The sequence below is a fragment of the Micromonospora endolithica genome (assembly GCF_003626595.1).
Classification (GTDB): domain Bacteria; phylum Actinomycetota; class Actinomycetes; order Mycobacteriales; family Micromonosporaceae; genus Micromonospora; species Micromonospora endolithica.
In genome coordinates this window covers 57,672-170,591 of record NZ_RBAK01000007.1, presented here as the reverse complement: position 1 = coordinate 170,591, position 112,920 = coordinate 57,672, and the positions used below count along the sequence as shown (strand labels likewise).

Annotated in this window: 110 protein-coding genes, 4 tRNA genes and 1 pseudogene (2 of these 115 running past the window's edge); 42 read left to right on the top strand and 73 right to left on the bottom strand. The window is 71.8% G+C overall.

The annotated features are described in order from the left end of the window. The 18 genes from rpoB to D7223_RS32555 all read right to left on the bottom strand — a co-directional run. A protein-coding gene (gene rpoB, locus D7223_RS18900; RefSeq protein ID WP_120729739.1) for a DNA-directed RNA polymerase subunit beta crosses the window boundary here: on the bottom strand, positions 1-2,597 show its 5' portion. The gene continues 835 nt to the left of window position 1, outside the view; the window shows 2,597 of its 3,432 coding nt (coding positions 1-2,597); its start codon is at positions 2,595-2,597; its stop codon lies beyond the left edge, outside the window. Positions 2,598-3,168: 571 nt separating this feature from the next. Then, positions 3,169-3,558: a 50S ribosomal protein L7/L12 gene (rplL, locus tag D7223_RS18895; protein ID WP_120729738.1), complete on the bottom strand. Its 390-nt coding sequence runs from the start codon at positions 3,556-3,558 to the stop codon at positions 3,169-3,171. Between the two features lie 53 nt (positions 3,559-3,611). Beyond that, entirely contained in the window at positions 3,612-4,157 is a 546-nt protein-coding gene (gene rplJ, locus D7223_RS18890) for a 50S ribosomal protein L10 (RefSeq protein WP_120729737.1), read from the bottom strand. A 324-nt stretch (positions 4,158-4,481) separates the two neighbouring features. Next, a complete protein-coding gene (locus D7223_RS18885) occupies positions 4,482-5,171 on the bottom strand; it encodes a hypothetical protein (protein ID WP_120729736.1) in 690 nt (229 codons plus the stop codon). After that, entirely contained in the window at positions 5,168-6,004 is an 837-nt protein-coding gene (locus D7223_RS18880; protein WP_120729735.1) for an ATP-binding cassette domain-containing protein, read from the bottom strand. The genes D7223_RS18885 and D7223_RS18880 overlap by 4 nt, the downstream gene beginning before the upstream one ends. Before the next feature lie 78 nt (positions 6,005-6,082). Next, the gene (gene rplA, locus D7223_RS18875; protein WP_120729734.1) at positions 6,083-6,799 is read right to left on the bottom strand and encodes a 50S ribosomal protein L1; all 717 of its coding nucleotides are present in this window, start codon (positions 6,797-6,799) and stop codon (positions 6,083-6,085) included. Between the two features lie 81 nt (positions 6,800-6,880). Next, positions 6,881-7,312, bottom strand: a complete 432-nt coding sequence (rplK, locus tag D7223_RS18870; RefSeq protein ID WP_120729733.1) for a 50S ribosomal protein L11 — start codon at positions 7,310-7,312, stop codon at positions 6,881-6,883. A gap of 186 nt (positions 7,313-7,498) precedes the next feature. After that, complete coding sequence (gene nusG / locus D7223_RS18865; RefSeq protein ID WP_120729732.1) at positions 7,499-8,221, bottom strand: transcription termination/antitermination protein NusG; 723 nt, start codon at positions 8,219-8,221, stop codon at positions 7,499-7,501. Between the two features lie 26 nt (positions 8,222-8,247). Further along, positions 8,248-8,646, bottom strand: a complete 399-nt coding sequence (secE, locus tag D7223_RS18860) for a preprotein translocase subunit SecE (protein WP_120729731.1) — start codon at positions 8,644-8,646, stop codon at positions 8,248-8,250. 214 nt (positions 8,647-8,860) lie between these two features. Next, positions 8,861-8,933 (bottom strand) — tRNA-Trp (locus tag D7223_RS18855). Between the two features lie 128 nt (positions 8,934-9,061). Beyond that, positions 9,062-9,454: a MaoC family dehydratase gene (locus D7223_RS18850; protein WP_120729730.1), complete on the bottom strand. Its 393-nt coding sequence runs from the start codon at positions 9,452-9,454 to the stop codon at positions 9,062-9,064. A 1-nt stretch (position 9,455) separates the two neighbouring features. After that, positions 9,456-9,902, bottom strand: coding sequence for a MaoC family dehydratase N-terminal domain-containing protein (locus tag D7223_RS18845; RefSeq protein ID WP_120729729.1), 447 nt, complete (start codon positions 9,900-9,902; stop codon positions 9,456-9,458). Between the two features lie 129 nt (positions 9,903-10,031). After that, on the bottom strand, positions 10,032-10,199 hold the full coding sequence (gene rpmG / locus D7223_RS18840) for a 50S ribosomal protein L33 (RefSeq protein WP_013288652.1): 168 nt from the start codon (positions 10,197-10,199) through the stop codon (positions 10,032-10,034). Between the two features lie 133 nt (positions 10,200-10,332). Then, positions 10,333-10,405 (bottom strand) — tRNA-Met (locus tag D7223_RS18835). 25 nt (positions 10,406-10,430) lie between these two features. Next, positions 10,431-10,503, bottom strand: a tRNA-Thr gene (locus tag D7223_RS18830). Between the two features lie 114 nt (positions 10,504-10,617). Then, the gene (locus D7223_RS18825) at positions 10,618-13,149 is read right to left on the bottom strand and encodes a putative bifunctional diguanylate cyclase/phosphodiesterase (RefSeq protein WP_120729728.1); all 2,532 of its coding nucleotides are present in this window, start codon (positions 13,147-13,149) and stop codon (positions 10,618-10,620) included. A gap of 430 nt (positions 13,150-13,579) precedes the next feature. Continuing rightward, positions 13,580-13,726: a hypothetical protein gene (locus D7223_RS32845; protein WP_158610913.1), complete on the bottom strand. Its 147-nt coding sequence runs from the start codon at positions 13,724-13,726 to the stop codon at positions 13,580-13,582. Positions 13,727-14,081: 355 nt separating this feature from the next. Beyond that, positions 14,082-14,294: a hypothetical protein gene (locus tag D7223_RS32555; protein WP_147252678.1), complete on the bottom strand. Its 213-nt coding sequence runs from the start codon at positions 14,292-14,294 to the stop codon at positions 14,082-14,084. A gap of 808 nt (positions 14,295-15,102) precedes the next feature. Between D7223_RS32555 and D7223_RS32550 the strand changes: the two genes are divergently transcribed. The 5 genes from D7223_RS32550 to D7223_RS18800 all read left to right on the top strand — a co-directional run bounded on the left by D7223_RS32550 (position 15,103) and on the right by D7223_RS18800 (position 18,114). Next, the gene (locus D7223_RS32550) at positions 15,103-15,498 is read left to right on the top strand and encodes a hypothetical protein (RefSeq protein ID WP_147252677.1); all 396 of its coding nucleotides are present in this window, start codon (positions 15,103-15,105) and stop codon (positions 15,496-15,498) included. Between the two features lie 258 nt (positions 15,499-15,756). Further along, a complete protein-coding gene (locus tag D7223_RS18815; RefSeq protein ID WP_120729727.1) occupies positions 15,757-16,500 on the top strand; it encodes a hypothetical protein in 744 nt (247 codons plus the stop codon). Further along, entirely contained in the window at positions 16,500-16,823 is a 324-nt protein-coding gene (locus tag D7223_RS18810) for a hypothetical protein (RefSeq protein ID WP_120729726.1), read from the top strand. The genes D7223_RS18815 and D7223_RS18810 overlap by 1 nt, the downstream gene beginning before the upstream one ends. A gap of 11 nt (positions 16,824-16,834) precedes the next feature. After that, a complete protein-coding gene (locus D7223_RS18805) occupies positions 16,835-17,632 on the top strand; it encodes a hypothetical protein (protein WP_120729725.1) in 798 nt (265 codons plus the stop codon). Beyond that, entirely contained in the window at positions 17,632-18,114 is a 483-nt protein-coding gene (locus tag D7223_RS18800) for a hypothetical protein (protein WP_120729724.1), read from the top strand. The genes D7223_RS18805 and D7223_RS18800 overlap by 1 nt, the downstream gene beginning before the upstream one ends. A 576-nt stretch (positions 18,115-18,690) precedes the next feature. Here the strand turns inward: D7223_RS18800 and D7223_RS33645 are convergent. Continuing rightward, the gene (locus D7223_RS33645) at positions 18,691-18,996 is read right to left on the bottom strand and encodes a hypothetical protein (RefSeq protein WP_238162129.1); all 306 of its coding nucleotides are present in this window, start codon (positions 18,994-18,996) and stop codon (positions 18,691-18,693) included. A gap of 205 nt (positions 18,997-19,201) precedes the next feature. Next, positions 19,202-19,585: a hypothetical protein gene (locus D7223_RS18790; RefSeq protein WP_147252676.1), complete on the bottom strand. Its 384-nt coding sequence runs from the start codon at positions 19,583-19,585 to the stop codon at positions 19,202-19,204. An 860-nt stretch (positions 19,586-20,445) separates the two neighbouring features. On the opposite strand from D7223_RS18790, the gene D7223_RS18785 reads away from it, so the two are divergent. Both D7223_RS18785 and D7223_RS32545 read left to right on the top strand, forming a co-directional pair. Then, the gene (locus tag D7223_RS18785; protein WP_158610912.1) at positions 20,446-21,567 is read left to right on the top strand and encodes an MrcB family domain-containing protein; all 1,122 of its coding nucleotides are present in this window, start codon (positions 20,446-20,448) and stop codon (positions 21,565-21,567) included. A gap of 61 nt (positions 21,568-21,628) precedes the next feature. Beyond that, the gene (locus tag D7223_RS32545) at positions 21,629-22,894 is read left to right on the top strand and encodes a hypothetical protein (RefSeq protein WP_147252675.1); all 1,266 of its coding nucleotides are present in this window, start codon (positions 21,629-21,631) and stop codon (positions 22,892-22,894) included. Between the two features lie 36 nt (positions 22,895-22,930). Here the strand turns inward: D7223_RS32545 and D7223_RS18780 are convergent, their stop codons facing one another. Beyond that, positions 22,931-23,617 (bottom strand): HAD family hydrolase, encoded by a 687-nt coding sequence (locus D7223_RS18780; RefSeq protein WP_120729721.1) that lies wholly within the window; start codon positions 23,615-23,617, stop codon positions 22,931-22,933. After that, positions 23,614-24,480: a GntR family transcriptional regulator gene (locus D7223_RS18775; RefSeq protein WP_120729720.1), complete on the bottom strand. Its 867-nt coding sequence runs from the start codon at positions 24,478-24,480 to the stop codon at positions 23,614-23,616. Before D7223_RS18775 ends, D7223_RS18780 begins: the two co-directional genes overlap by 4 nt. 406 nt (positions 24,481-24,886) lie before the next feature. Between D7223_RS18775 and D7223_RS18770 the strand changes: the two genes are divergently transcribed. From D7223_RS18770 to D7223_RS18710, 15 genes are all read left to right on the top strand, one after another. Continuing rightward, complete coding sequence (locus D7223_RS18770; protein ID WP_120729719.1) at positions 24,887-25,132, top strand: DUF6284 family protein; 246 nt, start codon at positions 24,887-24,889, stop codon at positions 25,130-25,132. Beyond that, positions 25,132-25,506 (top strand): RRQRL motif-containing zinc-binding protein, encoded by a 375-nt coding sequence (locus tag D7223_RS18765; RefSeq protein ID WP_120729718.1) that lies wholly within the window; start codon positions 25,132-25,134, stop codon positions 25,504-25,506. The genes D7223_RS18770 and D7223_RS18765 overlap by 1 nt, the downstream gene beginning before the upstream one ends. Further along, positions 25,503-26,174 carry an NUDIX domain-containing protein gene (locus D7223_RS18760; RefSeq protein WP_120729717.1) on the top strand — a complete coding sequence of 224 codons (672 nt, stop codon included), beginning with the start codon at positions 25,503-25,505 and terminating at the stop codon, positions 26,172-26,174. Before D7223_RS18765 ends, D7223_RS18760 begins: the two co-directional genes overlap by 4 nt. Further along, on the top strand, positions 26,171-26,989 hold the full coding sequence (locus tag D7223_RS18755) for an ABC transporter permease (protein WP_120729716.1): 819 nt from the start codon (positions 26,171-26,173) through the stop codon (positions 26,987-26,989). Before D7223_RS18760 ends, D7223_RS18755 begins: the two co-directional genes overlap by 4 nt. Continuing rightward, complete coding sequence (locus tag D7223_RS32840) at positions 26,986-27,129, top strand: hypothetical protein (RefSeq protein WP_158610911.1); 144 nt, start codon at positions 26,986-26,988, stop codon at positions 27,127-27,129. The genes D7223_RS18755 and D7223_RS32840 overlap by 4 nt, the downstream gene beginning before the upstream one ends. Then, on the top strand, positions 27,126-27,284 hold the full coding sequence (locus D7223_RS32835; RefSeq protein WP_158610910.1) for a hypothetical protein: 159 nt from the start codon (positions 27,126-27,128) through the stop codon (positions 27,282-27,284). Before D7223_RS32840 ends, D7223_RS32835 begins: the two co-directional genes overlap by 4 nt. A 3-nt stretch (positions 27,285-27,287) precedes the next feature. After that, entirely contained in the window at positions 27,288-27,479 is a 192-nt protein-coding gene (locus D7223_RS18750) for a hypothetical protein (protein ID WP_120729715.1), read from the top strand. Positions 27,480-27,567: 88 nt separating this feature from the next. Continuing rightward, entirely contained in the window at positions 27,568-27,900 is a 333-nt protein-coding gene (locus tag D7223_RS18745) for a hypothetical protein (protein ID WP_120729714.1), read from the top strand. Next, the gene (locus tag D7223_RS18740) at positions 27,893-30,121 is read left to right on the top strand and encodes a cell division protein FtsK (protein ID WP_120729713.1); all 2,229 of its coding nucleotides are present in this window, start codon (positions 27,893-27,895) and stop codon (positions 30,119-30,121) included. Before D7223_RS18745 ends, D7223_RS18740 begins: the two co-directional genes overlap by 8 nt. Positions 30,122-30,263: 142 nt before the next feature. Then, on the top strand, positions 30,264-30,506 hold the full coding sequence (locus D7223_RS18735) for a hypothetical protein (protein WP_120729712.1): 243 nt from the start codon (positions 30,264-30,266) through the stop codon (positions 30,504-30,506). Beyond that, the gene (locus tag D7223_RS18730) at positions 30,503-30,799 is read left to right on the top strand and encodes a hypothetical protein (protein WP_120729711.1); all 297 of its coding nucleotides are present in this window, start codon (positions 30,503-30,505) and stop codon (positions 30,797-30,799) included. The genes D7223_RS18735 and D7223_RS18730 overlap by 4 nt, the downstream gene beginning before the upstream one ends. A 4-nt stretch (positions 30,800-30,803) precedes the next feature. Beyond that, positions 30,804-31,937 (top strand): bifunctional DNA primase/polymerase, encoded by a 1,134-nt coding sequence (locus tag D7223_RS18725; protein ID WP_120729710.1) that lies wholly within the window; start codon positions 30,804-30,806, stop codon positions 31,935-31,937. Next, complete coding sequence (locus D7223_RS18720) at positions 31,934-33,535, top strand: YfjI family protein (RefSeq protein WP_120729709.1); 1,602 nt, start codon at positions 31,934-31,936, stop codon at positions 33,533-33,535. The genes D7223_RS18725 and D7223_RS18720 overlap by 4 nt, the downstream gene beginning before the upstream one ends. A 531-nt stretch (positions 33,536-34,066) precedes the next feature. After that, positions 34,067-34,270, top strand: coding sequence for a helix-turn-helix transcriptional regulator (locus D7223_RS18715; RefSeq protein WP_120729708.1), 204 nt, complete (start codon positions 34,067-34,069; stop codon positions 34,268-34,270). Continuing rightward, the gene (locus D7223_RS18710; RefSeq protein WP_120729707.1) at positions 34,267-35,688 is read left to right on the top strand and encodes a tyrosine-type recombinase/integrase; all 1,422 of its coding nucleotides are present in this window, start codon (positions 34,267-34,269) and stop codon (positions 35,686-35,688) included. The genes D7223_RS18715 and D7223_RS18710 overlap by 4 nt, the downstream gene beginning before the upstream one ends. On the opposite strand, the gene D7223_RS32540 is transcribed toward D7223_RS18710, so the two are convergent. Together D7223_RS32540 and D7223_RS18705 are read right to left on the bottom strand one after the other, a co-directional pair. Then, on the bottom strand, positions 35,675-36,220 hold the full coding sequence (locus tag D7223_RS32540; RefSeq protein WP_147252674.1) for a hypothetical protein: 546 nt from the start codon (positions 36,218-36,220) through the stop codon (positions 35,675-35,677). The two genes, D7223_RS18710 and D7223_RS32540, sit on opposite strands and share 14 nt — an antisense overlap. 155 nt (positions 36,221-36,375) lie before the next feature. Beyond that, a tRNA-Tyr gene (locus D7223_RS18705) sits at positions 36,376-36,459 on the bottom strand. Positions 36,460-36,607: 148 nt separating this feature from the next. Between D7223_RS18705 and D7223_RS18700 the strand changes: the two genes are divergently transcribed. Both D7223_RS18700 and D7223_RS18695 read left to right on the top strand, forming a co-directional pair. After that, a complete protein-coding gene (locus tag D7223_RS18700) occupies positions 36,608-37,102 on the top strand; it encodes a YajQ family cyclic di-GMP-binding protein (protein ID WP_158610909.1) in 495 nt (164 codons plus the stop codon). Positions 37,103-37,392: 290 nt separating this feature from the next. Beyond that, positions 37,393-38,115, top strand: coding sequence for an aspartate/glutamate racemase family protein (locus tag D7223_RS18695; protein WP_120729705.1), 723 nt, complete (start codon positions 37,393-37,395; stop codon positions 38,113-38,115). A 326-nt stretch (positions 38,116-38,441) separates the two neighbouring features. On the opposite strand, the gene D7223_RS18690 is transcribed toward D7223_RS18695, so the two are convergent. After that, positions 38,442-38,864, bottom strand: a complete 423-nt coding sequence (locus D7223_RS18690; RefSeq protein ID WP_120729704.1) for a hypothetical protein — start codon at positions 38,862-38,864, stop codon at positions 38,442-38,444. Positions 38,865-38,867: 3 nt separating this feature from the next. Continuing rightward, complete coding sequence (locus D7223_RS18685; protein WP_120729703.1) at positions 38,868-39,215, bottom strand: VOC family protein; 348 nt, start codon at positions 39,213-39,215, stop codon at positions 38,868-38,870. A gap of 151 nt (positions 39,216-39,366) precedes the next feature. Here D7223_RS18685 and D7223_RS18680 point away from each other — a divergent pair, with 151 nt between their 5' ends. After that, positions 39,367-39,945, top strand: a complete 579-nt coding sequence (locus D7223_RS18680; RefSeq protein WP_120729702.1) for a dienelactone hydrolase family protein — start codon at positions 39,367-39,369, stop codon at positions 39,943-39,945. Positions 39,946-39,982: 37 nt separating this feature from the next. Here D7223_RS18680 and D7223_RS18675 read toward each other — a convergent pair whose 3' ends face one another. From D7223_RS18675 to D7223_RS18635, 9 genes are all read right to left on the bottom strand, one after another. After that, positions 39,983-40,441 (bottom strand): GNAT family N-acetyltransferase, encoded by a 459-nt coding sequence (locus D7223_RS18675; RefSeq protein ID WP_120729701.1) that lies wholly within the window; start codon positions 40,439-40,441, stop codon positions 39,983-39,985. A gap of 256 nt (positions 40,442-40,697) precedes the next feature. After that, entirely contained in the window at positions 40,698-41,957 is a 1,260-nt protein-coding gene (locus D7223_RS18670; RefSeq protein ID WP_120729700.1) for an MFS transporter, read from the bottom strand. A gap of 123 nt (positions 41,958-42,080) precedes the next feature. Beyond that, on the bottom strand, positions 42,081-42,959 hold the full coding sequence (gene htpX, locus D7223_RS18665; RefSeq protein WP_120729916.1) for a zinc metalloprotease HtpX: 879 nt from the start codon (positions 42,957-42,959) through the stop codon (positions 42,081-42,083). Positions 42,960-43,098: 139 nt separating this feature from the next. Continuing rightward, a complete protein-coding gene (locus D7223_RS18660) occupies positions 43,099-44,622 on the bottom strand; it encodes an NADH-quinone oxidoreductase subunit N (protein ID WP_120729699.1) in 1,524 nt (507 codons plus the stop codon). Further along, positions 44,619-46,127 (bottom strand): complex I subunit 4 family protein, encoded by a 1,509-nt coding sequence (locus D7223_RS18655; protein WP_120729698.1) that lies wholly within the window; start codon positions 46,125-46,127, stop codon positions 44,619-44,621. Before D7223_RS18655 ends, D7223_RS18660 begins: the two co-directional genes overlap by 4 nt. Then, positions 46,124-48,046, bottom strand: a complete 1,923-nt coding sequence (locus D7223_RS18650; protein ID WP_120729697.1) for an NADH-quinone oxidoreductase subunit 5 family protein — start codon at positions 48,044-48,046, stop codon at positions 46,124-46,126. The genes D7223_RS18655 and D7223_RS18650 overlap by 4 nt, the downstream gene beginning before the upstream one ends. After that, positions 48,043-48,411 carry an NADH-quinone oxidoreductase subunit NuoK gene (nuoK, locus tag D7223_RS18645; protein ID WP_120729696.1) on the bottom strand — a complete coding sequence of 123 codons (369 nt, stop codon included), beginning with the start codon at positions 48,409-48,411 and terminating at the stop codon, positions 48,043-48,045. The genes D7223_RS18650 and nuoK overlap by 4 nt, the downstream gene beginning before the upstream one ends. Continuing rightward, a complete protein-coding gene (locus tag D7223_RS18640) occupies positions 48,408-48,941 on the bottom strand; it encodes an NADH-quinone oxidoreductase subunit J family protein (RefSeq protein ID WP_120729695.1) in 534 nt (177 codons plus the stop codon). The genes nuoK and D7223_RS18640 overlap by 4 nt, the downstream gene beginning before the upstream one ends. Beyond that, a complete protein-coding gene (locus D7223_RS18635) occupies positions 48,938-49,606 on the bottom strand; it encodes a NuoI/complex I 23 kDa subunit family protein (protein ID WP_120729694.1) in 669 nt (222 codons plus the stop codon). The genes D7223_RS18640 and D7223_RS18635 overlap by 4 nt, the downstream gene beginning before the upstream one ends. A gap of 95 nt (positions 49,607-49,701) precedes the next feature. Here D7223_RS18635 and D7223_RS18630 point away from each other — a divergent pair, with 95 nt between their 5' ends. Next, entirely contained in the window at positions 49,702-50,277 is a 576-nt protein-coding gene (locus D7223_RS18630; RefSeq protein WP_120729693.1) for a Uma2 family endonuclease, read from the top strand. Here D7223_RS18630 and D7223_RS18625 read toward each other — a convergent pair. Further along, positions 50,258-50,689: an ester cyclase gene (locus D7223_RS18625; RefSeq protein WP_120729692.1), complete on the bottom strand. Its 432-nt coding sequence runs from the start codon at positions 50,687-50,689 to the stop codon at positions 50,258-50,260. The two genes, D7223_RS18630 and D7223_RS18625, sit on opposite strands and share 20 nt — an antisense overlap. A gap of 145 nt (positions 50,690-50,834) precedes the next feature. On the opposite strand from D7223_RS18625, the gene D7223_RS18620 reads away from it, so the two are divergent. Beyond that, positions 50,835-51,902, top strand: a complete 1,068-nt coding sequence (locus D7223_RS18620; protein WP_420330326.1) for a glutathione S-transferase family protein — start codon at positions 50,835-50,837, stop codon at positions 51,900-51,902. Positions 51,903-52,187: 285 nt separating this feature from the next. Here D7223_RS18620 and D7223_RS18615 read toward each other — a convergent pair whose 3' ends face one another. Together D7223_RS18615 and D7223_RS33640 are read right to left on the bottom strand one after the other, a co-directional pair. Next, positions 52,188-53,150: a complex I subunit 1/NuoH family protein gene (locus D7223_RS18615; RefSeq protein ID WP_120729691.1), complete on the bottom strand. Its 963-nt coding sequence runs from the start codon at positions 53,148-53,150 to the stop codon at positions 52,188-52,190. Between the two features lie 299 nt (positions 53,151-53,449). Then, positions 53,450-54,046, bottom strand: a pseudogene (locus D7223_RS33640) (NADH-quinone oxidoreductase subunit C); the annotation flags it as partial. A gap of 109 nt (positions 54,047-54,155) precedes the next feature. Between D7223_RS33640 and D7223_RS18605 the strand changes: the two are divergent. After that, on the top strand, positions 54,156-55,202 hold the full coding sequence (locus D7223_RS18605) for a glucose 1-dehydrogenase (RefSeq protein WP_186832336.1): 1,047 nt from the start codon (positions 54,156-54,158) through the stop codon (positions 55,200-55,202). Between the two features lie 46 nt (positions 55,203-55,248). Here the strand turns inward: D7223_RS18605 and D7223_RS18600 are convergent, their stop codons facing one another. From D7223_RS18600 to D7223_RS18580, 5 genes are all read right to left on the bottom strand, one after another. Next, a complete protein-coding gene (locus tag D7223_RS18600; protein WP_120729689.1) occupies positions 55,249-56,565 on the bottom strand; it encodes a DUF2252 domain-containing protein in 1,317 nt (438 codons plus the stop codon). A 41-nt stretch (positions 56,566-56,606) separates the two neighbouring features. Then, complete coding sequence (locus D7223_RS18595) at positions 56,607-57,170, bottom strand: NADH-quinone oxidoreductase subunit B (protein WP_120729688.1); 564 nt, start codon at positions 57,168-57,170, stop codon at positions 56,607-56,609. A gap of 65 nt (positions 57,171-57,235) precedes the next feature. Beyond that, the gene (locus tag D7223_RS18590; RefSeq protein WP_120729687.1) at positions 57,236-58,717 is read right to left on the bottom strand and encodes a pyridoxal phosphate-dependent decarboxylase family protein; all 1,482 of its coding nucleotides are present in this window, start codon (positions 58,715-58,717) and stop codon (positions 57,236-57,238) included. After that, positions 58,714-60,162, bottom strand: a complete 1,449-nt coding sequence (locus D7223_RS18585) for an MFS transporter (RefSeq protein WP_120729686.1) — start codon at positions 60,160-60,162, stop codon at positions 58,714-58,716. The genes D7223_RS18590 and D7223_RS18585 overlap by 4 nt, the downstream gene beginning before the upstream one ends. A 32-nt stretch (positions 60,163-60,194) precedes the next feature. Continuing rightward, a complete protein-coding gene (locus tag D7223_RS18580; protein ID WP_120729685.1) occupies positions 60,195-60,509 on the bottom strand; it encodes an MGMT family protein in 315 nt (104 codons plus the stop codon). Between the two features lie 13 nt (positions 60,510-60,522). On the opposite strand from D7223_RS18580, the gene proB reads away from it, so the two are divergent. Together proB and D7223_RS18570 are read left to right on the top strand one after the other, a co-directional pair. Then, the gene (gene proB / locus D7223_RS18575) at positions 60,523-61,680 is read left to right on the top strand and encodes a glutamate 5-kinase (RefSeq protein ID WP_120729684.1); all 1,158 of its coding nucleotides are present in this window, start codon (positions 60,523-60,525) and stop codon (positions 61,678-61,680) included. A gap of 71 nt (positions 61,681-61,751) precedes the next feature. Further along, positions 61,752-63,002 carry a glutamate-5-semialdehyde dehydrogenase gene (locus D7223_RS18570; protein WP_120729683.1) on the top strand — a complete coding sequence of 417 codons (1,251 nt, stop codon included), beginning with the start codon at positions 61,752-61,754 and terminating at the stop codon, positions 63,000-63,002. A gap of 118 nt (positions 63,003-63,120) precedes the next feature. On the opposite strand, the gene D7223_RS18565 is transcribed toward D7223_RS18570, so the two are convergent. The 6 genes from D7223_RS18565 to D7223_RS34325 all read right to left on the bottom strand — a co-directional run bounded on the left by D7223_RS18565 (position 63,121) and on the right by D7223_RS34325 (position 70,208). After that, positions 63,121-63,933, bottom strand: a complete 813-nt coding sequence (locus D7223_RS18565; protein WP_120729913.1) for a prenyltransferase/squalene oxidase repeat-containing protein — start codon at positions 63,931-63,933, stop codon at positions 63,121-63,123. 146 nt (positions 63,934-64,079) lie between these two features. Next, positions 64,080-65,330, bottom strand: coding sequence for an adenylyltransferase/sulfurtransferase MoeZ (moeZ, locus tag D7223_RS18560; RefSeq protein ID WP_186832444.1), 1,251 nt, complete (start codon positions 65,328-65,330; stop codon positions 64,080-64,082). Between the two features lie 42 nt (positions 65,331-65,372). Beyond that, positions 65,373-66,215, bottom strand: a complete 843-nt coding sequence (locus D7223_RS18555) for a DUF3152 domain-containing protein (RefSeq protein ID WP_120729682.1) — start codon at positions 66,213-66,215, stop codon at positions 65,373-65,375. A gap of 120 nt (positions 66,216-66,335) precedes the next feature. After that, on the bottom strand, positions 66,336-67,352 hold the full coding sequence (locus D7223_RS18550) for a DUF3152 domain-containing protein (RefSeq protein ID WP_337589452.1): 1,017 nt from the start codon (positions 67,350-67,352) through the stop codon (positions 66,336-66,338). Positions 67,353-67,357: 5 nt separating this feature from the next. Then, entirely contained in the window at positions 67,358-68,332 is a 975-nt protein-coding gene (locus D7223_RS18545; RefSeq protein WP_120729681.1) for an alpha/beta fold hydrolase, read from the bottom strand. A gap of 73 nt (positions 68,333-68,405) precedes the next feature. Then, positions 68,406-70,208, bottom strand: coding sequence for a hypothetical protein (locus tag D7223_RS34325; protein ID WP_420330330.1), 1,803 nt, complete (start codon positions 70,206-70,208; stop codon positions 68,406-68,408). Positions 70,209-71,849: 1,641 nt separating this feature from the next. On the opposite strand from D7223_RS34325, the gene D7223_RS18535 reads away from it, so the two are divergent. After that, positions 71,850-72,488 (top strand): TetR/AcrR family transcriptional regulator, encoded by a 639-nt coding sequence (locus tag D7223_RS18535; RefSeq protein WP_120729680.1) that lies wholly within the window; start codon positions 71,850-71,852, stop codon positions 72,486-72,488. Positions 72,489-72,552: 64 nt separating this feature from the next. After that, complete coding sequence (locus D7223_RS18530; protein WP_120729679.1) at positions 72,553-72,780, top strand: DUF3107 domain-containing protein; 228 nt, start codon at positions 72,553-72,555, stop codon at positions 72,778-72,780. A gap of 58 nt (positions 72,781-72,838) precedes the next feature. Here the strand turns inward: D7223_RS18530 and D7223_RS18525 are convergent, their stop codons facing one another. Further along, positions 72,839-73,516 carry a ferritin-like fold-containing protein gene (locus tag D7223_RS18525; protein WP_120729678.1) on the bottom strand — a complete coding sequence of 226 codons (678 nt, stop codon included), beginning with the start codon at positions 73,514-73,516 and terminating at the stop codon, positions 72,839-72,841. Between the two features lie 292 nt (positions 73,517-73,808). On the opposite strand from D7223_RS18525, the gene D7223_RS18520 reads away from it, so the two are divergent. Then, a complete protein-coding gene (locus D7223_RS18520) occupies positions 73,809-75,497 on the top strand; it encodes a DEAD/DEAH box helicase (protein ID WP_120729677.1) in 1,689 nt (562 codons plus the stop codon). Between the two features lie 337 nt (positions 75,498-75,834). Beyond that, a complete protein-coding gene (locus D7223_RS18515) occupies positions 75,835-76,977 on the top strand; it encodes a class I SAM-dependent methyltransferase (RefSeq protein ID WP_120729676.1) in 1,143 nt (380 codons plus the stop codon). Here D7223_RS18515 and D7223_RS18510 read toward each other — a convergent pair whose 3' ends face one another. Then, positions 76,978-77,385, bottom strand: a complete 408-nt coding sequence (locus D7223_RS18510; protein ID WP_120729675.1) for a hypothetical protein — start codon at positions 77,383-77,385, stop codon at positions 76,978-76,980. A gap of 251 nt (positions 77,386-77,636) precedes the next feature. Here D7223_RS18510 and D7223_RS18505 point away from each other — a divergent pair, with 251 nt between their 5' ends. Next, positions 77,637-78,053, top strand: coding sequence for a helix-turn-helix domain-containing protein (locus D7223_RS18505; RefSeq protein ID WP_120729674.1), 417 nt, complete (start codon positions 77,637-77,639; stop codon positions 78,051-78,053). Positions 78,054-78,059: 6 nt separating this feature from the next. On the opposite strand, the gene D7223_RS18500 is transcribed toward D7223_RS18505, so the two are convergent. Together D7223_RS18500 and D7223_RS18495 are read right to left on the bottom strand one after the other, a co-directional pair. Further along, on the bottom strand, positions 78,060-78,995 hold the full coding sequence (locus D7223_RS18500; protein ID WP_120729673.1) for a hypothetical protein: 936 nt from the start codon (positions 78,993-78,995) through the stop codon (positions 78,060-78,062). A 154-nt stretch (positions 78,996-79,149) separates the two neighbouring features. Continuing rightward, positions 79,150-81,330: a DEAD/DEAH box helicase gene (locus D7223_RS18495; protein ID WP_120729672.1), complete on the bottom strand. Its 2,181-nt coding sequence runs from the start codon at positions 81,328-81,330 to the stop codon at positions 79,150-79,152. Positions 81,331-81,488: 158 nt separating this feature from the next. Here D7223_RS18495 and D7223_RS18490 point away from each other — a divergent pair, with 158 nt between their 5' ends. Continuing rightward, positions 81,489-82,319, top strand: a complete 831-nt coding sequence (locus tag D7223_RS18490; RefSeq protein ID WP_120729671.1) for a hypothetical protein — start codon at positions 81,489-81,491, stop codon at positions 82,317-82,319. A gap of 88 nt (positions 82,320-82,407) precedes the next feature. Here D7223_RS18490 and D7223_RS18485 read toward each other — a convergent pair whose 3' ends face one another. From D7223_RS18485 to D7223_RS18450, 8 genes are all read right to left on the bottom strand, one after another. Beyond that, on the bottom strand, positions 82,408-83,154 hold the full coding sequence (locus D7223_RS18485) for an SDR family NAD(P)-dependent oxidoreductase (protein WP_120729910.1): 747 nt from the start codon (positions 83,152-83,154) through the stop codon (positions 82,408-82,410). Between the two features lie 86 nt (positions 83,155-83,240). Beyond that, positions 83,241-84,368 (bottom strand): branched-chain amino acid ABC transporter permease, encoded by a 1,128-nt coding sequence (locus tag D7223_RS18480; RefSeq protein WP_120729670.1) that lies wholly within the window; start codon positions 84,366-84,368, stop codon positions 83,241-83,243. Continuing rightward, a complete protein-coding gene (locus D7223_RS18475) occupies positions 84,365-85,255 on the bottom strand; it encodes a branched-chain amino acid ABC transporter permease (protein ID WP_120729669.1) in 891 nt (296 codons plus the stop codon). Before D7223_RS18475 ends, D7223_RS18480 begins: the two co-directional genes overlap by 4 nt. Beyond that, entirely contained in the window at positions 85,255-86,028 is a 774-nt protein-coding gene (locus D7223_RS18470; protein WP_120729668.1) for an ABC transporter ATP-binding protein, read from the bottom strand. Before D7223_RS18470 ends, D7223_RS18475 begins: the two co-directional genes overlap by 1 nt. Continuing rightward, a complete protein-coding gene (locus tag D7223_RS18465) occupies positions 86,025-86,768 on the bottom strand; it encodes an ABC transporter ATP-binding protein (protein WP_120729667.1) in 744 nt (247 codons plus the stop codon). Before D7223_RS18465 ends, D7223_RS18470 begins: the two co-directional genes overlap by 4 nt. Positions 86,769-86,773: 5 nt before the next feature. Continuing rightward, positions 86,774-87,979, bottom strand: a complete 1,206-nt coding sequence (locus D7223_RS18460) for a substrate-binding domain-containing protein (RefSeq protein WP_120729666.1) — start codon at positions 87,977-87,979, stop codon at positions 86,774-86,776. 327 nt (positions 87,980-88,306) lie between these two features. Then, positions 88,307-88,558: a hypothetical protein gene (locus tag D7223_RS18455; RefSeq protein WP_120729665.1), complete on the bottom strand. Its 252-nt coding sequence runs from the start codon at positions 88,556-88,558 to the stop codon at positions 88,307-88,309. Next, positions 88,555-88,848, bottom strand: a complete 294-nt coding sequence (locus D7223_RS18450; protein WP_120729664.1) for a DivIVA domain-containing protein — start codon at positions 88,846-88,848, stop codon at positions 88,555-88,557. Before D7223_RS18450 ends, D7223_RS18455 begins: the two co-directional genes overlap by 4 nt. 294 nt (positions 88,849-89,142) lie before the next feature. Here D7223_RS18450 and D7223_RS18445 point away from each other — a divergent pair, with 294 nt between their 5' ends. Then, positions 89,143-89,373, top strand: coding sequence for a GntR family transcriptional regulator (locus D7223_RS18445; protein WP_120729663.1), 231 nt, complete (start codon positions 89,143-89,145; stop codon positions 89,371-89,373). Between the two features lie 213 nt (positions 89,374-89,586). On the opposite strand, the gene D7223_RS18440 is transcribed toward D7223_RS18445, so the two are convergent. The 4 genes from D7223_RS18440 to D7223_RS18425 form a co-directional block, all read right to left on the bottom strand. After that, positions 89,587-90,708, bottom strand: coding sequence for a glycerophosphodiester phosphodiesterase (locus D7223_RS18440; protein WP_120729662.1), 1,122 nt, complete (start codon positions 90,706-90,708; stop codon positions 89,587-89,589). A gap of 152 nt (positions 90,709-90,860) precedes the next feature. Further along, the gene (locus D7223_RS18435) at positions 90,861-91,667 is read right to left on the bottom strand and encodes an ABC transporter permease (RefSeq protein WP_120729661.1); all 807 of its coding nucleotides are present in this window, start codon (positions 91,665-91,667) and stop codon (positions 90,861-90,863) included. Beyond that, positions 91,664-92,623 carry an ABC transporter ATP-binding protein gene (locus tag D7223_RS18430; protein ID WP_120729660.1) on the bottom strand — a complete coding sequence of 320 codons (960 nt, stop codon included), beginning with the start codon at positions 92,621-92,623 and terminating at the stop codon, positions 91,664-91,666. The genes D7223_RS18435 and D7223_RS18430 overlap by 4 nt, the downstream gene beginning before the upstream one ends. Continuing rightward, a complete protein-coding gene (locus D7223_RS18425; RefSeq protein ID WP_147252673.1) occupies positions 92,620-93,942 on the bottom strand; it encodes a cytochrome P450 in 1,323 nt (440 codons plus the stop codon). Before D7223_RS18425 ends, D7223_RS18430 begins: the two co-directional genes overlap by 4 nt. A gap of 396 nt (positions 93,943-94,338) precedes the next feature. On the opposite strand from D7223_RS18425, the gene D7223_RS18420 reads away from it, so the two are divergent. The 3 genes from D7223_RS18420 to D7223_RS18410 all read left to right on the top strand — a co-directional run bounded on the left by D7223_RS18420 (position 94,339) and on the right by D7223_RS18410 (position 100,430). Beyond that, on the top strand, positions 94,339-98,370 hold the full coding sequence (locus D7223_RS18420) for an AfsR/SARP family transcriptional regulator (RefSeq protein ID WP_147252672.1): 4,032 nt from the start codon (positions 94,339-94,341) through the stop codon (positions 98,368-98,370). 67 nt (positions 98,371-98,437) lie between these two features. Continuing rightward, positions 98,438-99,772, top strand: a complete 1,335-nt coding sequence (locus D7223_RS18415) for a TrkH family potassium uptake protein (RefSeq protein WP_120729657.1) — start codon at positions 98,438-98,440, stop codon at positions 99,770-99,772. A 25-nt stretch (positions 99,773-99,797) separates the two neighbouring features. After that, the gene (locus D7223_RS18410) at positions 99,798-100,430 is read left to right on the top strand and encodes a potassium channel family protein (protein WP_120729909.1); all 633 of its coding nucleotides are present in this window, start codon (positions 99,798-99,800) and stop codon (positions 100,428-100,430) included. Here D7223_RS18410 and D7223_RS18405 read toward each other — a convergent pair. From D7223_RS18405 to D7223_RS18375, 7 genes are all read right to left on the bottom strand, one after another. Next, positions 100,378-102,114: a serine/threonine-protein kinase gene (locus D7223_RS18405; RefSeq protein ID WP_120729656.1), complete on the bottom strand. Its 1,737-nt coding sequence runs from the start codon at positions 102,112-102,114 to the stop codon at positions 100,378-100,380. The genes D7223_RS18410 and D7223_RS18405 overlap by 53 nt on opposite strands. Positions 102,115-102,185: 71 nt before the next feature. Then, on the bottom strand, positions 102,186-103,739 hold the full coding sequence (locus D7223_RS18400) for a fused MFS/spermidine synthase (RefSeq protein ID WP_120729655.1): 1,554 nt from the start codon (positions 103,737-103,739) through the stop codon (positions 102,186-102,188). 36 nt (positions 103,740-103,775) lie between these two features. Next, positions 103,776-104,780, bottom strand: a complete 1,005-nt coding sequence (locus D7223_RS18395; protein ID WP_420330329.1) for a coiled-coil domain-containing protein — start codon at positions 104,778-104,780, stop codon at positions 103,776-103,778. A gap of 190 nt (positions 104,781-104,970) precedes the next feature. Continuing rightward, entirely contained in the window at positions 104,971-105,783 is an 813-nt protein-coding gene (locus D7223_RS18390; protein ID WP_120729653.1) for an inositol monophosphatase family protein, read from the bottom strand. Then, positions 105,776-106,228: a response regulator gene (locus tag D7223_RS18385; RefSeq protein ID WP_120729652.1), complete on the bottom strand. Its 453-nt coding sequence runs from the start codon at positions 106,226-106,228 to the stop codon at positions 105,776-105,778. The genes D7223_RS18390 and D7223_RS18385 overlap by 8 nt, the downstream gene beginning before the upstream one ends. After that, a complete protein-coding gene (locus tag D7223_RS18380; RefSeq protein WP_120729651.1) occupies positions 106,225-107,952 on the bottom strand; it encodes a sensor histidine kinase in 1,728 nt (575 codons plus the stop codon). The genes D7223_RS18385 and D7223_RS18380 overlap by 4 nt, the downstream gene beginning before the upstream one ends. Continuing rightward, positions 107,949-109,148: a PP2C family protein-serine/threonine phosphatase gene (locus D7223_RS18375; RefSeq protein ID WP_120729650.1), complete on the bottom strand. Its 1,200-nt coding sequence runs from the start codon at positions 109,146-109,148 to the stop codon at positions 107,949-107,951. Before D7223_RS18375 ends, D7223_RS18380 begins: the two co-directional genes overlap by 4 nt. Positions 109,149-109,333: 185 nt before the next feature. On the opposite strand from D7223_RS18375, the gene D7223_RS18370 reads away from it, so the two are divergent. Continuing rightward, positions 109,334-111,757: a M28 family peptidase gene (locus tag D7223_RS18370; RefSeq protein ID WP_120729908.1), complete on the top strand. Its 2,424-nt coding sequence runs from the start codon at positions 109,334-109,336 to the stop codon at positions 111,755-111,757. A gap of 112 nt (positions 111,758-111,869) precedes the next feature. On the opposite strand, the gene D7223_RS18365 is transcribed toward D7223_RS18370, so the two are convergent. Then, positions 111,870-112,439 carry a hypothetical protein gene (locus D7223_RS18365; protein ID WP_120729649.1) on the bottom strand — a complete coding sequence of 190 codons (570 nt, stop codon included), beginning with the start codon at positions 112,437-112,439 and terminating at the stop codon, positions 111,870-111,872. A gap of 90 nt (positions 112,440-112,529) precedes the next feature. On the opposite strand from D7223_RS18365, the gene D7223_RS18360 reads away from it, so the two are divergent. Next, positions 112,530-112,920: the 5' portion of a MarR family winged helix-turn-helix transcriptional regulator gene (locus D7223_RS18360; protein WP_158610907.1), read on the top strand. It continues 56 nt past the right edge of the window; only the first 391 of its 447 coding nucleotides appear in the window; its start codon is at positions 112,530-112,532; the stop codon falls past the right edge of the window.

Genomic DNA, 112,920 nt, shown 5'->3' with positions numbered 1-112,920 from the left:
ATCTTGGAGATCACGCCCTTGTTGCCGTGCCGGCCGGCGAGCTTGTCACCGTCCTGGATCTTGCGCTTCTGGGCGACGTAGACCCGGACCAGCTCGTTGACGCCCGGCGGCAGTTCGTCGCCGTCCTCGCGGGAGAAGGTACGCACACCGATGACCGTGCCGGTCTCGCCGTGCGGCACCTTCAGCGAGGTGTCCCGGACCTCACGCGCCTTCTCACCGAAGATCGCGCGGAGCAGCCGCTCCTCCGGGGTCAGCTCGGTCTCGCCCTTCGGCGTGACCTTGCCGACCAGGATGTCGCCCGGGACGACCTCGGCGCCGATCCGGATGATGCCGCGCTCGTCGAGGTCGGCGAGCATTTCCTCGCTGACGTTCGGGATGTCGCGGGTGATCTCCTCCGGGCCGAGCTTGGTGTCCCGCGCGTCGACCTCGTGCTCCTCGATGTGGATCGAGGTGAGCACGTCCTGCTGCACGAGGCGCTGCGACAGGATGATCGCGTCCTCGTAGTTGTGGCCCTCCCAGCACATGAACGCCACCAGCAGGTTGCGTCCGAGCGCCATCTCGCCCTCGTCGGTGCACGGACCGTCGGCGATGACCTGGCCGGCCTCGACGCGGTCGCCCTCGAAGACGACCGGCTTCTGGTTGACGCAGGAGCCGGCGTTGGAGCGGCGGAACTTGTGCAGCAGGTACGTCCGGCGGTGGCCGTCGTCCTGGTGGATCGTGATGTAGTCCGCGCAGAGGTCCTCGATGACACCGCCGACCTCGGCGACGACCACGTCACCGGCGTCGACCGCGGCGCGGTATTCCATGCCGGTGCCCACCAGCGGCGACTCGGCCTTGACCAGCGGCACCGCCTGGCGCTGCATGTTCGCGCCCATCAGTGCCCGGTTGGCGTCGTCGTGCTCGAGGAACGGGATCATCGCGGTCGCGACCGAGGTCATCTGCCGCGGCGAGACGTCCATGTAGTCCACGGCCGCCGGCGTGACGTCCTCGGTCTCGCCACCCTTACGGCGGACCAGGACCCGGTCCTCGGCGAAGGTGCCGTCCGCCTTCAGCGGAGCGTTGGCCTGCGCCTTGACGAACCGGTCCTCCTCGTCCGCGGTCAGGTAGTCGATCTGGTCGGTGACCCGACCCTCGATGACCTTCCGGTACGGCGTCTCGATGAAGCCGAACGGGTTGACCCGGGCGAAGGTGGAGAGCGCACCGATCAGGCCGATGTTCGGGCCTTCCGGCGTCTCGATCGGGCACATCCGGCCGTAGTGGGACGGGTGCACGTCACGGACCTCGAAGCCGGCCCGCTCCCGGGACAGACCACCCGGGCCGAGCGCGCTCAGCCGACGCCGGTGGGTCAGGCCCGCCAGCGGGTTGGTCTGGTCCATGAACTGGGACAGCTGCGACGTGCCGAAGAACTCCTTGATCGCCGCCACCACCGGGCGGATGTTGATCAGGGTCTGCGGCGTGATCGCCTCGACGTCCTGCGTCGTCATCCGCTCCCGGACGACGCGCTCCATCCGGGACAGGCCCACCCGGACCTGGTTCTGGATCAGCTCGCCCACCGTACGCAGACGCCGGTTGCCGAAGTGGTCGATGTCGTCGGCCTCGTAGCCCTCCTCACCGGCGTGCAGCCGGCACAGGTATTCCACGGTGGCGACGATGTCGTCCTCGGTCAGCGTGCCGGTGGTGATCGGCACGCTCAGCTCGAGCTTCTTGTTGAACTTGTATCGACCGACCTTGGCGACGTCGTACCGCTTCGGGTTGAAGAAGAGGTTGTCGAGCAGGGTCTGGGCGTTCTCGCGGGTCGGCGGCTCGCCAGGGCGGAGCTTCCGGTAGATGTCGAGCAGGGCCTCGTCCTGCCCGGCGATGTGGTCCTTCTCGAGCGTGGTCATCATCAGCTCGGACCAGCCGAACTTCTCGCGGATCTGCTCGGCCGACCATCCGATGGCCTTGAGCAGGACCGTGACGGCCTGCCGACGCTTACGGTCGATGCGGACGCCGACCGTGTCGCGCTTGTCGATGTCGAACTCCAGCCAGGCACCCCGGCTCGGGATGACCTTGACGCTGGAGAGGTCGCGGTCGGAGGTCTTGTCCGGCTGCTTGTCGAAGTAGACGCCCGGGGACCGGACGAGCTGGCTGACCACGACGCGCTCGGTGCCGTTGATGATGAAGGTGCCCTTCGGCGTCATCATCGGGAAGTCACCCATGAACACCGTCTGGCTCTTGATCTCGCCAGTGGTGTTGTTGGTGAACTCCGCGGTCACGAACAGCGGCGCGCAGTAGGTCAGGTCCTTCTCCTTGCACTCCTCGATCGAGGCCTTGACCTCGTCGAAGCGCGGAGCGGAGAAGGAGAGGGACATGGTGCCGGAGAAGTCCTCAATGGGACTGATCTCCTCAAGGATCTCCGCGAGACCCGAGCGTGCGTGCGGGTCGTCCGCCGACCGGCCCTGCCAAGCCTCGTTGCCGACGAGCCAGTCGAAGGACTCGTTCTGAATGGCGAGGAGGTTGGGGACCTCGAGGTGTTCGGTGATCCTGCCGAAAGAAACTCGGCGGGGCGCGAAAGCGCTCGACGTACGACTGGTCTTCGCAGGGCGGGAAGCTGCCAAGATGCGTCCTTCCGAGGACCGGTGCTGCAGAACGGCTGGTACGCGTGCACTCCAATGACCCCACCAGAAATATCCACAAACGGACATTTCCGAGCAGGGGTCTAGTCGGAAGGCAGCGCAAACTAGCAGTGTAGCCGAGAGGCTAACCGCTGTCCAGCCCACCCCGCAGGTCGTCGCGGAACGTGCCTCGGTGTCCCCCGATCGGGGTCTCACCGGGCCGCTCGGAACGCCACGTTCCTGCGGGCCGCTCGGGTGCGGCGGCGGAGCCGTCGCTGCATTACCCAAGTGGTGGCCGTTGCAAGCGCGGAAGGTCTTGCTGATGTCAGCGTGCCTGCCTGCCCGGTGCCGCGTCAAGGGCCGACCCCGGGTCGCCGGGTCTTTCCCACCGACGGGCGACCACCCGGCCGTTCGGCTGCGCACCGACCGGGATGCCGGCCGCCCTGCTCACGCACGCCGCCACCGGACGTACCAACGCCGGCGGGCGGCGACCCGTTCCCGGATCACCGCCCGCCGTGACGCGGTGTGTGCCCCAGCTCACTTTCTGCCGGACACGCGCGTGGTCGTACTCAGGTCACTTGAGGGTGACCTTGGCGCCCTCGCCCTCGAGCTTGGCCTTGGCCTTCTCGGCGGTCTCCTTGTTGGCCTTCTCCAGGACGGCCTTCGGAGCGGCCTCGACCAGGTCCTTGGCCTCCTTGAGGCCCAGGCCGGTCAGCTCACGCACGACCTTGATGACCTGGATCTTCTTGCCACCGTCGGCGTCGAGGATGACGTCGAACTCGTCCTTCTCCTCCTCGACCGGAGCGGCGGTGCCACCGCCGCCACCGCCGACGACGCCCATCGCGACCGGGGCCGCGGCGGTGACCTCGAAGGTCTCCTCGAACTGCTTCACGAACTCGGAGAGCTCGATCAGCGTCATCTCCTTGAACGCGTCGAGCAGCTCGTCGGTGCTGAGCTTCGCCATGTCTGGCGTCCTTTCCTCAAAATTGACTAAGAACGTGGGTGCGCCGGGAGGCCTCAGGCCGCCTCGGCGCCCTCCTTCTCGCGCTTGTCCTGCAGTGCCGCCGCCAGGCGGGCGGTCTTGGAGAGCGGAGCCTGGAACAGGGCCGCGGCCTTGCTCAGGTTGCCCTTCATCGCGCCGGCCAGCTTGGCCAGCAGCACCTCACGGGACTCCAGGTCGGCGAGCTTCGTGACCTCGGCCGCGGAAATGGCCTTGCCCTCGAAGACGCCGCCCTTGATGACGAGCTTCGGGTTGGCCTTCGCGAAGTCGCGAAGGCCCTTCGCCGCCTCGACGACGTCGCCCGAAACGAAAGTCAGCGCGGTAGGACCGGTGAACAGCTCGTCGAGGCCGGAGATGCCCGCCTCGGTCGCGGCACGCTTCGCCAGCGTGTTCTTCGCGACCGTGTAGGTGGTCTCCTTGCCGAGCGAGCGCCGCAGCTGGGTGAGCTGGGAAACCGTCAGACCACGGTACTCGGTGAGCACCGCGGCGCCCGCGTTGCGGAAGCTCTCGGTCAGCTCAGCGACGGCCGTGGCCTTGTCGGCCCGGATCGGCTTGTCCGCCATGTCCCTCCTCTCTCGTTGCTCGGAGGCTGGTCACCCTCTTCAGCCGGAGCTGTCGACGGGGGCGAAGGCAGCGCACCAACGAGAAAAGCCCCGGCGCAGGGCGCGCGGGGCGAAAGACCTTCACGCGGTCGGCGGACCACGCTCACAGCCGAAAATCGCTTACCGCCCTGCGCGGGTCGCCCGTGGTGCGGGACCTTCGACCGTGCCGGGGCACGGTGACCAGCGGTCTCTGGGTGGAACTTCGCGGCCCAGGTTACTGCTTCACTTGCAGTATCACCAAATCGGCCAGCGGGTGGCCCCGGTCACCCCGGGACGGGCCCTCCGTCACGGTCGGAACCGGCGGTGCCACAGGTAGACCGTGCCCGCCGCCAGGCACCACGCGGCAGCCCAGGCGCTGAGCAGCAGCACGGTGATCGCCGGGAGGTCCCCCGCCGCCGCGCGCGCGGTCGCCATCACCGGCGGCACCAACCACGGGGCCACCGAACCGCGCAACCCCAGGGCGACCGCCGCGACACCCCCGACCGCGAGCACCGCCACGCCGTACCCGGCGCTTCCGGTCGAGGCGCGGCTCGCCAGGGCACCCAGGGCCACCGCCGCCGGGAGGGCGAGCAGGTGCGCCCACACCCCGACCAGGATCCCGGCCGGCACCGACCGGTCCCCCGGCTCGACCGGCCCGGTCACCCCACCCACCAGCCACGGGAAGACCAGCGCCACCGCGATCGTGACCAGCGCGGCCACGCCGGCCGCGAGCAGGCCGGCCACCTGCTCCCGGGTCGGCCCGACCAGCACCCGGACGAGCCGGCGCTGCCCGTCCGGCTCGACGTCGAGTAGGATCTTCGTCTGCCAGGCGAGCACCGGGAACAGCACCACCGCGGAGACGCCGTAGGCCTCCGCCGGCTGAGCACGACCGCCGCCGTAGAGGATGCCCAGGGCGACCAGCCCGGCGAGCGCCGGCGCCAGCGCTCTTCCGGTACGCAGGAACGCCGCCAGCCGCAGCCGGACCAGGGCGGTCACCGGTGTCCCGCCGCGGGGCCGGCGGTGCTGCCGGACGGATCCGGCGCGTCCTCGGCGGCACGTGGTGGCCCGGGCGCCGCGCCCGGATCGGCGGTCGGGACGGCGTCGGGGCGTACCCGCAGGACGTGGTGGCCGTCGGCGCGCAACCGGGCGACGGTGCCGGCCACCTGCGCGGACGGCACCGCCAGCTCGACCACCGCGAACGTCTCGGTGCCGGTGGGGTCCTCCTCGGTGACCGTGCCGTCGGCCACCGCCCAACGGCGGGCGCCCGGCAGCCGGACCGTCTCGCCGCGGTGATCGCTGACCAGCACCGAACCGCCGCCGGCGACCACCTCGTCGACCAGCTCCGGAACCAGGTCCCGCGCCGCGGCGTCCAGCCCCTCCCAGGGCTCGTCGAGCACCAGCAGGCCGGGGTCGCGGAGCATGGCCTGGGCCAGCCCCACCTTCTGCGCCGTCCCCTTGGACAGCTCGGGCAGCCGGACCGCGCGGAAGGGGACGAGCCCGAGTCGGGCCGTCCAGCGCCCGACCGCACGCTCCGCCTCGACGCCGGGCAGGCCGGCCACGCGGGCCATTCCGGTCAGGTAGCGCTCGACCGTGAAGGGCTGGTCGGCCGGGAAACGCTCCGGCACCCAGCCGACCGCGCGGGGCCGGTCGGCCAGGCGACCGCGGACCGGCCGCAGCACCCCCGCCGCGAGCTGGAGCAGGGTCGACTTCCCGGCCCCGTTCCGGCCGGTCACCACCACCACCTGACCCGGGTCGACCCGGACCTGGACGGACCGGAGGACCCAGGGGCCGCGCCGTCGGTACCGGAGCCAGACGTCCTCCAGTCGCATGCGGTGAGCCTGCCACAACGGACAGACGGAAGGGGCCCCGCCACGGGTCGTGGCGGGGCCCCTTCGCGGGGAGTGCGCTCAGCTCTCGGCCGAGCCCTCCTGGAGGTTCTTCACCACGTTCGGGTCGACCGGGACGCCCGGGCCCATGGTGGTGGTCAGGACGACCTTGCGCAGGTACTTGCCCTTGGCGGCGGACGGCTTGGCCCGCAGGACCTCGTCCAGGACCGCCGCGTAGTTGTCCACCAGCTGGGTCTCGGAGAACGAGGCCTTGCCGATGATCAGGTGCAGGTTGGAGTGCTTGTCCACCCGGAAGGTGATCTTGCCGCCCTTGATGTCCGAGACCGCCTTGGTGACGTCCATGGTCACCGTGCCGGTCTTCGGGTTCGGCATCAGGCCGCGCGGGCCCAGGATCCGCGCGATCCGGCCGATCTTGGCCATCTGGTCCGGCGTGGCGATCGCCGCGTCGAAGTCCAGCCAACCGCCCTGGATCCGGGCGACCAGCTCGTCGGTGCCCACCTCGTCGGCACCGGCGGCGGCGGCCTCCTCGGCCTTCGCGCCGGCGGCGAACACGATCACGCGGGCGGTCTTACCGGTGCCGTGCGGCAGGTTGACCGTGCCACGGACCATCTGGTCCGCCTTGCGGGGGTCGACGCCGAGGCGCATCGCGACCTCGACCGTGGCGTCGAACTTGACGTTGGTGGTCTCCTTGGCCAGCTTGACGGCCTCGGCGGGGGTGTAGAGCTTGGACCGGTCGATGACGTCGGCGGCCTTGCGGTAGCTCTTGCTGCGCTGCATGTTCTGGTACTCCTGTGGTCTCTGGCGGGCCGCGGTGTCCGCGTGCCCTCCCACGAACTGATCGGGAAGCGCTGACCGACGTCAGTCGTTGACGACGATGCCCATCGACCGGGCGGTGCCGGCGATGATCTTCGCAGCCTGGTCGATGTCGTTGGCGTTGAGGTCGACCATCTTCTTCTCGGCGATCTCCCGCACCTGGGCCTGGCTCACCGAGCCGACCTTCTGGCTCTGCGGCACGCCGGAGCCCTTGTCCACGCCGGCGGCCTTGAGCAGCAGCCGCGCCGCGGGCGGGGTCTTCAGCACGAAGGTGAAGGTCCGGTCCTCGTAGACGCTGATCTCGGCGGGGACGATGTCGCCCCGCTGGGACTCGGTCTGCGCGTTGTAGGTCTTGCAGAACTCCATGATGTTCACGCCGTGCTGACCGAGCGCGGGGCCCACCGGCGGCGCCGGCGTGGCCTGGCCCGCCTTCAGCTGAAGCGTGAAAGTCTTGACGAGCTTCTTCTTCGGAGGCATGTCACTTCCTGGGGCTTGGAACTGGGAAAAGGTGCCGGTGCCGGGTGCGCACGGTCAGCGCGGTGCGACAGCGACGACGTTCAAGAGTAGCGCAGCGTTCCGCGCACCCTACGTCGAGGGCCGACGGAAGGGCGGAACGGATGCGCCGGCGGCGGGCCGCTGCCCACCGCCGGCGACCGGAACGCGTCAGATCTTGGCGACCTGGTTGAAGTTCAGCTCGACCGGCGTCTCCCGGCCGAAGATCGACACCAGGACCTTGAGCTTCTGCTGGTCGGCGTTGATCTCGCTGATCGTCGCCGGCAGCGAGGCGAACGCGCCGTCGGTGACGGTGACCGAGTCGCCGACCTCGAAGTCCAGCACCTTGACCTCGGGCTTGGCCTTCTTCTGCTCGGTCTCCACCGCCGGGGCCAGCCACTTGAGCACCTCGTCGAGACTCAACGGCGCCGGGCGGTCCGCCCGGTCCGTCGCGCCGACGAAGCCGGTCACGCCCGGCGTGTTGCGTACGCACGAGTAGGACTCGGCGGTCAGCTCCATCCGGACCAGGATGTAGCCCGGGAAGACCTTCGCCTGGATCTGCGACCGCTTGCCGTTCTTGACCTCGACCTCTTCCCGGGTCGGCACCTCGACCTGGTAGATGTAGTCCTCCATGTCGAGGGACGTGATCCGGGTCTCGAGGTTGGTCTTGACCTTGTTCTCGTAACCGGCGTAGGAGTGCACCACGTACCAGTCGCCGGGCGCGTAACGCAGCTTCTGCCGCAGCTCGGCGACCGGGTCGTAGTCCTCTTCCGGCGCGGGTTCGGTGGTCGGGAATTCCGGCTCGCTGGCGGCCTCGACCGACTCGTCACCAGCCGCCGTCGCGACCGTGGACTGCTCGTCCGCGGGTCCGGCGGTCTCGTCGTACTCAGGCACGCTCGCTCACTTCCGTCACTATCGGCTCAGTCAGCCGTCGGGTTGCCGAAGACCCACAGCACGCCCTTGGCGAAGGCGAAGTCGAGGCCGGCCACGATCGTCAGCATCACGGCGACGAACGCGATCACCACGGCGGTGTAGGTCAGCAGCTCCTTGCGCGTCGGCCAGATGACCTTACGCAGTTCGGCGACGACCTCGCGGATGAATCGGGCGATGCGTCCGAACAGGCCCACCCGGTCGGTCTCCGAACGGGTCCTCGGCTTGCTGTCGGCCGACTCGGCCTTGGCGCGCGACCGGGTGGCCGTGCCACCCCGGGAGACCGGCTCGTCCGCGTCGGCGGCGTCGTCGCCAGAGGCGTCGTCGACGACCTCGTCGTCGAAACGCTCGTCGTCGGCGTCCTCGCCGCGCCGCTTGTTGTCGGCCACTTCGCCCTCCGTCGCGGGATGTCGGGGTCGCACGCCGAGGGGGCGTGCGCGGCGCTTGGTCACGCCGGCCGGACCAACCGTCCCGGGACGGGCCGCGGCCGGCGGATCAGCCGGAGGGCCCCGATGCCTCGGAACCACCCCGCCGATGCCACCACCACGGGCCGGACGCCGCCGATCGGCGGCGCGACCCACGGGAACGGTCAGGCCTGAGGCGCAGGGGTGACAGGACTTGAACCTGCAGCCTGCGGTTTTGGAGACCGCTGCTCTGCCAATTGAGCTACACCCCTGTGCGGCAACGCGCACCCCGCGCCGCCACGGATGGCGGAGCAGGGGTCACTTGCCCCACGGCGGACCAGTGTACGGGTAGTGCCACGACTTTCCCAACCGGTCCACCCGTGGCGGGTCGGAAACCCGGTCAGCCCGCGGTACGCACCGTCGCCCGGGCCTGCGACAGCACCTTCTCGCCCCGGCAGGTCGCGGTGATGTCCAGCCTGGTCAGTCCATCCTCGGTGACCTCACGGACCACCGCGGCGACCTCGATCTCGGTGCCCTCGTCGTCGTCCGGGACGAGCACCGGACGGGTGAACCGCACCGAGTAGTCGACCACCGCGTCCGGCGCGCCGGACCACTCGGTCACCGCCCGGCCGACCAGCGCCATGGTGAACATGCCGTGGGCGATCACCCCGGGCAGCCCGACCTTGGTGGCGGTGCGCTCGCTCCAGTGGATCGGGTTGAAGTCGCCCGAGGCGCCCGCGTAGCGGACCAGGTCCGCGCGGGTCACCCGGAACGTCCGGGTCGGCAGCTCCATCTCAGCCCTCCCCGCGTACGACGAGCTTGGACCAGACGGTGACCACCGGCTCGCCGGCGGCCGTGGTGATCTCGGTCCGAGTGGTGAGGAAACCGTGCCCACCGCGGGTGGTGACGTCCTCGATGGCGTTGACGCACACCAGCTCGTCGCCGGCGACCACCGGGCGGGTGTACGCGAAACGCTGGTCGCCGTGGACCACGCGGCTGTAGTCCACGCCCAGGTCAGGGTCATCGACGATCTGCTGGGTGGCGGCCATGGTGACCACGAACGGGAAGGTCGGTGGCGCGACCACGTCCGGGTGGCCCAGTGCGCGGGCGGCCTGCGGGTCGTGGTGGGCCGGGTCGGTGGCGCCGATCGCGGTCGCGAACTCGCGGATCTTCTCTCGGCCCACCTGGTACGGGGTGGTCGGCGGATAGGTCCGGCCGACAAAGGACGGGTCCAGGGACATGTCGCGAACCTACACGCAAAACACGATCGCCGATCGGCCCGACCGGCGGCGGCTCGGGGCCGCGCCGGCGCAGACGGATCGGCGATCGACGTGCTCTGCTGGGGTCCCGCCGGCGTCGCCGGCGGAGAATCAGCGGGTCTCGCGGTGGACGGTGTGCTTGCCGTCCCGGGGGCAGAACTTCTTCAGCTCGATGCGGTCCGGGTCGTTACGGCGGTTCTTGCGCGTGATGTAGTTGCGCTCCTTGCACTCCACACACGCCAGAGTGATCTTCGGCCGGACATCGGTTGCCTTCGCCACGGCGGAGTGCCTTCCTCGCTACGGATAACAACTACGGCGCACCAGCGTACGCACTGATTGGGCGGACATGCAAAGCGGGCGCCAACTGGCGCCCGTTCCATCGACCACCGGGAACGGACCTGGAGGCCGAAAGTAGCGGTGGCCGGACTTGAACCGGCGACACAACGATTATGAGCCGTTTGCTCTACCATCTGAGCTACACCGCCGTGGTGGGCCCAGCCGGACCCTCTGAGCCCCCTTACGGAATCGAACCGTAGACCTTCTCCTTACCATGGAGACGCTCTGCCGACTGAGCTAAGGGGGCCTGCGCGATCACTCGGTGGCCGCGCAGAGGTAAGAGTACACGGCCTCCCGCCCGAGGTGAAATCGGATCCCCCTCGGTGGCGTTCGGGCAGATCGGGGGCCGAACGGGGCCGAATCAGGGCACCGCGCGCAGGCGCGGCAGCTCGGTCTCGGAGATCGTCTCCGGGTCCACCTGGGCGCCGAACCACGCCTCCAGCCGCTCGTACGGCAGCGGGCGGCTGAACAGGAATCCCTGGCCGATCTCACACCCGATGTCCTGGAGCAGCTCCAGGGTCAGTTCGCTCTCCACGCCCTCGGCCACCACCGTCAGGCCGAACTGCTGGGACAGGGTGACCACGGCGTTCACGATCGCCAGGTCCCCCGGGTCGGTCGCCATGCCCTGGACGAAGGACCGGTCGACCTTCACCTCGTGCACCGGCAGCCGGCGCAGGTGCGCCAGGGACGAGTCGCCGGTGCCGAAGTCGTCCACCGAGAGCCGCACCCCCAGGTCCCGCAGACGTCGCAGGGTCGAGATCGGCCGGTCGGTGCCGTCCAGCACCCCGGACTCCTTGATCTCCAGGGTCAGCCACTGCGGCGGCACGTCGTACTCGTCGAGCAGTTGCCGGACCTGGGCCGGGAAGTGCTGGTCGGTCAGCGTACGGGCGGAGATGTTGACCGCGACGGCGAGCGGCTGGCCCCCGTGCGCCCAGTCCCGGCTGCGCCGCAGCCCCTCCCGGAGCACGAACTCGGTGAGCCGGCCCAACTGGCCGGTGTGCTCGGCCACCGCCACGAAGTCCTCCGGCGCGACCGTGCCGTGCGTCGGGTCCTCCCAGCGGGCCAGGCACTCCACCCCGACCAGACGGCGGTCCCGCAGGGTGACCTTGGGCTGGAAGTAGACCTCCAGGCCGCCGTCGTCCAGCGCGCGACGCAGGTCGCCGGCGAGACCCAGGCGACGCAACGATCGGGACTCCAGCGCCGCGTTGAACAGCTGGACGCTGCCCGGTATCGCCTTCGCCGCCGTCGCGGCCAGGTCGACGCGCTGCAGCAGCGCGGCGGGGGTGGTGCCGTGGTCCGGATGGGTGGCGACGCCGACCGCGGTGTCCACGTCCACGGTCAGCCCGTCGTCGAAGACCATCTCGGCGCGAATCTGCTCGCGCATCCGCGCGGCCATCTCCAGGGCCGCCTGCGCGCTCTCCAGCCGCAGCGTGACCAGGAACTCGTCGCCGCCGACCCGGCCGACGAGGGCCGACGACGGGGCCCGCGAGCGCAGCCGGTTGGCGACCTCGAACAACACCTTGTCGCCGGCGGCGTGACCGAGCGACTCGTTGACCTCGCGCAGCCGGTCGACGTCGAAGAGCAGCAGCGCCACCACCTCGCCGGGTGCCCTGATCTTGACCGCCTCCTCCAGCGCCGCGGTCATCCGCCGACGGTTGGGCAGCTTCGTCAGGGTGTCGTGGTAGGCGTCGTGCCGCAGCCGGTCGACCAGCCGTGAATTCTCCAGAGCGACGGCCGCGTGGGCGGCCACCGTCTCGAAAACGGGAACGTCACCCGGAGTGAAGTGGCCGACGTCGCTGAGCCGGTTGACCACCTCCAGCGTGCCGATCACCGCTTGGCCCGACCGCAAGGGAACGGCGATCACGTCCTTCACGCCGTGCTTCGCCAGGCCCTGCCGAACGTCGGGGGCGTCCGCGAACGCCCGCCCGACGGAGAGCGTCTCGCCGGACTCCCGGACCCGCTCACGAAACTCGACGGACGTGGGCGCGACGTCGAGTAGGCCCCGCTGGTCAACCCGCGCGCTGAGCAGCACCTCGGGATGGCGACCCTGCGGGGGAAGCCAGAGGGTCGCGTACTCGGCCTGCATGAGTACCCGGATCCGGCCGAGCAGCACGTCGGCCACCACGCCCTCCTGACCACCTTCGGTCATGGCCCGGGTCAGCTCGTACATGCTGCCCAACGTCCGGTGCTGCCGGAGGAACTGCGCGTACGAGCGGTAGACCACCACCACGGCGACGGCCAGCACAGCGATCAGCAGCAACGACCACCAGGTCGACTCCAGCGCCAGCAACAGGATCAATCCGATGACCACGTTGATCGAGTTGACCATCAGCGGAACCGGAGACTTGCGGATCATTTCCCAGCCGGCCTGCCAGCCGTGCAACAGGCTGACGACCCCGCTGATCGCCATCAGTGACACCAGGGAGTTCACCGTGACAACGGCGAACAGGACCACCCAGGTCCATGGATCGGCCTCATCGACCCCGCCGAGCCCAATCAGCACGACGCCACCGAGCGAGGCCGCCGCGCCGGTACGGGCCACGTTGAACCAGACCTTCACGGCACTGAGCCGACGTCGAAGCTGCCCGACCAGGGCAGCGAGCACGAAGAGGGCAACGACCGTCAACGGCGGCAGATAGAAGAAGGCCAGGACGAGCGGGATCTCGGTCGCGATCACCTCAAGGGCCTGCCGGCGGACCACCACCTGCAGCACCTGGGTGCTGGCCGCGACCATTGCGACGAAGAGAGCGGCGGCGACGGCAAGGTTGACCGGCCGCTGTCCAGAAGCCAGCGCGAGGAAGACGCTGCAGGTGACAGCGATCAGGGCCAACGGCGCGGTCATCAGCCACACCTGCTCGGTGGACCTGCGTGCCGAAGGTGGACCGCCTGGCATTCCGCCCCCTGCCCGGTGGTGCGGAAGCTACTGAACTGCCGCAGTGCCCGGGTCGAAGACTGGCGCACCCCAGGTGAAATCGAAGAGATGGTACGTGGTGTCCGAAGCCAACAGACCGCCTGCGAACGCGGCGGCGACCGCGAGCGCGAGGACGGCGCCACGCCAACGCGTCCAACCAGACATCGGTGAACTCCTGTCGGGGGTCCGAGAAAGTTGCCGGTGTCACGATGGTGCCACACGTGAATCGCACCGCAAAGCCGACGGATGGACGACAAGGTCAGCCGCGAGGCCGGGCCCAGGGGGCACTGCCGGACAGTATCGGACGATTCCGGCCCTGTCGACCAGTTGTCAGACAACCGTCGCTTCGACGGCTGCCGGTGCCTGGAGTCGCTCGGCCCCCCGCCTGGCCGGCCGACCCGACACCGTCCGCTCAACGACGAGTCTTGCCCCTACGCCGGTCCGCATCCTCGATGGCGTGCCGCACGGCCAACCGAATCACCAGATAGAGGACCGCGAGTCCGATCGCCCAACTGACGAGGGCTGCCACCAGTTGGCCGGGCGGGATATCGAGCGTCATGGCTTGCAATCTAGACATCGTCCGCCCGCTGCCCTGAGCTGCACAGCTCGTACAGGAAGCGTCGGACATCGAAGTTCTGGTCACCGCGTCGGCCTACCTGGACATCGCGCCGATGACCATCCGGGCTCGACAACCCGGATGGAACTGTCGTCGCCGCAGGGTTCCATCCGGTCGCCCCGCTCCGTCGGACGGGTCGGAGCCATCGCGCTCGACGTATGCGCCGATCAGCATCTCTGCTGGTCAGGGGCCGCTTCTGCACCTGGTGGCGGGTAGAGGATTCGAACCTCTGTAGCCTTCGCGACGGATTCACAGGGCCCTCGCGATCTTGCCGTGGACAAGTGTTCTGAGCTGCGCCTCAGTCGTCCGTTGGCATCGGCCACACGTCGCGGGAGTCGTTGAAGGCCTCTCCCCGCGGTGGCTCGACCATCAGTGACTTCAACGCCGCCGGCAGCGAGGCCGCACCCCGCGCCATCACACCGATGAACCACACCGCCAGGCGCACCACTACGAACAGGGCTGCCAGGCACAGCGCCAGCAACACCGCCGAGTAGAACATCACGTGGAACATGGAGCCATTCTCGCCCGCGCCTCAGGGCCAGCCAACGTCCGTGAAGGCCACGGAAGAAGCGACCGTCCGGGCCAACGCCGTGATTCCCGACGTGCGCGCACGGCAGCTCGACGAGCCGGGCGGGATCGGACCGTACGATTCTCAGCCCTTCCCCGGTGCTTGAGCCCGCCCCGCTCGTGAGAGCCGCCGTCATCGGTTCAGTGCGACCCGGCTCGCGGCGAGGGGCCGGCGAGCACCAGGCGGCCCCAGCGATGTTCGATCTTCTCGTGGTCGCAGGACGCCGAGGGCTTGAAGAGCCATCGCTCAACCTCCGGCCTGTTGACATATCTGCCAGGTTGGGCTCCGAGGCAGACAACACTTGGCAGTCAAGTCAACAAGCCCATCTTGCTTCGACGCCCACCCAGCGAGGGGCACCGGTGAGTGCTGCACCCCGCTAAGTTGGTGGTCCGTCGCATGTGGAGCGGGGTCGAACGTGAGCGATCGTGAGAAGCCATCCCGGGGCCGCTTCAATCAGCACCTCGGCAGAGGGGAATGGGCGGGCATCGGAGCCGTGGTGGGGCTCCTTAGCACTGTCGTCGCTCTACTTGCCTGGCTCTTCCCCGTCAAGGACGAACCTGCAGTCTCACCGCCGCCTCAATCAGCCACCATGCCGGCCGGGAGCAGCCCCGGTCCCTCCTTCACGCAGAGCGCGGATGCGAGTCCGTCAACGCCTTCTGCCACACCCAGCGGCGATACCCCATTGCCCACCTCCACAGCGGCGCCCCGGCAAGAAGTAGTGCACAGCAGCGGCAGCCCCCGCTTACGCAGTATGAGCGAGCACGGCACATACGACGGGGAGGTTGTGAATTTCTGGGAGATGGATGAGAACCGCAAACGTTACGGCACGTACGACGGCTCGGACCTCGTCCTCAACAGCAGCTCCCTCGGCGGAGCAAATGGCACAGTCTTCGCCCCATCGGCAATCGGTAAACCAACCCTTCAGGAATGTTCGACGATCAGTGGCGGTGCATGGTCGTCGCTCGTTGTAGCACCGCAACTGAAGGCAGGGACGTCGTACTGCGTCCGCACCAGTGAGGGCCGGCACGGCAAGCTAACGGTGTCGAAGTTGAGCATGTGTGAGCAGTACCTAGAGGACGAGGACGATCGCGAACGCTTCACGGGAGATATATGTGTACTGGAGGTCAGCTTCGTAGTTTGGAAGTGAAGACCGACAGTCGGCGTCGATACCTGATCCGGTGTTCCTGAAATGCCAAGGCACTCGCACTGAACTCGATATTTCTCATGAGTCTGCACATCCCGGTTCAGCACTCGAAATCCGTCGCAGGGGCTGCTTGACAGGTCAGGCGACATGCCGTCCTGCCTGACCCCGACCAGCGCGACACCGCAACGGGGGCAGCGGTGACGCCCCCGAGCACGTTAAATTGTGAAGACCAGTGACAACCTAATCGATCGGGAGCGATGGATGGGCAACCCGCTCGATGAGATCGCCGAGCTGGAGGAGCTACGCCGGCAAGCGGAGAACTTGTCCCGGCGACTCGCGGCAGGCGATCGCATGGCAGCCCGGGCGTCCGCGCGGGATTCAGCCGAAGTCGTGCGTGTCGCCCTGGGCGCCGACGGGCGGATCGACTCGGTCGAAATCCTTCCGCACTGGCGGAGGCAAACACCTGCCGACCAGCTGGGCGCGGCGATCGTGGAAGCCGCCGACGAAGCAGCTCGACGCCGGTCAGAGGCGTGGGTCTACGGGGTGAGCCAGGCAGCCAGCATTGACTCTGAGTTGCCCGAGCCGCCAGCCCCGCTCCCCTCTGCCGCCGACCCCGTCGGCGATTCGTCGGTCAACTACGCCCGCAGCCTTCTCTACGTGCTCAAGGATTCGTTCGCGCGGCTTGACGAGCTTGAGGGCGAGGCGGAGCGGGCCGCGCTGTCCAGCTCGACCGCTGCCGACGCTGACGACCGTGTAAGGGTGACGCTCACCGGCGAGCGCCTGGCAGCGGTCAGCTTCGACGAGTCGTGGTTCCGGTCGGCTCACGCCGGGCAGTTGGGTGCCGCCGTCACCCAAGCAGTCCAACAGGGGTACGCCGATCGGGTGAAGGCCGCGCCGCTACGGAACTCCTGGCCGTACAACGAACTGGACCGGATGACCGGCGATCCGGCACAGCTTCTCGCCAACCTCGGTCTGGCCCCACGACAGTCACCCAGGAGCAACTGATGCCACCACCGGGCGAGGGCAAGCTGAGGGTCTCCATCGAAGCGCTCCGTAAGGACGCGGCGGTTTGGGACGACTCAGGGGACATCATGAGGAGTGCCGCCCAGGTCGCCGCCCGCCTCGATCTCGCAGCGCTGCACTTCTCCTACGTCGGCGACAAGGTCGGCCTCGTCGAGCTGTACCAACAGCTCCAGGACCGCTTGATTCGCCTCCTCAGCCAAGGCAGTGAGACCTGCGAAACGGTCGCCACGTCGCTGCGGAACGCCGCGGACGGCTACGAGCGCGACGAGGCCGACGCCGTCCACCGGCTGAACAACATCTACTGAGGAGCAGCCAGGTGACACGCCCTCTCCCGCTCTCCGAGAGCGAGTTCGGCGAGTTGATCGAGTCGATCAACGACGGGATCCAGCGCGTCGAGCGGCTGGCGAACGAGATCATCAACCGCGTCAACGACAGGCTCGACTGGCTCGGACCTCTCGCCCAGGACGCACTCAACCTGCTCCGCAGGTTCGGCGAACTCGTCGCCAAGTTCTTCTCCGAGGTGGGCAAGTTCTTCACCCGGTGGGGAGTGCCCTGGACGCTCTACTCGCACGGCGAGACCTGGACCCAACAGGTCGGCGGGCCCGTGCACGAGCTGGCTGCCAGGGTCGACGCCGGGCAACTGCTCGTCGACGACTACTGGACCGGCACTGCCGCCACCGCCTACACCGGCATCCTCCCCCTCCAGGGAAAGGCACTCGCCGCCATCAAGGCCGCCACCGACGAACTGGACGACGCGCTGTGGAAGGTAGCCGGCGGCATCATCGCCTTCTGGCTGGGCATCGCCGCAGTGATCGTTCCCTACATCGTCGAGCTGATCGCGGCCGCCGCGGCGGCGCTCGGCATCATCACGGCCCCCGCCGCGGCGGCCGGAGCAGGTGCATCGACAGCCAAGGCGATCGCACTGACCACGGCCGTGGTCACAGCCGCCATCACCTACCTGACCGTACTGTGGACGCAGATGCGTGACCTCGACCAGCGGTTGCACAACAGCGACGGCCTACCGGGCGGCAACTGGCCGGCGCTCGTGTCCGACATCTCCAACGGCCGGGTCCGGGACGGCGGCAAGACCCTCGATTGGAACATCAAGCCCTGATGGAGACCTCGCCCGTGGACGCACGCGACGACCGCATCCCGCTGGCCGATCCCGCAAAGGCGCGACGAGGCGCCCGGAGAACCGTCTTCGCCGGCATCGTCCTGGTCGTCCTGCTCACCGGCTTCACTGCCGGTGGCACGGCGATGCTGGCCGCCGGTGAGATCCCCGGGCTGCCGTTCGCTGTCGGCGGTGCGCTCGCCCAGGCCGCCGTCATCGCCATCGTGGCCGCCGTGCTGCGAGCGCGGACGGGAGACGGCGGGCGCAGCCTCTCCCGGTCGGGTGCGGCTGCCAGCCTTCGGATCCTCGGGGGGCTCCGTCGGCTACTGCTCGTCGCGCTGGTGGCCCTCGCGGTCTACGCGCTCGTTCGGCTCGTGCTGGGCGACCCGTGGACGCTGTTGACGGCAGCGTTCATCAGCCTGTTCCTGTGGCTGCTGTATCGCGGCGCGGGGCGGATCCGCCGAGACTGGACAAGCTCGGTGTGACGAATACCGAAGCTCATCGCGTCTCCGATTAACGACTTGCATAACCGCGTGTTATGCAACCGTCAGGCCGGCGACTGTGTAAGTTGAGACACGAACCGAAGGTAAGGTTCGGACGGTTGATTGCGTTGAACGTCCAACGCAACACGCGGCGAAATGCTTCATGAAACGCCGTGCCGTAGCCAACAGTACGAAGGAAGCCCCGCTCCCAGCCCGCGAAAGCAAGAAGCGGAGCCTTCCACCGGATGGGGATGGCCCTCCTAGTTGGAGGGTTCATCCTCCTCGCCGAAGGCGGCTCCGGCCGCTGCGAGTGCCAGCAACCTGAGGATCAGAGCTATCAGCTCGATCAAGATACTGACCGCGGAGCGAGAACGTTGCCGCCCGCCAGGAGCGCGCTTCCTGCGCCCATGGCTTCTTCTGTTGGACATTCCACCTACCCTTGCAGGGTTGAGGAGACAGCCTTTCCGTCTCCTGAGGGGCACGGAGACGATCGCCCGCCACCATCGATCGGTGAAGTGTCATTGCGATGCTAACCGCGGTGCAGAGATTGACGGCAAGACGCGCGGGCGCCAACGGCGGTCAAGTGAAGTAGTTGCACGACACCAACCGCTCTGTAGATGAAGAACGTTCCCGCCCTGCCGGCGTAGTGACACCACGGTCGAAGCTCTCGGCGAGTTGAGCAAGGCCGTTGAGACGATCCACCGAGTGCGGGAAAATCTCTTCCTTGTCCCAACCGGCGGTCGAACCATCAGGCAGCAGATCGAGTACCCGCGAGGTGGTCCCGCCGATGTGCGGGTGCGCGTCGAACGCGGCGATGTCCTGGGCGAGCGCTCCCAGGGTCAACTGGTCGCCAGCGTCCAGGACCTTGATGAGTTCCCCGGACACCCGGGACAGCGCGAGGGTACGCGCAACACCAAGCCCACCGGGACGGCCGGTGCCCCGGCCTGCTGGCGACCTCCGGCCGGCATCGGCCGGGCCGGCCGGCCACGCTCTGGGATGACAAGGCCTTGAAGACCTCGGGGCTACCAGGGTTCCCCGGAAGGTCTACAACTGCCCGACGAGGAGATCCTGACCCGCGCCGCGACTGTCGTTAGGAGAAGTAGTTGACCATGAAACCGATAGGAATCGAGACAAGGGCCCCAGAAAGAAAGAACAGCGCCTGCTCGCGTCGCCCCTTGCTACGGGCGGTCTCCAGCTCTTCCTGCAGCACGCTGAGCCTGCCCTTCAGAACCGCCTGCTCGTCCGCCGGTCGCACCTGGAGCTCAGCGTGGGCGCGACCGATCGCGCCATCGATGAGGGATCGCACGGCAGCCGCCTCCTCAGCTTTGACGGCGGCAAGCTGGCGACTCTGCTCCTCCTCGGCACGAAGCCGATCAACGGCCGCCTGCCTGGTCTGCAACTCAGTCTGCAGCTCCTTGATGACCTCATCGAACTCACGAAGCGACGCGACTAGCCGGCCGACCCGGGCTTCCATGGGCGGCGGCCCCTGGTGGACCGTAACGTGTCCGAAGACCACCTGAGCGGCGGACGTAACCGAAGCCTCATACTGCTCTGCGGCCGCTTTGGTCGGCCTCGTCGACGGTCGAGGCTTCCGACTGCCGCGCCAGTCCAAACCCGGGACTGGCTTGCCCCCGATCTATCTCCCGCAGCTGGCGACACCTCACCGCGGACCCCTCAGCCGGTCGCTACACGCACGGACCCCGCCAGGCCGGACCCAGGCCACCAACGCCAGCGACCGCAGCCGTAGAAGAGCCCTCAGCGAGCAAGATCGACCTGCCCACCATCTGCCCACAACCAGTCGTCAACGGTTGGACTCAGCCGGACCAGGCCGGACAGACGACAACGGCCCCCGATCAGCATTCCTGCTGGTCAGGGGCCGTTGGTGCTCCTGGTGGCGGGTAGAGGATTCGAACCTCTGTAGCTTTCGCGACGGATTTACAGAGCGCCACGCTCAGAGCCCTGACCTGCACAGATAGGTAACCTCTCCCTACTGGCGACACGCATGCGACACGGCCTTCCGTGCAGGCTGGCGCAGCCCCCTCCCTCTGGCACCCCACGGGCCGTCACCACCGAATGCCGAACTGCCGAGGAAGGCCCTCCCACCGCTGATCCCCACCCCGCCGAGGGACACTTCCGGCGTAAGCACCACTAGCCGTCAGGGCCGTCTGCCCAGTGGCCACGCGAGAGCAGCTCAGTCGCGGACAAGCGGCACGACATCGAGCGCTGATACCGTGTCGTCCAAGCTGGGGCTCTGTCCAGCATGGACGACAGCAGGGTGCGTTGTCTGACCCCTAGGCATCGATGCCTCGCTGGTTACGCCCGGCGGGAGTGTTAGTGACATTGAGGCTGGACGAGTACCTGCGCGTGGTGGCGAACGGCTACGACTACCACGCTGGGTTTGACACGAAGCAGCAGAGACTACTCCGCGACGCTGCCACGCACCTTGCCGCTTATGGCCCGGCCGACTTCATAGTCAAGGGCAGCGGAGGGCAAAAGCCGCTCGGGACAACCCCAACCCCGTGGATCGGCTTTTTTGATCCTGATGAGTCCACTACCCCCATGCGTGGATTGTATGTGGTGTGGATTCTCCAGAGCAGCGGAAATGGTTGGACCCTAAGCCTCAATATGGGAACCGAGAAGCGCGCCCTTGAGGTGAAGGCTACCAACGTTCGCAGGGGCTCAGTGCCATCCCGCGAATCTATGGTGCGAGACTCGCTGCGAACGGAAGCGACCACTATTAGGCGAGAACTGCCGAGCGACGTCTCCGCCGGATGGGATGCAACCATCGATCTGCAAAGCGATGGGACCCGTCAACTTCGCTACGAGTCGGCCTGCATCCTTAGCAAGACGTATCCGCTGCAAGCATTTCCCGACGATGCGAACCTTACGACCGATTTGGATCGCGCGTGCCTCGCACTTCAAGAGGCGGTGAAAGCGAAACGCAAGTTGGCCGTTACCAAACCCGGATCAATCTCGACCACAAGCGCCACCGTCGTCGATTACGCACAGCGGGAGCCGGTGTTCGCTCCGGGGCGAGATCAAGCCACTACTACGGTTTTCTCTAAGGAATCAATTAAAAGGTCCCCACGACACGAAGGGGGACTTCGCAGGTATGGAATATGGCTACAGGAACGGGGTTTTCGGCCAGCCACCAACGTCCATCCTCGCGACTTTGTCATCCCCGGCTCGCCGGGCTGGCTGGGCGAGTACAAGGTCGTATATGGTTCTGACGTAGCCAGGGCCACAAGGGAAGCTCATAGCCAGCTCAAGGAATATTCCTACTTCCTTTATGACGACAGCTCGGAAAAACCTGGATTACTAGCAGTCTTCAGCTCTCCGATCACTGACCGGCGTGTTGCTTGGCTCAACGCCGAAGGCATTGCTGTTGTCTGGGACGAGGGTCGGAAGTGGAAGGGTTGTCCGCTAGCGCAAGGAGCCGGCCTCGCGATCTCCTGAAAGTTCGCAGGGCAGTGGGCCGAGGCTGCAGGAATAGGCATAGGAGACGAAGGCAACCGCAGTGGAAATCACCTCCGATGATGTTATCGACATCCTCAGCTCCGTCCTTAGGTTCGAAGTACGCCTGGACGGCGACTCATACCTGCTCGAAAAGAGAGGCAAAACCATCTCGTCACTGGGGCGTCAACTAGTCAACGAGATAGTAAGCAAGGCGGCCGATTACAAGAGCATTGACTCGACCTGCGTGACGACTGACAGCAGCTACGAGGTACTCGTGCAGTCAGACTCGCAACGCTTCATGCGAATCGCCAGGCCAGACGGCTCTTACGTACGACTGGTTGACGACCAGAACGGCCTAACCTACGAACTGGGCAGAGCAAGCCCTTCCTTTATCCTTTACTTAATCATGGAGGCAAGAGCGACTGGCGCTCATGGTTGGTACCGGAGCTTCCAGATTTCCCCCATGGCTCTTGACCGTATGATGAGGGGAAAGCTCGACGGACTTGCAGCTTTTCGAACCGCGTTGCGAAGCTGGAGTCTCCGCATTACCTCCACCAAACCCCGTAGTGAGGCATCATGGAAGCCGCTCGCAGATTCTTTCTTCTTTCACCTCGGCTTCAACCTTGACTTAGCCATCATGCCTCAGTCAGGGATCGAAAGAGTCGTTGAACCTTCGAAGATCCTCAACATGAGGCGATCGGGTACCTCAGATCTCGACCCACCAAGACGCTTCTATATCAACGATCTTGTGCATCATTATCAGCTTGGCGTAGCAGCAGACAGCGCCATGCTGAAATATCTTTCATATTATCATGTAGCTGAGCATTGGTTCGAGAACATCTTTCAAGATGACTTAGTTGAGCAAGTCAAGGGGATGATTACGTCACCCGACTTCTCGTACAGGCGTAAGCCCGACATCAAGGCACTCATTAAGAAGGTCAGCAAAGCAATACAGGTCCGCGACGAAGAGCTAATCATCAACGAGCAGATTGCACTTCGACTCACCTTGGAACGCTATGTCTCCCTGCCGCGCCTTATCGACGATCTGCAACAATTTGATCCCGGGCTGCTGAATGCTTACAAACAATCCCCGGTAGGCTTTTCAGGTGGCGATGCGGTGGACTTAAGGCATCCAAGCCAAGCAGAAGTGATAGCGGCATTGAGCCGTCGCATTTACAAGACTAGAAACTCCTTAGTTCACAGCAAAGAGGGAGCAAAGGGGAGATTCATCCCGTTCCAGCATGATGCCGAACTCTCTACGGAGGTTCCACTCATGCGATTCGTGGCCGAACAGATCATCTTGTCCACCTCCAGGATCATGCCCTAGAAGTGGATTCAGGCGGATTAACCATAGGACCTATTATCATGGCTCAAGTAGGGCGGCAGCTATTTCACACATACTTTCGATCACTACATCCGCTCCAGCGAGCCGGAAGGCTTCGACCTTCGGTCTGCTATTTGCGTAGCCGACTATTCTCACCCCAGCAGCCCGTGCTCCCTCAATGTCCGACAGCGAATCGCCGACGAGGACGCACTTAATCGGCAACTCGCCGAGAGCATTGACGGCCTGCCGAATCGGCGCGGGATTGGGTTTCATACGGGTCGGGTCGGCGTATGGCCGGCCGACAACCGGCGACACATAGCCGGCAAGTCGATGCGCCGCCAGGTAGGCGCTGACGGCACTTTCCGAGTTATTGCTGACCACCGCAAGCGGTAACCCCGCCTGCCGGGCGGCCACGATGACCTCCCGGCCATACGGCGTAGGCTCAGCAGTCTCGATGGCCTGTCGCTCGGCCGCACAGAGCGCGTCCTCCACTGCCCGCGTGAGGCCGTAGTCACCGGCCTCGCCGGTGCGGCGAAGCACTTCAAGCGGGTCCGGCTCGGCGGCAAGCTCGGGCGGTACGTCTACGCCATGCCGCCGGAGCACGTCGACCAGCTCGGCGGCAATCTGCGGCGCCGGGTATCCGGCAAAGATGCTGCACACCGGGCCGTCGAAGTCGAGCAGCACCGCGTCGACCTCGCCGAGTAGCCGGCCGAGGTCGGCGTTCATCCGTCGTACCGGTAGGCGATGGTCGACCACACCGAGTCGAACCACTGGCGGGATGCCTCCACGAACTGTGTGCCGTGAGAGGCGTCGTCGTCGGTTACCGCGTAGTGGAACAGCGGTACGTCTTTGCCCATTAAGTCGTAGATCGCCATAGGCTCACCCTTGATAGAGACAGTGCGCTCAACGACCGGGTAAAAGCCGTAGAAGACCTCTTCTCCGTTCAGAATGTAGAGCTTGAAGAGAGGCGATGCTCGGTGCATCCGCACCTCTACCGTGGTTGAGCGGATCAGGCCAAGGTCGCCCAGCTCGGCCACCTGGTCGATGATCCCGTCGGCCGCCCGGCGCGTGATGCGCTCGGCCCGCTCTCGCACCGCCGGATCATCCGCTTGAGTCTCGGCCCGAGCCGGCAGCGCCATGGGCACCGTCATGTCGGAGATCAGGACCCGCACCGCGATCGTTTCCGGCGCGAGCCTGCCAACCCGCACCTTGTCGAGTGCCTCAGCGAGCGCATCTCGCAGCGTCTCGCCGGAGAATCCCGCGAAGTCGATGGTGACGTGCGGCCTCTCGAATGAGGCTTCGATGTGTGGACGCAGTTCCACGGCACGCTGCGTCTGCGCGCGGACGAACGCGCCGCTGCCCTGCCGGGACACGATCAGCCGCTCTGCCCGGAGAAGGTCCAAGGCTCGCTTGACCGTCTCCCGCGCTACGCCATAGCGGGCGGCTAGATCGGGCTGCGACGGCAGCTTGTCACCGGGCGCGAGCCGGCGCGTGAGGATGGCCGCCCGCAGCTTGTTTGCGATCTGCTGCGAAGCCTGTTTGGGGTCGTCGGGATCCAGCTCGCCGAGGAAGTCAAGGTTCTCGCTCACCCGCACACGGTAGCGCTGACTAGCCAAGTTGGGAAAGTTCGCCGCGCCCTCTTGACCTGACTAGCCAAGCCGGCCTAAGTTCATCTCGTTGGACCTGGCTAGCCAGGTACGACAAGCCGAGCGGAAGCCGGGGAAGGTAGCGCCTGCGCTGCGCGCCCACGGGCCGATCGTGTGGTCGTTCATTCAGAACTACACAGCAGAAGCGCCGCGTAGATCCGTCTGCGGCATCCCCGCCTAGAGCCACATGGTGGCCGACCTCGGTAGATCCCGAGCGAGCGGGGCGAGCGGGCCGGATCCGGCACGCGGCATGGACTTCTGCCTTTCGATCTCTGTTCGCCCCGGGGCGCGGCCGGTCTGGTCACACCCCGGGGCTTCTCAACTTCAGCGACTCCCCCGGAGGTTTCCTGTGAGGAAGCACCTTGCCCCCGTGGCCGCCGAGCCGACCGCCGCCGACCTGGCCGCGATCGACACGGAGTGGCCGCTGATCGCCGCCGAGCTGGACGTACTCGACGCCGAGATCACAATGCTCTACGCCGAGGACCACGGCGGCCCGACCGCGCTGGACTGGCGGCGATTGCGCCGGGCCGAGGCCCGCGTCACCCGCGCCGCCGCCGACCTGACCACCCGCACCGACCCGCACCGCGCGGCCTAATGTCCCGCATCCGCGCCGCCTACTTCGATCCGGACGGGGCGCGGTACGGCATCCCCACCTACTGGTGGCGAGGTGCCCCACCCGGCTACGCCACCCGCCGCCAACTGACCGCCGCCGGCCTACGCCCCGGCGGACAGCCGATCGCCGCTCAGGTGCTCTGGCGCGGCGTCGGCGGTACCCGCGCCGCCTACCTCTACCGGGTCGACCTGGCCCGCCCGAAGCGCACCGCCACCCCCGCTCAACGCCGCGCCATCCGCGCCGCGCTGCTGGCCCGCCGCACCTGCCCGACCTGCCGGCAGGTCCGTGATTACTACATCCCGCGCTCGCTCGGCGAGTGCCTGACCTGCGCCCACCCGTTGGAGGCCGCCGCATGAACCGCACCTACACCGACCCGTCCGTGCTGGCCGGCATCGCCGCCGCCGCGCCGTGGGCCGACCCGACCATGGACCCCACCGCCATCGACTGGACCACCCGCCGAACGGTCGCTGCGATCCCTTTCCCCCTCGTGGACGGCCGACCGGTCAACCCCTACGCCCCGACCGGCATCCGCTACGGCCGCAACTTCCTGGGCCACTGGGGTGAGCAGCAGTGCGCCGACGCGATCGTCACCGTGAGCACCCCGCGCGGGTGGCGATGGGTCGTCATGGTCGAGCGGTCCGACGGTCACGGATGGGCGCTGCCCGGCGGCTACGTCGACCCCGGCGAAACCGCCCTCACCGCCGCCGTGCGGGAGCTGGCCGAGGAAACCGGCCTGACCGTCGACCCCGACCGCGAGCCGCACGAGGTGCTGCCGGCCCGGTACGTCCCCGACCCGCGCGCCTCGGATGAGGCGTGGATGGTCACCACCCCCGTCCGGTTCGACCTCGGCCACTACGTCGGCCCGCTGCCCGACGTCACCGGCGCCGACGACGCCCGCCGCGCCGTCTGGGTGCCGGCCATCGACTACCCCAGCCTCGTCCGTCACCTCGACATCGCCTACGGCGGCGAGGTGTTCCCCGCGCACCGTCCCCTGCTCGCCGAAATCCTGGGAGGCAACCAGTGACCGCCCCGACCATCAACGGCACGAAGTACCCGCAGCCCGTCGACGAGCTGCTGCCCGCAGCCCGCAAGCTCACCGCCGAGCTGGGCCAGGTGCCCAGCCGCAACCAACTCATGCGGCACTTCCGCATCGGCGCACCCAAGGCAGTCGAACTGCTCGCCCGGCTCCGCGACGAGGCCGAGCCGTTGCCGGTCACCGACGAGCGGCCGTCGCCGACGTACGACTACGCCGAGCCGATCGGCCCGGACCCGCTGCCCGCCCCGGTCGCACCCGAGCCCACCCCGCCGGCCGTCGCGCCGGTGGAGATCACGCCCCGGGAGCCCGACGCCGAGGCCACGACGGTCGGTCACCCGGACACGCCCACCCCCGCCGACCCGCCCCGCAAGGCCGTCGTGTGGCCCGTCGTGCTGATGGCCCTCGGCGCGTTCGTGGCCGTCTGGTCCGGATGGGTCGGGCTCGGCAAGCTCACCGGATTCGGGAAGGTCGACCTCCTGCCCGGCATCGTGGACCCGGGATCGTGGGCCACGATCGACAGCGCGATCACCCTCCCGATCGGGGTAGAGGCCTACGCCGCCTACGCCCTCTACGTGTGGCTATCGGGCAGGGTGCCGACCCGGGCGCGGACGTTCGCCAAGTGGTCCGCCCTGGCATCCCTCGCGGTCGGCGCGCTCGGCCAGGTCGCCTACCACCTGCTCGTCTCTCTCGGGGTCACCGCCGCCCCGTGGTGGATCACCACCCTCGTTTCCTGCCTGCCGGTGGCGGTGCTCGGCATGGGCGCCGCGCTGGCCCACCTCGTCCGCGAGGACGGTGCCCGATGAGCAAGCACAGCACCAGCGACGCCGCCATGGCCGAGGTGACCCGCCGCATGCGGGAAGCCGCCCGCGCTACCGAGAGCGCCACTCCCGCCGAGCGGGAGCGGGCCGTCATCGAGGCCGCCAGCAAGGGCGGCACGCGGTGACCCGCCGCCGGCTGTTTCTCGCCCTGATTCCCGCGAACGTCGTGCTGTTCCTGACCGCGCACAACGGGTGGACCCGCACCGCCGCCGTGTTCGGCGCGGTGGGCTGCCTGCTCGCCTACCTGACCACCCGCTCGACCGCCCGCAAGGAGCGCTGACCCATGGCCAAGAAGCTGGTCGGCAAGCTCACCGACACCCTCACCCGCTGCCTGCCCTGCTCCGGCACCGGGAAGGTGCCCCACTACACCCAGGGCTGCAACCCGATCACCAAGAACGGCCGCACCGTCGCCGACACCAGCTGCACCGTCTTCAAGAAGTGCCCGCACTGCGGCGGCTCCGGCCGCACCCGCTAGCCCCGCCCGGCGGCACGGCCTCTGGCCTGGAAACCGTGCCGTGCCGCCGGTCTCACCCATCCGGCATCAACCCTCAGGAGAGACCTCGATGTTGTCACCCCGCCGGGCGCTGCGGGCAGCCGCCGCCCGCCTGCTGCCCCGCCGCCCGTACTGGCTCGGTACCCCGCTGCGCGCCACGATCGCCGCCGTCACCAGCGGCGGCGGCTACGTCCTGCTCATCACCTACAGCCAGGGCACCGAATGGGTCGACCTGCCGGCCCGCACGGAGCCCTACGACCGGCCCGACGATCGGGAGTTCACCGCCGTGGCCGCCGCGCTCGCCGCACGCGGCCTGGCCCGCACCGAGGCGTGGGCGATCGACACGAACGCCCGCCTGTGCGCGTCCATCAACCCGGTCCGTAAGGAGGCCCGCCGTGGCTAGCCCCCACCCCCACGATGACGAGCGTTTCGACTGGCAGGCCGCCGAAGCGGACCTGACCGACCCCAACGGCCCGGATGCCGAGGTGGTGGACCTGGACGCCGCCCGGTCCCGCCGCCAGACCACCGCCCCCGACGCCGACCCGGACGACGACCTGCCGGGCGGCGGGCCGGTGCTGGTCGACAGCGTGGAGGCACAGCGCCGGCCGCGGTTCTCCCTCGCGGGGTTCCGCGACGCCGAGCGGGTACCGATCCTGCCCGGGTGGCTGCGCTCGCGGTCGGAGTTCGCCGGGAACGTGGCGTGGGCCGGTGGTTTCGGCCTGCATGCCCTGGCCTACCACGGGCTGCGTGCCCCGAAGTACACCGCGAAACTGGCCTGGCACGCCCCGCGCGGCCTCAGCCGGACGGTGCGCGGGTACGGGCGGTGGCTGTTCGACCTGGAAGGCGAGCCGGTCCGGCAGTCGGTGGTCCACGCCGCGATCGACAAGCCGGAAGAGGCCCGCACCTATCAGGGCTTGTCGCGGCAGCGTGACCGGCGGGTGCGCTGGCGTGGCTTGACCGCGATCCCCGCCGTGCTGGCGCTGTTCACCCTGGCCGGGGTGCTGCTGGCCGCGCCGGGCGCGGTGCAGCTCGCCGCGCTCGCGGTGGCGGTGGCGGTGTTCGGGTTCGTCGGCGCACCGGCCGATAAGCCGCTGCTCGACACAGCCGTGGTCCGCACCGCCGCCGCGCCGCTGACCTCGGCGGAGGTGTTCCACGCCCTGGCCGCGTTGAACGTCAAGGGCATCAACGACGCGATCCGCCGGGGCGACAACGGCAAGCGGTGGTTCACCGCCCCGATCACCCGAGAGAACGGCACCGGGTGGCGCGCGGAGGTCGAGCTGCCGCGCGGGGTGACCGCCTCCACGGTGGTCGACAAGCGCGAAGAGTTGGCCGCCGCGCTCACCCGCCCGCTCGGCTGCGTGTGGCCGGAGGTCAACGCCGAGGTGCACCCCGGCATGCTGACCCTGTTCGTCGCCGACAAGGACCTGTCGCGCGCCAAGCAGAACCCCTGGCCGCTGCTCAAGTCCGGCACGGTCAACCTGTTCAAGCCGTTCCCGTTCGGCACCGACCCGCGCGGCCGGGTCGTCACCCTCACCCTGATGTTCGCTTCAATGATCATCGGGTCGATTCCGCGTATGGGTAAGACGTTCGCGCTGCGCCTGGCGCTGCTCGGGGCCTGCCTGGACCCGCGTGCGTGGATTCTCGCGTTCGACCTCAAGGGCACCGGTGACCTGTCGCCGTTGGAGCCGGTCGCGCACCGCTACCGGGCCGGTGACGACGAGGAAGACATCGAGTACGGCATCGCCGCGATGCGGGAGGTCCGCACCGAGATGCGGCGCCGCACGAAGGTCATCCGGGAGTTGCCGCCGGACCTGTGCCCGGAGAACAAGGTCACCGACGACCTAGCCAGCAAGAAGTCCCTCGGCCTGCACCCCGTCGTGATCGGCATTGATGAGTGCCAGGTGTGGTTCGAGCACCCGAAGTACGGCGACGAGTTCGAAGAGATCTGCACCGACCTGATCAAGCGCGGCCCGGCGACCGGAATCACGCTGATCCCCGCCACCCAGCGACCCGACGATAAGAGCCTCCCCACCGGGATCAGCGCGAACGCGGTGCTGCGGTTCTGCCTCAAGGTCATGGGCTACCGCGAGAACGACATGGTGCTCGGGCAGTCGATGTTCAAAAGCGGCATCCGGGCAACGATGTTCGCCAAGCGGGACAAGGGCATCGGCTACCTCGCCGGTGAGGGCGACGACCCGACCATCACCCGCACGTTCGAGATCGACAGCCCGACCGCCAAGGCCGTCGTCGTCCGGGCGCGGGCGCTGCGGGAGCGGGCCGGCAACATCACCGGCCACGCCGCCGGGCACACCGTCAACACCGACGCGGTACGCCGAGACACGATCCTTGAGGACGTGCTAGCGGTCATGGGCGACGCCGACCCGAAGCTGTGGTCTACGACCATCGTGGAGCGCCTCGCCGTCCTGCGGCCCGACGTGTACGCCGGGTTCACCGCCGATCAACTCCGCGAGGCGCTCAAGCCGCACGGGGTGAAGACCGGTCAGGTGTGGGGCACCGACCCCGACACCGCCGAGGCCGCCAACCGCAAGGGCATCACCCGCGCCCACGTCGCCGACGCGCTCACCAAGCGTGACCGCGACAACGGTTCCGCCGGCCGCAAGTAGGCCGAGATTCGCCGCTAGGTCTAGCGGCACCCACCGCTAGACCTAGCGGCACCGCTAGCGACCCGTCAAAACCCTGGCCAGCGCCCTAGCAGCTAGCGGCGTCGGCCCCGCGCACCCTCAAACCGGCCCGTGGAGGCGTTTGATGCTGACCATCGCCGCGCTAGCTAGCCTGATCATCCTCGGTTACGCAGCGTTCTACCTGATCATCTGCTACGCCGTGCCGTTCGGCCCGTGCCGCCGCTGCAAGGGCACCGGAGAGCGACGCGGCCTGATCCTCCGGCTCAAGCGGGAGTGCCACCGCTGCGCCGGCACCGGCAAGCGCGTACGCGTCGGCCGCCGCGTGATCGAGCGCGTCCGCGACGAGTACCGGGCCGGCACCCGATGAACCGCCGCAACCCCCACCAGCACACCGAGTGGTGCGCGGGCGGTCACCGCTGCGGCCTCGGCGAGCACCGCTCGGAAGAGATCGTGGTCGACATCGCCGGCCGCTCCCGCGCCGTGCTGGTGCGGGTGCGCACCGCCGCCGGGCGGGAGCACGCCGAGGTGCGCGTCAGGGTCGCTCTCGCCCCGACCGAGGTAGCCGCCCGCCGGCAACTGGTCGGGCTGCTCGGCGACATGCGCCAGGCCGTCACCCGCGCCGCGATCGCCGCCCGCCCCCGGCCTCGGCCGGGCCGGTGACGCGGTGGCGGCCCGGTGGCTCGCCGCGAGCGCGGTGCTCGGCCGACCGGTGACCGACGCCGAGCCCTACCCGCACATCTGCGGCCGGCTGCTGCCCGCCGACCACGCGCACAGCGGACGGCCTGTGTTGATGCCCCGCAAGGACTGCGCCGCCTGCGCCCAAGGCCGGCACGAACGCCGCCACCCCCGCCCGATCCCCGACACCCCGACCGCTCCACCGGAGAGGACCCGCACCATGTCGGACAACCCGCTGTTGACCGCCGCCCTCGGCCACGCCGAACGCGGCTGGCACGTCTTCCCGCTGCGCCCCGACGACAAGCGACCCGCGTTCCCCGATCACACCGCCGACGACTGCACCGGCCGCGACCCGCGCTGCCGGACCGGACACGTTGGGTGGGAAGCACGCGCCACCACCGACCCCGACCGCATCCGCCGGGCATGGACCGCCCGCCCCTACGGCATCGGCCTCGCCTGCGGGCCGTCGGCGCTGGTGGTGGTCGACCTGGACACCCGCAAGGACGGCACCGCCGGTCCGACCGGGCTGGACACCCTCGCCACCCTCGCCGCCGCGCACGCCGCCGTTATCGAGCCGACCTACACCGTGACCACCGGCCGAGGCGGCACCCACCTCTACTACCGGCACCCCGAAGACCGGCCGGCGTTCCGCAACACCGCCGGGACGCTCGGCCCGATGGTCGACACCCGCGCCCACGGCGGCTACGTCGTCGCCGCCGGCAGCACGGTCGCCGGACGGCCCTACACCGTCGACCTGGACACCGCCCCCGCCCCGCTACCGGCGTGGCTCGCCGCGCTGCTCGCGCCGGCCCCGTTGCCGCCGCAGCGGCCGGTGGTGGTCGACCTCGGCACCGGCCGCGCCGCCGGGTACGTGCGGGCCGCCCTCGCCCGGGAGGTCGACCGGGTGACCACCGCGCCGGCCGGGGAGCGCAACCGGGCGCTGTACATCGCCGCCGTGGCCCTCGGCCAACTCGTCGCCGGTGGCGCGCTCGCCGAGGACGACGCCCAAAGCGTGCTGGAACAGGCGGGCGTGACGGCCGGGCTGCGCACCGCCGAGGCGTACCGCACCGTCCGATCCGGCCTCACTGCTGGCGCCCACCGTCCCCGAAAGGTCGCCGCATGACCGCCGCCCGTCTGCACCTCGTGACCGACCACCCGCAACCCGCCGACGGGCAAGCCGCGGGCGGCCCGCTGTGGGATGTTCCAGTGCCCTTGACCGGGCCGCACGCCGCGCCGCCGCCGTTCCCGGTCGACGTGTTCCCCCGCTGGCTCGGCGACATGGTGAGCAGCGTCGCCCGGTTCACCCAAACCGATCCGGCGATGGCCGGCACCCTCGCCGTGGCCGTGCTGTCCGCGTGCGCGGGCGGCCGGTTGGAGGTCGAGCCGGTGGCCGGGTGGCGCGAGCCGGTGAACGTGTTCGCCGCCGTCATCGCCGGCCCCGGCGAACGCAAGAGCCCCGTGCACCGGGCGATGACGGCACCGCTGTTCGCGGCCCAATCGACGCTCGGCGAGGCGATGCGACCTCGGATCGCCGAGGCCGCCGCGCTGCGGGACATCGCCGACCGGCAAGCCGAACAAGCCAAAGCCCAAGCGGCCAAGGCCAGCGACCCCGGCAAGCGCGACGAGGCCGCCGCCGAGGCGGTGGCCGCCGCGATCGCCGCTGAGGCGATCACGGTCCCCGGTCTGCCCCGGCTGATCGTGGACGACGCCACCCCGGAAGCCCTGATCGGGCTGATGGCCGCCAACGGCGGACGCATGGCGATCATCTCGGATGAGGGCGGCATCTTCGACACCCTCGCCGGCCGGTACTCCGGCGCACCGAACCTCGACCCCTACCTCAAGGGTCACGCCGGGCAGCCGATGAGCAACGAACGGCAGACCCGCGAGGGTGCCTCGGTCGACAAGCCCGCGCTGACCGTGTGCGTGATGGCGCAACCCTCGGTGCTGCGCAAGTTCGGCGGGAACGCCGACCTCGCCGGCCGAGGACTACCGGCCCGGTTCCTGTTCGCGCTCCCGCGCTCCCTCGCCGGATACCGGGCGGTGGACACGCCGCCGATCGCCGAGGCGGTGACCGCCGGCTACCGGCACCGGGTGCATGACCTGGCCGCGACCCTCGCCGAGTGGGAAGACCCCGCCGTCGTCGCCCTCACCGAGGACGCGGGCACGGTACGCCGGGCTGCCGCCGAGGCGGTGGAGGCCGAGCTACGGCCCGGCGGCAGCCTGCACGACATGCGGGAATGGGGTAACAAGCTTTCCGGCGCAACCCTCCGGCTAGCCGGGCTGCTGCACGTCGCCCACCACCCCGCCGACGCCTGGCGCCGCCCCATCGACGCAGACCGGATGGCCGACGCCGTCCGGCTCGCGGAGTTCTTCGCCGCGCACTACCGGACCGCGCTCACCACCATCGGCAGCGACACCGCCATCGAGAACGCCCGCTACGTGCTCGGCGTACTCACCACCAAGGGCATGACCACCTTCACCCGCCGCGAGGCACACCGCCGGGTAGCCCGCCGGCTACCGAAGTCCGAAGAGGTCACCGCCGTCCTGAACGAGCTGATCGCCCTCGGGTGGGTCCGCCACGCGCCGGACGGCCGCTACGAGCTGCATCCCCGCGCCGCTGCCGGGGAGGACCCGGGAAGCGCTGACACGCTGACAATCGCCACGCCCGCTGACGTTTCCGCAGCTCAAGATGCCCGGGAAGGTGTCAGCGGCCCGTGCTGACACCTGCTGACAGGCGCTGACAATCCCCGCCGATGCCCCCGAGGTGTCAGCACTGTCAGCGCCTGTCAGCGCCCCCCGCTGACAGCTTTCCACCCACGCTGAGCTGCGGAAACGTCATAAGCAAGCCCTGCTGTCAGCGTGTCAGCGCTTCCCGGCCTCTTCGGGCAGCGCCCGACGCGCCGGCCCGACCGCAGGCATTCCCGGAGCGGCCCGCTGAGAGCCCCTGAGAGCGCAAGGCCCTACGCCTTACACCTGGAAGCCCCGGATCTTGCCTCTACGACGCTCTCAGTGGCCCGCCCTACGCCTCTCTGCCGCACCACCGAACTAACCCTCCACACGCGACCGACGCCGACCGGAAGGCGCTCACCGTGCGAATCAGGCTGCACGGCACACCCGCTGAAACAGCCGCAGCGCTCCCCGCCGTCGCCCGAGTGCTGCACATCCAGCAGGTCAGCCGCCCCCACCCCCACCGCCGACCCCGCTGTTGCAGCGCATCTACCTCCATGCCACCCCGAGGGAGGACACCCGCCCATGACCGCCGCCCGCCGCACCCCGACCGGGAACCTGCTCACCCTCGCCGAAGTCCTGGACGAACTACGCGTACCCCGCTCGACCTTCTTCCGCTGGAAGGCCACCGGCCGCGCACCCCGAACCATCAAGTACCCCAACGGCAGCCTGTACGTCCGCCGCCGCGACCTGGACAACTGGCTCAACGACCACGAAGAGGCAGCATGAGCACCTACGACGTACGCGTACACGGCATCCTGAAGAACCAACTCACAAAGGGCTACTCCTACGTAGTTCGCTGGAAGGTGGCGGGCGACCCGTTCCGGAAAACGTTCGCAACCCGCGCCCTGGCCGAGAGCTTCCGGTCGAAACTGGTGGTGTCTCAGCGGGAAGGCGTCGCGTTCGACCAGGCAAGCGGCCTGCCTGAGCCCATGGCGCGAGCGCTCAACACACGTTCCTGGTACGAGCACGCGGTGGCGTACGTCGACATGAAGTGGCCTCGCGCGTCGGCCAAGCACCGCAAGGGCATCGCCGAGACATTGGCCACCGTCACCCCGGCGCTCCTGGCGACGGACCGGGGCGCACCCAGCGACAAGGCACTACGGGCAGCGCTCTACGGGTGGGTATTCAACAAGGCGCGCCGCGACGCTGGCGACCCGCCCGCTCACCTGGCCGCCGCCGTGCGCTGGCTCAAGGCCAACACCGTCGACCTGACGGCGCTCGCCGACCCTGCCTTGGTACGAAAGGCGCTCGACACCCTTGCCCTGCGGATGGACGGAGCGCCCGCCTCGCCCAGCACGATCGCCCGCAAACGGGCCGTCTTCTCCGGCGCTCTCAAGTACGCCGTTGAGCTGCGGCTACTCGACGCGCACCCGATGTCCCTGGTGAGCTGGACCGCGCCGAAGATGGCCGATGAGGTCGACCGGGGAGCGGTGGTCAACCCCGATCAGGCTCGGGCGCTGCTCGCCGAGGTAGGACGCAGCGTGCCCGAACTGGAAGCGTTCTTCGGGTGCATGTACTACGCCGCGCTGCGGCCCGAGGAAGTGCTTCACCTGCGCGAAGACGAGTACGAGCGACCCGCCCAGCGCGGGGGGTGGGGCGTGCTGCACCTGACCGGCTCGACGGTGGCGGTCGGGCGAGGCTGGGGCGACGAAGACAACACCACCGAGGACCGAGGACTCAAACACCGGGCAAGGTCAGCGAGCCGGGATGTACCCGTTGCGCCGCCCCTTGTGCGGCTGCTCGACCACCACCTCAAGGAATACCCGCCGGGATCGAACGGCAAGCTATTCGTGACCCGGCGCGGCCCTGGCGGGCGGTACGTGCCCACCGCCGGGCAACCGATCCCGAATAACACCTACGGGAAGGCGTGGCGCGACGCGCGGACAAAGGTGCTCACGCCGGCTCAGCAGCGCTCGCCGCTGGGCAAGCGTCCTTATGATTTACGGCACGCCGCTGTGTCGCTGTGGCTAAATGCCGGGGTACCGGCGACCCAGGTCGCCGAATGGGCCGGGCATAGCGTGCATGTTCTAATGCGGGTCTACGCAAAGTGCATCTATGGTCAGGAGGAATCTGCTCGCCTAAGGATCGAGGCCGCATTAGCGATAGAGACGACCAGCGGGGAGCCCCGCTCTAATGCGGCTTGACGTCTTGATGCATCAGGGCGGCCAGTTCGCGCAGCGCGTGGCTAGCCGATTGCAGGGTTCCACCCTTCTCTGTGATCCAGTCCGCGTACGCTGCGCGAACTTTCTCCGTACCTCCATGCAATTCGCGCCCTCCTACGACGGCAATCTCTGCTGACAGTCGCCGTAGCTCACCTTCATGAGAACGAATTTGCACATCAACATCTGAGACCTCTTGAACCAGTCGCTCTACTCGTTCGACTAGCGACTGCGGAGGCTCCTGAGCAGAATCTTCGAATGCTTCGACTTCAGTTCGAAATTCTTGCAACTGTAGCCGAATTTTAGATAACTTCAGCGCGGAGTCTTTTTGATCTTCAGCACTACGTAAGAACTTGGCGTACAACACCCGCTTGTCAGCGAGCAACGAGTGAGCCGGCGCGATACGCGCTGCCTCTACCTGCGCTCGCCGCGTCAGGGCGGCAGCCACCACGGTGCCGGTGATGCCTGCGACGCCCACGACGGCGGTAGCTGTCGGTCCGAGCCACTCCCAAGCCATCCGCCCATCGTGCCGCTTCAGAGCCAGCAAGATCGGGTTGGCGACACGTATACGACACAGTCAGCGAGATCGAGCGAGCCAGAGCAGGACTGAGCGAGACTCACGACAACGGCCCCTGATCAGCATCTCTACTGGTCAGGGGCCGCATCTGCACCTGGTGGCGGGTAGAGGATTCGAACCTCTGTAGCTTTCGCGACGGATTTACAGTCCGCTCCCATTGGCCGCTCGGGCAACCCGCCAGGGCACCCCACCGCGTCGCAACGCGGCGGCGGAAGCAAGGATAGCGGCTCACCCCGCCGTCGGCGCAACCGGGTACCGTCAGGGGGTCGTACCGCTGGTCAGCGGGGACGAAGGACCACAAACCGGCCGCACACCAGGAGCATGAACATGGCAGCGAACCCGTCGTTCGACATCGTGAGCAAGGTCGACCGCCAGGAGGTCGACAATGCCCTCCGTCAGGCGGAGAAGGAGCTCGCGACGCGGTTCGACTTCCGGGGCACCGGTGCCGAGATCGCCTGGTCCGGCGAGGAGGCGATCGGTCTCCAGGCGGAGACCGAGGAGCGGGTGCGGGCCGCGCTGGACGTCTTCAAGGAGAAGTTGGTCAAGCGCAACATCTCGCTGAAGTCGCTGGACGCCGGCGACCCGCGTCCGTCGGGCAAGATGTTCAAGATCGACTGCAAGGTCATCCAGGGCATCGAGACGGACAAGGCCAAGGCGATCAGCAAGAAGATCCGCGACGAGGGCCCGAAGGGCGTCCAGGCACAGATCCAGGGCGACCAGCTCCGCGTCACCGGCAAGAAGAGGGACGACCTTCAGGCCGTCATCGCTCTGCTCAAGGGCGAGGACTTCGGGGTGGCCCTCCAGTTCAACAACTACCGGTAAGGCGGTCCCGGCCGGCTTGGTCATCGCACCGGCTACGCCTACGTCAGCTGGGCAGAAGCCGTCGCCAATGGTCGTCGTGGGTCATGAGCATTCGGCCTGCGACGGCCTGGCCGCGTCACTCTGGGACTTGCGTGTTGGTGCGCGAGCGAAAGACGTGCAGCGGAACCCGGAAGACAGATCGACCGCAAGCAATCGATCTTCTACCCGCTCCCGTAGCGACCCCGGGCGCACCTGGATGTAAGGTCCGACGTGACGTTGGTGACTGACATCTCTGCGCTGCTGGAGCCCTTGTGAAGCACCTAGGAATTCTCGCGCACAGCTCAGAAGGAGCCGCGCTCTGCTTTCGCGCCTTTTGTCAGGAAGGATTCCGCGAACTAGGAGCTCATCAGCATCCGGATGTGACCCTGGACTGCATCGCGATGGCGCGCAGCATGCCCGCCTGGGACAAAGGGGACTATAACTCGATTCGGGACCTACTCCGCACGAGTGCTCAAAGGCTTGCCGACGCCGGCGCGGACTTCTTCGTCTGCCCGGACAACACGGCGCACATGGCGCTGGAGCAGCCGGGAGAGGATCTCGCGATCCCCGGGCTGCACATCGCCGAGATTGTCGCCGATCAGGCCGCTCATGATGGTTTCGGCCGGGTCGGTGTGCTCGGCACCAGGTACCTCATGGACGGTCCGGTCTACCCTCGGGCCTTTGCCGCCCGTGGTGTCGTCGCGCAAATGCCGGACGAGCAGGATCGTCACCTCATAAACAAGATCATCTTCGACGAGCTGGTAGTTGGCGAGTTCAATACGAACTCGCGTGCCGAATACATTCGGATCATCGAGAAGCTGGCGGCGCAGGGCTGTGATGCGATCGCCCTCGTGTGCACCGAGATTCCGCTCTTGGTGACACCCGACCTCTCTCCGCTCCCTACGCTGGACTCGACCCGCCTGCTGGCTCGTGCCGCCTTCGACGTCGCTGTCGGCCATCGGTCATTGCCGAAGTGGCGGGGTGGACCGGCGTGAGGCAGGGCTCTGCCCAGCCCCCTACCGGCCCACGTGACGGGAGCAGAGCGACAGCGGCAGCGGCCAGTTGGCGGCGTGCGGCCCGTGTGCCGGGCCGCCTCGAAGACGTGCAGGAACGGACCGCACGCGCCGAGCCGTGGACAAGGTGCTCGGGTCGCCCTCGGACGGCCTGACGACGGCCCAGCGGCGACCATGGCGGTGTATTGGCTGCTCACATGCGGTGTCTCTCCAGTTCAACACCTACTGGTGGAGGCTTCCGTCGGCCGGTGGCCGGCACTTCCGGCCACCGGCCGACGGGGGTACCTGGCCGGCGACGGCCGAGCACCTCAGGTGCCGGGACCTGGTTCTGGGGGCAGGCCGATCGGGGCGAGGGCGGTCCGGTCGCGTGGGCACTGCCAGGAAGCGACGCCGTCGACCACCGCCGCGGTCGGGGGATGGGCGTGGCCCGCGACGCAACCGGGCCAGGTGGTGTCCCCCTCGTCGAACTCCTTCTCCTGCAACGTGTCCGCCAGCTCGACGACAGCCTCCTCCGGGTCACGGGTCGGACGCAGGGCGCCCAGGGCGCCCTCCCGTACCGGACCCGGCTGGGCGTAGCGCACGACCAGAATGTCGAGGGCACCCAGGTCCACGCCCAATGGCCGTACGACGGCGCCCCGCCGGGCGAAGTCCAGCGCCACCCGACGCACCGCGCGCTGATAACACTCCAGCGCGTCGAGCACCAGGTCGTCGTACTCGTCTCCGTGGTCCACGCGTTACTGATGCTGCGTCACGTTGATGACGGCGCCGTTCGGGTCCCGTACGAAGAACCGCCGCAGTCCCCACTCCTCGTCGGTGAGCGGGTAGACGATCTCGGCCCCCGCGTCGACCGCGCGACGGAAGACCACGTCGACGTCGTCGACCTCGATGGAGACGTCCGGATGGACACCGGCCCGTACGTCCAGCCTCATCACGCTGAGCTGCACCTCGCGGCGGTCGGTCCCGAAGAACAGCACCCAGTCGAGCCCACCCTGCTCGGCCAGCCCGACCACGTCCCGATAGAAGGCCCGGCTCTCGTCCAGCCGGTCGGACCTGATGTTGGGTTTGATCCGCTTGACACCCATGCGGGGACTCTAGGGCCCTGTCGACCCCTCCGCCGCCCGTTCGGCGGCGTGAATTCCGCCCCGGGCCGGGCGAGCCCAGGCCAGCGGATGCCAGACCGGTGCGTGAGTATTGGCCGCAGGTGCGGAGGGTCCGCCGGGAAGGGACGTCCCCATGGCCGAGGTGCTGCTGTTCCACCACGCGTACGGACTGACGGCGGGGGTCCGCTCCTTCGCGGCCCGGCTGGAGGCGGCAGGGCACACGGTGCACGTCCCCGATCTGTACGACGGCGCGGTCTTCGACACCCTGGGCTCGGGCATCGCGAACGCGAAGAAGATCGGCTTCGACACGGTCCTCGACCGGGGGCGGCGTGCGGCCGAGGGGCTTCCGGCCGAGTTGGTCTACGCCGGCTTCTCGCTGGGCGTCCTGCCCGCCCAGTCACTCGCCCAGACCCGGCCGGCGGCCCGGGGTGCCCTGCTGATGGACGCCTGCCTCCCGGCCGAGGAGTTCGGCGACGGCTGGCCGGCGGGGTTGCCGGCGCAGGTGCACGGCATGGAGGCCGATCCGGAATTCGCCGACTCCGGTGACCTGGACGCCGCCCGCGCTCTCGTAGCGGCCACCCCGGAGACGGAGCTGTTCCTCTACCCGGGGCGGCAACACGTCTTCGCCGACGACAGCCTGCCCGGCTACGACGAGAACGCGGCGACCCTCCTGACCGAGCGTGTGCTGGCCTTCCTCACCAGGGTGGGTTGAGCAGGGGCGATCCCGTCACCGGCATCGTGCCGGCTCCTCACGCCGCCAGCCAGACGTACGGCACGGGCTGGCTCCGGTTCCACTCCCTCGCCTGCTCCGCCGGCACGGTCCGCAGGCCGGCGCCGGTGTAGCAGCGTAGTGCCGGGATGTTGTCGGGGTGCACCCGCAGGAAGACCGCCGGGTGGTGGTCGCGAGCCCGCGCGGCGAGCATCCTCACCAGCGAGCGGCCCGCACCCCGACCCCGGTGACCGGGTGCGACGATCAGGCGGGCCAACTCGACCTCGGCCTCGTCGTCGTCGAGCCACAGCTCGCCGTACCCGACCGGCTCCCCGTCGACGACCGCGACGTACGCGACCACGTCGGGCTCGGCGGCCCACCCGGCGACGGTCGCGGCGGCCACCTCGTCTCGCGAGCACCAGTGCCGGGTCTCCTCCGGCGTGGTCGCCCAGGCCGCCACCGCGGCTGCGTGCACCGGCTCGAACGCCGTCAACTCCATGCCCGCCTCCCACCGTCCGGCCGGCGACGATACCGGCTCGCGGGCAGCCGGCGCGACCGCGAATCCCCCACCGGGGCGCTGCCCCGCCGTCGAGATCGCGCTGGACGTCCGCACCCAGCGGCGCACGCGGGTGAAGAGGACCCTCCCCGCATCGACCGCCCGGATCGCCCTCCCACGCGGAGGGTGGACGCCCGCGGACGGCGGGCGTTAAGAAGGGGCCCTTCCTCTACCGCAGGCGTTAAGAAGGGGCCCTTCCTTACACCGCGACGGGGTGTTCGGCGCGTACGGCGGTGGCTTCGGCGCGGGCGACGGGCCCGGCGGGCAGGCCGGCGACCACGGCGCCGACGGCGACCGCGGCGCCGGCGAAGAGGAACGCCGCGGGCACGCCGCCGGCGTGGTCGACGATCAGCCCGGCCACCGCGCCGCCGGCGGCGCTGGCGCCGACCGACATGGTGACGACCCAGGTGTACGCCTCGTTCAGCATGCCGGTCGGGGAGATCCGCCCGATCAGGGTGTTCTCCAGGGTGAGCGCGGGTGCGATGGTCGCACCGCCGATGATCAGCGCGGTGCCGAGCGCCAGCGGGGTGGGCATCACCGCGAAGACCGCGAAGGTGGCCGCCACCGCGCCGAGCAGCAGGCCGAACTGCCGGCTCATGTTGCGCGCGGGCCTGCGGACACCGAACCAGAACCCGCCGACGGCGCTGCCGATCCCCCAGACCGCCAGCAGCAGGCCGGCGAGGCTGTCCGGGTCGTCGGTCGGGTAGGCGGTGGCGAAGGCGGGCACGGTGACCCCGGCGGCGCCGAACGCGATGCCGAGGCTGGCCACGCAGATCAACAGGGCCGGGAAGCCGGGGACACGCAGCGGGCCGAGCCCCCGGGTGCGGTGCTCGCGGGAGTGCGGTCGCCAGCCGCGCATCACCCGGCCGAGCGCCACCGCGGCGGTGCCGACCAGGGTGACGACGGCCGAGCCGATCAGGGCGGCGCCGGCGTCGGCGACCAGGACGAAGCCGGCGACGAGCAGTGGTCCGAGCACGAAGACGATCTCGAAGAGGGTGGTCTCCGCGGCCAGGGCGGTGTTGCGCAGGTGCCACCGGCCGGAGGCGGGCGAGGTGAGTTCGTTCCACGCGCCCCGGATGGCGGCGGTCAGCGGCGGGTAGGTGGCTCCGGCCACGCCGGCGGCCACGAAGATCAGGGCCAGGCTGCCGGAGTCGGCGCGGGCGGCCCAGAGCAGCCCGAGCAGGGCCAGCGGGTGGGCGACGGCGGTGCCGAGCAGCACCGGGCTGGGGCCGATCCGGTCGGCGATCCGCCCGGCGACCGGAGACAGGGCGGCACCGGAGAGGGCGTAGATGCCCCCGGCGACGGCGGCCAGCGAGTAGCGGCCGGTGACCTGCTCGACGACGAGCAGCAGGGCCAGCGGGGTCATCCCGATGCCCAGCCGGCCGACGATCCCGGTGACCAGCAGCATCGGTCCGCCGGGGATTCGCCAGACGCCCAGATACTGGCGCGGACCGGCCACGGTGAACCTCCGGGATGTAATGAGCGATAGCCGATCCGACCCTAACGCTCACGGTCCCGGCGGGGAATCGAAAAAGCCGCCCGCGCCCGGACGAACCGGGCGCGGGCGACGGAGGTCACCTGGTCAGCGCTGGAATTGCACCGGGCCGGCGTTGGCCGCCATCCGCTCCAGCCGGGCCACCCGCTCCTCCATCTTCGGGTGGGTGGAGAAGAGCGCGGCGATGCCGCCGCCCCGCTTGAACGGGTTGTCGATCATCAGGTGCGCGGTGCTGGTGAGCTGGCCCTGCGCCGGCAGCGGCCGGGTCTGGGTGCCCATGTGGATCTTCCGGAGGGCACTGGCCAGGGCCAGCGGGTCGCGGGTCAGCGCGGCGCCCGAGGCGTCCGCCTGGAACTCGCGGCTCCGGCTGATCGCCAGCTGGATGACCGTGGCCGCGATCGGGCCCAGGATGATGGTGAGCAGCAGCACGGCCGGGTTCGGGGCGTCCTCGTCGTCGCCACCGGCCAACGGGATGAAGAAGGCCAGGTTGGCCAGCATGGTGATGATGCCGGCCAGACCGGCCGCCACGCTGGAGATGAGGATGTCGCGGTTGTAGACGTGCGACAGCTCGTGGCCGATCACGCCGCGCAGCTCGCGGTAGTCGAGGACCTCCACGATGCCCTGGGTCACGCAGACGGCCGCGTTCTGCGGGTTCCGGCCGGTGGCGAACGCGTTCGGCTGCGACGTCGGGCTCACGTACAGGCGGGGCATCGGCTGGCCGGCCTCGGTGGCCAGCTCACGGACCATCCGGTACAGCTCGGGGAACTGTGCCTCGCTGACCGGTTGCGCCCGCATCGAGCGCAACGCGAGCTTGTCCGAGTAGAAGTAGGTGACGCCGTTCATCACCAGCGACAGGACGACGGCGATGACCAGGCCGCCACTGCCGCCGAACCAGTAGCCCACCGCCAGGATCAGCGAGGTGAGCAGGCCGAGCAGCGCGGCGGTCTTGAGACGGTTGTGGTGCACGATCACTCCTTCGGTGCACGGACCACCGGGGTCCGTCGACCGGTACAACATCCCGGTACCCGTCAACCATCCGTCGTATGGCTGAAAGTTCGCTGAGATGCCGGCATGCCGCCGGGCAGGTGGGGAACCCGGGAGCCGGTCAGCGCGCGGCGACGTCGAGCAGGAGTTGCGGGGCGAGGCCGATCACCACGGCCACCGCCGTCGTGACGGCCAGCACCGCGCCGACCGTCCGGGCCCGCACGACGGAGCCGACGGCCGGGGAGCCGACGTCGCCGCCCGCCCCGGCCGCCGCCGGTTCGACCGAGGCGACCGGCTCGGCCCAGAGCGTCGCGGTCAGGCGCAGGTAGTAGGCCAGGCCGATCACCGCGTTCACCGCGACCACCACCGCGAGCCAACCCGCGCCGCCGCCGAGCAGCGACCGCACCACGGTCACCTTGGCGAACAGCCCGGCCAGGCCCGGGGGCAGCCCGGCCAGCCCGACCAGGGCCAGGCCGAGGCCGGCCGCCCGCCACGGGTGCCGGCGGGCCGCGCCACGCAGGTCGCCGACCGTGCCGCCGTCGGCGTCGGCCGGGCGCAACGCCACCACGCCCGCGAACGCCGCCAGCTCCAGGACCACGAAGAAGACGGCGTACGCGACGGCGGCCGCGTACACGGCGCTCCGGGCGTCGTCGGCGCGGCCGGACGCCAGGGCGAGCGCGCCGAGCGGGGCGAGGATGTAGCCGGCCTGGGCCACCGACGACCAGGCGAGCAGCCGGACGGTACGCCGCTGGCGCAGCGCCACCAGGTTGCCGACGGTCATGGTGAGCACGGCGAGTCCGGCGAGCACCGGCCCGGTCACGTCGGCCGGCAACGCCCGCTGCACCACGGCCAGCAGGGCCACCACCCCGCCGAGCTTCGAGGCGGTGGAGAGGTACGCGGCGACCGGCAGCGGCGCGCCGTCGTACGTGGCGGGGGCCCAGGCGTGGAACGGCACGGCGGCCACCTTGAACGCCAGCCCGAGCACGACCAGCGCGACCGCGACCGTGGTCAGCGGCAGGTCGCGCAGCTCCGGCCGCTCGGCGAGCAGCGCGCCGATCCGGTCCAGGTGCAGCCCGCCGGTGACCGCGTACAGCAGGGCCGCCCCGAGCAGGGTCAGCGTGGTGGCGACCACGCTGACCACGAAGAACGTGACCGCCGCCTCGGCGCTGGCCAGGCTGCCCCGGCGCAGGCCGACCAGGACGTACAGCGGCAGGGTGAGCGTCTCCACCGCGACGATCAGGGTGATCAGGTCGCCGGCCGCGCCGAGCACCACGCCGCCGGTCATCGAGCAGGCCAGCAGGAAGCAGTACTCCCCTACCGGGGACCGGCCGGCCCGCAGCAGCGGACCGGACAGGCCCAGCACGCCGAGGGTGAGCAGGGCGACGACCACGGCGACCAGGGCCGCCCGACCACCGAAGACGTACGAGCAGTCGGGGCCGACGCAGAACGTCCGCCGCTCGTCGCCGGCGCCGACCAGCGCCGCGCCGGCCGCGGTGGCGACCGCGCCGAGCGCCGCCGTGGCCACGGTGACCCGGGCGCGGGCGACCAGCAGGTCGGCCAGCAGCACCAGCACCGCCGTGCCCGCGGCCAGGTACGCCGGCAGCAGGGCCACGTTGTCGACGCTCTGCACCACGCTGCCGGTCATCGCAGCACCTCCACCAGGGCGTCGACCGGGCCCTCGGCGACGCCCAGCACCAGCGTCGGGACCAGGCCGACGGCGAGCGCGAGCAGCACCAGCGGCACCCACGCGGCCAGCTCCGCGCCGGCCAGGCCCGGCGTGAGCCGGCCCACCACCGGGCTGGGCCGCCCGTGCGTGACCCGGCGCAGCAGCCGCAGGAAGTACGCCGCCGTCAGCGCACCGCCGAACGCGGCGAGCACCGCCAGGGTGGTCCAAAGCGGGCCGCCCACCTCGACGGCGGCGACCACGGCGAACGCCTCGCCCCAGAAGCCGGCCAGGCCGGGCAGCCCGAGCGAGGCGACGGCCGCGAAGCCGAGCAGGCCGGCCAGCCGCGGCGCGGTCTCCCGCAGGCCGGACAGGTCGGCCAGCTCGCCCGTCCCGGTACGGTCCTTGACCGCCCCGGCGAGGAAGAACAGCAGGCCGGTGATCACCCCGTGCGCCACGTTGCCGATCAGCGCCGCCTGGATGCCGGTGGTGGTGAGGGTCGCGACGCCGAGCAGGACGAAGCCCATGTGCCCGACGCTGGAGTACGCGATCAGCCGCTTCAGCTCGGTCTGCGCCAGGCACACCAGCGAACCGACGACGATCGCGGCGACCGCGAGGACACCGAGCACCGGCGCGGCCCAGCGGGCACCCTCCGGTGCGATGCCGACGGCGACCCGGATCAGCCCGTAGGTGCCCATCTTGAGCAGCACCCCGGCGAGCACCACGCTGCCCACCGTCGGGGCCTGCGAGTGCGCGTCGGGCAGCCACGAGTGCAGTGGCCACAGCGGGCTCTTCACCGCGAACGCGAGTGCCAGCAGGGTGAACGCGGCCAGCTGGGTGCCCCGGGACAGTTCCGCGCCGCCGGTGAGCGCGACGATGTCGGCGGTGCCGGCGGCGGCCACCACGACGTACACGCCGACCAACAGCAGCACCGAACCGAACAGTGTGTACAGGGCGAACTTCCGGGCCGCCCGCCGCCGGTCCGGGCCACCCCAGAAGGCGATCACCGCGTACATCGGCAGCAGGACGACCTCGAAGAAGACGAAGAACAGCACCAGGTCCAGGGCGAGGAAGGTGCCCAGGATGCCCACCTCGACGACCAGCAGCAGCGCGACCAGCGCCCGGCCGCTGCCGCCCTCGGGCACCCGCCACAGCGTGTACCCGCAGCACAGCAGGGTCAGCAGCGCGGTCAGCACCACCAGCGGCCAGGAGATGCCGTCCACGCCGAGGTGGAAGCGCAGGTCCAGACCCGGCACCCAGGCCAGGTCTACCTGGTGCCAGGGACGCACCGCCGGGGCCGTGGCACCGTAGCCGAACCACCCGCCGTCGCGGTCGGCCACCAGCGGCAGCGCGGCGAGCAGGGTCAGCGCGGCGACCACCGTGCCGACCATCCGGGCCACCCGGTCGGGCCGGATCGCGGCCACCGCCACCGCGCCGAGCGCCGGCACCGCCAGCACCGCGACCAACAGGAACTCACCCAGCCTCATGCGGCCACTCCGATCAGTGCGGCGGCCAGGCCGATCAGCAGGGCGCCGGCCAGCACGCCGGCCGCCGCGCGGGGCAGCGCGGCCCGGTGCAGCGACGCCAGGCCGCCACCGAGGCCGACCGCGGCCCGGCCGCTGCCGGTGACCGCGCCGTCCACCACCACCTCGTCACCGGTACGCGCGACGCGGGCCAAAGCGTTCGTCGGGCGTACGACCAGGGTGTGCTGGACGTCGTCGAGCCGGAACGCGCGGGCGAACAGCGGACGCAGCGGACCCAGCGCGGTCGCCGGGTCGGCGGCCGGGTCCCGCCGCCAGCGGGCCCAGGCCAGCGCGGCACCGGCCAGGGTGAGCGCCAACGGCAGCAGCAGCTCCGGACCGAGGTGGGCCAGTTCGGGCACGCCGGCCTCCCCGGGCGCGCCGGACCGCAGCCGGCGGGCGAACCCGTCCAGGAAACCGGCCAGTCCGAGCAGCGCGGCCGGCACCGCGAGCAGCACCACCGGCCAGCGCATCACCGCGGGCGGGTCGTGCGGGTGGGCCAGCGGCAGGCGCGGCTCGCCGAAGAAGGTGCGCAGCAGCAGGCGGGTGGCGTACCAGGCGGTCAGCGCCACGCCGACCAGCCCGGCCAGCCAGACCAGCCAGCCCACCCAGGTCGGGGCCGGGCCGGCACCGTGCAGGGCGGCGTCCTGGGCGGCGACGAGCACGCCGTCCTTGCTCCAGAAACCCGACAGGGGTGGCAACCCGGCCAGCGCGCCGAGACCGACCGCCGTGCACCAGAAGGTCACCGGCATGGTCTGCCGGAGCCCGCCCATCCGGGACGTCAGCGTGGTGCCCACGGCGTGGATCACCGCACCGGCGGCGAGGAACAGCAGCGCCTTGAAGGCGGCGTGGGTGAGCAGGTGGAACAGCGCGGCCGGCGGGGAGCCGACGGCCAACGCGCCGGTCATGTAGCCGATCTGGGAGACCGTGGACCAGGCCAGCACGCGCTTCAGGTCGTCCTGGGCGGTGGCCGCCAGCGCACCCAGCAGCAGGGTGACCGAGGCCATCACCCCGAGCACGGCCAGTGCCACCGGGGCGGCCTCGAACAGCGGCCAGAGCCGGCTCACCGCGTAGACGCCGGCGGCCACCATGGTCGCCGCGTGGATCAGCGCCGAGATCGGGGTCGGGCCGGCCATCGCGTCCGGCAGCCAGGTGTGCAGCGGGAACTGCGCGCTCTTGCCGGCCACCCCGGCGAGCAGCAGCAGGCACGCGGCGGTGAGCGTGCCGGTCGCGTGGTCGTGGGCGAGCACGTCGGCGATCCGGAAGCTGCCGGCGCTCACCCCGAGCAGCGCGATACCGAGCAGGAAACCCACGTCGCCGACCCGGGTCACCAGGAACGCCTTCACCGCCGCGGCGGGCGCCTCCGGCAGTCGCCGGTCGTGCGCGATGAGCAGGTACGAGCAGAGGCCCATCACCTCCCAGCCGACCAGCAGCAGGATCAGGTCCCCGGAGACCACCACCAGCAGCATCGCGGCGGTGAAGAGACTGATCTGCGCCGCGTACGGCGGGTAGCGGTGGTCGACGTCGACGTCGTCGTGCGGGCCACGCCGCAGGTAGCCGACCGAGTAGACCTGCACGGCCAGCGCCACCGCGGTCACCGCGACGGCCACCAGCGCGGCGGCACCGTCCAGCCGGACCCCCAGGCTCACCGCCAGCCCGCCCAGGTCCACCCAGGTCGTGGCCGCCTCGGCCGACCCGTCCAGGGTCACCAGCAGGGCGACCGCGACCAGCAGCGCTCCCGCCGCGCCGGCCACCCCCAGCCCGGCCGCCGCCCGCCGGGCGGACTCCCGGCCGGTGTCCCCGTCGGGCGGGAGCAGCAGACCGACCAGGCCGGCCACCAGCGGTACGGCCGGCAGCAGCCCGCCGAGCAACGTCGTCGCGCTCATGAGGCCTTCCGCTCCCCCGTCGCTGGACTGCCGACCGCGCCGGCGACGGCCGGCGTCGGGTCCTCGGTCAACGGGACCTCGTCCACGGCGACGCTGGCCCGCAGCCGGTAGAGCTGGAGCACGATCGCCAGGCCCACCCCGATCTCGGCGGCGGCCAGCACGATCACGAACAGCGCGAACACCTGACCACCGTGCGGAAGCTGCGCCCGGACCGTGGTGTCGGCGGTGACCAGGATCAGGTTGACCGCGTTGAGCATCAGCTCGACGGCCATCAGCACCAGCACCGCGTTGCGCCGGCGCAGCACGCCGTACACGCCGAGGCCGAACAGCAGCGCCGCCGTGACGTACGGGATGACCGGCCTCACCGGGCGGCCCGCTCGTCGTCGCCGGTGGCGTCCCGGCGGCCGATGTCCGGACGGGACAGCACGATCGCGCCGACCAGCGCGGAGAGCAGCAGCACCGACAACACCTCGAACGGCAGCACCCAGGAGCCGAAGATCTGCTCACCGATGCGTTCGGCGGAGCCCGGCTCGGGCAGGTCCACGGCCGTCCACCGGTACGTGTCGACCAGCAGCGCGGCCAGCCCCAGCCCGGTGCCGCCGCCGATCAGCGCGGCCGGCCAACCCGGCCGGTCCAGGTCGTCGGAGGCGCCGATCGGCGCCCGGGTGAGCATCACCGCGAACAGCAGCAGCACCACCACCGCGCCGACGTAGATCAGCACCTGCACCCAGGCGACCAGTTCGGCGGTCAGCACCAGGTAGAGGCCGGCCAGCGCACCCAGGCAGACCACCAGGTAGAGGCCGGCCCGGACCAGGTGCCGGGTGCTCACCACGAGCACTGCCGACCCCACGGCCACCGCGCCGAGCGCCAGCAGCAGCACGTCCACACCGGTCACGACGCCGAGCCCTCCCCGGCGGTGTCCCCCGGCGCGGCAGCGCCGCCTTCCCGGTCGGGCTCCGGGCGCACTCCCGGGGTGGTCGGACGGGCGGCGGGGCTGGCCGGGACCGCGGCCTTGCGCGCGGCGGCGGTCTCCTCCTTCGCCGGCTCGCCGTGCGGGTCGTGCGCGGGCGGCGGCGGCACGGTCGCCATCCACTCCCCGAGGTGGTCCTTGTCGTGCAGCAGATCCTTGATGTCGTACTCGGCGTACTCGAACTCCGGCGACCAGTAGAGCGCGTCGAAGGGGCAGACCTCGATGCAGATGCCGCAGTACATGCAGAGCGAGAAGTCGATGTCGAACCGGTCGAGCACGTTGCGCTGGCGGGGGCGGGCGGCGCCGGGCACCGCCACCTCCTCCTTGTGCGAGTCGATGTAGATGCACCAGTCCGGACACTCGCGGGCGCAGAGCATGCAGACCGTGCAGTTCTCCTCCAGCAGCGCGATCACCCCACGCGAGCGGGGCGGCAGCTCGGGGGCGACGTCCGGGTACTGCTGGGTGGTGCTGCGCTGCGTCATCGTCTTCAACGTGACCGCGAGCCCCTTCACCAGACCCGCGCCGGGCAGGCCGCGCTCGCCGGTGGTGCCCGGGTCGGTGCGCTCGCCGCTGTCGGTCATGCCGCCCATCCTGCCCTGTGCCCCCGGCGCGCGCGACCACCACCCGGGCATCGGCGGGAGTACGGTGACCGTGGGGAGAACGACACACCGGAAGGGATCCATCCATGACCGCCGCGCTGCACGGCGACTACCCCCCGGAGGGCGGGTGGACGACGGACGACCTCGACGCACTGCCCGAGGACGGCCGGCGCCGCGAACTTCTCGACGGAGTGCTGTTGATGTCCCCCTCCCCCACCCGCACGCACCAGATCATCGCCGGCCGCCTGATGGTCGCCCTCGAAGCAGACTGCCCGGACGAGTACGACGTGACCCAGGGTGTCGAGGTACGGATCAACCGCACCCGGTCCTTCGTCCCCGACGTGCTGGTGACCACCTCGGTCGCGGCGGTCCGCGAGCCGTCGAGGTACGAGCCGCACGAGGTGGTGCTCGCCGTCGAGATCGTCTCGCCGAGCAGCCGCTCGATCGATCGGGTGTTGAAGCCGGCGCTCTACGCGCAGGCCGGCATCCCGTTCTACTGGCGGATCGAGACGGAGGACGGCGCGCTGCAGGTCGTCACCTACCGGATCGACGCCGTGAACGAGGTCTACGTCGAGACCGGGCGGTGGGCGAAATTCCTCGACACCGGTGAGCCCTTCCCGATCAACCTGCCGATCAGTCGGATCACGCCCCGGGCCCGGTGACGCCGCCCAGCGGCGGGAGCATCTCGACGCCGAGCTGCTGGAGGAGCTGGAACAGCTCGTTGCAGCTCCACACGTCGACGATCCGGCCGGCGTCGTCGAAGCGCAGGAACGTCGCCCCCGAGTAGCTGACCACCTGCCCGGTCGGCGGCACCGGGCCGAACTGCCCGGCCTGGGTGCCGGCGGCCCGCCAGCGCACCGCCACCCGGTTCCCGGTCGCCACCAGGTCCACGATCTTGTAGCGCAGGTCCGGGAAGGCCGCCCGCCGTTCCCGGTGCCAGGCCAGTGTCGCCTCCGGGCCGGCCCCGCCGAGCCCCGGGCAGCCCGGTCCGACCAGCTCGTGGGCCGACTCCTCCCGGTTGCCGTTCCACACGTCGGCGACGAAACGGCGGGCGGCGGTCTCCACGTCGGTCATCGCGGCAGCCTAGCCCGTCGCCCGGACCAGCGCTCCGTGCGCCGGACGACCCGGGACCGGCGCCCAGGACCCGTGCTCGGCGCGCCGGACGGCCCGGGAGCAGCAATGATGGGAAGCGACGGCGACGACGGCGGAGGTGGCGGGCGTGGGCGGGACAACCGGGAACGGTACGGGCGGCGGCGGCGAGGTCTTGGAGCGCACCGGCGGGAAGTACGTCGAACCGGGCGGCGAGTTCACCCGCGACCAGCGCTACATCGCCACCCGGATCACCGCCGACGGGCGGGACGGCTGGCCGGTCGAGCCCGGAAGGTACCGGCTGGCGGTCAGCCGGGCCTGCCCGTGGGCGAACCGGCTGATCATCGTTCGGCGGCTGCTGGGCCTGGAGGACGCCCTCTCGATGGCGGTGGCCGGTCCCACCCACGACAAGCGGAGCTGGACGTTCGACCTGGACCCGGACGGGCGGGACCCGGTGCTGGGCATCGAACGGCTGGCCGAGGCGTACTTCGCGCGGTTCCCGGGCTACGACCGGGGCATCACCGTGCCGGCGATCGTGGACGTGCCGACCGGGCAGGTGGTCACCAACGACTACGCCCGGATGAGCCTGGACCTGTCCGCGGAGTGGACCGCGTACCACCGCGAGGGCGCCCCGGACCTGTACCCGGAGCGGTTGCGCGACGAGATCGACGAGGTCAACGCGGTGGTCTTCACCGACGTGAACAACGGCGTCTACCGGTGCGGCTTCGCCGGCGGCCAGGAGGCGTACGAGAAGGCGTACCACCAGCTCTTCGACCGGCTGGACTGGTTGACCGACCGGCTGCGCGGGCAGCGCTACCTGGTCGGCGACACGATCACCGAGGCGGACGTGCGGCTGTTCACCACGCTGGTCCGCTTCGACCCGGTCTACCACGGCCACTTCAAGTGCAACCGGCAGAAGCTCAGCGAGATGCCGGTGCTGTGGGCGTACGCGCGGGACCTGTTCACCACGCCCGGGTTCGGCGACACGATCGACTTCGACCACATCAAGCGGCACTACTACGAGGTGCACCGGGACATCAACCCGACCGGTGTGGTGCCACTCGGCCCGGACCTGTCCAACTGGCTCACCCCGCACCACCGGGAGGAGTTGGGTGGCCGTCCCTTCGGCGACGGCACCCCACCACCCCCGCCGCCACCCGCCGAACGCGTCGACCCCGTCCACACCCCGCTCCGCTGACCGCCGTGCCGCCGCCCGACCGTCGGGTCGGCGGGGCGGCGGTCCGCGTCACCGGTCCAGGATCTCCAGGTAGTACGGGTTGTACATGATGCGAGCACATTGCCGAACGGGTCGACCACCGCGGCCGTCACGAACCGGCCTCCCTCGGGGTGATCGGCTGGTACTCCCGGGCACCCATCGACAGGAGCCTCCCGAACGTCGCCGCGTCCCTGCGGTGCGCCGCGAGGGGTTCCGCGTTAACAAGGGGCCCTTCCTCTACCGGAGGCGTTAAGAAGGGGCCCTTCCTTACAGGGCTACGCGGACGGCGGCGGTGAGCACCAGCTGGGCCAGGGCGACGGGGACGAGGACCAGCCAGCAGAGGCGTTGGAGTTGGTCCTCGCGCAGGCGTGGGTAGCTCACCCGGAGCCAGATGATCATGAAGGAGACGGCGAACACCTTCACCAGCGTCCACAACCAGCCGAGCTGGGCGTCGGCGAACGGGCCCTGCCAGCCGCCGAGGAACAGCACGGTGGTCAGGGCGGCGATCACCACGATGCCGACGTACTCGGCGAGCAGGAAGAACGCGAACCGCAGCCCGGTGTACTCGGTCATGTAGCCGAAGACCAGCTCCGAGTCGGCCACCGGCATGTCGAACGGTGGCCGGCGGATCTCGGCGACCCCGGCGACGAAGAAGACCATCATCGCGGGCGCCTGCCAGAGCAGCCACCACGGCTGCCACGCCTCGACGATCCCGGGCAGGCTGAGCGTGCCGGCCGCCATCGCCACCGACGCGGCGGCCAGCACCAGCGGCAGCTCGTAGCCGAGCAGCTGGGCCGCGCCGCGCAGGCCGCCCAGCAGGGCGTACTTGTTGGCCGACGCCCACGCCGACATCAGCACCGCCACCACGCCGACGCCGACCACGGCGAGCACGAAGAACAGCCCGATGTCCAGCGGCTGCGCCACCAGGTCGCCCGGCCCGAGCGGGATCACCAGCAGCACCAGCAGGTAGGGCAGCAGCGCGACGACCGGGGCGAGCCGGAAGACCGACCGGTCCGCCTCGCGGGGCGTGATGTCCTCCTTCTGCACGAACTTCACGCCGTCGGCGATCAGTTGCGCCCACCCGTGGAAGCCGCCCGCGTACATCGGGCCGAGCCGGCCCTGCATGTGCGCCATCACCTTGTGCTCGACCTGGCCGACGATCAGCGGGAGGGTCAGGAACGCGACCAGCACGCCGCCCACCCGCAGCGCCAGTTCCCACCACAGCGGCATCAGGACGTACCTCCGTCGTCGCCGGCCCGCTCGGTGGCCGCCGGGCCGTGCGGCGAGGGCCGGTCCGCGGGCGGGCCGGACCGGACCGGACCGTCGCCGGCTCCACCGGTCGCTCCGGGCAGCGGCCCGGCGCCGGCCGCCGGTTCGGCGACGTCGGGGCCACGCGAATCGGTGGGCGCCGGGCCGTCGGCGGCGCCGGCCGGTCCGGTCGTACGCGCCGGACGGGCACCCGGAGCGGGTCGCGCCGGACGCTCCCGGGCCGGGCGGGCCGGGGTGCCGCCACGCGGCCCCTCACCCTGTCCACCCGCGCCGGCCGGCGTCGGTGTGGTGCCCCACTCCCCCGGTGCCGGCACACCAGGTGGCCGGATCGGCCGCCGTCCACCGCCCGCCTCGGACTCGCCCGGTTCCTTCGCGCCCGGCCACGGCTTGGCGACCCGGGAGGCGAGCACGAACTCCTTGCGCAGCGGGTGTCCCTCGAACTCCGGTGGCAGCAGCAACGGAAGCAGCCCGGCGTGCCCGGCGAAGTCGATGCCGAACATCTCGTGGGTCTCCCGCTCGTGCCACGCCGCCCCGGGGAACACGTCCACCACCGAGGCGACGGTGGGCGTCGCGCGGGGTACCCGGGTGCGCAGCAGGACACCGTGCCGCCGGGTGGTGGACCAGAGGTGGACGACCACGTCGAAGCCGTCGGCCAGCTCGTCGACGGCGGAGAGCCAGTCGAAGAAGTCGCAGGCCAGCTCGGCGTCGTCACGGGCGGCCCGGAGCGCGTCGGACCAGGCCGCCACCGGCACGTCGACGGTCGCCCGGGCGTACGCCTGACCGCCCGACACCGACGGCGTCACCTCGGCGGGCGCGAGCAGCGCGACCATCCGCTGGCCGACCTCTTCCGGAGTCATGCCGCTGATCCTATGGCCGGCGGCGCGCATCGGTGTCGAGCCGCCCGTGCGACGGGCATCTGCCGCGTTCACCCGGCGCACCGGGACCGGCCGGGGAAAGATGAGGTTCGTGCGCGCTGTGACTGTGTCTCCCGGTGTCTCCGACTCGCTGCGTCTGGTCGAGGACTGGCCCGAGCCCGCCCCGGAGGAGGGCTCGATCCTGGTCGAGGCGCTGGCGGTGGGCATCTGCGGCACCGACCAGGAGATCATCGCCGGGCACTACGGCGAGCCGCCGCCGGGCCAGGAACGGCTGGTCATCGGGCACGAGTCGCTGGGCCGGGTGCTGGAGGACCCGACCGGCACCCTCCAGCGGGGCGACCTGGTGGCCGGTGTGGTCCGGCACCCCGACCCGGTGCCCTGCCCGAGCTGCGCGGTGGACGAGTGGGACATGTGCCGCAACGGGCGGTACACCGAGCACGGCATCAAGGGTCTGCCCGGTTTCGCCCGGGACCGGTGGCGGGTGCAGCCGAAGTTCGCCGTCGGGCTGGACCCGGTCCTCGCCCCGGTCGGGATGCTCCTGGAACCGGCCAGTGTGGTCGCCAAGGCGTGGGACCACATCGAGCGGATCGGCGCCCGCACCGAGTGGAAGCCGCAGTCCGTGCTGGTCACCGGCGCCGGTCCGATCGGCCTGTTGGCCGCGCTGCTGGCCACCCAGCGGGGCCTGGCGGTGCACGTGCTGGACCGGAACACCACCGGGCCGAAGCCGGACCTGGTCCGGGCGCTCGGGGCCACGTACCACACGGTGCCGGTGAACGAGCTGGACCTGGAGCCGGACGTGGTGGTCGAGTGCACCGGCGCGCCGGTGGTCGTGCTGGAGGCGATGTGCAAGGTCGGGCCGACCGGCATCGTCTGCCTGACCGGCGTGTCCAGCGGCGGCCGGACCATCGACTTCGACGCCGGGGCGCTGAACCGGGCGCTGGTGCTGGAGAACAACGTGGTCTTCGGCTCGGTGAACGCCAACCGGCGGCACTGGGAGCAGGCCGCCGTGGCGCTGGCGCGGGCCGACCAGACCTGGCTGAACTCGCTGATCACCCGCCGGGTGCCGATGTCCGACTTCGCCTCGGCGTACGAGCACACCGGCCAGGACATCAAGGTGGTCCTCGACTTCGCCTCCTGAGCCGGCCCGCCGGGCCCGTGCCGTTCCCGGGCCCGGCGGGCACCGCTCAGATGCCGGGCAGCCGACCGTTGCGGAAGAGGTCCACGAAGAGCTGGTGGTCGGCGCGGGCGCGGACGCCGTACGCGTGGGCGAAGTCGACCAGGTGGCCGACGAAGCCGTCCTCGTCGGCGTCCACCGCGGCCACGATCGCCTCCTCGGTGGAGTAGTCGACCAGGTCGTGACTGGACTCGTCGTCGGCGACCGAGTGCATCCGGGCCACCGCGTGGCCCAGCTGGCCGAGGACCCCGTCCAGTTCCTCCGGCTCGTTGACGTCCGCCCAGTCCAGGTCCGCCGCGTACGGCGACACCTCGGCGACGAGCTGCCCCACGCCGCCCAGCTCGGTGTAGCCCAGCCACGGGTCCGCGTACGCCTGGAGGGCCCGCTGCGACTCGGCGGTGCGGTGCCCCTGGTGCCGGAAGTAACCGCGGACCGTCGCGTCGGTGATGTGCCGCGCCACCGCCGGCACCTGGGCCTGTTTCATGTAGAGGACGACGTCGTTCTCCAGCGCCTGGGTGTGCCCCTCCAGCAGCAGGTTGTACGACGGGAGGCCGGCCGAGCCGATGCCGACGCCCTTGCGCAGCACCACGTCCTTGATCTTCGCGGCGACCGGGCGCAGCTGCGCGGCCGAGGGCGGTCGGGTGTCCAGGTAGCCCTCGTACGCGGCGCAGACCCGGGCCCGGGTGTCCTCGTCGATCTCGAAGACGCCGTCGCCGAGGGAGAACCGCCGCTCGTAGTTGTCGACCGTGGTCTGCGCGCCGAGCAGGTCTACCCGGGTGTTGAGCCGGGCCTGTCGGAGCACCCGCAGCAGGACACCGTCGGCGGTGTCCAGGGTGATCGACCCGATCGCGTCGTCCCCGCCGGTGGCGATGCCCCGCAGCTCGGCCAGGTACGACCGGGCGAACGTGCCGACCAGGTCCCCGATCACCGCGTCGGACAGCGCCTTGGCGTAGCCGAGCAACGCGACGCTGGCCGCGAAGCGCTTCAGGTCCCAGGAGAACGGCCCGACGTACGCCTCGTCGAAGTCGTTGACGTTGAACACCAGCTGCCCGGAGGCGTTCATGTAGGTGCCGAAGTTCTCCGCGTGCAGATCGCCGTGGATCCACACCCGGCCGGTCCGCTCGTCGAGGAACGCGTCGTCGGCGAAGTCGCCGCGCTGGTCGGCGTAGAAGAGCGCGGCGCTGCCCCGATAGAAGGCGAACGGTGACGCCGCCATCTTGCGGAATTTCCGGCGGAACGCCGCCGGGTCGAGAGCCATCGACTCACCGAACTCCTCGGTGAGCACGTCGACGATGAAGGCGGAACGCCGTCCCGCGGAGTCGTTCATGGGCCGCAGGCTAACCCCCGTACGCCACCGTGACCCCCGAACTAGGGGTTCGGGCGACGGACCGGCGGGGCGGTCAGGGAGGCCGCGTCGCGCGGGGGCGCGGCGTCGAGCGGCGGGGCCAGCACGTCGGGGCGGGACACGCCGCCGAGGCCGGACTGCTCGGCGGCGATCTTCTCCTGCAACCGCAGGATGCCGTGCAGCAGGGCCTCCGGGCGGGGTGGGCAGCCGGGCACGTAGACGTCGACCGGGATGAGCTGGTCGACACCCTTGGTGACCGAGTACGAGTCCCAGTAGGGGCCGCCGCAGTTGGAGCACGCGCCGAACGAGATGACGTACTTCGGCTCGGGCATCTGGTCGTAGAGCCGCTTGATCGCCGGGGCCATCTTGTCGGTGACCGTGCCGGAGACGACCATCAGGTCCGCCTGCCGGGGCCCGTGGGCGAACGGGATCACGCCGAGCCGGATGAAGTCGTGCCGGCCCATGCTGGTGGCGATGAACTCGATCGCGCAGCACGCCAGGCCGAAGTTGAAGACCCAGAGCGAGTAACGGCGTCCCCAGTTCAGCACGAACCGGATCGGCTCGCCGAGCACGGCCGGCAGCTGCACCTCGGGCCTCCCTCGCGTGTCCCCGGTCCGACAGTCAACCACAGCGCGCCGATCCCGGTCGCCGTTCACCAGGACGGGCGTTGCAGCAGGGCGACGAACTCGACCAGCAGTCGCTCCCGGACTGCCGGCGGGGCGGCGTTGAGCAGCGTGTTGACCGGCGCCATCCGGTCCGGGACCGGCGCGCCGCCGACCCCGCCGAGGCCCAGCCCGGCGGCCAGCCCGCCGACCAGCTCCGGGGTGAGCGCTTCCGGGGTCAGGCTGCCGGCCAGCGCCAGCAGGTCACCGGGCAGTGGCACCGGCCCGGCGGCCCCGGCGGCCGCCACCGCCGCCGCGAGGTCGGGAGCGAACTCCCCGACCCGGGGCGCCACCGACGCGGTCACCGTCAGGTGCACGCTCGGCGGCAGGTCGGCGTACGCGAGCTGGGGCTGGGTGTGCCAGCCCCGGGCGGCCAGCTCGTCGACGAGCACGAACAGGTCCGGGCCGCCGTCGGTGGCGGTGAAGCAGACCACCGTGGACTCCGGCTCGGCCATCAGCCGCAGGCCGGGGGTCTCCCGCACCGCGTCGGCCAGCCCGGTCACCGCGTCCCGGGTCGCCCCGGCCAGCCGCAGGTAGCCGTCCTCGCCGAGGTGCCGCAGGGTGGCGTACGCGGCGGCGATCGGCCCGCCGGAGCGGGTGGAGGCGATCACCGGATTGACCATCGTGTAGCCGGGCCAGTCGGCGTACGCGAAGTACTGCGGGGCGCGCAGGGCCGGGTCCCGGTGCAGCAGGACCGAGACGCCCTTCGGCGCGTACGCGTACTTGTGCAGGTCCACCGAGATCGAGGTGACTCCCGGCACGGCGAAGTCGAACGGGGGGATCGGCTCGCCGAGGCGGCGCAGCCAGGGCAACGCCCAGCCGCCGAAGCAGGCGTCCACGTGGCAGCGCACCCCGGCGGCGGCGGCCACCCGGGCGATCGCCTCGACCGGGTCCACCACGCCGTGCGCGTAGGAGGGTGCGGAGCAGGCCACCAGCACGGTGTCCGGGCCGATCGCGGCGGCCACGTCGGCCGGATCGGGCCGCAACGTGGTCGCCGACACCGGCACCGTGTCCACCGCCACCCGCAGGTAGTGCCCCGCCTTGGCGAACGCCGCGTGCGCGCTGGCCGGCACCACGATCCGGGGCGCGGCGATCTCCGGGTGCGCGTCCCGGGCGGTCTTCACGGCCAGGATCAGCGACTCGGTGCCACCGCTGGTGACGCTGCCGACCACGTCCGGCGCGCCGGTGTCGGGGCCACCGCCGAGCAGCCGGGCGGCGGCGCCGACCAGCGCGTTCTCCATCGCCAGCAGGGACGGGAACGCGGTCGGGTCCAGCCCGTTGACGTGGGCGCTCTCCGCGTGGGCGGCGGCGGTCAGCGCGTCCAGGCCCGGCACCGCCGGGTCGTAGACGTACGCGAACAGCCGCCCGCCGTGCGTCGGCCGGTCCCGCCCGCGCAGGGCACGTACCTCGTCGAGCACCGCGTCGGCCGGCACCCCGTGGACGGGCAGTGCGGTGGTGTCCTCGTCGATCATGAAGTGACGGCGCCCCTCTCGTGGGGATCAACGACGTTTTCCGGCCGGGGCGACTCCACGCCGGTCAGGCGGTCCGGGGTGAGGTCGTACCGGCGGAGCAGGAGGGTCGCCACGCCAACCAGGAGGGCGGGCAGGACGGTGAAGCCGAGCAGGATGCCCAGGCGGGCGGTCCCGGACTGGGTCGCCGCCTGGCCGGTGTCCGAGGAGACGTAGCCGGTGAGCTGGAGCACCAGCCCGAACAGGCCCGGACCGAGCGCCAGGCCGAAGGTCTCTCCGGCCGTCCAGAGGCCGGTGAAGACCCCCGCCTGCCGGCGGCCGGTGCGCGCGGTGTCGTACGCGATGCAGTCCGGGAGCATGGCCAGGGCGAAGACCTGCTGGCCGGCGTACCCGACGCCGATCACCGCGACCAGCAGGTAGACCGCGACGGCCGGCAGCACCGGGGCGGCCACCAGGGCCAGCGCGCCCACCGCGAAGATCAGCGACGCGGCGACCAGGCCGGCCAGCTTGCCGTGTCGCCGGCCCACCCGGCTCCACAGCGGCATCACCAGCAGCGCCGGCGCGACGAAGCAGACGAACAGTACGGTCGGCCCGCCGTCCGGGTTCCGCAGCACCTGGGTGGCGAAGTAGTCGACGCCGGCGAGGATGGTCGCCACCCCGGCGGACTGCACCACGAAACAGAGCAGCAGGGCACGGAACGCCCGGTTGCGCCCGGCCACCGCGAGCTGGGCCCGCAGCGTCGGCTCGCTCTCCGCCACCGTGCCGGTCGGGGCCGAGCGGGTGCCCAGGTAGGCCCCGACCGCCCCGAGCACGATCAGCCCGGCCACGAAGAGCCCCATCCACCGGTGCCCCGGCACGCCACCGCCGCCCGCGTCGCGGACCAGCGGGGCCACCGCGCCGGAGATCAGGATGGCCAGCGCCAGCACCGCGATCCGCCAGGTCATCAGCCGGGTGCGTTCGGTGTAGTCGCCGGTCAGCTCGGCCGGCATCGCCACGTACGACACCTGGAAGAAGGCGAACGCGGTGGCGGTGGCGAGGAAGGCCAGCGCCACGTACGCCCCGGCGGCCGGGCCGGTGCCGAACGGCGCCGCGAAGATCGACGCGAAGAGCACGGCCAGGGCCAGGCCGGCGCCGAGCAGGTACGGCCGGCGGGCCCCCTGGCGGGACCGGGTGCGGTCGGAGATCCGGCCGGCGACCGGGTTGACCAGCACGTCCCACGCCTTGGGCAGGAGCACCAGCAGGGCCGCCACGCCCGCCGCCACGCCGAGCGTGTCGGTCAGGTACGGCAGCAGCAACAGGCCGGGCACGGTGCCGAAGGCGCCGGTGGACAGGGAACCGAGGGCGTACCCGGCGTGCACCCCGCGCGGCAGCCGGCCGGCCGGGGCGTCCCCGGTGACGGCCGGCGGGCTGGTGGTGGGCGAACCGGTTCCAGCCGGCGGCGCGTCCATGGGCCCGAATGTTACTCACGTTATGCCGGCCGTCACATCCCCTCTTCGGGGAGCCAGCTGGCCCGCCGCATGTCCACGCCGGAGCCGCGCAGCGGCGCGCCCTCGGCCAGCAACCGGGCCCGGGCCTCCCGCTCGTGCCCCGGCGGCAGCCGGCCGGACGAGGTCACCACCCGGTGCCAGGGCACCCCGCCACCGTGCCGCGCCATGATCGAGCCGACCAGCCGGGCCGACGCCCGTCCCGACCGGTCGGCGAGCACGTCGGCCACCGCCCCGTACGACATCACCCGCCCCGGCGGGATCCGCTCGACCAGCTCCAGCACCGCCTCGACGTACTCCTCAGGTCCCACGACCCGCCACGATATGGGAACGCGGCCGGGCGGCGCGGGACCGAACGCGCAGAATGGGCGGGTGCGCGACATGGTCACGGCTGCCCGGCGGGTCGTCGTCAAGATCGGATCCTCGTCGTTGACCACCGCCACCGGCGGCCTGGACGACGGGCGGGTCGACGCGCTCGTGGACACCCTCGGCGCGCTCGCCGCCGACGGCCGGGAGGTCGTGCTGGTCTCCTCCGGCGCCATCGCCGCCGGCCTCGCCCCGCTCGGGCTCACCCGGCGCCCGCGTGACCTGGCCACCCAGCAGGCCGCCGCCAGCGTCGGGCAGGGCCTGCTGATCGGCCGGTACGCGGCGGCCTTCGCCCGGCACCGGCGCACCGTCGGCCAGGTGCTGCTCACCGTCGACGACGTGACCCGGCGGGCGCACTACCGCAACGCCTACCGGACCCTGCGCAAGCTGCTCGACCTGCGGGCGGTGCCGATCGTCAACGAGAACGACACGGTCGCCACCGAGGAGATCCGCTTCGGTGACAACGACCGGCTGGCCGCCCTGGTCGCCGCGCTGGTCGACGCCGACCTGCTGGTGCTGCTCTCCGACGTCGACGCCCTGTGGACCGGCGACCCGGCCCGGCCCGGCGCCACCCGGATCACCGAGGTACGCGACTCCGCCGACCTGGCCGGCATCGACATCGGCGGGGTCGGCCGGTCCGGTGTCGGCACCGGCGGCATGGTCACCAAGGTGGAGGCCGCCCGGATCGCCACCGGCTTCGGCATCCCGGTGGTGCTCACCGCCGCACCGATGGCCGGCCCGGCGCTGGCCGGCGAGCCGGTCGGCACCCTGTTCCACCCCAGCCGGCGGCGGCCGGCCGCCCGGCTCTTCTGGCTCGCCCACGCCACCTCACCCCGGGGCCGGCTGCACCTCGACCCGGGGGCGGTCGCCGCCGTGGTCGGCCGGCGCAAGTCGCTGCTGCCGGCCGGCATCACCGCCGTGGACGGGACGTTCACCGCCGGCGACCCGGTCGACCTGGTGGACACCGAGGGCGCGCCGGTCGCCCGGGGGCTGGTCAACTACGACGCGGTGGAACTGCCCGGATTGCTGGGCCGCTCCACCGGCGAACTCGCCGCGGCGCTCGGCCCGGCGTACGAACGGGAGGTCGTCCACCGCGACGACCTGGTGCTGCTGTAAGCAGGGGCCCCCTGTTAACGCCTGGCGTGGTAGAAGGGTCCCTTCCTAACACTTCGAGGAGTGAGTGGACGATGAGCGGGAGCGTGCGCGAGCAGGCGGGCCGGGCACGGGTGGCGGCGGAGGCGTTGGCGGTCGCCACGCGTACCGCGAAGGACGCCGCGCTGGTCGCGATGGCCGACGCGCTGGTGGCGCGTACTCCCGAGATCCTGGCCGCGAACGCGACGGACCTGGCGGCCGGCCGCGAGGCCGGGCTGAGCGCGGCCGTGCTGGACCGGCTCGCCCTCGACGCGGGGCGGGTGGCGGGCATCGCCGACGCGCTGCGGCAGATGGCCGCGCTGCCCGACCCGGTGGGTGAGGTGGTCCGCGGTTCGACCCTGCCCAACGGGTTGGAGCTGCGCCAGGTGCGGGTGCCGTTCGGGGTGGTCGGGATCATCTACGAGGCGCGGCCGAACGTCACCGTGGACGCCGCCGGCATCTGCCTGAAGTCGGGCAACGCGGCGCTGCTGCGCGGTTCCTCGTCGGCGGCCCACTCCAACGCCGCCCTGGTCACGGTGCTCCGCGACGCGGTCGCCGCCGCCGGGCTGCCGGCCGACGCCGTGCAGTTGCTCGACGCCACCAGCCGCGACTCGGTGAAGGAGCTGATGCGCGCCCGGGGCCTGGTCGACGTGCTGATCCCGCGCGGCGGCGCGTCGCTGATCCGGACCGTGGTGGAGGAGTCCACCGTGCCGGTGATCGAGACCGGCGTGGGCAACTGCCACGTCTACGTGGACGCCGCCGCCGACCTCGGCAAGGCCGTCGCGATCACGCTGAACGCCAAGACCCAGCGGCTGTCCACCTGCAACACCGCCGAGTCCCTGCTGGTGCACGCCGCGGTCGCGGACGCGTTCCTGCCGCCGACGCTGGCCGCGTTCGCCGAGGCCGGGGTGACAGTGCACGGCTGCGCGGAGGTCGCCCGCCACTCCGACGCGGTGGTGCCGGTCACCGACGAGGACTTCGCCACCGAGTACCTGTCGGCGGACATCTCGGTCGCCGTGGTGGACTCGCTGGACGCCGCGATCAGGCACATCGGCCGGTACGGCACCGGACACACCGAGGCGATCGTCACCGACTCGCAGGCCGCCGCCCGGGAGTTCGTGGCCCGGGTGGACGCGGCGGCGGTCATGGTGAACGCGTCGACCCGGTTCACCGACGGCGGCGAGTTCGGCTTCGGCGCCGAGATCGGCATCTCCACCCAGAAGCTGCACGCCCGGGGCCCGATGGGGCTGCCCGAGCTGACCAGCACCAAGTACGTGGTGACCGGCGACGGCCACCTGCGAAGCTGAGGGTGTAAGGAAGGGCCCCCTGTTAACGCCTCCGGTAGAGGAAGGGCCCCTTCTTAACATCCGCCGGCGGCACCGACCCACGCCGGCTCCGGGGCGGCCGGCGCCGGCGGACGAACGGTCAGCGGCAGCCGCGGATGGCGGCGAGGGTGGTGTGCACGTCGAACTGGTGCCCGTCGTCGCTCTCCCACCCGCCGTCGCTGCGCTGGGTCTCGGTGAGCCGACGGCGGGCCCGGACCAGCACCCAGTCGTGCTCCTCGACACCCACCCGGCGCAGCGTCGCGGCCAGCGACGCCACGTCGGCCGGGGACATCTCGGCGACCCGCTCGGCGAGCGCCACCTGGATGCGGGCCGACTCCTGGAACAGGTGCTGCCGGTGCAGGACCGCCGCGCTCAGCCAGCCGGCGGCCAGGAAGGACGGCCAACTGCCGTCCGGGTTGAGGCGGGCCACCAGGTGCTGCGCGGCGGCGTGCACGACGCCCGCGTACACCCCACCCACCCGGGCGTCGAGCGGCCCGGCGGCCCGGGCGTCGAGCCCGGCCGCGGTCAACCAGAAGGCGGCGCTCGCGGTCAGGTAGAAGCCGGCCTCCGGATCACCCGGCCGCGCCCACTCCGGCGCGGTGCCGGCCAGCGCGTCGTCCTCCTGCCAGCCGCCGTCGGGCAACTGGCGGGCGGCCAGCCAGTCCAGCGCCCGCCGGGCCGCCGGCCGGCCGAGCGCGCCCAGGTCGTCCAGCTCCGCGAGCCGGAAACAGGTCGCGTCCACCGACGCCACCGACCCGTCCAGGTACGCGGGCCAGCCGCCGTCCGGCGTCTGGCCGCCCTCGGCGACGTCGAGCAGGTCCGGCGCGGGAGCCGTACCACTGCGTAGTCGGGAGAGACGGGCACGGTCCACCGCGTCTCCGTGCGCCACCACGAACCCGATCGCGGCGTCCATGTCCACCACGGCCGACACGCTACCGGCGCGGATGCGATCCCGCCTCGGTGAATCGGGCGGCGCGACGGCCGAAGGGTCGGACCGGGCGAACTGTTAAGAAGGTGCCCCTCCTCTACGCCAGGCGTTAAGAAGGGGCCCTTCCTTTCTCAGTACGCGGGTAGCGACGGGTCGATCTGCTTGATCCAGGAGAGCACGCCGCCCTGGACGTGCACGGCGCCGGAGAAGCCGGCCGACTTGAGCGCGGCGAGCGCCTCGGCCGAGCGGACGCCCGACTTGCAGTGCAGCACGATCTGCTTGTCCTGCGGGAACTTCGCCAGGGCGTCACCAGAAATGATCTCGCCCTTGGGGATCAGCGTCGCGCCGGGGATGCGCACGATCTCGTACTCCGCCGGCTCCCGGACGTCGACCAGGAAGATGTCCTTGCCGGCGTCCTGCCACTCCTTCAGTTCCCGCGCGGTGATGGTCGCGTCGACCACCGCCTCCTGTGCCTCCACCGACACCGCGCCGCAGAAGTCCTCGTAGTCCTCCAGCAGGTCGGTGACCGTGGGGTTCTCGCCGCAGAGCACGCAGTCCGGGTCCTTGCGAACCTTGATCTTGCGGTACGACATCTCCAGGGCGTCGTAGACCATCAGCCGGCCGACCAGCGGCTCACCGATGCCGGCCAACAGCTTGATCGCCTCGTTGACCTGGATCGAGCCGATCGACGCGCAGAGCACGCCCAGCACGCCGCCCTCGGCGCAGGACGGGACCATGCCGGGCGGCGGGGGCTCCGGGTAGAGGCAGCGGTAGCAGGGGCCGTGCTCGGCCCAGAACACCGACGCCTGGCCGTCGAACCGGTAGATCGAGCCCCAGACGTACGGCTTGCCGAGCAGCACCGCCGCGTCGTTGACCATGTAGCGGGTGGCGAAGTTGTCGGTGCCGTCGACGATCAGGTCGTACCGGGAGAAGATGTCCCGCACGTTCTCCCGGTCCAGCGCGGTGTCGTGGATCTCCACGTTGACCAGCGGGTTGATCTCACGGATCGAGGCGGCGGCGGACTCGGCCTTGGACCGGCCGATGTCGGACACGCCGTGGATGATCTGCCGTTGCAGGTTGGACTCGTCGACGGTGTCGAAGTCGATGATGCCGAGGGTGCCCACCCCGGCGGCGGCGAGGTACATCAGGGCCGGCGAGCCGAGGCCACCGGCGCCGACGCAGAGCACCCGGGCGTTCTTCAGCCGCTTCTGCCCCTCGACCCCGACATCCGGGATGATCAGGTGGCGCGAGTAGCGGCGGATCTCGTCAACGGTCAGCTCGGCGGCGGGTTCGACGAGCGGGGGCAGCGACACGGTGGACTCCCCGGGATCGGCTGGTGGCGAACCGAGCCATTGTCGCTCGTCCGGGGCGCCGTCGGCCATGAGGAGGGACACGTCGCCCGAACTGCGGGAGCGGGAATATCCCTACACGCCGTCGATCGGCTCGCCCGCGTACCGGCTGCCGTCCACGAACGGCCACGCGTTCGCCGCGCACCCGTCCAGGCCGTACGTCTGCTGCTGCATCACCGGGGCCGGTTCACCCGGGCCGGGACAGGCCTCGTGCCCCTCGCCGAACTCGTGCCCGACCTCGTGGTTCACCACGTACTCCCGGTAGACCGACAGCGGCGCTCCGTAGTCCGGTACCGCCTCCATCCACCGGGCCAGGTTGATCACGACCCGGCCGGGGAGCCGGCAGGACGTGTACCCCTCGGTGCTGAGCCCGCCCTCGGCGCACATCCGTTCCGAGGTGTCCGGCGTGGCCAGGTAGACGGTGAAGTCGGCGGCGTCGACGTCGGCGACCCGCTGCACCCGCAGCGCGCCGCCGGCGGTCCAGCCGCGCCGGTCGGCCAGCACCGCGTCGACGGTGGCGGCGAACGCGGCGGCGTCCTGGCCGGTGCCCGCCTCCACGGCCACCCGGTAGCGGCGCAGCGGCCCGTCCAGGCCGTGCACCGGCGTCTCCCCGTCCGCGGGCGTGAAGCTGCCCCCGCCGGTACGCGGGTACCGGGTGGGCGGGGCCACCTCGGCCGCGCCGGCACCGTACCCCGTTCTGGCCCGCACGCCGGCGTCGTCGCCGGCCCGGACCAGGGCCACGCCGGTGCCGGCGGCGAGCACCAGGACCAGACCCAGCCACGCGGTACGCCGACGCCGGGCCCGCGCCCGGGGCGTGGCGGCCGGCCAGGCGGCGGAGACGGTACGGCGACGACCCGGCCGGGCGGCGTCGGGACCATCGGACGGATCAGGCGGGTCGTAAGGGGACGACGACGTCATGGATCCAGCCTGGCAGATTAATCGGGCAATTCGCTTCCTTTACGTGTGAAACGGTCGGCGAATTATGCGAGCATTATCCCTAAATGCGACTATCGAACTTTTTCGCGTGATTATCGCTGGTCAGAGCGGGGGCCCCGCGTACCGACGGCCGTCGCGGTACGGCCAGGGGTTGGCCACGCAGCCGTCGAGGAAGAGCGTCTGCTGCATCATCACCGGCGCCGGCCGACCCCGGCCCGGGCAACGCTCGTGCCGGTTGCCCAACTGGTGCCCGACCTCGTGGTTCACCACGTACGTCCGGTAGACCGACAGCGGCACCTCGGCCGCGACGTAGTGCGGCACCGACCGCCGCCAGCGCTCCAGGTTGATGATCACCTTGCCGGGCGCCCGGCACGACGTGTACGGCCGGCCCCCGACCCGGATGTCCACGCCGCCGGCGGCACACATCCGGCCCGCCGTACGGGCGGTGGCGAGGTAGACGGTGAAGTCCGCCGACGCACCGGGACCGACCTCCTGCAACCGGAGCCGGCGGCTGTCCACCCAGCTGCCCGGCCCGGTCAGCGCGGTCTCGACGGCCGCCGCGAAACCGGAGATGTCCTCGTTCGCGCCCTGTTCCACCGCCACCCGGTAGCGGCGCAGCGCACCGGAGACACCGAGGACCGGCCCGACCCGGTCGTCGTAGGAGAACGTGCCCCGCCCCGACGACGGCACCGGCCCCGGCAGGGACAGCACCGGGGGCGCCGACGGGGACACCGACGCCGACGGGGCGGCCGACGGCACGGCCGACGGAGTGGCCTGCGTCAACGCCGGGGCCTGCGGCCCGGTCGCGAGCACCTCGGCCCCGACGTGGGCACCGCGCCGGTCGGCGACCACCGCCACCGCCGCGCCGATCGCCAGGACCAGCACGACCAGTTCGAGGACGTGCCGCCGCCCCCGCCCGGTCCGCCGGTGCCGCCCGTGGCGAGCCTGGGCCGGCGCACCGCTCGACCGGCCCGCCCGCCCCACCCGGTCACCGGAACGCGGCGCGACCCGGTCGGCACGGTCACCGGAGCGCGGCGCGACCCGGTCGGCGGGGGCGGCCCGGTGGTCGGAACGGGGTGCGGGAGAGGGGCCGTCGACCCGGCGGTGAGAGATGGACATCCCGCTCAGCCTGCCATGTCGGGCCGCTGCGCGGTGTCCTCCGTTTCGGCGAGCAGGGCCAGCACCGCCCGCGCCACCAGGCGCGGAACCTCCAACTGGGCCACGTGGCCGACGCCGTCGAGCATCATCAGCCGGCTGTCCGGGATCATCCGGGCGGTCTGCGGCGCCACCCGGACGTCCACCAACCGGTCGCGCCGCCCGCCGACCACCAACGTGGGTGCCCGGATCGCGGCGGCGAGCCGCCACAGCGACCCCGAGCCGGGAAGGTACGAACGCAGGAAGCTGGAGACGAGACCGCGGAACGTCCGGACGTACGCGGCGGCGTAGTGCGCGGCCTCGTACCGCACCCGGATCTCTTCCAGCGCCTCCCGCCGGCGCTGCTCGCTGATCCGGCTGAGATCGGCGACGCACGCCTCCATCGCCTGCTGCGCCATCACCTCGGGCGCCAACTGCGCCAGCCGCCAGGCGGCCAGCCGCTCGGCCCGGGGGATCGCCAGCAGCGGCAGCATCCGGCCCTGCAACGAGCGGTGGAAGGCGAGGAACGGCAGGGCCGGCGAGACCAGGGTCAGCGTCCGGACCAGGTCCGGTCGTACTCCCGCCACGTGCACCGAGATCGCGCCGCCGAGCGAGTTGCCGAACAGGTGCACCGGCCCCCGGTCGGCGTACTCGATCCACCGGATCACCCGCTGGGCGAACGCCGGGATCGTGTAGCGGTGGCCCGGTTCGCTGCGCCCGAAGCCCGGCAGGTCGATGGCCTGACCGTCCAGTCGATGGGCGAGCAGCCCGGCCAGGTCGGTCCAGTTCTGCGACGACCCGCCGAGACCGTGCACGTACAACGCCGGCTCCGCGTCCGGCGCGGTCGCCGGCGTGTCCCGCACGTAGGTGACCGTGCCGTCGAGGCGTACCTCCCGACCCGGCCAGGGCGGTGGCACGGAGTGCTCGGGGAGCAGGTGGTCCGGCCAGAGGGTGGCGCGCTTCATGGTTCCAGTCTGCCCGGACCCGCGTCACGCGGCAGCCCGGTGCGACCCACACCACCGCGCCCGGACGGCCCCTTCAGGCCAGCAGTGCCTCGAGCCGGCGGTTGATCGCCGCGAGGGTGGCCCGCACCACGGCCTGCCGGGGGTCACCGGCGACCAGCGCGGAACCGGCGAGCTGCTCGACCCAGCCGTCGCAGATCAGCAGGACCACCACGGTGGCCACCTCGCAGTTGCCGAACGGCACCACGGCCGCGTGCTCGACGAAGCACCGGCCGGATTCCGGCTCCGCGCCGCGCAACAGTTCGTCGACCGCCGCCGCGGCGGCGACCGCGCAGAGCCGCAGCACGTAGCCGTCGACCGCCGGCCCGGTGGAGTGCCCGGCGGCGGCACGCGCGCCCGCCATCAGGCGTACCTCCACGGTGGCGTCCAGGCCGAAGGTGCTCACCTGGACGTGGTCGATCACCACCCGGGGCCCCGGCGCGCCGCCGGTGTCCAGCGGGCGGGAGGGCGCGGTCTCCGTCGTGGTGACCTGCCCACCGGAGTACGACGTACCGAGGGTCACCGGGCTGCCGGGCGGCGTGCCCAGCGGGGCGGTCGAGACCGAACCCGGCTCCTCGACGCTGGCCCGGCCCCGGTGCGGCGGGTTGGTGTACTGCCGACGCCGGCGCGGCGCCTCCGCCGGTGCCGGATCCCGCGGCTCCGCTCTCGCCGGCAGTGTCTCCGGCCGGCCGCCCGGCGCCCGACTTCCCGGGGCGGACGGCGCGGCGAGGTCGCGGGTCGTCACGGAACGGGCCTCGGCACCCTGCGGCTCGGCGGAGCGGCGGCGCACCGGCGCGGTCGGCGGACCGGACAGGTCACGCGGCGCGGCGGCCAGACCCATCCGCTCCTGGAGCAGGCGGGCGACCTGGCGGCTCACCTCGGCCGGGTCGGCTCCGTCGGAGAGGTCCAGGCGCAGGCTGTGCGCTCCCGCGGGGGTACGGCGCAGCTCCGCGTCCCGGACCCCGTCGACCCCCCGCACGGCGGTGAGGATCGCGTCGACGTCGAAGCCCTCCGGGCGCTCCCGCAGCGGTGCGGGCTCGTCCTCGCGGCGCAGGTGCTTGGCGATCCGGGCGAGTTCCGGGGTTTCGGCGGGTGGCTCCACGGCTGGCGGCTCCGGCACTACGGGCACGTCCGGTTCGGCGGGGACGCGCTGCGGCAAGACCGCCGACGTATCGTCCGGCAGGCCGTCGCCGTCGGCCGGCTCGGCCGTGGGGACCGGGTCCGGGGCGGATCGGCGGGCCGCATAGGGGGGTGCGCTCGTCGGTACGGGCGCGAAGGGGGTGCGGTCGCGGCGGGCGGCCCCACTCGTGGCGGGGGTGATCGCGGGACCGGTGGGGCTCGGTGGCTCGGTCGAGGTCTCCGCAGCGGGGGCGGCGCTGACCGGGCGCAGCCGGAATGGACGGACGGCTCCTGAGTTCGGCTCGCCCGCGACGGGCTCGGGACCGGGCGGCGGGACCTCGGGCGCGGACGGAGCCGGAGGCGCGCTCGCGGGTCGCCCGAGGGCCCAGGCGGGCCGGTCGGTCGGGGCGGCGGGCGGTTCGTACGTCGGGCGAGCCGCCGAACCGGCACGCACCGGCTCGTACGGCTGGGTCGGGTAGCGGCGGTCGGGCTCGGCGCGGCTCGGGTCGTACGGGCGGTCCGGCTCGCCGGCCCAGGTGGGCCGCCGGTCCGGACGCGCACCTCCCTCGGTGAACCCCGGATCCGGTCGCGTGCCGTGCCCGGCGGGCTCGGCCTCGTCGTGGCCGGACAGGGCGATCTCGTCCCGGGCCCACGGCGGTGCCCAGGGGCTGCCCCAGCTCGGACGGTTCCAGTTGGGACCGGACCAGTCCGGCTCGGTGATCCCGGGCCGCTCGTCGGCGACCGGCCCGGTCGGCCGGTCGGCCCCGGCGTCCCGAATCCCGGCATACCGGGGGTGGTCCCGCTCGTCACTCCCGTCGGACCAGGCGCGTCCCCGCTCGGTCGCGGGCCGGCCGGCGGTGGACCGCTCGGAACCGGACCGCTCCGAACGTGGCCGGTCGGGGCCGGGCCGCTCCGGGCCCGGTCGCTCGGGACCGGACCGGTCCGAGACGCCCGGTGGGTCGGCGGCCGTCGGCTCCGGGCCGCGGGCACGGTCGGCGGTTCCGGCCCGGCCGGCATCGGCGGCCCCGGCCCCGTCGGCGTCGGTCGCGAAGGGACGACCGGCGGCCCGGTCGGCAGCCCCGGCCCGGTCGGCGTCCGTCGCGAAGGGACGACCGGCGGCTCCGGCCCGGTCGGCATCGGCCGCGAAGGCACGACGGCCGGCGGCCCGGTCGGTGGCCCCGACCCGGTCGAGGTCGGGCGGGAAGGGCTGGTCGGCGAGGGGACGGTCGACGGGGGCCCAGCCGCGCTCGACGGGCCGCTCGGTCGGCGGCAGGTCCGCACCGGCGGCGCGTTCGGCCGGCGGGAGTTCGGCACCGAGCGCGCGAACCGGCGAGGGCCGGCCGTCGGCCTCCCGGTCGCGCACGGCTCGACCGGCGGTGGGTCGGTCCCCCGGGTCCTGCGCGGTGGGGGGTCGGTCACCCTGGTCGCGACCGGCGTCGGGCCGGTCGGGGACCGGCGCGCGGTCCGGACGGTCGCCGGGTGACGCGTAGGTCCGGTTGTCGGGCGCGGAACGGTAGGCCACCGCCGGTGGCACGGCGTACGGGTCGTCCCACCGCGCTTCGCCGCCGGCCGGCGACTGTGCCGCGGCCCGGTCGACCGTGGGCGCGTGGAACCCGGGCGGAACCTCGAAGCCGCTGGCCGCGGTACCGACCGGCGGCACGTGCATGGCGGGGGGCGCGGACGTCGGGGGGCCGGAATCCGCCCAGCGTGGACGGGAGGGCCGGTCGTCGGAGGCGTGCCGCGTCGGGCCGGACTCCGGCCCGGCGACAGGTCCGGGCTGTTGCTCGGCGTCGGGCGCGGGACGCTGCGCCGGAACGACCAACCGGTCGCCGTCGGTCTCGCGACGCGCCTCGCCGAACGGCACCGGGGGTGCGCTCACCGGCGTGGGCCGGCCGGCCGGCAGATCGGAGTGCGTGACGCCGTTCGTGCGGTGGCCGTTTGCCCGGGCCGGGGGCTCGGAATCTCCGGCAGTGGCGGGAAACGGTGACGGAAGGTCACCGTTTCGTGACGATGCGGTGCCCCATCCCCCGTGCGGATCGGGGGTGGACCACCCCGAGGCCGAGTCGCGCGGCGCGGGTCGGTCCCCGAGCCGGGGCCAACCGCCGGCCACCGAGGGCGCCCACCCGTCGCCGGAACGGGCCAGGTCGTCCTGCGGACCCGTGCCGTCACCGTGCTCTCCCGGGGTGGCGGCTCCGGGTTGCCCTGCTTCACTCACCGCGCGCTCCTTGGTCGCCCCCGCTGAGGCTACCGTGTGGTGACAGTGGCGATAAGTTACAGCGGCGGGCCAATTCCGCGACGGGCTCCAGACCCGGACCGGTTCGGGTGAAATGCCGGCTCGTACCAAGGAAACTCGGAGGTTCCCATGACGGCTGTGGGGAACGGTGCTCAGACCGCCGGCAGGCCCACCCGCCTGCCCCGTTCCGCGCGCCGCAAGCAGTTGCTCGCCGCGGCGCAGGAGGTGTTCGTCGCGCAGGGCTACCACGCGGCCGCGATGGACGACATCGCCGAGCGGGCCGGGGTTTCCAAGCCGGTGCTCTACCAGCACTTCCCGGGCAAGATGGAGCTCTACCTGGCGCTGCTCGACACGCACTGCGACGCGATCGTGGCGAAGGTGCACGACGCGATGCGGGAGACCGACGACAACAAGGAGCGGGTCGGCGCGTCGGTGCGGGCGTACTTCGACTTCGTCGACCACGAGAGCGAGGCGTTCCGCCTGGTCTTCGAGTCCGACCTGCGCAACGACCCGGCGGTGCGGCAGCGCGTCGAGCGGGTCGAGCAGGGCTGCATCGCGGCGATCACCGACACCATCATCTCGGACACCGGCGTCAGCCGGGCACACGCCGAGTTGCTCGCCTCCGGGCTGGTCGGCGCGGCCGAGACGGCGGCGCAGTTCTGGCTCGCGGGCGGGCGGCAGGTGCCGAAGGCCGAGGCCGAGGCACTGGTGGCGGCGCTCTCCTGGCGAGGCATCGCGAGCTTCCCCCTCCAGGGTGAGTCAGCCTGACCGCCGCCCCGGTGATCGGATAGCCTTCGCAGGGCGGCTCATTCGCCCCAGTTGAGGAGGCAGCGTGGAGGTCAAGATCGGCGTGCAGTACGCGCCGCGCGAGCTGGTTCTGGAGAGCGCGCAGTCGCCGGCCGAGATCGAGCAGGCCGTGACCGACGCCTTCGCCAACGGCAGCGGGACGCTCTCCCTCACCGACGAGAAGGGCCGGCGGATCATCGTGCCGGTCGACAAGGTGGCGTACGTGGAGATCGCCGAGGCGTCCCCGCGGGCGGTCGGTTTCACCGTCCGCTGACGTCCCGCGCGTACCGGCGGGGCTGGTGCACCGCACCGGCCCCATCGGTACGCCGGCATCAGTTGTTCAGGCCGACGGCGGCCATCCGCGCGGTGTGCGCCGCGGTCAGCCGGCGGAACAGTCCCGGCACGTCCACCTGCTCGCCCGGCCCGGTCAGCGCGGTGAGCGCCCCGCGGTCCGCGGAGGCGACCCGGCCGGCCTGGGACAGCGCCTCGCCGACCAGCCGCCGGGCCCACATCGACAGCCGGTCGGCCACCCGGGGGTCCGCCTCGACGGCGATCCGGATCTCGGTGGCGGCGAAGTCGGCGTACCGGGACTCGTGCAGCACGTCGAGCACCAGCCGACGGTCCGGCTCGGCGAGGGCGCCGGCGATCTCCCGGAGGAAGTCGTCGGTGATGCCGTCCCCGACGTACGCCTTGGTGACCGCCTCGGCCCAGTCCCGCGGCTCGGTCGAGTCGTGGTACGCCTGCAGCGGCGTGACGTAGCGAGCCATGGCGTCGTCGGGCAGCGCACCCAGCGCGGCGATCCGGGCGGCCAGCCGGCGGTAGTTGCCGATCTCGGCGGCGGCCATCTCACCGAGGGCGGCCCGGCGGCGCAGGTCGGGGGCGAGTCGGGCGTCGGCGGCCATCCGCTCGAACGCGAGCAGCTCCCCGAGGGCCACCAGGCCCAGCAGGTCGACCACGGCGTGCGTGGGCGGGATGTCGGTGGTGGGTTCGGACGGGGTGGGGACGGACATCTGCGCAGGCTACCGCCGAACCGGACCGGAGCATGAAAGTGACCCAGGTCACAACGCCGGACCCTGGACACGGACCCCGATCGGGAATCGGGGCGTTGACCGGCGGGTTCAGGTAGACTGGAGCAGTTGCCGTGGGCACCGACCGATGTTCGACCCGGTCGACGTTCCCCGCGGTGCGCGTGCGGCCCGGTCCGGCTCGGCAGTCTTGCCGCCGACCGTGTGGCCCGCGCCATACCCGACAGCGCCCTGAGGATCAACGGGGCGCACCCACGAGAGGCACCCCCAAATCCATATGAGCGAGCTGACTCAAGACCTCATGGACGGCCAGGAACTGGCCCCCACCGCTCCGGTGCGGCCGGAGGCCCCGACGTTCGCCGAGCTGGGCGCGCGTCAGGAGACCGTGGACGCGCTGGCCGCGTCCGGCATCACCCGGGCCTTCGCCATCCAGGAATACGCCCTGCCGATCGCGCTGCGCGGCACCGACCTGATCGGCCAGGCCCCCACCGGCACCGGCAAGACCCTCGGCTTCGGCGTACCGCTGCTGGAGCGGGTGTTCGCGCCCGCCGAGGGCAGTGACGGCGTGCCGCAGGCACTCGTCGTGGTCCCCACCCGCGAGCTGGGCATCCAGGTCGCGAAGGACCTCCAGGCCGCCGGCCGCACGCGCGGCGTGCGGGTGCTGCCGATCTACGGCGGGGTGGCGTACGAGCCGCAGATCGACGCCCTGCGCAAGGGCGTGGAGATCCTGGTCGGCACCCCGGGCCGGCTGATGGACCTGCAGAAGCAGAAGCACCTGCGGCTCGACCGGGTGCGCGCGCTGGTCCTCGACGAGGCCGACCGCATGCTCGACCTGGGCTTCCTCGACGACGTCGAGAAGATCCTGGCGATGCTGCCGGAGGACCGGCAGACGATGCTGTTCTCGGCCACCATGCCGGACCCGATCGTCACGCTGTCCCGGCGCTTCCTGCGCCGCCCGGTGACCATCCACGCCGGGCACACCGCCGAGACCGGTCCGTCGCCGCAGACCCAGCAGCTGGCATACCGCACCCACTCGATGAACAAGATCGAGATCGTGGCGCGCATCCTCCAGGCCGAGGGGCGGGGCCTGACGATGATCTTCACCCGCACCAAGCGGGCCGCCGACCGGGTCGCCGAGGACCTCGACTTCCGCGGCTTCGCGGTGGCCGCCGTGCACGGTGACCTGGGCCAGGGCGCCCGGGAGCGGGCACTGCGCGCGTTCCGGGCCGGCAAGATCGACACGCTGGTCGCCACCGACGTGGCGGCCCGGGGCATCGACGTCAGTGGTGTCACCCACGTCATCAACTACGACTGCCCCGAGGACCAGGACACCTACACCCACCGGATCGGCCGCACCGGCCGCGCGGGCGCGACCGGGGTCGCGGTGACCTTCGTCGACTGGGACGACATGCCCCGCTGGCGGATCATCGACAAGACCCTCGGCCTGGACATGCCCGAGCCGTTGGAGACCTACCACACCTCCCCGCACCTCTACACCGACCTGGGCATCTCCACCGAGATGACCGGCACCCTGCCCACCGCCGAGCGCACCCGCGCCGGGCTGTCCGCGGAGGTCGAGGAGGACCTGGGTGGCCGGCCGCGGCGCGGTGAGGGCCGCGGCGCCCGGCGCGGTGAGGGCCGGGGCGACGGGCGTGGCGAGGGCCGGGGCGACGGGCGCGGGCGCGAGCGCCGCCGGGGCCGGGACGACGCCACCAGCGCCGGGCCGGACGCCGAGGCGCCCGCCGACGCCGAGGGTGAGGACGGCGCCCGGGTACCGCGTCGCCGCCGGCGTCGCCGGGCCGGCGAGCCGGTCGCCGGCGAGCAGACCACGGTGGTCACGGCCGAGGCCGGCGACATCCCGACCGTCGCCGCCGAGGGCGAGGCGCCGAAGCCGCGCCGCCGCCGGCGCCGTCGTGGTGGCGGTGGCTCATCCGGTACGCCGGCCGAGGCCACCAGCGCCGACTGACCCCGAACGTCCACGACGTCCCCCGCCCCGGTTCGCCGGAGCGGGGGACGTCCGTGCGGGAGGGCTGCGCCGAACCGGCCACTCGCACGTGGCCGGCGCGCAGGACACCTGCCGCGCGGCCCCTTTGCTCTGCTTCAACGGACGCCTCCGGTGCGTGGGTTGAAGCAGAGCAAAGGGGGTTCCAGGAAGGGATGCCGCCCGGGTCGTGGCGCGCAGGCGGGGCTGAGACGGTTGCGAGGCAGCCGAGACCAGCCCGAGGCGGACACCACGCGAACCCCGGGCGAACGCGGGACGATCCCGCGCCAGACGCGCGCGAACGGCAGGAGGGTGGAGAAGAGTGCCGGAGTCGTTGGAGGCTGCGCTGGCCGAGGTGCGGGCGTTGCTGCTCGCTCCCGGTCTGACCCGGGCGGTGGGTGCCGGGCGACGGCGGGGACAGCGCCCCTCGGTGGTCCGGGCGGAACTGCGGCCCGTCGCGTTGAAGGCCGGCCCCCGGTTGCAGATCTCGACCTCCGACGGCGTCCGCCCGCACACCCGCAATGTCGCGCCGGGGCCGGAGGCGGACGCGACGGTGGACGCGCTGCTGGCCGAGCCGTTCGGCAACTGGCACGTGGAGACCGCCGACGCGACGCTGCAACTGCGGGTCACCAAGTCCGGTGCGGCGCAGGTGCACCGTGCCGCCGCGGTCCGTCCCGCGCCGGAGCCCGCCGGGAACGACCGGGCGAAGGACTACCTGCTCGACCCCGGTGATCCGATCTTCGCCGAGATCGGCGGCTCGGCGGCCAAACGGCGGCAGGTCGACGCGTTCCTGCGTGCCCTCGCGGCCACCCTCCCGGACGAGCTGACCGGGCCGCTGCGGGTGGTGGACCTGGGCTGCGGCAACGCGTACCTGACCTTCGCCGCGTACCGGTGGCTGGCGCAGCGCGGGCTGGACGTCGAGCTGATCGGGGTGGACGTCCGGGAGGACCAGCGGCAGCGCAACACCGCGCTGGCCGAGCGGCTGGGCTGGGGCGACCGGGTGAGCTTCGTGGCCGGCACGATCGCCGAGGCGGTGGTCGAGCCCGCACCGGACCTGGTGCTGGCGCTGCACGCCTGTGACACGGCCACCGACGAGGCCCTGGCCCGGGCGGTGCGCTGGCAGGCCCGCTGGGTACTCGCCGCGCCGTGCTGCCACCACGACGTGGCGGCCCAACTGCGGGCCCGACCCGCGCCGGCCCCGTACGACCTGCTCACCCGGCAGGGCATCCTGCGGGAGCGCTTCGCGGACGTCCTCACCGACGCGCTGCGGGCCGGGCAGCTACGGCTGCACGGCTACCGGGCGGAGGTGGTGGAGTTCGTCGACTCCCGGCACACCCCGCGCAACCTGCTCATCCGCGCCCGGCACACCGGCGCGGACGCGACGCCCGCGCAGCGGGACGAGTACGACGCGCTCGTCGACCAGTGGCGGGTCACCCCGCGCCTGCAGACGCTGCTGGCGGGCTGATCAACGACGCCGATCCCCGTTGCGGGGGCGGTCGCCGGGAATGCCGGTGAGCGTCCGCTCGGACTCCGCCGGGGCGGAGGGGAACGGCACGACCTTCCCCGGGCTCTCGGCGTTGCCGGCGGCGGCGAACGCGTTCCAGGAGATGTCCACGAGCAGCCGCTTGAACTCGGCGTGCCGCTCGGCCGCGTCGTGTTGCAGCGCCAGCCGGGCACCGAGCACCACTCCGACCAGCGTCGTGGTGACCGCACCGGTGGCGACCAGCACGTGCAGGCCGGTGGCGGTGTCGCCGCGCAGCACGAGGACGAGCAGCCAGATCCAGAAACCGGCGGCGAAGACGCCGGCCTTGGCCACGAAGAAGAGGCTCACCGCACCCGGGCGGTGCGGCATCGGACGGTCGGGGGCGGCCATGCTGCTCCTTGTCGAACTCCGGCCCGTCGTCGACGGGGTTGCGCGGTCGGTCGTGTGCGGTGCGTGACGAGCCGCGAGTGTAGTGGAGAAGCGGCGGTCAACGCGCGGGTCACGGCGTTCCTATCGATGTTCCGTCAGTTCGTCCCGCCGACGGGACAGTCTGGTCGATCAGTCAATTGATACCGTCGTACCCCGTACTACCCTCGACATGCGCACCGCCGGGTGCCGCCCGGGAGGGACGATCCGCTGGGATGGCTTCGTCAGAGACATCACCGCAGGTGGCGTTCGCACGCTTCGTGCGACGCGCGATAGACGACGCCCGTGAGGAGCGCGGCTGGACGGTGACCGACCTGGCGTCGCACACCGGGGTCGGCCGGTCCACCGTGTTCCGCTGGCTCGCCGGTGACTGGCAGGACTACCCGGAACTGGCCAAGGTACGGGGGTTCTGCGCCGCGCTGGACCTGCCGGTCGCGGCGGCGTTCCGCGCGCTCGGCCTGCCCGACGCGGGTCCGTCACCGCGGCGGCGCGGCGACGACGGACCGGTCGAGGCGGACGTGCGGGCGATCCTGCAACGGCTCGCCGACCCGACCGTGCCGGCCGAGGAGAAGCACCACATCCGCGACCTGCTGCGCTACCTCGCCCGCCGGCCGGTCCGCCGGGCCGGCTGACCCGCCTCAGGGCACGTCGAGGGTGAACTCGGCGGTCCGCACCGTCCCACCGACCTTGAAGTCCAGGAAGAGCCGGTACCGCCCGGTGCCGGGCACGGTCACCCAGAACGTCGGCACCCCGTCCACCAGCTCCGGCTCCGGGTGCACGTGCAGATAGCCGAGGTCCCCGGCGCGCAGCGCGACGAGATGCCCGTACGCGCCGAGGTGCCGCTCCAGCGTGGGGGTGCCGCCGTCCGCCCCGGTGAACCGGAACGTCAGCGGCACCGACACGCCGACCGCCGGGGTGCCCCGGCGCTCCACGGTGATCCCGTCCACCGTCGTCGAGGTGGCCGGGGCGGGCAGCGACCGGGGCGCGTATCCGCCGGGCACCACCAGGTCCACGCCGAGGGTGAGGGCCGTCTGCCGGCCGTCGTCGGCGAGGGCGGTGAAGTCCGCGTACGCCCGCCAGACGCCGGGCTGCGGCAGGGTCAGCGGCACCGACCAGGTGCCGTCGGCCGCCATGTCCGGGTGCAGGTGCTGGTAGCCGGTCAGGTCCCGGCGTACCACGATCAGGTGCATCGGCTCGTCGTGCACGACGGCGAAGCGGGTGACCGGTCCGCGCTGCGCGTCCCGCACCTGGAACCGCAGCTCGCCGGAGCGCCCGGCGGTGAACTCCACGTCGGTCGGCACCAGCGTGTAGCCGGCCCCGGTCACCGACAGGCCCTGCGCCTCGGCCGCGACGCCCTGGTCGGCGCCGTGCTCGTGGGCGCCGGTGCCGGCCGGGTGGCGGTGGTCGCTCAGCGCGCTCTCCGCGCCCGCGACGGCGGGCGCGCCGCCGTTGATCCGGCCCAGGCCGAAGCCGAGCAGGACGGCGAGGACCAGCCCGCCGACGACCAGCGCCAGCCGCAGGGTGCTCCGGTCCGGCACGGCGGAGACCTGGTCAGCGGGCGGCCGGTCGGTCATGGCCCCCACGCTACCGGCGACCCGGACGCCTCCGGCCCGGCCTCCATCCGGCGTGGCGGGCGTCGCAGTCCGGTCCGGCCGGGAACTTTCCCGCACCCCGCGCGGGTTGCGCCGTCCGCAGCCGTGCCCGACGAGCCGGGGCGGCCGGGCGCGGTCAGCCGGCGACCGCCAGGGCGAGCGGCAGTACGTCCGGCGCGCCGGCCCGGCGCAGCTCCCGGGCGACCAGCGTCATCGTCCACCCCGAGTCGACCAGGTCGTCCACGAGCAGCACCGGCCCGTCCAGCCCGCCGACGGCCTCGGCCAACTCCCCGGCCACGGTGAAGGCTCCGTGCAGGGCGCGTACCCGCTGGGCGCTGTTGCCCCGTGGGCCGGTGGCGCCGGGCCCCTCGGCCGGCGTCACCTGGCCGAGCAGCGGCAACCGGCCGACCGTGGCGATCCGCTCGGCCAGCGACCCGACCAGTCGCGGCCGGTGCCGCGAGCCGACCGCGACCACGCCCACCGGGCGACGCGGCCACGGGTCGTCGCCGTGCGCCCACGCCTTCAGCACCTCGACCACGGCGGCGACCACGTCGTCGGGCACGGGCGCGTCCACCGCCTCCGGGCCGACCAGGCCGCGCAGCCGGCCGCCCCAGCCGAGGTCGGACAGACGTCCGACCGCGCGGCCGGGCAGCGCCTGCTCCGTCGGCGCGATGCGGCCCTTGAGAGGTACGCCGACCGCGTCCAGGCCGGTCGGCCAGAGCTTCTTCGGGGGGATCTGCACACCGGGCCGGCCGAGGAAGGTCTGCGCGGCGGTCAGCGCGGCGTCGGAGACCACGGCCGGGAAGAGCGGGTCGGCGCACCGGTCGCACCGGCCGCAGTCCGCCGCGTCCGCGTCGTCCAGGCACTCCCGCAGGTAGCGGAGGCGACAGCCGGGCGTCGTCGCGTACTCCCGCATGGCCTGCTGCTCGGCGGTGCGCGCGGCGGCGACACGCCGCAGCCGGGCCTCGTCGTAGGTCCACGGCTCGCCGGTGGCCAGCCATCCGCCGCGCACCCGGCGGACCGCCCCGTCCACGTCGAGGACCTTGAGCATCAGCTCCAGCCGGGCGCGGCGCAGGTCGACGATGGGTTCGAGGGCCTGGGTGGAGAGCGGCCGGTCGGTGTGCAGGGCGGCGAGCACGGTCCGGACCTGTTCCTCGGGCGGGAACGCCAGCGAGGCGAAGTAGCGCCAGATCGCCGCGTCCTCGACACCCGGCAGCAGCAGCACCTCGGCGTGCGCGACGGCGCGGCCGGCCCGACCGACCTGCTGGTAGTAGGCGATCGGCGACGGCGGTGCGCCGAGGTGCACCACGAAGCCGAGGTCGGGCTTGTCGAAGCCCATGCCCAGCGCGCTGGTGGCCACCAGCGCCTTGATCTTGTTGTCCAACAGGTCCTGCTCGGCGGCGCGCCGGTCGGCGTCCTCCGCCTGCCCGGTGTAGGCCGCGACCGGGTAGCCCCGGGACCGGAGGAACTCGGTGGTCTCCGCGGCGGCGGCCACGGTCAGCGTGTAGACGATCCCGGAGCCGGGCAGCTCGTCGAGGTGGTCGGCGAGCCAGGCCAGCCGGTGCGCCGGGCCGGGCAGGTCGAGCACGCCCAGCCGCAGCGACTCCCGGTCCAGGCTGCCGCGCAGCACCAGCACGTCCGGTCGCCGCGCGGCCGGGTCGACCGGCTCGGTGCCCAGCTGCTCGGCCACGTCGGCGGTAACCCGGGCGTTGGCGGTAGCCGTGGTGGCCAGGACCGGGGTGCCCTCGGGCAGCCGGCCCAGGAAGGTCCGCAGCCGGCGGTAGTCCGGCCGGAAGTCGTGCCCCCAGTCGGAGACGCAGTGCGCCTCGTCGACCACCAGCAGCCCGGTGGTGGCGGCCAACTGCGGCAGCACCGTGTCCCGGAAGTCCGGGTTGTTCAGGCGTTCCGGGGAGATCAGCAGCACGTCCACCGCGCCGGCCCGGATCTCGGCGGTGATCTCGTCCCACTCGTCGAGGTTGGCGGAGTTGATCGTGCGGGCGCGGATGCCGGCCCGGGCGGCGGACTCGACCTGGTTGCGCATCAGTGCCAGCAGCGGCGAGACGATCACCGTCGGCCCGGCGACCTCCGGCCGCGCGAGGTCGACGCCGGAGTCCCGGTCGCGCAGCAGGGCGGTGGCCACGAAGTAGACCGCCGACTTGCCCCAGCCGGTGCGCTGGACGCAGAGCACCCGACGCCGGTCCACCACCAGCGCCTCGATCGCGCGCCACTGGTCCTCGCGCAGCCGGGCGGACTCACCGGCGAGCCGGCGCAGCACCGCCTCGGCCCGCTCCCGTACCGCCGTCCGATCCGCATCCATCCGGCATTTCTACCAGTGCCGGACGACACCGCCACCTGGAGCGGAGGCCCGCACGCCGGATGGCGGGGGCGGGCGGTGGCATAGCGTCAGTGGTTCGGCGGTGCGGTCGTGTCAGGATCGACGTCGGCAACAGCCCTGTCTGGAAGAGAGATCAACGAATGACGCAGCGAATCGGCACCGCGGGCCTGCTCCGGCGGGCCGCCACCGGCGCGACCGCCGTACTGGCGGCCACCACCCTGCTCGCCGGGTGCAGCGGCGGCGGCGCGGAAGACTCGTCCGGTCCGTCGCCGTCGTCGTCGCCCAGCGCGGACCCGAAGGCGGCGCTGCTGGCGTCGGTACCGGACGACAAGGACCCGGCGTTCCGGTTCGGCGGCACCGACGAGGAGGGCGCCGCGATCTCCGGCCTGGTCGACCCGGCCGCGAAGGGGACCGAGCTGTCGGTGACCCAGAAGAACACCGACCCGGAGTTCACCATGAAGCTGTCGTTCCGGGTCATCGAGGAACGCTCCTGGATGAAGGTCGCCTTCGTCGGCGCCGACGAGCTGGCCGCCCAGCTCAAGCTGCCGAAGAAGTGGATGGAGCTGGACGAGTCCAAGATCAAGGACCCGGCGGGCGTGCCCGGTTACGAGGGCCCGGACCCGGGCAACGCCGGGGTCATCATCGAGAACGCCTCCGGCGTCACCCAGCAGCCGGACGGTTCGTACGCCGGCACCGTCGACGTGACCGCCGACCCGGACATGAAGGAGGCGTTGGAGGTGGACGAGGCCGCGCTCGGCGACAAGGCCAGGGCGATCCCGTTCACCGCCACGATCGGGCCGGACGGGAACCTGGCCACGCTCGCCCTGAAGATCCCGGCGGCGGGTAAGAAGAAGGCCGTCACGTACTCCGTCAAGTACTACGACTTCGGCACCGCCCCGAAGCTCGCCGCGCCGGCCGGCAGCGAGGCGCAGGCGGCGCCGGCCACGGCGTACGAGATGTTGAACGGCTGACGGACGACGCCGCACCGGGGTCGCGACCGTACCGAGGGTCGCGACCCCGCCGTCGTCCGCGCGGTGGCCGGCTCCCCGGTGGCCGAGGTCAGCGGCCGAGGACCGACCCGCCGTTGACCCCGAGCACCTGACCGGTGACGTAGCCGGCGTCCGGGCCGACCAGGTACCGCACCGCCGCGGTGACGTCGTCGGGCGTGCCGGCCCGGCCGACCAGGGTGGCCGCCACCCGCTTGGCGTGGCCGTCCGGGGTCATCCGGTCGCCGAAGAACTCGGTGTCGGCGACGTAGCCGGGGCTGACCACGTTGACCGTGACCTGGTCCGGTCCCAGCTGCGCCGCCAGGTCGTACGCCCAGCCGTGCAGTGCCGCCTTCGCCGCCGAGTACGCCCCGCCGCCGCCCCGCTGGGCCGCGATGGAGCTGACCAGGACCACCCGGCCGCCGGGGCGGCGCAGGGCCGGCCGCAGCGCCTCGGTGAGCAGGACGGCGGTGAGCACGTTGGCGTCCAGGTTGGCCCGCCAGTGCGCCGCGGTGCCGGCCAGCGTGGCGGTGTCCCCGCCCCGGTAACCGCCGGCGTTGTTCACCAGGGCGTCCACCGACCGGTCCCGGACCGCGTCGACCACCCGCTCCACCTGATCCGGGTCGGTCAGGTCGGCGACCACCGGCCGTACCGCGCCGGCCCGCCCGCACTCGAACGAGATCCGCGCGGCGGCGTCGGTGAGAACGTCCTCCCGACGCCCGACCACGAGCACGTCGAACCCGTCGGCCACCAGTCCCCGCGCGACGGCCGCCCCGATCCCGGTCCCGCCCCCACTGATCACCGCCAGCCGGTCGCTCATGGTGCCCTCCCCCTGATAGCCGTCGATCATGAGGTTAGCGGGGCGACACGCCGTTGTGTCACCCCGCCAACCTCATGATCGACCCGTCAGCCGTTTCGGCGGGGGGTGCGGAGGGAGTGGCGGAGCAGGGCCAGTCGGGGGGCCAGGCTGGCCAGGCCGCCGGGGAAGAAGTACACGGCCAGGATGAACACCGTGCCGAGCACGAACAGCGGCTGGGACAGCGGGCGGCTGAGGAACGCCGGCAGGGCGTCCACCGCGTCGCTGGTGCCGAAGGCGACCAGCCGGTGGTCCAGGTACATGTAGAGGATGCCGCCGAGGACCGGCCCCCACCGGGTGCCCGGCCCGCCGAGCACCACCATGACCAGCAGCGACAGGGTCAGCTCACTGGAGGTGATGTGCGGTGAGGCGCCACCGACGATCAGGGTGTAGACCACCCCGCCGCCCGCCGCGAGTCCACCGGCCAGGGTGAACGCCACCAGCTTGAACCGGTAGGGGTCGAGGCCCAGCACCCCGATCCGCCGCTCGTCGTCGCGCAGCCCGGCGAGCACCCGCCCGGTCGGCGAGCCGGACACCCGGTGCACCACGAGGACCACCACGACCAGGTACGCCAGGGCCAGCCAGTACAGGTTGACCGTGTTGCTCACCCCGACCAGCCCCTGCGGCAGTCCGGAGACGTCCAGCGGCAGTCCCTCCTCGCCGCCGGTGAGCCCGCCGAAGTCCCGGGCCACCAGGATCGCGCCGACCTGGGCGAAGGCGAGCGTCACCATGGCGAAGGCGATTCCCACCGTACGCAGGGCGATCGCCCCGAGCAGGGCGGCGAGGATCGTGCCGCCGGTGATGGTGAGGATCGCGGCCTGCCACAGCGGCAGGCCGGCCTTGGTGACCAGGATGTCGGTGCCGTACACCCCGGCGGCGAAATAGAGCGCGTGCCCGAAGGAGAGCATGCCGGTCCGGCCGAACAGCAGGTCGTAGCCGGCGGCCAGCCCGCCGAAGACCAGGCACACGGCGAGCAGTTGCAGGGTGCCGGGCGAGTTCAGCGGGCCCTCGAAGATGCCGTGCAGTTCCAGCGTCGAGTACGGCAGGATCAGCGCCACCGCGAGCGCCACCAGCGGCAGGAAGGGGCGCAGCCGCCCCCACCGCCCACCGGTCGGCGTCAGCTCGGACGGCACCGCCGCCGGGGGTGCGGGAACCTCGGGGCTCTTGACCTCGGTCATGCCGTTGCCACCTTTCCGGCGATGCCCTGCGGGCGCAGCAGCAGCACCACGGCGAGCAGCCCGACCACGCAGATGTCGCCCAGCCCGGAGGTGCCGTAGTAGTTGACGAACTGTTGCAGCAGCCCCACCGCGACCGCCGCGTACGCGGACCCGACGACCGAGCCCATCCCGCCGATGACCACCACGATGAACGCGAAGATCAGCAACGAGCCGCCCTGGCCGGGCGAGACGGTGCCGAAGTAGACGCTGCCGAGCGCGCCGGCCAGCGCGGCGGCGGCCCCACCGATCGCGAAGACCAGGGTGAACGCCTTGCGGACGTCGATGCCCAGCGCGGTGACCATCTCCCGGTTCTCCACCCCGGCCCGGATCACCAGGCCGTAGCGGGTCCAGCGGAGGAACGACAGGATGGCGGCGAGCACCACCACCGCGGCGATGATCAGCAGCAGGCCGCCGTTGGGCACGTTCGCGCCGAGCACCGAGGTGACCTCGCGGGTCCAGTCGGGACGGGGGAAGGTCCGCGGGTCGGCGCCCCAGGTGGCCTGGAGCAGCGCCACCCCGGCCAGCGACAGGCCGACGGTGACCAGCACCTGCTCGATGGTGCGGGAGTAGAGCGGCCGGATCAGCACCAGCTCGACGAGTATGGCGACCAGCGTGCCGGCGAGCACGCCGAAGGCGACCGCCAGCACGAAGCCGAACCCGTCCCCACCGGCGCCGGGCAGGTTGCCCGCCGCCCACCAGGTCGCGTACGCGCCGACGCCGAGGAACAGCCCATGCGCGAAGTTCAGCACGTCGGCGAGGCCGAAGACCAGGGACAGGCCGGAGGCGACCAGGAAGTACAGCGCCGACAGGCCGAGCCCGGTCAGCGTCAACAGGATCACGGTGTCCATCAGTGCCCGTCCTCCCGCGCGGCGGCGGCCGGCGCGGCCTCGTGGTGATGTCCGTCGGCGGAGCCGACGCCCAGCAGGGACCTGGTCAGCGCGGTCTCCAGGAGGAGTTCCCGCGCGTCGCCGGTCCAGGCCACCCGGCCGGCGGCCAGCACCACGGCGTCGCGGGCCAGCCGCCGCACCACGGCCAGGTTCTGCTCGACCAGCAGCACCGGCACCGACTCGGCGACCCGTTCCAGCACCTCGGCCACCTCGGTCACCACCTTCGGCGCGAGCCCCTTGGTGGGCTCGTCGACCAGCAGCAGCCGGTTGTCGTTGAGCAGCACCCGGCCGATCGCCAGCATCTGCTGCTGGCCGCCGGAGAGCGAGCCCGCCCGTTGCCGTCCGCGCCGGTCCAGCTCCGGGAAGAGCGCGAAGACCTTGTCGTACGCCGGGGTGGTGCCCCGCCGTTCGGCGAGCCGCAGGTTCTCCGCGACGGTGAGCCCGGCGAACACGCACCGGTCCTCCGGCACGTAGCCGAGCCCGTCGCGGACCAGCCGGTGGGTGGGGCGGGCGAGCAGGGTCTGCGCGCCCATCCGGATGGACCCGCGGACCTCGCCGCCGGTGGGGGTGAGCCCGAGCACCGCGCGCAGGGTGGTGGTCTTGCCGACGCCGTTGCGCCCGAGCAGCACGGTGACGCCGGTCGGGGCGACCGTGAAGGACACCCCCTGGAGGATGTGCAGTCCGGCGATGCGGACCGACAGGTCCTCCACACTGAGTACCGGCTCGGTGGTCATAGGGACTCCCCCAGGTAGGCCTCTTGCACCGTCGGGTTGGCCATCACCGTCTCCGGGGTGTCGCAGGCCAGCAGGGCGCCGTGGTGCATCACGGCGATCCGGTCGGCCAGTTCGAGAATCACGTCCATGTGGTGTTCCACCATCAGCACCGACCGGCCGCTGTCACCGGTCAGCGAGCGGATCACCCGGACCAGTTCGGGCACGTCCTCGGCGCTGACCCCGGCCATCGGCTCGTCGAGCAGCATGACCCGGGGTTCACCGGCGAGCAGCAGGGCGATCTCCAGCTTGCGCTTCTCGCCGTGGGCGAGGGTGCCGGCGAGCGCCGTACCCCGGTGGGCGAGGCCGACCCGGTCGAGCGCCGCGTCGGCGGCGGCGGCGACCTCCCGGTCGGCCGCCGCCCGCCGCCACAGCTTCATCGAACCCCCGCGGTACGCCTGCACGGCGAGCCGGACGTTCTCCCGCACGCTGAGCGAGCCGAAGACCGAGGACGCCTGGAAGGTGCGGCCCAGCCCGAGCCGGGCCCGCCGGTGCGGCGGAAGGGCGCTGATGTCCTTCCCGTCCAGGGTGACCCGGCCCTCGGTGGCCCGGCGCAGGCCGGTGATCAGGTTGAACAGTGAGGTCTTGCCGGCGCCGTTGGGACCGATGACGCCGAGGAACTCCCCGGGCGCCAGGTCGAGGTAGACGCTGTCGACGATGGCGACCTCACCGATCCGCCAGGTCAGACCGCGGGTGGCGAGCATTCGGGTCAGCCCTTCATCGCCACGGCCGGCGGCGCGGTCTCGTCACCGGTCAGGCTCTTCTGCGCGGTGGCGGTGAACGCCTGGCCGCTGCCCGAGAGCGTGGCCTGGAACATCGGCTGGAGCAGGGCGTGGTCCTCCTTGCGGATGGTCATCTTGCCCTTGACCCCGTCGAAGCTCCAGCCCTCCAGGGCGGTGATCATCTTCTCCACGTCGTCGCCGCCCTCCTGCGCGGCGCGGACGACCATCTGGGCGGCGGCGAAGCCGTCCGGGTGGAACAGGTCGAGCGTGCCGCCCGGGATCTTGGCCTTGGCAGCCTTGGCAGCCTCGGTGTCGCTGGCCCCGTCGAAGTAGTGCGACAGGAAGGAGATCTTGCTGCCGGCGGCGCCGAAGGTCGGCCACGAGGCGCGGATGTCCAGCCCGGTGACGACCGTGGTGGAGGTGAGTACGCCCTGCTGGTCGAGGGTCTGCCACATCGCCGGGGCGGTGGTGCCGGCCCAGGCCACGAAGAGCAGGTCCGGCTTGGCGGCCTTGATCTGGCTGGCGAACGGGGTGAACTCGGTGGCGCTGGCCGGGGCCCGGACACTGCTGACGGTCGCGCCGGCACCGCCGATGACGTTCTTCACGGCCGCCTCGTTGGCGTCACCGAAGGCGCCGTCCTGGGCGAACACGACGACCTTCTTGCCGGCCGGGTCGCCGATGAACGACTTGGCGGTCACCACGTCCTGGTACGACTGCCGCCCGGACCGGAACGTGTACTTGTTGGCACCGGTCACGCCGTCGGTGGCGGCCGGGCCGGAGATGAAGAGCACCTTGTTCTGCGCGGCGATCGGGGCGACCTGGAGGGCCACGCCGGAGGCCGTCGAGCCGGCGATGATCTTGTTTCCCTTGCCGATCAGGTCCTTGGCCGCGGAGACCGCCTTCGCCGGGTCGCCGGCGTCGTCGACCTCGGTCAGCTCGATGGTCCGCTCGCCCACCTTGTTGGTGCCGTCGGTGGCGAAGTCCAGACCGGCCTTGAACCCCTCGATGTACTGCTTGCCGTAGCTGGCCAGCGCTCCCGACTGGGAGTACACCAGGCCAACCTTGACCGGCGCGGCGCTGTCGCCGCCGCCGGAGGCGGTTTCCTGCGGGCTGCCACAGGCCGTGGCGGCGAGCGCCGCGGCCATCATCGTGGCGGCGGAGAGGAACACCCGCCGCGTCGTGCGGACCGTCATTGCGACTCCACGTGAGGACTCGGAGGAAGGGAACTCATTTGTCGGCTCACGCTAGAAGTGACGTCACGCACGGGCTATGTGGCTGAAACACACAAGTAATCGGGGTGGGGTGGCGCGCCGTTACAACCGCTCGCGCCCGGCCGTGACGGCGTACGGGGGCGATGGCCTCCACCGCCACCGCCGGACACGACCGTGTGTCGCCCTCCGCCACCGCCGCGCGTCCGCCATGATCACGCTCGATCCCTGAAGTAGTGGCATCCCGGGTCCGCCGAGGCCACTCTTTCCCGGATCGAGCATGACCTTGACCCGGCCTGGGCCGGGGGTAAGTCACCGCCGGGGCGGGACACAGGGGCCGTCGTGGTCGTCCGGACGCGCGCAGCGGCCGGCGCCGTCGAGCCGGGCGTCGCAGAAGACCCGATGACGTACGCCCTGCGCGTCCTCCTCGGAGACGGTCGTCTCCGCCGGGTCGACGTCGGGCAGGACACCGAGCGAACGGGTGATCGTCCGGGCGAAGCGCTTCGCGGCGGCCAGGTCGGTGGCGAGCACCGGCACGTGCACCACGAACCGCTCGCGGGTCACCGCCGCGCCCCCGGCGCGAACCGGGCCTGCCAGCTCCGCGGCGCCCGTTTGATCCGTACGTTCTCCTCGGTCACCGTGACGAGGTCACGACGGGTGGCGGCCAGTTCGCCGGCCACCCGGTGCAGGAAGGCGTACACCTCGGCCGGGTCGAGCCCACGTCGCGCCGGGGAGAACCGCCGCCCGCGAATCTGGCCGGCGGTCAGCGGAGGACCGGACGCGGAGCGGTGCCAGCCGACACTGGGCGGACGGTCCGGGCGGTGCGGCGTCCGGCGGCGGAACAGGGCGAGCACGCTGCGCGTCGGTCACCTCCGGGTCGGATGTGCGTGGGAAGGCGGCCCGGCCCGCAGACCGGGAGGCGGACCGGACCGCCGGCTCCGGAACCGCAGCCCGCACTGGCGGTACGGCTCCGCAGCCAACCGTGGTGTCCGCCCCCGAGGTCTGCCGAACCAACCGGAGCCGGACACCCAGCAGGTTACACAAAATGCTTGTGTAGGTCGACCCCTCGCGTCGCGACACGACTACCTGTTGCAGTTACTGGTGTAGGGCCGGCATGATCGGAGACGCCGAACCGACCGGAGTCACCCATGCCTACAGCTGAACCACCGTACCGACGAATCGCGAACGACCTCGCCAGCAGAATCAGAAGCGGTGAACTCAAACCGGGTGACAAGCTTCCGTCCACCCGGGAACTCGCCGAGTCCTATCAGGTGCACATGAACACCGCCTCCCGGGCGCTGTCGCTGCTGCACGATCGGGAGCTGATCACCGGCCAGCCGGGTCGGGGCACCTACGTGGCCGAGCGGCCCGCCACCTGACGTCGGCGGACACTGCGCACCTCGGTCCCACTGCTGCGCCACATGATCACGCTCGATCCACGAAGTAGTGGCCTCCCGGGCCGACCGAGAGCACTGTTTCGTGGATCGAGCGTGATCGGCACCCGTCGGGCCGACCCGCTCGCGGACGGGAACGGCGACGCGGGGCGCCCGGACCGGCCGGACGCCCCGCGTACCCGAGGAGGAGGGTGACGGTCAGCGGCGCGGCAGCCCCGCGCGGGCGGCGACGGCGGTGTCCGGGTGGTCGCTGAAGACGCCGTCCACGCCGAGGCCGAAGAACAGTTCGTACTCGGCCTGGACGTCGCCCCGGGCGTTCGGGTCGGCGCCGATCCGGAAGTCGGCGGGCAGGAACTGGTTCTCCGCCCGGAAGGTCCAGGCGTGCACGGTCAGCTTCTCCCGGTGCGCGTCCCGGACCAGGGTGGTCGGCGCGGCCAGCTTGCCGGTGGCGTCCCGGGGCACGATCAGGTTCTTGTTCGCGCCGATGCCGTCGGCGTACCCGGCGATCCACTTCAGTCCGGCCGGCGTGGCCAGGTCGGCGTAGGTACGACCGTCACCGGTGGCGGCGAAATCGTACGGGCGGCCGGTGGCGTCGAGCAGCTGGGCGAGCTTCACGTCGACGATCCGGTTCAGCTTGCGCAGGTTCCCGGTCTCGAAGGACTGGATGACCACCGGCGCGGAGCGGTGGGTCAGCCGGTTGCGGCGCAGCACCTCGACCAGCGGCTCCTCCAGCGGCAGCCCGATCGAGGCGAAGTAGGTCGGGTGCTTGGTCTCCGGGTAGACGCCGATGACCCGCCCGCGGGACCGGCCCTCGGTCCGGGCCAGGTCGACCACCTCCTGGAAGGTGGGCACCTCGAACCGCCCGTCGAACGCCGTGTTCGCCACCCGGACCTGCGGCAACCGCTCCTTGGCGCGCAACGTCTTCAGCTCGGCCAGGGTGAAGTCCTCGGTGAACCAACCGGTGACGGACACCCCGTCGATGGTCTTCGTGGTCCGTCGGGCGGCGAACTCCGGCCGGGCGGCGACATCGGTCGTACCGCTGATCTCGTTCTCGTGCCGGGCCACCAGGACGCCGTCCCGGGTGGCCACCAGGTCCGGCTCGATGTAGTCGGCGCCCTGCCGGATCGCCAGCCGGTACGCCTCCAGCGTGTGCTCGGGCCGGTATCCGCTGGCACCACGGTGGGCGATCACGATCGGGCGTTGGGTGGCCCGGTCGCGCTCGGGCCGGTGGTCGTCGCGGGCCGCCGCCGCGGTGGGCACCGCCACCGCCGCCGCCAGCAGCGCGCCGGCAACACCGAGCGCGGAAAGGGTACGTCGCAAGGCCGTCTCCTGTCGTCGAGAGGATCGACGACAGCAGAACCGCGCCCGCTGTCCGGCAGTTGGTCGAGGGCTGGCGGCAGGATGAACATTTCTGGGTGCCGGCGCACCGCGCCATTCCGGCGGCAACATCCGTCGACGCGCGGAGACTCCGGTCAGTGGATGGTACGACGCAGGAAGCCGCGTACGCCCACGGCTGAGAGTGCCGTTCCGGCGCCGACCAGGACCAGCAGGCACAGCCACGGAGGAATGTGCGGCACGTGCGGCACCATGGCGCCCCGAACCGCCTCGGACGCGTACGTGAGGGGATTGATGGCGGTCAGCACCTTGAACCACGCTATCGAGTCCAGCGACTGCCAGGGGTACTGCGTGGCCCCGGTGAACATGATCGGGGTGAGGATCATCGCGAAGACCATGTTCACCTTGGCCGGCGGAACGGTGGTCGCGAGGGCGAGCCCGAGCGCCGCGCCGATCCAGCCGGCGAGTACCAGGCTGACCAGCAGCAGCGGCAGGCGCTCGACGTGCCAGGGCAGCGACCCGAGAACCAGCGCGCCGACCGGGAACATCAGCCCGGCCGCGACCAGTGAGCGGAGTACCGCGATCACCATCTTCTCGACCGCCACCAGATACGTCGGCAGCGGTGCCAGCAGCCGGTCCTCGATCTCCTTGGTGTAGCTCAGCTCCATCACCAGCGGAAGCGCGACGGTCTGCAGCGCGGTCACGAAGGCGGTCAGAGCGATCACCCCGGGCAGGAACAGCCGCGAGTATTCGTCACTGACATAACCGCCGGCGTTGAGCACCTTGCCGAAGACCAGGAGCATGAACAACGGTTGGATGGTCACCTGGGAGAGAAAGTAGCCGAGTTCCTTGCCGGTGACGAAGATGTCCCGCCAGAGGATCGCGAGGAAGGCCCGCCTCGCGGCGACCCCGCCCGCAACCACCTCGACCGAGGGTCCGCTCATCGAAGCTCATCCCCGGTCAGGTGCAGGAAGACGTCCTCCAGGGTCGGCGCGCCGCTGCGTAGCGCGGTGACCGTGGCGGACCGGCCCGCCAGCAGCGTGACCACCGGACCGATCAGGGTCTCCGGCTCGTTCGTGAGAGCCAGCCGTACCGACGTGGAGTCGAGTGGTTCCGCCCGGTCCACCCCCACCACGGTCTGCAGCGCCACCACCACCCCGGTCATCTCGTCGCCGTCCGCCAAGGTCATCGTCACGTCGAGCACCGAGCGTCCCGCGAGGCCGCGGGTCAATCCGGCGGGCGTGTCCATGGCGACCATCCGGCCGTGGTCCACGATTCCCACCCGGTCGGCCATTACCGAGGCCTCCTCCAGGTCATGCGTGGTGAGCACGATCGTCACCCCTCGGGCACGCAACTCGCGTACCCGCTCCCAGAGGAACAGCCGGGCCTGCGGATCCAGGCCCGTCGTCGGCTCGTCGAGGAACAGTACGGCCGGTTCGTGCATCATCGCCCGGGCGATCATGAGGCGCTGTGCCATCCCGCCCGAGTACCAGTCGAGCTTCGCATCCGCCTGCGCGGCGAGCCCGAACTGCGTGAGCAGGCCGCCGACCAGCTCGTCCCGGCGAATCCTCGGGACACCGTGGTACGCGGCGTGGAATGTCAGGTTCTGCCGTGGGGTGAGTTCCCGGTCGAGGTTGGCCTGTTGGGGAACGACCGCGATCCGACGGCGAGCGGCGACCGGATCGCGCATCACGTCCACCCCGGCGACCCGTACGTCACCAGCGGTGAGTCGGATCCGCGTGGTGAGCACCCCGATGGTGGTGGACTTGCCGGCACCGTTCGGCCCGAGCAGGCCGAAGATCTCACCCGGTTTCACGGTGAAGCTCAAGCCGTCGACGGCGTTCCGGTCCTGCTTCGGATAGCGCTTGACCAGCTCCTCGACCTGCACCGCCGCGGTCACCGGTCGCCCCTCGACCGGCGGGTACCGGCAGTCTGGTCGGCCGGGGGTGTCGCCGGTCGGGGGCGGATGCGCAGGCGCACGCCGACCGGCAACATCGACCGGCGGGCGTCGGTGCCCACCTGCCCGCCGTCGGACGTCAGCTCGTACCGCCGCACCAGAGCGCCGACCAGACAGACGGTCAGTGCCAGGCTCGGCAGCCGACCGGGGCAGCTGTGCGGCCCCCGACTGAAGGCGAAGTAGCCCTGCTGCGACCGCTTCCGCTGCTGCGGGTCGAGCCAGCGATCGGGCCGGAAGGCGAGCGGGTCGGGGTAGGCCTCGGCGTTCTGGTGCAACAGCCAGGGGCTCAGGTAGATGATCTGCCCTGGGCTCGCCGGGAAGCCGCAGAGGTCCGTCTCGACCAGGACCCGCCGGCTGATCAGCCAGGTGGGCGGGTGCAACCGGAGCGATTCGAACACCACCGCGCTCGTGACGGGGAGCTGCCGCAGCGGGTCGGTCAGCTCAGCGCCCAGCGGATCCACGTCGGCCACCTCGGACTCGACCCGGGCCAGCCACTCCGGGGCGGTGAGCATCCGGTGCAGAGCCCAGGCCGGGGCGGCGCCGGTGGGCTCCTGGGAGGCGAGGAGCAACTTCTTGATCCAGGTGTCCGTCGCGGTGCTGAAACCCAGTTCGGCCGGGGAGCGTCGACGCAGCAGGGTGCGGATGGTGTCCTGACCCCACGCGTCCGGCGCAGTGGGCACCTTGGTGAACCGCCGGGTCAGCGTCGCGTCCCGGCGGGCCAGACGCAGGTTGCGCGGCGTCGGGACCCAGCCCGGCAACAACCACGGGGAACTCAGCTTGGGCAGCAGCGTGTCGAGGAGACGTACGCTGTCCTGCTCCACTTTCGGGTCCGGCTGGCCGAGGCAGGCCTCGGTGGCCAGGGCGACGCCGATCCGGCGGCCCAGCGGCAGCGGATCGAGGATCCCCTCCCCGGCGGGCAGGAGTCGCCGGACGTGCTCCTGGATCCGGCTCAGCCGGGGAGCCGTCGCCCAGCGCGCGAGCAGCGCGTGCACACCGTTGATCGCCGCTTGGTGGTGACTGTCGTACCGGCGGGCCGGCACCGAGCGACCGAGGAAGTCGCTCACGGTGGTGAACTCGGTGCCGGTGGTCTGGAGGACGTGGCGCGCGGCACCCGGATCGTTGACCAGCCAGGCGCGCTCACCGACACGGACGACGTCCCCGTACCTCTCGGCGAGGTCCCGCAGATAACCCATCCGGTCCTCCTCGAAGGCGAGGTGGACGTCCACCGCCGAGGTCGGACCAGGCGGTACCGCTGTAGGCACGTCGTCTCCCTTCGTCGACCGGCAGCGGGTGGAGGGCCCTCGCGCCCTCCACCCGTCACTGCTGTTACTCGATCACGGCCAGTAGTGCGGGGCCGGGAGGGGCTGAACGATCTTCAGCGCGGTGCCGACCCGAAGGGCGGTCTTACGGATGACGGCCATGGTGTCTCCTCTCCATCTCTCGTCCGGCCGACAGGGCCATCGGCCGGAAACGCCGCGGCGATGAGGGATCGCGATTTCTGGGTCACCGGTGACCGGGCCCTCATCGACCGTGGAGTGGTTGAAGGTTGACCGACACCGGTATGGCGCGGGTATGGCTCCGGTAAAGCCCCTGTTCAGCAGCCGATTGCGGGGGAAGACATAGACGGATTACAGTCGAACCGACACGGGGGCGTGATCATGAGGTTCGGCATACTGGGGCAGTTGTCGGTATCCATCGAGGATGCGGGGCCACTACCACTAGGAGCGTTCAAGGTACGGTCGCTGTTGGCCACGATGCTGTGCCAACCGAACGAACCGGTCTCGGCGGCACATCTGATCGACGCGGTCTGGGAGGAGGATCCACCCAGATCGGCCCAGAAGAACCTGCACCTCTACGTGCACCAGCTCCGCCGGCTGTTGCAGGGCCAGCGCGTGGTACGCCATCCGCACGGGTACGCCTTGACCGTCCTCCCCGGTGAGCTGGACGCCGACGCCTTCCAGGAACTGGCCGGCAGGGGCCGGCAGGCGGTCGGGACCGGTGAGCTGGACCAGGGTCGTCACCTGCTGGCCGAGGCGCTCCGACAGTGGCGGGGGCCGGCGTTCGCGGATCTGACGTCGCTGGCGGCCCTTCAGGAGACGATCGCGCGGCTCACCGAGGAACGCTGGACGGTGCTGGAGGAGCGGCTCGAGGCCGACCTGGCCGTGGGCGCGTACGCCTCGGTGACGGCCGAACTGAACGCGCTGGTCGTGGACAACCCGCTCCGGGAAGGTCTGCGCCGCCTGCAGATGCTCGCGCTGTACCGGTCCGGCCGGCAGGCCGACGCCCTGCGGTCGTACCGGGAGGGGCGTCGCATCCTGATCGAGGAACTCGGCGTCGACCCGTCACCCGCGCTACAGCGGCTCGAACGCAGCATCCTGACCGCTGACCCCGACCTCGACGCGGCCCCACCGGCGGTCGGGACCCGATTGCGGAACCGGCACGTGCCGTTTCAACTGCCCGTCGACATCCGCGGCTTCACCGGCCGCACCGACCAGCTCGCCCGGCTGGACGCCGCCCTCGCGGACGCCTCCGATGATCATCCCCGAGCGGTGGTCGCCACCGCCGTCGGCGGTGCCGGGACCGGCAAGACCACCCTGGCGGTGCACTGGGCCCACCGGGTCGCCAAGCGGTTTCCCGACGGGCAGCTCTACCTGGATCTCCGCGGCTGCCAGGGACCCGGCGCGGCGATGAGCGCTCACGAGGCGGTACGACGGCTACTGGACGGCCTCGAGGTCCCGGCGGAGCAGATTCCGGGCGACCTCGAGGCACAGATCGGGCTCTACCGGAGCCTACTGGCTGGCCGTCGGGTGCTGATCGTCCTGGACGACGCCGTCGACACCGAGCAGGTGCGCCCGCTGCTGCCCGGCGCGCCCGGCTGCATGGCCCTGATCACCAGCCGCAACCACCTCACCGGCCTGGTCGCCAGCGAGGGGGCGGTGCCGATCGTCCTGGACGTCTTCACCAGGGAGGAAGCCGAGCGCATGCTGGCCGCTCGACTGGGCCGGGCGGTGGTGGAGGTCGAGGGACCCGCGGTGGACCGGCTGATCACCGCGTCCGCACGACTACCACTGGCGCTCGGGATCGTCGCGGCCCGCGCCGCCAACCTCCGCGGGCCCGCCCTGGCCCGGCTCGCCGACGAGATGAGCGACGAGAACCGCGAACTGAACGTCCCCGACACCGGAGACGCGGAGGCACTCGCCGCGCAGGCCGGCGCCAGCACGCGTTCCATCGGCGAGATGGAACGCGGACGCCGTCGTAGCCCGCGTCCCCGTTCCGTCGACCAGCTCGCCGACGCACTGAAGCTGACCGGCGACGACCGGGAGACGTTCACGCAGACTGGCCGCACGCTCTTCTGGGCCAGACGGGCGAACCGCCCCAAGCCCAGCGGGCCGGGCCCGCGCGACGACCTGCCTGCGGCGCCGGACACCGGGTGGACGCCGCTGCGGCACCTGCCGGCCGACCTTCCCGACTTCGTCGACCGGTCCGACGAGCTGGCCGCCATCGACGCCGCGCTGGACCCGGTGGCCGCTGGCCGGCTGGTCGCCGTCTCCGGGCCCCCGGGGATCGGGAAGACGGCGCTGGCCGTGCACGCGGCGCACCGATTCGCCCCCCGGTTCCCGGACGGCCAGCTGTTCATCCGGCTCGGTGACGTCGGCGGCGAGCGCCCCGGCCCGGCCGAGGCGCTGGCGCGCCTGCTGCGGGCCTTCGGGGTCGACGGGTCGGCGCTGCCCGCCGGTCCGGACGAGCGCGCGGCGCTGCTGCGTACGCGGCTCGCCGGTCGACGGATCCTGCTGGTCGTCGACGACGTGGGCGGCCACCAGGACGTGGCGTCGTTCCTGCCAGACGGCGGGGTGGGGATGGTGGTGACCAGTCGCCTTCCGCTGACCGGGCTGCCCGGGGTGACCGCCGTCGACCTGCGACCGCTGGCGGCGTCGGCCGGCGTCGAGCTGATCAGCCGGGTGGCGGGCGCCGAGCGGGTGGGACAGGACCGGGTGGCCGCCCAGCGGGTGGTCGCCATGTGCGGCGGGCTGCCGTTGGCCGTCCGGATCGCCGCCGCGCGCCTCGCCGCCCGCCCGCACTGGACGGTGGCCACGCTGGCCGAGCGGCTCGCCGACGAACAGGCACGCCTGGACGAACTGCGCCACGGCGACCTCGCCGTACGCCCGGAGCTGCACCTGGCCCACCAGGGGCTCAGCCCCGCCGCCGCACGGGCCTTCGCGCTACTCGGCGCGCTGGGCACCGGCACGTTCCCGCAGTGGGTGGTGGCGGCGCTGCTGGACAGCCCGCCCGCCGCCGGAGCCACCGCGTTGGAGGAACTGCTCGACGCCCGGCTGCTCGACTCCGCCGGAGCGGACCAGGCCGGCCAGTCACGGTTCCGGTTCCACGAGATCACCCGCCTGTACGCCCGCGAGTGCCGGACCCGGCAGGTCACCGACGACCAGTGGCGGGCCGCGCTGTCCCGGGTGGCCACCGGTTGGCTGGCGCTGGCCCGGGCGGCGGCGGCCGGGTTGTGCTGCGAGCGGTTCCACCTGGACGATCCGACCCATCCGGCGGCCGTCGACGATCCCCGCGCGATCGCCGCGGCCACCGAACGTCCGGTGGACTGGTTCGAGGCGGAGCGGGAGTCGCTGACGGCGCTGGTGCTGTCCTGCGCGGCGGAGGGACTGGCCGCCACGGCGCGCTGCCTGGCCGGGTGCGCGGTCGACTTCCACGAGCTGCGCGCGTACTACGGGGACTGGCACCGGGTCACGTCCGCCGCGCTGGCGGCCTGCCGCCGCCACGGTGACCGGCCGGGCGAGGCGGCGATGCTGCGCGGCCTGGGCGGCTACCAGTTGGAGGTCGACGCGCCGGAGACGGCGGTCGCGACGCTGCGGGCGGCCCACACGCTGGCGCTGGAGGTCGGCGACCGAGCCGGGGCCGCGCAGGCCCGCAAGGACGTCGGGTACGTGCTCAGCCTCAGCGGTCGGCTGGATGAGGCGGAGCGGGAACTCCGGGCCGCCGCGAGCGAACTCGACTCCGCCGGGCGGCAGGCCACCCGGGCGATGGCCCTGTCCAACCTGGGCTTCCTGTTGCGCCAGCGGGGGGACACCGCGGGCGCGGTGCGGAGCGTCCGCGCCGGGCTGGAGGTCGCCCGTGCCTGCGCGGACACCTTCACCGAGGCGTACGCCTGGCGGGGTCTGGCCGGCGCGTTGCTGGCCCACGGCCAGGCGGCCGAGGCGCGGCAGGCCGCCCGGCAGGCGGCGAGCCTGTTCTTCACCGTCGGCGACGCGGTCGGCGCGGCGCAGAGCCTGCGGACCCTCGGCGAGGCGTTGGCGCCGGATCCCCGGCGGGCGGGAGAGGCGGAGGACGCGCTGGCCACCGCCGCGGAGGTGTTCCGGGAGCGCGGACACGCGTGGGGGTACGCCCTGACCGAGCTGAGCCTCGGCGAGATCGAGGCGGCGCGGGACCGCCCCGGTGCGGTGGACCGGTTGCGGCGCGCGCTGAGCTACTGGACGAAGGAGTCGGTGCCGGCGCTGCGGGGGCGGACGCTGGTGGCGCTGGCGAACGCGGCGGAACGCGCCGGGGACGTGCCGGCGGCGCGGGAGTCGCTGACCGCGGCGCTGGAGATCTACCGGGGGATGGACTCGCCGCTCGCCGCCGGGATCGCCGACCGGCTCCGGCAGCCGTTGGCCGGCAACCAGCCGGCCTGAGCCGCTCCGGCCGTCCGGTAGTCGCCGTTTCCGCACCCCGCCCGGGGCGGAAAAGGAAGATTGTCTGGTGCGCCGGCTCCTCCGTAACCCCGTGCGCCTGGTGCCGATCGGCTTCCTGGTGGTGATCCTGCTCGGCACGGCACTACTGACGCTGCGCTTCGCGACGGTCCAGTACGAGCGGACGTCGTTCGCGACCGCGCTGTTCACCGCCACCTCCGCCGTCTCGGTCACCGGGATGGCCGTGAACGACACCCCGAACTACTGGTCCGGCCCCGGCCTGGTGCTGATCACCGTGCTGACCCAGGTCGGCGGCCTGGGCATCCTCACCGGCGCGGCCCTTGTCGTGCTGGCCGTCTCCAGCCGCCTCGGCCTGCGCAACCGGCTGCTGGTGCAGGCCGAGACCGCCGAGTACGGCATCGGCGACGTGCGGTGGCTGCTGGTCCGCATCGCGGCGACGGTCTTCGCGTGCGAGGCGGTGATGATGGTGATCGTCGCCGGTCGCCTCTGGCTGGGCTACGACTACGCCCTGGGGGAGGCGGTCTGGTCCGGCACCTTCCACGCGGTGCAGGCCTTCAACAACGGCGGCTTCAACCTCTACACCGACGGCCTGCTGGCCTTCTCCCGGGACCCGTGGGTGTCGATGCCGCTGTCCCTCGGCGCCATCGTCGGCGGCCTCGGCTTCCCGGCCCTGTTCGAGGCGGCGCGTCGGTGGCGGCAGCCCGGCCGCTGGGCGGTGGCCACCAAGTTGACCATCTGGGGCAGCGCCGTGCTGCTCGGGGTGGGGTTCGTCGCGCTGCTGACGGCGGAGTGGACCAACGTCGGCACCATCGGCCAGTACGACGTCCGGGGCAAGGTCCTGGCGTCGTTCACCCAGATCGCGCTCAGTCGCACCGGCGGGTTCGCCGTGCTGCCCACCGGGTCGCTCAGCGAGGAGAGCTACCCCCTGCTCATCGTCCTCATGTTCATCGGCGGCGGCAGCGCCAGCACCGCCGGCGGAATCAAGGTGTCCACGTTCTTCCTGCTCGGATTCGTCCTCTGGGCCGAGATGCGCGGCGAGCCGGACGTCACCGTCGGGCGCCGGCGGGTGGCCACCGCCAGCCAGCGGCACGCGATCACCGTCGCCCTGCTCAGCCTGGCGCTCGTGGTCGCCGGCACGACCGCTCTGATCGTGCTGACCGAGGGCGTCCCGTTCAACCGGGCGCTGTTCGAGACGACCTCGGCGTTCAGCACCACCGGCCTGAGTGTCGGCGTCGCCCAGTCGCTGTCCGACGGCGGCCAGTACCTGCTGACCGCCCTCATGTACATCGGCCGGGTCGGACCGCTCACCCTCGGGTCGGCGATCGCGTTGAACACCCGACGGCGGCGGTACCGATACCCGGAGGAGCAACCCATTGTCGGATAGGACGCGGGATTCCGGTGGTGTGCTGGTGATCGGTCTGGGCCGGTTCGGCTTTCACCTGGCCGGTGCGCTGACCGCGCTGGACCAGACCGTACTGGCCATCGACCGCAACCCGGACCGGGTGCAGCGATGGGCGGACACGCTCGACCGCGTCGTGCAGGCCGACGCCACCGAGGAGGGGGTACTGCGCCAGCTCGGTGTCGCGGACGTGCAACGGGCGGTGGTGGCCATCGGCGCCTCGGTCGAGGCCAGCGTGTTGACCGTGCTGGCCCTCGTCGAGCTGGGTGTCCCGCAGATCTGGGCCCGGGCGACCTCGGCCAAACACGCGAAGATCCTCGCCTCGGTCGGCGCACACCACGTGATCTTCCCGGAGGCGGAGACCGGGGAACGGGTGGCTCACCTGATCATCAGCCGGATGCTGGACTTCATCGAGTTCGACGACGATTTCGCGATCGCGAAGCTGCCCACCCCGGAGAGCCTGGTCGGGCGCTCACTGCGCTCGCTGACCCCGGCCGACCGGCACGGGATCCGGGTGGTGGGCGCGAAGGTCCACGGCGAGAGTTTCCGGTACGCCACCGAGGAGATGGTGCTCGAACGGGGCAGCATGCTCATCGTGGAGGGCGGCATCGCCCAGGTGCAACGCTTCGCCACCCTCGACTGACCTCAGTCGTCGTCGTCCTCGTCATCGTCGTCGTCATCGTCGTCCCGGTCCGCGGGCGCCACGGCTTTTTTCCGCCACCACCGCCGCCCTTACCGGCCTTGGTGGGCTTGGCCTTGGACCCGCCGGAGCCGGCGGTGCTCTTCTTCGGCGGAGCCTTCGCCGCCGCCGGCGCCTTCTTCACCGGCGGGGTCTCCTTCACCGCCGGGGCCTTCGGCGCGGTGCTGGGCGGCGACCCGGCCACCCCGGAGACCTGCACCGCGCAGACCTCGTCGTGGACGCGGAACTCCACCGGCAACGGATTCGCGCCGGTGTAGCGCCCGCTCAGGGTCACCTTCTCGGTGCTGCCGGCCGCCAGCACGGTGCGCTGCGGCGCCGGTTCGACCCGCACCGTGCGGCCCTCCTGGCGTACCCCGGCGGGCTTCCCGCCGGTGACCGCCTGCTGGCCGGGGAGGGTGAAGCTCAGCCGCCAGTCGCGCAACTCCGTCGTCCCGGTGTTGGTCAACGCCAGCTCGGCGGAGAAGTCCCTGCCGGAGTCGGTGCGCAGGGCGTACGCCACTCCGCAGGAGACCGTCTTCTCCGCGCCCATCCGCGCCTCGGTCGGCTGGTCGACGCCGCCGCTGGCCGGGCTGCGGGAGGTCACGCCCCACAGCGCCCCGGTCACCGCGACCAGGCCCATCGCGGCCACCGCCGCCTCGATCCGACGCCGCCGGCTGATCGAACGGCGGTTGCGGGTACGCGAGAACGGCAGCGCGTCGGTCGCCGCCGACCAGGGCAGGATCGTGGTCCCGGCGTTCGCCAGCTCGGCCGCGTCGTCGCCGGTCGGCGCGGGTGAGACCGGCACCGCGGGGAGCATGCCGGCCGCCTCGGCGAGCGTACGGGCCACCTCGACGGTGGTCGGCCGGTCGGTCGGGCGCTTCGCCAGGCAGCGGCGGGTCAGGTCGCGGACCGCGTCGGGCAGCCCGGGCACCGGGGGCATCGGCTCGGGGTCGGTGTACATGTGCGCACGGAGCATCTGGGTGGTGGTGTCGGCCTGCCAGGGCAGCCGGCCGGTGAGCATCCGGTAGAGCAGCAGGCCCATGGCGTACACGTCGGTGGCCGGCGACACCTCGCCGTTGTCCAGGCGCTCCGGGGCCAGGTAGGCGGGCGTGCCGAGCAGGGTCCCGTCCGGGCCCTTCTCCTTCTCCCCGACGAGCGCGGAGATGCCGAAGTCGACGACCTTCACGCCGTTCGCCGTGATCATGACGTTGCCCGGCGTGACGTCGCGGTGCACCACCCCCCGGGCGTGCGCGGTGGCCAGCGCCGAGGCCACCTCCGCCCCGACCGTCACCGCCTCCCGCCAGGGCAGCTTCCCCCGGCGCAGCCGGCCGGTCAGCGACTCGCCGTCGATCAGCTCCATCACGACGTACGGCACGGTGAGCCCGACCTGCTCGGACTCCCCGTAGTCGTAGACGTTGGTGATGTTCGGGTGGCACAGCCGGGCGGCGGACTGGGCCTCGATCCGGATCCGGTGCCGGAACGCCCGGTCGGCGGCCAGCCGGGAGGCGAGCACCTTGACCGCCACCTGGCGGCCGAGCACCTCGTCGTAGCCGCGCCACACCACCGACATGCCGCCGGCACCGAGCTGCTCGATCAGCCGGTACCGCTCACCGAGCCGTTGTGCGCCGTCGGAAACCCCTCCACCCATGGGGGTCGTTGTTGCCCGGGACCGCCCCGGCTACACCTGGAAGGTCGGAATCGGTCAGGGATGTCACCCGATCAGGCGGTCGCCAGCAGTTGGTCCACCGGAGCGTAGTCGTCGGTGAGCACCAGCGCCTCGCCGACGAAGTCGTCCAGGGCCGCACCGGACATCAGCGCCGCCGCCGGGTCCACCTGGGCCAGCCGGGTCTGGATCGCGGCCAGCGGCAGCGGGGCGTCGGAGGCGACGATGAGGAAGTTCGCGCCGTCCGTGCCGGCCAGCGCGCCCGGCGGGGCGATCAGTGCCACGTTGCCGAACTCCGCGCCGACGGTGGCCAGCTCGCTGCGGATGAAGCGCTGCGGCGGGTAGTCGATCACGTTCTGCACGTAGACACCACCGGGCCGGGTCACCCGGCGGATGTCCGCGGCCATCTCCCGGGTGGCCAGGTGCCAGGGCACCACCAGGTGACCGAACGCGTCCCCCACCACCAGGTCCCGGGTGTCCGTGCCCTCACCGGCGACCAGCATCCGGGCGTCGCCCACCACGGCACGCAGGTCCGGGCCCTGGCGTACGCCGAGCTTCCGCTCGCCCAGCTCGACCAGCCCGCCGTCGATCTCGAACACCACGTTGTCGGTGCCCGGCCGGGTGGCGGTCAGGTACCGGGGCACGGTGAACCCACCGCCGCCCAGGTGCAGCGCGTCCACCCGCCGGCCGGCCGGCGCGGACACGTCCGCCACCGCGCCGATCCACTTCGTGTACGCGTACTCCAGGTAGGTCGGGTCGGCCAGGTCCACGTACGAGTGCTGGGCCGAGTTGAGCAGCAGGGTGCGCCCGCTGCTCCGGTCCGGGTCCGACTCGACCCGGGCGCAGTGGTAGGCCGTCTCGATGTCGCACGGGGTCGGCGCGACGGTGGTCAGGCCGGCGCCGACCAGGCCGAGCACCGCCAGAGCCGCCCGGGTCCGGGCCGGCCCGGGCAGCGCGGTGTCGTGCTGCCGGCGCAGCCAGCCGCCCACGCCGAGGCCGGTGAGGCCCAGCGACACCGCCAGACCGAGCAGGATCACCGTGCTGGGCAGCGCCGCGACCAGCACGAAGCCGGTCACCAGGGTGGCGGTGACCGCGCCCAACGTGCCGATCGAGGAGAGCCGGCCGACCACCTGGCCGGTGCGGCGCAGGTCGGCGAGCTGGAGCTTGACCACCAGCGGGGTGACCGCCGACAGCAGCATCGCCGGCACGAACACGGCCAGCGCGACGAGCAGCAGGATGGCGCTGGCCGCGCCGCCGCGCAGCACCTCGCCGGCGTACCGGACGACCGGCAGGGTCACCGCGGTGGTGATGCCGGCCAGCACCAGCGCCGGGGCGATCAGCGTGCGCGGGTCCCGCCGGTCGGCCAGCCAGCCCCCGGCCCACGCGCCGTACGCGATGGCGGCCAGCGCGATGCCGATGACCGAGCTGGTCACCTGGAGGGTCACCCCCACGTACGGGCCGACCAGCCGCAGCGCGGCGGTCTCCAGCACCAGGACGGCGCCGCTGGCGAAGAAGACCAGGAACGCGGCGAGGCCGTTGGGCAGGGCGCGGGAGGGTGCCGCGGCCGGCCCGGTCGGCGGGACCGTGACGTCGGAGGTTGGGGAGCTCACCCGCGCGATGGTACGCAGGAAACCTGGGGCCCCGGGTCAGTACATCGAGAGATGAACATGGTTCGTGTGGTCGGCGGCCGGGCTGCCGCTGCCGCCGTACGACTGCCAGCCGGTGCCGGGGTGCCAGATCTGCCGGTACCAGATCACGTAGAGCACGCCGAGCCGGTTGGCGTTGCGCACGTGCCAGGCGGCCAGCGCGTCGCCGTACGCCTTGTCGCCGCCGGTGGCGGTCCGGTCCTCGAACCCGCCGGTGGCCGCGGCGAAGTCGCAGGCCCGGCCCTTGGGGTGCTCGCCGGAGCCGCCGCTGCGGTAGCAGGAGACGTAGCGCTTGTAGCCGGCCGCCTTGGTCTGCTGGAGGGCGTTCAGGGTGCGCGGGGTGATGCAGCCGGAGGTGGTCGGGTCGTTGACCGAGCAGGACTCCCCCGGCCACGAGCCGTCGGAGTTGCGCGGCGCGGGCCGGGCCGACGTGGAGCTGCCGCCGCTGAAGCCGCCGCTGCCGCCGGAGCTGACCTCGGCGAGAGCCGCCTGGGCCTCCTTTTTCTTCTTCGCCATCACCTGCACCTGCTTGGCCTGCTCGCGGATCTCGGTGTCGATGGCGATCTTCGCCGAGCGGGCCTCCTCGCGGGCGTCGGTCAGCTCCCGGACCTTCTTGCCGTCCCGCTGCGCCATGGTGTCCAGGCTCGCGACCCGCTCCAGGAAGGCGTCCGGCGAGGTGGCGTCGAGCAGCATCGCCGCCGGGGTCAGCCGGCCCAGCCGGTACGACTGGATGGCGACCTCGCCGACCTGCTCGGTGAGGTCGACCAGCCGGACCTCCACCGCGGCGAGCTGGGCGGTCAGCTCCTTCTGCCGGCGCTTGGAGTTGGTCAGCTTCGCCTGGGCCTCGAGGTGGGCCTTGGCGGTCGCCTCCAGCGCGTCGCGCAGCTTCTTGGTGCCGCCCTCGTTCGGCTCCGCGTGGGCGGGCGCCGCGCCCAGGCCGAGCAGCAGCGCGACGGCGGCGAGGACGGCGGTCAGCGGGCGGCGGCCGGGACGCCCGAAGGGCATGGTCGTACGCACGTGAGCATCCTTCCGTCGACCCGCCGGCCCCCGTTGATCCTGCGCGGCGGCGGCCCCGCCGGGGCCGGTCGGCGACCGGCCGTGTGGAGACCGCGGGTCAGGATACCGGAAGCGGCACCCATGACCAGGCCCGCGACCCGGACCGGAAACGAACATCGACGCGGTGTCGCGCGGACGGTCACGCTCCGTCGAGCAGCGCCGCGCGGGCCTCGTTCCAGACCCGCTCGTTGGCGGCCACCAGCAGGCCCCGTCCCTCGTCGGCGGGGTGGTAGTCGGCACCGTCGAAGCGGCGCGCCACCCCGCCGGCCGCCCGGACCAGGACGGCGCCCGGAGCGTGGTCCCACGGCAGGGTGCGCCAGAACAGCACGAACTGCTGGTCGCCGGTCAGCACGTCCAGGTATTCCCGGCCGGCGCAGTGCTGGCCGGGCAGCAACTCGCCCAGCCGCTCCCCGCCCGCCTCGACCCGGGCCCGCGCGGCCGGGGGCAGGAATCGCGACATCGCCGCGCCGCGCAGGCCGCCCGCCGTCGCCGGCACGCCCGTCGTGTCCACCCGGGCCCCGTCCAGATACGTCCCGTCGCACGTCCGGCCCACGGCCAGCGTCCCGGCCAGCGGGTCGTACACCCAGCCGGCCGTCGGCTCGCCGTCGGTCAGCAGGGCCACCATCAGCGCGAACGGACGGCGCCCGGCGGCGAAGTTGGACGTGCCGTCGACCGGGTCGACCAGCCACACGTCGCCGCCGGAGCGCAGGTGCCGCAGCAGGGCGGGGTCCTCGGCGACCGCCTCCTCGCCGACCACCACCGAACCGGGGCGCAGCCGCAGCAGGGTCGCCGCGATCAGCTCCTCGGCCTGCCGGTCGGCGACCGTGACGATCTCGCCCGGCGCCTTCTCCTCGACGTCGTCCTCGTCGAGCTTGCGGAACAACGGCAGGACCACCCGGTCGGCGGTCTCCCGCAGCAACCCGGCGACGTCGTCGAGCAGGGTGTCAGCCACGCGGCGGCAGCTTCACCACGCTGACGAAGAACTCGTCGATCTGTCGGACGACCGAGATGAACCGCTCGAAGTCGACCGGTTTGGTCACGTAGGCGTTGGCGTGCAGCTGGTAGCTGCGCAGGATGTCCTCGTCGGCCTGCGACGTGGTCAGCACCACCACCGGGATCCGGCAGAGCTGCTCGTCCTTCTTGATCTCCTCCAGCACCTCACGCCCGTCCCGGCGGGGCAGGTTGAGGTCGAGCAGGATCAGGTCCGGCACCACCGCGTCCGCGTACGGCTCCTCGCGTCGCAGGTAGGCGAGCGCCTCGGCGCCGTCGGAGACGACGGTCAGCCGGTTGCGGAGCTTGTGCTCCTCGAACGCCTCCTGGGTCATCAACACGTCACCCGGGTCGTCCTCGACCAGCAGGACCTCGATCGGGCTCTTGCCGTCCGCCGGCGCGGTCATCCCACCGTCTCCCTCATGCCACCCGTTCTACCGCCTTCCGACGCCGTGTCGGGGCGTTCCGCGCTCTCCTGGCCGCCGGCGGTGTTCTCCTCCTCCGCCGGACGCCCGGTCCCGCCGTCCTCCGCCGGGATGTCCCCGGTCCCGTCCTCCGACCCCGCCGCGTGCGCGGCCTCGACGTCGGCGGGCAGCGCGGGCAGGGTGAACCGGATCGCGGTTCCCTCCGCGGTGTCGGTGTCCACCCAGACCCGGCCACCGTGGTATTCCACGATCTTCTTCACGATCGCCAGGCCGATCCCGGTCCCCGGGTACGCGTCCTTGGCGTGCAGCCGCTGGAAGATGACGAAGATCTTGTCGGCGAACTCCGGTTCGATCCCGATGCCGTTGTCCGCGCAGCTGATCTCCCACTCGTCGCCGACCAGCCGGGCGGAGACGTGCACCTTCGGCGGTACGTCCGGCCGGCGGAACTTGACCGAATTGCTCACCAGGTTGGCGAGCAGGTTGGTCAGCAACGGTTCCTCGCCCCGGATGACCGGCAACTCGCCCCAGGTCAGCTCGGCGTCGGCGTACTGCCGGGCGGCCTCGGTCTGCCCGGCCACGTCGCCCATCACCTTGTTCAGGTCGACCTCGGTGAAGCCGGTGGTGAGCCGACCGATCCGGGAGAACGCGAGCAGGTCGTTGATCAGGCGCTGCATCCGCTGCGCGCCGTCGACGGCGAACGCGATGTACTGGTCGGCCCGCTCGTCGAGCTGCCCGGCGTAGCGGCGCTGGAGCAGCTGGCAGAAGCTCGCCACCTTGCGCAGCGGCTCCTGGAGGTCGTGCGAGGCGACGTACGCGAACTGTTCCAGGTCACGGTTGGACCGGGTCAGCTCCTCGGCCTGCTTCTGGAGCTGGCTGTTGACCCACTCGATCCGCTCGCGCGCCTCGCGTACCTCGGCGAGGTCCCGGGCGATCTTGCGGCGCATGGCGTCCACGTCGTCGCTGAGGTGGACGAACTCCGGCGGGCCCGAGCCGGTGATCCGGTGCTGGTAGTCCCCCTCGGCCACCTCCCGCACCTGGCCGGCGAGCGCGGTGAGCGGGCGGATCACCATCCGCTCCAGCGACAGCACCAGCGCGATGCCGGCGAGCGCCACCACGGCGGCGGCCACGATCAGCAGGACGGCGAGCAGGTTGCTGCTGCTCCGGACGTCGGCCGCGGCGTCGTTACGGGCTCGCAGGATCTCCCGCTGCAGGGCGTCGGCGGCGGCGCGGACCTGGTCGAACTCCTGGCGGGCCCGGTCGTCGACCAGGGCCTGCCCGGCGGCCGGCCCCTCCCGCTCGGTCGCCTCGATGACCGGGACGGCGACGGTCTCCCGCCACCGCGTCGACTGGCTCTGCACCGCCGCGAGTTCGTCGTCGACGGCCGGGAAGTCGGCCACCAGCGCCCGCATCGAGGCCATCCGTTGACGCTCCAGATCGCGCCCGGCGTCGTACGGGGCCAGGTCCTTCCGATCGCCGCTGACCGCGTAACCGCGGATCCCGGTCTCCTGGTCCAGCAGGGCGTTCAGCAACTCCTGGCCCTGCACCCGCAGCGGGCCGGTCTGGTTGAGAACGGTGTCGATCTGGGACCGGTTCTGCGCCGCGACGGCGGCGGCCGCACCGGCCAGGCCGATCAGGATCAGGGTGACGACGGTCAGCAGCAGGGCCACCCGCCGCCGCAGCGTCCAGTCGTTGGCGCCGAGGCTCACCGGCCACCGCCCCGGCTGACCAGCAGCATGGCGACGTCGTCAGCGAGCGGTCCCCCGTTGATCTGCTCCGCCCGCCCGACCAGCCAGGCGGGCAGCTCGGACAGCGGCACCGCGTGGTTCGCCGGCTCGGACAGCAGGCCGGACAGGCCGGGCACGTCGAGCCGCTCGTCGCTCTCGCCCACCCGCCCCTCGATCAGGCCGTCGGTGTACATCAGCAGGGACCAGTCATCGCTGTCGAACTCCAGGTCGTAGGCCACGGGTCGGCGGGGTCGGACGCCCAGCAGCAGGCCGCCGGGCGCCGGGACCGGCACCACCGTGCCACCGGCGAGCAGCAGCGGCGGCGGGTGCCCGGCGAGCCGGACGGTGGCCCGGTTGTCGTCCAGGTCGAGCCGGGCGGTGGCGACGGTCGCGAAGATCTCCTGGAGCCGCCGCTCGCTCATCAGCACCTGCTCCAGCGCCGGCAGCACCTCGTCGTCGGGTACCCCGGCCAGGATCAGCGCCCGCCAGGCCACCCGCAGCTCGACGCCGAGCGCCGCCTCGTCGACGCCGTGGCCGCAGACGTCGCCGACGATCAGGTCGAGCCGGTCGGGACGGGTCTGCACCACGTCGTAGAAGTCCCCGCCGATCAGGGCGGCGTGCCGGCCGGGCCGGTAGAAGGTGTGCACCGCGACCTGATCGGTCGACATCAGCGGCTGCGGCAGCAGGCCCCGCTCCAGGCGGGCGGACTCGGCCTGGCGTAACTCCACCTCACGCAACCGGCGGGCGTTCTCGTCGGCACGCTTGCGTTCCACCGCGTAGCGCAGCGCCCGGGTCAGCAGCACCCCGTCGACCTGGCCCTTGACCAGATAGTCCTGCGCGCCCTCGGCGACCGCGACGATGCCCAGGTGCTCGTCGGAGCGCCCGGTGAGCACGCAGACCGCCGCACCGCTGGCCATCTCCAGGACCTGACGCAGCCCGTCCAGGCCCTGCGCGTCGGGCAGGCCGAGGTCGAGCAGCACGCAGTCGACGCCCATCACCCGCTGCCGGGCCTCGCTCAGGCTCGTCGCCACCAGCAGGTCGATCATCGAGTTGGTCTCGGCGAGCAACTCGCCGACCAGGAAGGCGTCCCCCTCGTCGTCCTCGACCAGCAGCACCCGCAGCCGCTCACCCGGAGGCAGGCTGAGGTGACGTCCCAGGCCGCCGTGCGGGTACGGCACGACAGAGGGACCGGCAGGGCCGGTCCCCCGGTGCGGCCGGGTCACCGCCGCGAGACGCGGGAGATCGCTGGTGATGACGGGCTCCTTCCGAGTGCCCTGCTGATCCTGTATTAGACAACGGTCGCACACAACACGACCGCTGCCCCGCCCCCACCCCCCGAGGAGTCACCGTGGGCGCACCACCCATTCCGGCCGACCGCGCGCCGGCCGGTCCGACATCCCGCGTACCGGCCGCGGACCGCGCGCTCGCCCGGCCGCGCCGCCGGCTGGTCGCGGCGCTGGCCGCGCTGGTCGCGCTGGTCGCCGTCGGCGCCGGCACCCTGCTCGACCTGCGCCCTCCCGCACCGCGGCCGGCCGACGCACCGCCGGGCGAGTTCAGCGCGGCCCGGGCGTACGAGCACGTCAAGGTGATCGCGGCCCGTCCGCACGTGGCCGGCAGCCCCGCCAACGACCAGGTACGCGAGCACATCGTCGGCGTCCTGCGCGGCCTCGGGCTGTCCCCCGAGGTGCAGGACACCGTGGCGCCGGAGGCCGGGCAGCTCTCCGGCGCGGCCGGCGGGGCGACCCTGGCCCGGGTCCGCAACGTGGTCGCCACGGTCCCCGGGACCGATCCCACCGGCAAGGTGTTCCTGGTGGCGCACTACGACTCGGTGCAGTCCGGGCCGGGCGGCAACGACGACGCGGCCGGCACCTCGGCGATCCTGGAGGTGGCCCGCGCGTTGACCACCGGCCCCCGGCCCCGCAACGACGTGGTCCTGGTGCTCACCGACGCCGAGGAGGCGTGCCTGTGCGGCGCGTCCGCGTTCGCCTCCAGCCACCCGCTGGCCGCCGACGGCGGCGTGGTGCTGAACCTGGAGGCGCGCGGCTCCACCGGCCCGGTGATCATGTTCGAGACGTCCCGGGACAACGCCGCCCTGGTGGACGTCTTCGGCCGCGCCGCACCGCACCCGGTCGGCACCTCGTTCGCGGTGGAGATCTACCGGGCCCTGCCGAACGACACCGACTTCACCGCGTTCCTGGCCGAGAACGGCTTCGTCGGGCTGAACTCGGCCTACATCGACGGCGGGGCGATCTATCACACCCCGCTGGACACCCCCGCCTCGATGGACCGGGCCAGCCTCCAGCACCACGGCGACAACGCGCTCGGCCTGGCCCGTGAGTTCGGCCGGGTCGACCTGGACACCCTGGCGGCGGGGCACGACTCGACGTACTTCCCGCTCCTCGGCGGCCTGGTCCGCTACCCCGGCTGGCTCACCCTGCCGCTGGCCCTGCTGGCGCTGGCCGGCGTGGTCGCCCTGGGCTGGCTCGCCCGGCGGCGGGGACGCACCACCACCGGCCGCCTCCTCGCCGGCTTCGGCCTGGCGCTGGTGCCGGTGCTGCTCGCCCCGCTGGGCGCGTACCTGCTGTGGACCGCGATCACCGCGCTGCGACCCGGCTACGCCGAACTGCTCGACCCGTACCGGCCGACCTGGTACCGGCTGGCCGTGGTGGCGCTCGCCGCCACCGTCCTGTTCAGCTGGTACGCGCTGACCCGCCGTCGGATCGGCCCGGCCGCCCTGGCGATCGGCGGGCTGGCCTGGCTGGCCGTGTTCGGGGTGCTGCTCGCGGTGCTGGTGCCCGGCGGCGCGTACCTGGCGACCCTTCCCGCCCTGGCCGGCGCGGCGGCCGGGCTGGCGGCGCTGGCCACCCGGATCGACGGCCCGTGGCCGGTGGTCGCGGTGACCCTGGCCGGCGCGGTGGCCGTGCTGATCCTGCTGCCGACCGTGGTGCTGCTCTTCCCCGCGCTCGGCATGGCGATGGGCGGGGTGGCCGCGCTGTTCACGGTGCTGCTCGGCCTGGCCGCCCTGCCCGTGGTCGACCTGCTGCACCCGCAGGCCGGCGGCCAGCGCGGCCTGGTCGCGTTGCGGGCCCGCCGGCTCGGCGCGCTGCCGGCCGTCGCGGCCGGTCTCGCGGCGGTGGTGTTCGCCGGGGTCGGGCTGGCCGTGGACCGGTTCGACGCCGCGCACCCGGTGCCCACCCACCTGATGTACGCGCTGGACGCCGGCACCGGCCAGGCCCGCTGGCTCAGCCACGAGTCCGACCCGCAGCCCTGGACCGACACCTACGTCGACTCCCCGGGGTCGGTCGGCTCCTCCGGGTCGGTCGCCGACGAGTTCCCCGGGATCGGCGACGACGACCTGCTGTCCGGCCCGGCGCAGGCGGCCGACCTGCCGGCGCCGAAGCTGGACGTGCTCGCCGACACCACCGCTGGGGCGGACCGCACCCTGCGGCTGCGGCTCACCCCGCAGCGCGCGGTCCGGCTGACCACCCTGCACGTGGACACCGGCACCGCGACCGTGCTGCGTGCCGAGGTGGCCGGCCGGTCCGTCCCGGTCGAGCCACGCGCGGGCCGCTGGGGATTCGGGGTGGTCTTCCACGCCCCGCCCGCCGAGGGCGTCGAGGTGACCCTCACGCTCACGCCGAAGGCCGGCCAGGTCGCGGTACGCGTGATGGACGCCAGCGACGGCCTGGACGCCCTCCCCGGCTTCCGCCCCCGCCCGCCCGACGTGGGCGTGGTCGGCTCGCACAGCTCCGAAATGCTCGCCGTGGCCCGCACCTACCCGATCTGACCCACCCGCTCCCCCCGCCCCGCGATCTTGCACTTGTCCCGCAACAGGAGGGATCCAAGGCGCACTTCAACAACCGAAAGTGCGGGATCGCGGGGTGAGGACCGGGGCTGGCTCAGGACGAGGGCGCGCTCACGCCGACGAGCGGGGCGGCCGGTCGGGCCGGGCCGGAGACGCCGTGGTCGGCGACTCGAGCACGCCAGGACAGCAACAGCGTCAGCGCGACGGCCACGGCGACGATCGCCACCCCGTTGACACCGGCCCAGACGACCGCCAGTTCCCGCAACGTTGCGGCCTCCTCGGCCGGGTCCCGGAAGCGCGGGTTCACTGAGGAGATCAGCAATGCCTTCGCCGCCACCGCGACGGCCAGGGCGGCCAGGGCGAGCCGCAACCGGCGAACCACCCAGCCCGGCGCGCCACGGACGGCCATCCGGTGGGCGAGCACGGCGACCAGGATCACCCCGACCGGGGCCCAGGGCAGGTAGTAGTACAGCGGGCTGCCGGCGTCCAGGGCACCCACTGCCTCGCCGGGCTGCGGCCGGGCGAGGACGGCGACGTTGCTGACGAGTTCCTCGTACAGGTTTCCGAAGAGCTGCACGGCGAGACAGAGCGCCGCCACCAGGGTGAGCACCCGGGTGGATCGGAGCAGCGCCGATCCGGTCGGGTCGGTCGTGGTGCCAGACATGAGGCCTCCTAGTATCAGTTAACTGATACTCACGGTATCAGGCATCTGATACTCGCTGCCACCGCCGGCCGGCCTCGGTACGGTGGACGTGTGACGAGCCGTACGACCGGGGGACAACCCGACGAGTTCCTGGAGTACCGCCTGGTCCGACTGGGCAGCCGGCTGGAGCGCCGCTTCGCCTCGGCACTCGCCCCGACCGGGCTCTCCCCCCGGCAGTTCAGCGTCCTCGCGGTACTCACCGAGTCGCCCGGAATCACCTCCGCCGATCTCGCCCGGGCCGTGCTGACGACACCGCAGAGCATGGGCCCGCTGCTGGACCAGATGGAGTCCCGTGGGCTGGTCGAGCGAACCAAGGAGCGCGGCCGGGGCCGGGCCGCGCCGGTCCGGGTCACCGACACCGGGACGGCACTGCTCCACGAGGCCGCCCGGCTGGTCGGCACCCTCGACGCCGCCGCTCGACAGCGACTCGGCGAACAGGGCC

What these genes read in the sequence shown, in the direction of transcription:
- rplL (WP_120729738.1), bottom strand. Translation starts at nt 3,558, where the DNA reads ATGGCGAAGCTCAGCACCGACGAGCTGCTCGACGCGTTCAAGGAGATG.
- rplJ (WP_120729737.1), bottom strand. Translation starts at nt 4,157, where the DNA reads ATGGCGGACAAGCCGATCCGGGCCGACAAGGCCACGGCCGTCGCTGAG.
- D7223_RS18880 (WP_120729735.1), bottom strand. Translation starts at nt 6,004, where the DNA reads ATGCGACTGGAGGACGTCTGGCTCCGGTACCGACGGCGCGGCCCCTGG.
- rplA (WP_120729734.1), bottom strand. Translation starts at nt 6,799, where the DNA reads ATGCAGCGCAGCAAGAGCTACCGCAAGGCCGCCGACGTCATCGACCGG.
- rplK (WP_120729733.1), bottom strand. Translation starts at nt 7,312, where the DNA reads ATGCCTCCGAAGAAGAAGCTCGTCAAGACTTTCACGCTTCAGCTGAAG.
- D7223_RS18850 (WP_120729730.1), bottom strand. Translation starts at nt 9,454, where the DNA reads ATGGAGCTGCCGACCCGGACGTTCCGGGTGACCCGCGCGGACCTGGTC.
- D7223_RS18845 (WP_120729729.1), bottom strand. Translation starts at nt 9,902, where the DNA reads ATGTCCCTGGACCCGTCCTTTGTCGGCCGGACCTATCCGCCGACCACC.
- D7223_RS18825 (WP_120729728.1), bottom strand. Translation starts at nt 13,149, where the DNA reads ATGCCAGGCGGTCCACCTTCGGCACGCAGGTCCACCGAGCAGGTGTGG.
- D7223_RS32845 (WP_158610913.1), bottom strand. Translation starts at nt 13,726, where the DNA reads ATGACGCTCGATATCCCGCCCGGCCAACTGGTGGCAGCCCTCGTCAGT.
- D7223_RS32555 (WP_147252678.1), bottom strand. Translation starts at nt 14,294, where the DNA reads ATGTTCCACGTGATGTTCTACTCGGCGGTGTTGCTGGCGCTGTGCCTG.
- D7223_RS32550 (WP_147252677.1), top strand. Translation starts at nt 15,103, where the DNA reads ATGAGCGAGCACGGCACATACGACGGGGAGGTTGTGAATTTCTGGGAG.
- D7223_RS18815 (WP_120729727.1), top strand. Translation starts at nt 15,757, where the DNA reads ATGGGCAACCCGCTCGATGAGATCGCCGAGCTGGAGGAGCTACGCCGG.
- D7223_RS18810 (WP_120729726.1), top strand. Translation starts at nt 16,500, where the DNA reads ATGCCACCACCGGGCGAGGGCAAGCTGAGGGTCTCCATCGAAGCGCTC.
- D7223_RS18800 (WP_120729724.1), top strand. Translation starts at nt 17,632, where the DNA reads ATGGAGACCTCGCCCGTGGACGCACGCGACGACCGCATCCCGCTGGCC.
- D7223_RS18790 (WP_147252676.1), bottom strand. Translation starts at nt 19,585, where the DNA reads ATGGAAGCCCGGGTCGGCCGGCTAGTCGCGTCGCTTCGTGAGTTCGAT.
- D7223_RS18780 (WP_120729721.1), bottom strand. Translation starts at nt 23,617, where the DNA reads ATGAACGCCGACCTCGGCCGGCTACTCGGCGAGGTCGACGCGGTGCTG.
- D7223_RS18765 (WP_120729718.1), top strand. Translation starts at nt 25,132, where the DNA reads ATGTCCCGCATCCGCGCCGCCTACTTCGATCCGGACGGGGCGCGGTAC.
- D7223_RS18760 (WP_120729717.1), top strand. Translation starts at nt 25,503, where the DNA reads ATGAACCGCACCTACACCGACCCGTCCGTGCTGGCCGGCATCGCCGCC.
- D7223_RS32840 (WP_158610911.1), top strand. Translation starts at nt 26,986, where the DNA reads ATGAGCAAGCACAGCACCAGCGACGCCGCCATGGCCGAGGTGACCCGC.
- D7223_RS18750 (WP_120729715.1), top strand. Translation starts at nt 27,288, where the DNA reads ATGGCCAAGAAGCTGGTCGGCAAGCTCACCGACACCCTCACCCGCTGC.
- D7223_RS18745 (WP_120729714.1), top strand. Translation starts at nt 27,568, where the DNA reads ATGTTGTCACCCCGCCGGGCGCTGCGGGCAGCCGCCGCCCGCCTGCTG.
- D7223_RS18735 (WP_120729712.1), top strand. Translation starts at nt 30,264, where the DNA reads ATGCTGACCATCGCCGCGCTAGCTAGCCTGATCATCCTCGGTTACGCA.
- D7223_RS18730 (WP_120729711.1), top strand. Translation starts at nt 30,503, where the DNA reads ATGAACCGCCGCAACCCCCACCAGCACACCGAGTGGTGCGCGGGCGGT.
- D7223_RS18720 (WP_120729709.1), top strand. Translation starts at nt 31,934, where the DNA reads ATGACCGCCGCCCGTCTGCACCTCGTGACCGACCACCCGCAACCCGCC.
- D7223_RS18715 (WP_120729708.1), top strand. Translation starts at nt 34,067, where the DNA reads ATGACCGCCGCCCGCCGCACCCCGACCGGGAACCTGCTCACCCTCGCC.
- D7223_RS18710 (WP_120729707.1), top strand. Translation starts at nt 34,267, where the DNA reads ATGAGCACCTACGACGTACGCGTACACGGCATCCTGAAGAACCAACTC.
- D7223_RS32540 (WP_147252674.1), bottom strand. Translation starts at nt 36,220, where the DNA reads ATGGCTTGGGAGTGGCTCGGACCGACAGCTACCGCCGTCGTGGGCGTC.
- D7223_RS18700 (WP_158610909.1), top strand. Translation starts at nt 36,608, where the DNA reads ATGGCAGCGAACCCGTCGTTCGACATCGTGAGCAAGGTCGACCGCCAG.
- D7223_RS18685 (WP_120729703.1), bottom strand. Translation starts at nt 39,215, where the DNA reads ATGGGTGTCAAGCGGATCAAACCCAACATCAGGTCCGACCGGCTGGAC.
- D7223_RS18680 (WP_120729702.1), top strand. Translation starts at nt 39,367, where the DNA reads ATGGCCGAGGTGCTGCTGTTCCACCACGCGTACGGACTGACGGCGGGG.
- D7223_RS18675 (WP_120729701.1), bottom strand. Translation starts at nt 40,441, where the DNA reads ATGGAGTTGACGGCGTTCGAGCCGGTGCACGCAGCCGCGGTGGCGGCC.
- D7223_RS18660 (WP_120729699.1), bottom strand. Translation starts at nt 44,622, where the DNA reads ATGACCGGCAGCGTGGTGCAGAGCGTCGACAACGTGGCCCTGCTGCCG.
- D7223_RS18655 (WP_120729698.1), bottom strand. Translation starts at nt 46,127, where the DNA reads ATGAGGCTGGGTGAGTTCCTGTTGGTCGCGGTGCTGGCGGTGCCGGCG.
- D7223_RS18650 (WP_120729697.1), bottom strand. Translation starts at nt 48,046, where the DNA reads ATGAGCGCGACGACGTTGCTCGGCGGGCTGCTGCCGGCCGTACCGCTG.
- D7223_RS18635 (WP_120729694.1), bottom strand. Translation starts at nt 49,606, where the DNA reads ATGGGCGGCATGACCGACAGCGGCGAGCGCACCGACCCGGGCACCACC.
- D7223_RS18630 (WP_120729693.1), top strand. Translation starts at nt 49,702, where the DNA reads ATGACCGCCGCGCTGCACGGCGACTACCCCCCGGAGGGCGGGTGGACG.
- D7223_RS18625 (WP_120729692.1), bottom strand. Translation starts at nt 50,689, where the DNA reads ATGACCGACGTGGAGACCGCCGCCCGCCGTTTCGTCGCCGACGTGTGG.
- D7223_RS18615 (WP_120729691.1), bottom strand. Translation starts at nt 53,150, where the DNA reads ATGCCGCTGTGGTGGGAACTGGCGCTGCGGGTGGGCGGCGTGCTGGTC.
- D7223_RS18600 (WP_120729689.1), bottom strand. Translation starts at nt 56,565, where the DNA reads ATGAACGACTCCGCGGGACGGCGTTCCGCCTTCATCGTCGACGTGCTC.
- D7223_RS18590 (WP_120729687.1), bottom strand. Translation starts at nt 58,717, where the DNA reads ATGATCGACGAGGACACCACCGCACTGCCCGTCCACGGGGTGCCGGCC.
- D7223_RS18585 (WP_120729686.1), bottom strand. Translation starts at nt 60,162, where the DNA reads ATGGACGCGCCGCCGGCTGGAACCGGTTCGCCCACCACCAGCCCGCCG.
- proB (WP_120729684.1), top strand. Translation starts at nt 60,523, where the DNA reads ATGGGAACGCGGCCGGGCGGCGCGGGACCGAACGCGCAGAATGGGCGG.
- D7223_RS18570 (WP_120729683.1), top strand. Translation starts at nt 61,752, where the DNA reads ATGAGCGGGAGCGTGCGCGAGCAGGCGGGCCGGGCACGGGTGGCGGCG.
- D7223_RS18565 (WP_120729913.1), bottom strand. Translation starts at nt 63,933, where the DNA reads ATGGACGCCGCGATCGGGTTCGTGGTGGCGCACGGAGACGCGGTGGAC.
- moeZ (WP_186832444.1), bottom strand. Translation starts at nt 65,330, where the DNA reads ATGGCCGACGGCGCCCCGGACGAGCGACAATGGCTCGGTTCGCCACCA.
- D7223_RS18555 (WP_120729682.1), bottom strand. Translation starts at nt 66,215, where the DNA reads ATGACGTCGTCGTCCCCTTACGACCCGCCTGATCCGTCCGATGGTCCC.
- D7223_RS18550 (WP_337589452.1), bottom strand. Translation starts at nt 67,352, where the DNA reads ATGTCCATCTCTCACCGCCGGGTCGACGGCCCCTCTCCCGCACCCCGT.
- D7223_RS18545 (WP_120729681.1), bottom strand. Translation starts at nt 68,332, where the DNA reads ATGAAGCGCGCCACCCTCTGGCCGGACCACCTGCTCCCCGAGCACTCC.
- D7223_RS18535 (WP_120729680.1), top strand. Translation starts at nt 71,850, where the DNA reads ATGACGGCTGTGGGGAACGGTGCTCAGACCGCCGGCAGGCCCACCCGC.
- D7223_RS18525 (WP_120729678.1), bottom strand. Translation starts at nt 73,516, where the DNA reads ATGTCCGTCCCCACCCCGTCCGAACCCACCACCGACATCCCGCCCACG.
- D7223_RS18520 (WP_120729677.1), top strand. Translation starts at nt 73,809, where the DNA reads ATGAGCGAGCTGACTCAAGACCTCATGGACGGCCAGGAACTGGCCCCC.
- D7223_RS18510 (WP_120729675.1), bottom strand. Translation starts at nt 77,385, where the DNA reads ATGGCCGCCCCCGACCGTCCGATGCCGCACCGCCCGGGTGCGGTGAGC.
- D7223_RS18505 (WP_120729674.1), top strand. Translation starts at nt 77,637, where the DNA reads ATGGCTTCGTCAGAGACATCACCGCAGGTGGCGTTCGCACGCTTCGTG.
- D7223_RS18500 (WP_120729673.1), bottom strand. Translation starts at nt 78,995, where the DNA reads ATGACCGACCGGCCGCCCGCTGACCAGGTCTCCGCCGTGCCGGACCGG.
- D7223_RS18495 (WP_120729672.1), bottom strand. Translation starts at nt 81,330, where the DNA reads ATGGATGCGGATCGGACGGCGGTACGGGAGCGGGCCGAGGCGGTGCTG.
- D7223_RS18490 (WP_120729671.1), top strand. Translation starts at nt 81,489, where the DNA reads ATGACGCAGCGAATCGGCACCGCGGGCCTGCTCCGGCGGGCCGCCACC.
- D7223_RS18485 (WP_120729910.1), bottom strand. Translation starts at nt 83,154, where the DNA reads ATGAGCGACCGGCTGGCGGTGATCAGTGGGGGCGGGACCGGGATCGGG.
- D7223_RS18480 (WP_120729670.1), bottom strand. Translation starts at nt 84,368, where the DNA reads ATGACCGAGGTCAAGAGCCCCGAGGTTCCCGCACCCCCGGCGGCGGTG.
- D7223_RS18475 (WP_120729669.1), bottom strand. Translation starts at nt 85,255, where the DNA reads ATGGACACCGTGATCCTGTTGACGCTGACCGGGCTCGGCCTGTCGGCG.
- D7223_RS18470 (WP_120729668.1), bottom strand. Translation starts at nt 86,028, where the DNA reads ATGACCACCGAGCCGGTACTCAGTGTGGAGGACCTGTCGGTCCGCATC.
- D7223_RS18465 (WP_120729667.1), bottom strand. Translation starts at nt 86,768, where the DNA reads ATGCTCGCCACCCGCGGTCTGACCTGGCGGATCGGTGAGGTCGCCATC.
- D7223_RS18460 (WP_120729666.1), bottom strand. Translation starts at nt 87,979, where the DNA reads ATGACGGTCCGCACGACGCGGCGGGTGTTCCTCTCCGCCGCCACGATG.
- D7223_RS18445 (WP_120729663.1), top strand. Translation starts at nt 89,143, where the DNA reads ATGCCTACAGCTGAACCACCGTACCGACGAATCGCGAACGACCTCGCC.
- D7223_RS18435 (WP_120729661.1), bottom strand. Translation starts at nt 91,667, where the DNA reads ATGAGCGGACCCTCGGTCGAGGTGGTTGCGGGCGGGGTCGCCGCGAGG.
- D7223_RS18420 (WP_147252672.1), top strand. Translation starts at nt 94,339, where the DNA reads ATGAGGTTCGGCATACTGGGGCAGTTGTCGGTATCCATCGAGGATGCG.
- D7223_RS18405 (WP_120729656.1), bottom strand. Translation starts at nt 102,114, where the DNA reads ATGGGTGGAGGGGTTTCCGACGGCGCACAACGGCTCGGTGAGCGGTAC.
- D7223_RS18395 (WP_420330329.1), bottom strand. Translation starts at nt 104,780, where the DNA reads ATGCCCTTCGGGCGTCCCGGCCGCCGCCCGCTGACCGCCGTCCTCGCC.
- D7223_RS18385 (WP_120729652.1), bottom strand. Translation starts at nt 106,228, where the DNA reads ATGACCGCGCCGGCGGACGGCAAGAGCCCGATCGAGGTCCTGCTGGTC.
- D7223_RS18365 (WP_120729649.1), bottom strand. Translation starts at nt 112,439, where the DNA reads ATGTCTGGCACCACGACCGACCCGACCGGATCGGCGCTGCTCCGATCC.